This window comes from Kitasatospora sp. NPDC114501, assembly GCF_055633695.1.
This window is the reverse complement of sequence record NZ_JBVKDS010000011.1, coordinates 57,672-173,014: the sequence shown is the minus strand read 5'-3', so window position 1 is coordinate 173,014 and position 115,343 is coordinate 57,672. Positions and strand designations below refer to the sequence as shown.

The window sequence follows — 115,343 nt, the reverse complement described above, 5'->3', positions numbered from 1 at the left end:
GTGGTCAACGACACCCAGGGCCACGCGGTCGGCGACGAGCTGCTGGTCGCCGTCTCGCTGCGGATCTCCACCGCGCTGCGCGCCTCGGACACCGCCGCCCGGCTCGGCGGCGACGAGTTCGCCGTCCTGGTGGAGGACGCGAGGCGGCCGGCCGACGTGGACACCATCGCGGCCGGGGTGCTGGCGGTGTTCGCCGAACCGTTCAGGCTGAAGTCCGGCGCGGTCCGGGTGAGCGCCAGCATCGGCGTGGCGACCACCGAGGACAGCGTGGACGCGGCCGAGCTGCTCACCCACGCCGACCTCGCGCTCTACTCCGCCAAGGCGGCGGGCCGCCGCCAGTGGTGCCACTACCGGCCCGCCCTCCAGACCGGGATGGTGGAGCGGCACGAGCTGAACGAGCACCTCGACTCGGCGATCGCGGAGTCGGCCTTCCAGCTGTACTACCAGCCGATCGTCGACCTGCGCTCGGGCGATCTGGTCGCCTTCGAGGCGCTGGTCCGCTGGCCGCACGACCGGCGCGGCATGGTGCTGCCCGACGAGTTCATCGCCCTCGCCGAGGAGAGCGGCCAGATCGTCCCGCTCGGCGCCTGGGTGCTGGAGCGCGCCGCCCAGGAGGCCGCCGCCTGGCACGCCGCGAGCTCCGCGGTCCGTACGGCCGCCGGCCGGCCGCCGCTGCGGGTCAACGTCAACGTCTCGGCGCGCCAGTTCCGCGACGCCGGCTTCGTGGACGTGGTCCGCCAGGCGCTGGCCACCTCCGGCATCGACCCGCACACCCTGGTCCTGGAGCTCACCGAGTCCGTGCTGATGCGCCGCGACGACCGCATCCACGCCGACATGGCCACCCTGTCCGGCCTCGGCGTCGGCATCGCCATCGACGACTTCGGCACCGGCTACTCCTCGCTGTCCTACCTGCGGGAGTTCCCGATCTCGCTGCTCAAGATCGACAAGTCCTTCATCGACGGCCTCGGCCACTCGCCCCAGCAGTACGCCCTGGTCGAGGGAATCACCCGGATCGCCGACACCCTCGGCGTCCAGGTCATCGCCGAGGGCATCGAGCACCCCGAACAGCGCGACCTGCTCGCCGCCATGGGCTGCCCGCTCGGCCAGGGGTACCTCTTCGCCCACCCCATGGACTCCCCCAGGGCCCGCGCCCTGGTCGGCCGGACCTCCTACGAACCGGCCTGAGGCCCGGAACAGGCCGCGCTCCCGTCAGGAGTTCGCGCGGACCAGGTCGAGCAGCCCCGGGAAGCGCCGGTCCAGGTCCGCACGGCGCAGGGTGGCCGCGCGGCTGTTGCCGCGGTCCACCTGGCGGACCAGGCCCGCCTCGCGCAGCACCCGGAAGTGGTGGGTGAGCGTGGACTTGGAGACCGGGAGGTCGAAGGAGGCGCAGGTGCGCGCCGTCCCCTCCGCCTCCCGCAGCAGGGCGGCGACCACGCCGTAGCGCAGCGGATCGGCGAGCGCGTTGAGCACCGTGCGCAGGTCCATCTCCTCGATCGAGGGGTGGCCTTCCGGGTCGGGCATCGGGTCCTCCGTCGTCAGGAGTCGTCAGGCGTCGCCAGGCGTCCTCAGGTACGGGTTGCATCGTACCTCGACCGCATGGCACGGTGAGGTTCGACCAAATCCGTACCTGGCCGTCCGGACCGACGGCCGGTTCAAGCCTGGAGTCACGCCGTCTTGCGCACCCAGAGCCCGCCCTCCGCCGCACCCCCCGCCGCCGCGGAGGGCCCGCACCCCGGCCGCACCCTGACACTGGCCGCCGTCCTCCTCGCGGTCTTCGTCGTCCCGATGTCCATCTCCGGCACCGCGGTCGCCCTCCCCCGGATCGGCGCCGGCACCCACGCCGACCTGGCCCCGCTCCAGTGGGTGGTCAACGCCTTCAACGTGGCCTTCGCCTGCTTCACCCTGGTCTGGGGGTCGGTCGCCGACGTGATCGGCCGGGTCAGGGCCTTCGCGGCAGGCGTCGCCCTCTACGCCCTCGGCTCGCTGGCCAGCGCCGTCGCCACCGACGTCCGGTGGCTGGATGCCGCCCGCGCCCTCACCGGCATCGGCGGCGCCGCGATCTTCTCCTGCGGCGCGGCGATCCTCTCCACCGCCTTCGCCGGCCCGGCCCGCGCCAGGGCCTTCGCGCTGTTCGGCACCACCGCCGGCGTCGGCGTCGCGATCGGCCCGTCCCTGGCCGGCGTGCTGGTGCAGGGCGTCGGCTGGCGCTGGGTGTTCGCCCTGCACGCCGTCGCCCTGGCCGTGGTCCTGCTCGCGCTGCCCGCGATCTCCCGCGCCGTGCCCGCCGACACCGGCGGCGGGCGGATCGACGTTCCCGGCAGCGTCCTGTCCGTGCTCGCCATGGTGCTGCTCACCACCGCCATCGTGCAGGGCTCCCAGTGGGGTTGGGGCAGCACGGGCGTGCTCGGCCTGTTCCTCGGCGCGGCCCTCGTGCTGGCCGTGTTCGCCGTCGTCGAGCGGCGCAGCGCCCACCCGGTGCTGGACCTCGGCCTGCTGCGCGACCGCCGCTTCGTCGGCCTCTGCCTGGTGCCGGTGGCCGCCTCCTTCGGCTTCGTCACCCTGCTCACCTACCTGCCGAGCTACCTCACCGCCGTCACCGGCCGCGGCACCGGCGCCGCCGGACTGCTGATGCTGCTGCTCACCGCGCCGGTGCTGGTCCTGCCGCTGCTCGCCGCCAGGCTGGTCTCGCGCGGCGTGCCCGCGCTCACCCTGATCCTCCTCAGCCTGGTCTGCCTGGTGGCCGGCGACCTCGCCCTGACCCTGCTCTCCTCCTCCGTCACCGTCCTGCTGCTCGCCGTCCCGATGCTGGTCACCGGTGCCGGGATGGGACTGTCGGCCGGGCTGGTCGACGGCCAGGCACTGGAGCTGGTCGACCCGGCCAAGGCGGGCATGGCGGCCGGCTTCCTCAACACCCTGCGCCTGGGCAGCGAGGCCGTCGCCGTCGCGGTGTACGGCTCCGCGCTGACCACCGTGCTGGGCACCCGGATCGCCGACGGCATCGGCGCGCACACGGGAGCCGCCCGGGCCGGCGAGGTCACCGACCGGGCGGCCGGCGGGGACCTCGCGGGCGCCGCCGAGCTGTCCGGCGCCACCGACCGCCGGGCCTTCACGGACTTCCTCGCGCACTCCTACGACTCCGCGTTCCACTCCGTGCTGTGGGGCCTGGCGGCCGTCGGCGCGGTGCTGTGCGCCTTGATCGCGGTGCTGCTGCGCGGCGGCGGGCGGCGCCCGGACGCGCCCCGAGGCTGATCCGGTACGTCGCCGGAGGGGGGACGGACGGCCGTCGCCGGAGACGGGACGGCCGTCCCGCCGCCCGGCGCGGCCCGGTTGGGGATCAGCCGAGCGGCAGCTCCAGCCGGGACTCGTTCCCGCCGGGCGAGCCGATGGTGACGGTGCCCCGCTCCGCGGCGTAGGAGTACAGGTCGTCTCGGCTGTTGACGACCAGGGCCAGCCGGTGGCCGGTCCGCACGTCGTAGGAGGTGGGCTGGAGCTTCCAGCCGACGGTGGTGTCCTCGCCCGGGGTCAGCCCCGTCGCGGTGTACGGCTCGTGGGTGATGATCCGCGCGGTGCCGTCCGGGGCGAGATCGAACAGGTAGGCCACCAGGGTCGCCGCCTCCTCGGTGCTGCGCACCGTCAGCCGGACCTCCGCGGCGCCCCGGATCCGGCGGGCCGCGTCACCGCTCCGCGCCGTCAGCTCCTCCGTCGACCAGGACAGCAGCCGCGACGGCTCGAACTGCTCCGGGACGTAGCGCTTGGGGTTGCCGAACCACTCCTTCTCCCCGGTCTTGAGGAGCTCACCCGCGTTGGCCTCGGTCGGGTTGCCGGCGACGAAGTCCTGCGACCACCCGGCGGTCGGCTTGTCCGACAGCGCGCCCTCGCCGGTCAGGTGCCAGGTCTCGCCGCCGGTGGTGACCTCGCTCCACGACCCGTACGGCTCGCGCTGCGCCGGGGCGGTGATCCGGTTGCCGCCGATGCCGGTGCCGGTGGTCTCGTAGGTGAACATGGACTGGTTGACCACCTGCGGCCAGGTCGGCACCTCGTTGTCGGCCCCGAGCAGGTGGTGGTCCAGCCAGGCGTAGGCCTCCTGGATCGGCTCCGCCAGCCCGGGGAACGGCCAGCCGAGCGGCAGGCCGACCAGGCCGGGGCCCTCGGGGGCGCCGTGGTCGCCGATCCAGAGGTTGAGGTGCTTCGGCACGGTGAGCTGTTCGAAGGTCTCGATCACCGGGCCGACCGGGAAGAGCGTCTCGTGCCAGGTGTTGGAGACGAAGGTCGGGATGCCGCGTTCGTTCGTCCGACCCACATGGGTCTGCGGGGAGCGCCTGGTGCCCCACTCCACCACCTTGTCGAGGTTCCGTCCGGCCTTGAAGTCGTTGAGGATCTCCAACGTCGCCGGGTCGAACTTGTCGGACCCGTCCTCCGCCTCGCCGCCGGTGAAGCCGATCAGCGCGTTGACGGCCGCCAGGTGCCGGGTGCCGTTGTCGTAGAGGCTGGTGGCCAGGTTGCCCCAGGTGCTCAGGGCGACGACCGCGGAGACCCGGGCCTTCTCGTCGTGGGCGGCGACCAGCTGGCTGATCCCGGAGCCGTAGGACTCGCCGAGGAAGCCGATCCCGCTGGGGTCGAAGTGCCGCTCCGCGAAGTCGATCACCTTCGTGCCGTCGGCCCAGTCCTTCTCGCCGCCGACGTCGATGAAGCCCCCGGAGGTGGACAGCCAGCCCTTCCTGCCGATGCCGCGCGGGGTGTACGCGAGGACGTGGTACCCCCGCTGCGCCAGCTTGAGGTACAGGTGCAGGAAGGGCAGCCAGCCGAACGGGTTCCAGCCGGCGGGCACGATCACGACCGGATGCGGCTCGCCGTCGCGGAGCTTGACGGCGAGCCCCGACAGCCGGGCGTCCTCGACGCCGTCGATGCCGACGAGCTCGGTCGCGGCCTTCTCCCGCACCTCCCCCACCAGCTCCGCCAGCGGCTGCGGCAGTTGCACGCCGGCCTCGCCCCGGAGCGCCGCGAGCAGCGCCTCGGCCACGCCCACCGCGGACGAGCTGGGGGTGAGGCCGTCGCCCCAGATGCCGTTGGTGGCGATGTCGGTGAGCGTGGCCTCGGTGACCGCCGGGACCGGCGCTCCACTGATGCTGGTCATGCGAACCGTCCTTTTCATCAGGGATACTGACCGCATCCTGATCAGGGCGGCCAGAATCAAACTGACGTACCGTCGGGTTCACTGGAAGGAGTGGAGTTTCCGGTCAACTCCTGAAGCTGAAAATAGAGTTGTCGTATTCGCGTCCCTTCCTCCGGCCATCCACCCGGTCAGGGCTGGGGTTCGAGGAAGAGGTGCCGGAGCTCGGCGGTGCACATCATGTAGCCGTCGGGGGTGGGCACATGGGTCAGGTAGTGGGCGAGGTCCGAGCCCAGCGCGAACACCCGCACCGGGGTGCCCGTGGCGCGCGCGGACTCCACCACCCTGCGCAGCCCGTCCAGGACGGCCGGGTGCCGGGTCTGGTAGGACTCCGCCACCAGGTGGTTGCCGCGGTCCGCGGCGAGGTAGAACTGCACCAGGTCCTTCACCCCGACGAACAGTTCGCTGGCGCCGGCCGCGCAGATCTCCGCCGTGGCGTGCACCGCCGCGGGCGTCTCGATGAACGCGGACAGCGGCACCTCGGGCGGCAGTTCCAGGTGCTTCCTGAGCTGGGCGAACTCCTCCGCGTCGTTGAGGAACGGGACGGAGAGGTGCACCCGGCCGGCGGCGTCGCCGAGCCGCTCGCGCAGCGAGCCGAGCATGGCGTGCAGCGCGTCCCGGTAGGCGGCCGACCCCAGCAGCCAGCGGGCGCCGTGCAGGCCCAGCTCGGGGTTGGGCTCGACCGCGACCGGGGCCAGCTCGGTGACGCTGGCGGCGTGGTCGGAGCGGAGGTCCAGCAGCCGGAGGACCAGCCGCTGGCCGGGCAGCAGCGCCTCGACGAAGCCGCACAGCCGGTCCGCGAGGGCCCGCCCGTAGACCACCGCGTCGGCCGGTCCGCCGACCAGGGAGTCCAGCGGGCTCAGGGACGCCGCCAGGCAGAGGAACTCCTCCCGGATGAAGAAGGAGTCGACCCGCCCGGCGTTCGGCCCGCAGGAGTTGATCGCACGGATGTCCTGGAGGTCGGCGATGACCGCACACGCCGAGCCGAGATCGTCCAACGAGGGGCCGCCGGGCCCGGAGTCCGGGTCCGCCCCGTCGCCGGCGCCGGACCCGAGGACCACCGACTCGCTGTCGAGGTCCAGTGTCACCTCGCCGACCAGGTGGTCGAGGTCCTCCTGGTCGACGCGGAGCACGGGAATCCCCCGGCCGCGGCAGAGCGACTGCATGTGGCCGGTCAGCCCGCCCGAGCCGCACACGACCCCGCGCGCCACCACGATCGCCTCGTACAGGCCCGCGTCCAGGGAGGGGGCGACGAGGATGGATCCCTCGAGTGGACTTCTCGTGCGGTTGCAGGTACCTCGCACCTCGCTCTGCGTTCCACCGGTCAGCAGGGATCCCTGAATCCGTCGCCCGTTCAACTAGTCCTCCTGTTCGTCGGCGGCCGCGATCCCCAGTCGTCGCCGCAGTTGCCGTGGTGTCACGGAGACATCGGTGAGTCGTTCGACCGCGGCCCGGTTGACGGCCACCCTCATCAGGCCGTCGTGCCGGGCGGCGTCCGTCGGACGGGTCGGACGTCCACCCATGGCCCGAATACAGGCGTCCAGTCGGGAATCGAGCAGTTCCCGCTCGATTCGACCGCGCGAGGCCAATCTCCTCGCCTCCAGAATCACAGCGTCCTCGAATCCGTCGGGCGCCGCTTCCTCCAGATTGCCGTCACCTCCGTGGTGCCGGGCCCCGGTTCCGGCCAGGCGTCGGGGCAGGATTCCGGCCACGCTTCCGGCCACGCGTACGGCGGCATTCCGGGCCACGCTTCGAGGCGAAATGTCGTGGTCCAGTTCCGTTTCGAGTTCCGGCCCGAGTTCCGGTTCGAGTTCCGATTCAAGTTCCGGCCCGAGTTCCGGTTCGAGTTCCAGTCGCTCGATCACGTGGGCGGCGACCGCGATCGAATGGTTCTTGATGGCGGCGAGATTGAAGGTGAACGCACCTGTCCGGCCGTTGCGCACCATCTCGTCGCCTTCCCTCAGCACACCGACCGCGGAGATCGGGCCGGGCTCCCCGTCGGCACCCAGCAGCACCCCCCGCGCGTCGACCTCCAGGCCACGCCCGGTGCGCTCGTGGGGTGTCGCGAGCCCGCGCCGGAGGACGTTGCGCCAGAGCGGCTGGTCGACCCTGCTGTAGTCCGACTCCCGGCCGAAGTTGGACACCACCAGATCGGCCTCGATGGTGCGCCTGCGCTCCGGGGACGCGACCGACACGACCAGCCGGCCCGACTCCGCGGGACCGACCGCCTCCACCTTGCCGACGACCAGTTCCACCGGCCCGTCCGCCGGGTGCATCGCCCGCTCGATGACCGCCATCGTGTACTCCAGCACCCCGACCCGCAGCGCGGCCAGCGCGGTGCCGAACTCGTCCAGCAGGCTCCGCAGTTCCGCCGACGGTATGCGTTCGACGGCCTCGGGCAGGTGCGGCTCCCACGCCTTGACCACCCGCTCGGCGACCACCACCGGGGCGACGTCGGGGTGCTCCCGGACGACCGTCGCGCACGCCGTGTCCCACTCGGCCCGCACCCGGGCGAGGAACTCCTCGCGGTTCCGGTACGGCTCCAGCAGCGTCTTCGGACAGGGAAGGCGTACCACCCCGTGCTCGTGGCCGCCCGGGTACGTCCGGAACAGGGTGCCGGTCCTGGAGATCAGGTGGATCCGCCCGGTGTGGCCCTGGCGCAGCAGGAGGCCCGCCGAGTCGTAGGCGCTCAGCACCGAGCCGACGATCGCGACCGTCGCCTGGGCGGGAAGTTCCACGAGCCTGCGTATCCCGGCGGCGGAGTAGGGGTTGCGCACGAAGGACGGGTGGGTGCGGACCTCGGAGGCGAAGACCGGCTCCCTGAGCTCGAGGCCGGTCGCGAGGACGACGTGGTCGGCGGAGAGCACCGTCCGGGCCCGGTCCCGACCGGCTTCGGCCCCGTCGCCGCCGGGCTGCTTGACCGTCACATCGACTCCGGCGGAGCTGACTTCGACGTCCACCGCCTCGCCGTCCGCCTCGACGAGCACCACACCCGGGCAGGCTTCCCGCCTCGCCGCGGCCAACCGGTCGATCAGGTAGTCCTGGAAGATCCGTCGGGGAGCCGGCCCCTGCTCGACGAACCGGAGGTCGGTCCAGGGCGCCGGCCAACCGCTGCGGTCCGCCTCGTGGTTGGCCCAGCGGACGAAGTCGAGGACGTCCTCGCGGAACACCGACATCCGCCCCGCCTGGATGTTGAACACGTGGTCCCAGGGGTTGCCGTCCCGGTGGTAGGCGACGCCGGCCGACCGGTAGTCGGAGCGCCGTTCCAGCAGGACGATCTCGAGCGGCCTGCGCGCGAAGCAGAGCAGCCGGATGGCCGTGGCGGTGCCGGCCAGGCCCGCCCCGACTATCAGGACTCTTGGACGCGTACCCGTTCGACTCATGGTCAAGCCTCCCCGTCGTAAGGGTGGGAACCCGGCTCCGCTGTCCCGGACACCGGGCACGAGATCTGTCGGCGACGTGCTGCTCGGAAGTACGGACGTACTTCTCGGAAGGAGCGAATCGCCGTCCGAACTACGGCGATCGGTGCCCGCCCCCGCCGCGCTTCCAGAGCGCACGGGGGAAGGGATCGTCACCGGCCCCAGGATCCTAGAACAGGTGATCCGCCCGACATGACGACTTGTCACGAAAGCCCCGGCGGGCACACCCGCCCGCCGCGCGAAACCCGGTCGCCACCGGCCGGGGCGACAGGCCAGACTGCCGGGGTGGACACTCGTCGGCCCTGCCCCTGCTGCGGCCATCTCGTCTTCGACGTCCGGGACGGGTGGCCCGGTTCGTACGACATCTGCCCGGTCTGCTTCTGGGAGGACGACTGCGTCCAGCTCAGGTGGCCCCTCATGGCGGGCGGCGCCAACAGGGTCTCGCTGACCGAGGCCCAGCGGAACGTCCGGGAGTACGGCGCCTGTGACCGGCACGGCCGACGGTTCGTCCGGCCGGCGGCACCCGACGAGCCGCTCGACCCCGACTGGCGCCCGATCGACCTGGCCACGGACGCCTTCGAGGACTGGGAGGACGAGGACCGCCGCCCCTGGCCCGAGGACCGGTCGGTCCTCTGCTGGTGGCTCCCGTCCTTCTGGGACACCACCGAGAGGACCCGACGCCGGACCCGCCCCACCGGCTCGTGACCGACGTCGGGTCGGTACGCGGTGAGAGCGACCTGCACGGTGTCCTGAAGCGCGGACTCCGTTTCCCGGCGTTCTACGGAATGAACTGGTCCGCGTTCTGGGACTCGATCACCGGCCCGGTCGCGATGCCGGGGAGCTGCACTTCGTCCACTGGGCCGGCCTGGAGCGTGAAGTCCCGTGGGCGGCCGGTTCCCTCCGCGACCAGCTGGCCCGATACGCCGCGCTCGACCGGGACTTCACCGTCGTCTACGACCGGCGGCCGCACGGCGGCCACGACGCAAGCTTGTCGGTCCGAGATCTGTCGGCCGTCGGCCCCGACCGGCACAATCGCCGGTATGACGACCACCACCGGCGCGCCGCATCGACGCAACACCCCGGTCGCCCTCGCCCGCGGCTTCCTGACCGGGGGCGTGACCGGCGGATCGCTCGCCGCGCTGGTCGTCGGCACCGTCGTCGAGAAGGTGCCGCTGTTGATCGCGGGCCTGGGCCTTCCGGTCGGCTACGGCCTGCTGCTGTTGCTCGCCGGCTGGCCGCGGCGGGCCCGCGAGGCGGCCGTCGTTCCGCGGACGGCCCTCGCGGTGATCGAGAGCCGGCACGCCACCGCGGGCAAGGAGACCGACGTGCCGGTGCGGTTCGACCTCACCGTCGTGCCGGACGACGGGGCCGCGTTCCGGGTCGGGTTCACCCAGGACGTCAACCACGTCGACCTCCCCGACTACCGGCCGGGCGGCGTCCTGGTGGTCCGGTACCCGCCGGACCGGCCGTGGCGGGTGCGGGTCGTGAAGCGGCCGACCCCGGAGTGGGAGGAACGGGCGGCCGGGGCACGGCTCGACTCCGCGCCCGACTCGACCAGGGTGAGCGAACCCCCCGAGGTCCGGGGCGTCGGATTCCTCGGGCTCCTCGGCCTGCTGCTGGGCGCGGCGGCCGTGGTCCTGCTGTTCCGCGCGGACCTGTTCGAGCGGACGGCCGCCGCCGCACCGCCCCCGTCCGCGAGCGTGGACGCCTCCACGACGCCGACGGTCTCCTCGACGTGGTCGACCACGGTGGTGTCGGCGGGATCCGGCACCGTCGTCCTCGGCGCCGGACAGTCGTTCCTCGACGACGGTGAGCTGCGCCGGTCCGTCAACTCGCTCATCAAGGACCGGGATTCAGGTCAGGCGATCACCGTGGTCGTGCAGGAGAACCTGCTCTCGGTCGTGTTCTCCCCGACCGGCGCGAAGGCCCCGGACTTCGATCCGCTGTCACTGCCCTACGAACGCTTCCCCGCCCTGGTCGAGGAGGCCAGGACCACCCTCGGCGTCCACGCCCCGCAGACCTGGCGGCTCACCGCCGACAGCATCGCCGGTTCCGTCACCATCAGGATCGGCGTGACCGGCCCCGAGGGCACCGCCTCCCTGGAGGCGGACGGACAGGGCCGGGTGCTGCGGCGCACCACGGCCCACTGACGACGGACAGGAGCGGGCACGCGTGAACTGGCACGGAATTCTGGCACTGTGGTGCGGGGTGTTCGGCCTCCTGGCGCTGGTCGGGTACGGCCGGTCGCTGGCCGGGGTGACCCGGGCGCAGCGGACGGTCCGGGTGACGGGCCGGATCGAACGGGTGCGGGAACCCCGGCACGGGAGCTCCGACAGGGACGGCATAGCGGTGGTCGTGCGCTTCCAGGACCCGGCCACCGGCGAGGAGTTCACCGTCACCAACGACGGCGACTGCGGCGACCGGATCACCGTCGCCTGGGTCGGCCGGGAGGTGGGGATCCGCTACCCTCCCGGGCGGCCGCACGCCTTCCGGTTCACCGACGACCTCCAGTACGGTCGACGAGGGCTCGGCTGGCCCAACTTCGCGGTGTTCCTGATCTACTGCGGGCTGGTGGCCGTCGCCGCGATCGACTGGGGCTGGCCGTGGATCCTGGTCGGGGTCGGCGGGCCGTGCGCCGTCTTCACGGCGTTCCAGCTTCCCGCGGACAAGGAGCGCACGACAAGCCGGTTCGACACGCTGACCGCCGCGGCGCCCGTGCCGGGCCGCGTCGTCGCCGTCCTCAAGACCGTCTACACCGACGAGGAGGGCGACCTCCGCACCAGCCGGTCGCCCGTCGTCGCCTTCACCACCCACGAGGGAACGGCCGTCACCGCCTACTACCCCTCGGCCCTGCCCGACTCCGCGGTCTCGTACGGCCAGGACGTCACCGTCCACTACTCCCCCGCCGACCCGGCCGTCTTCACCCCGGACCTCGCCGCCGAGCACCGCTCCGAGGGGAAGAACCTCGGCTGCGCGGTCGCGGCCCTGGTCGTCACGGCGTCGGCGACGGTCGCCGGGGCGGTCCTGCTCTACCGGTCCGGGTGAACCGGGGGCGAGGAGCCCGTGAGGCGCGGGAGGCGTACGAGCGTCAAGAGTCGACGGCGGCCCGGTCGGAGTCGCTTCGCAGCACGCAGAACTCGTTGCCCTCGGGGTCGGCGAGGATCGCCCAGCCCGAACCGTCGGGATTCCGGTGGTCGGCGACGAAGGCGGCGCCGAGAGCCAGCAGCCGCTCCACCTCCTGGTCGCGCGAGGTCTCGGGCCGCAGGCACAGGTGGATCCGGTTCTTGACCGTCTTGGCCTCGGGCACCTGGTTGAAGTACAGGATCGGGCCCTCCGCCAGCAGCACCTGTGTCTCCCGGTCTCCCGGCCCGCACTCGGGAGCCAGCGGCCGCCCGGTCACACCACTCCAGAACCGGGCCAGCCCATAGGCATCCGCACAGTCGATCGCCACGTTCTGCACCACCGAAACCATGCGCGCGAGTCTTCCCGATCCCCGCGCCGCGCGCCACCGGGTCGGCCCGGCTCCCGACGGACCCGGCCCTCACCGGCCTGCTGCCACGCTGATCCGCGACGGTACCGCGTGACCGGCGGCTCGGTCGGCGTGCGGCCGGCGCCGTCCCTGTGACCGATCCCGGGGAGTGGGAAGTCGGCCGGGCCGACTTCCCACTCCTTCGCCCTCCGTCCCACTGCGCGTCCCGGTCCACCGCGCGGTTTCGGCCGGATCCGCCGTCCCAGGAGCGGTGTTCCGGCCTCCGTTCGCGTCCGCCCCGCACGAGTCGCCGCCATCGCCGATCCTGGGCACAGCTGACGACACCCAGAGGTGGACGGATGAGGACCAGGTTCAGGACCCCGACCGGAGTGCGCGCGGTGGCCGCCGCCCTGCTGGTCGCCGCGGCGACCGCCCAGGCCGCGACCCCGGCGCAGGCGCAGACCGCCCGCCCCGGCATGCTCACCGTCGCGGACCTGCCGCCGGACGACCTCACCTGGCAGGGCGGCGCGTCGGACCAGCCCGGCGGGAGCTTCGACACCCGCTGTCTCGCCGACTGGAACCGCCCGAGCGTCCCCGAGGAGAACATCTGGAGCGCGGACTTCCTCACCTCCGAGACCGCCTCCGCCTACGAGCGGGTCTACGTGCTGCCGACCGAGGCCGAGGCGATCGCCCTCGCCGACTCCGCCCGGCAGTACTACGCCGGCTGCGCGGGCCGGCAGCAGGCCCAGTACCCGGGCGACGTGGTGACCGGCCAGGACCACGGCACGGTCGACGTCGAGGAGGGCGCGACCGTCGGCGGCATCCACCTGAAGTACGTCACCACGTGGAGCGGCCACGTCGACGTCCTCTACGGCGTGGGCCGGGACGGCAACACCGTCGCCCTGGTCGAGTGGGAGAGCAACTGGACCCAGCCCGACGTGCCCGCGTTCAAGGAGACCGTCCGGGCCGCCGTGAACAAGCTGTCCTGATCCCGAGGGCCCGGTGGGGCGCGACCTGGCGGGCCGTCAGCTCCGTCTAGGGTGACGCCATGACCGACCCGCGCCCCACCTCGGCCTTCCACCGCGCCAACGTCGACCCGGCGGTCACCGACCGGCTGATCGCCGCGCTGGACGCCCAGGCCGCCAACCCCGGCGTACGGCGGCTGCGCACCTGGGCGCACGCCGAACTCGCCGTACGCCCCGGCGAGCGCGCGCTGGACGTCGGCGCGGGAACTGGGTCGGAGACCCAGGTGCTCGCGGCGGCGGTCACCCCGGAGGGCGGCGCGACGGACGGCGGAACGGGCAACGGAACGGGCAGCACGACGTACGGCGCGATCGGTAGTGCGATCGGTAGTGCGATCGGCGTCGAGCCCAACCCCGGGCTGCGGGCCGTCGCCGAGCGGCGTGCCGCCGAGGCCGGCAGCCCGGCCCGGTTCGTGGACGGCGACGCGCTCGCACTGCCGCTGCCGGCCGGCGAGTTGGACGCGGTCTGGTGCGAGCGCGTCCTCCAGCACCTCACCGATCCGGCGCGGGCCGTCGCCGAAATGGCCCGGGTGCTGCGCCCGGGCGGTCGGGTCGCGCTGCTGGACACCGACTGGTCCACCTTCCTGATCCATCCGGCCGAGCCGGACGTCCAGTCCGCGCTGGCCACCGTCGTCCGGGACACCGCCGCCCGACCCGACGCCGGGCGCAGCCTCGCGGGCTGGCTGGTCGAGGCGGGGCTGACCGTCGACCGGCTCGGCGCCGACGTCCTGCTGCACGACTCGCACGCCACCGGCGGGCCGCTCGTCCGTGGGCTCGGCGCGGCGGCCGTCGAGCGGGGTCTGATCACCGAGGAGCAGTGCGACGGGCTGTACGCCGATCTCGACGCGGCCGCCGGGGCCGGGGCGTTCCACCTGTCGGTGACGATGTTCGCCGCCGTCGCCCACCGGCCCCGCTGAGCCCCGCCCGCCCGCCTGCATCGCTGTCTGCTGTCTGCCTACCCGCCTGCTGGCGCCGCACCACCGGTCGTCACCTCCGGGGCGGCGGCCCGCACGATCACGGACGGCGACCGCCGGGCGGTACGGACACGGCGGCGGGACCGCGGGTCGCCGCGGGGCGCTCAGAGCCGGCGCAGCGCCGCCTCGCACAGCCGGCAGCGTTCCTGCTCCAGCTCGGGCGGGTACCACGGTTCGCCCGGCCGGGCGGGGCGGTAGTGGGCGTGCTCCATCGGAGCGGTGTCCAGCCCGCAGAGGGTGCGCGGCTGCGGGTCCTCCGGGACGTCCGGGTCCTGGCCGGCGGCGTGCACCCCGACCACGCCGGGGCCGACACCCTCGGGGCCGAGGGCCTGGTCCGGGGCCATTTCGAAGAGGACGACGATCGCAGCCACGGTCCCACCGTGGCGGGGCGTGGCCGTCCGCGCATTTCGATCTTCAGCCCGCCGACGGCCTCGACGGGGCCCGAACGGGGCCGCTACTCGTGGTAGCAGGGGCCGCCCGGTTCCGTGTCCGGGGAGCCCAGCGCGACGCCGAGCAGGAGGAACAGCACCACGGCCGCCACGACCAGCACCACCCACTTGACCTCCGGCTCGACGCCCTCCGGCAGCACCACCGCCAGCACGGCCTGGAGGAGGACCAGCAGCACGGTCATGCCGACCCAGGCGATCGGCATGCCCAGCACCAGCGACGCCCGGGTCGGCGCGTCCATCCCGAACGGGCAGGCGTCCCACCTCCGGGAGGCCAGGGCCGTCGCCAGCGCGGTGCCCGCCGCAGCGAGCACCGGCCCTGCCAGGTACCACAGGCAGCCGTACGATCTGCCGTTCTCCGCCGATGACGCCATCCGTGCTCGTCCCCCCCTCGTCCGACCTGCGATCCGTGCTGCGTGATCGCGTTTCCGAGGCGCACACGCTGCGGGAGCCCCGCCCGGTTCCCAGGAGCGGAGCGCGGCGCTCCGGCTGTCGCCGGGTCGTCGCCCGGCCGACGTCGGTCGTCGCCGGGTCGTCGTCGGTCGTCGTCGGGTCGTCGTCGCCCGGCTACAGCCGCTCGGCGAGCGCCCGGTGGACCCGCCGCCAGGCGTCGGCCGTGGCCGCGGCGTCGTGGTCCGCCGGACGGTCTGCCGCGAAGCCGTGCCGGGCGCCCGGATAGGTGACCAGTTCGTGCTCGACCCCGGCCGCGATCAGCCGCCGCTCGGCCTCCTGCCACTCCTCCAGCGGGAGGATGTGGTCCGACTCGCCGCAGAAGCCCAGCAGGTACACGCCGTTCGCGGCGATCCGCTCGGCCGTCTCCAGCGGGGGGACCGGGCCGACCAGCGGGAACCCGGAGTTCAGCAGCCAGCCCGGGTAGAACACCGCGGCCAGTTCGAAGCGCAGCTCGGTGGCCGCCCGTACGGCGATGTGCCCGCCCATGCTCGTCCCGACGAACGCCACCCCGCGCCCGTCGGCCAGGCCGCGGGCGGCGGCGAGCGCCTCGGCGGCGTCGGCGACCAGCTCGTCACGGTCCAGGGCGCGCATCAGCACCAGGCCCGCCTCACGCTCCTCGGCGGCGTAGCCGAGTTCCGTGCGCCGGGCGTTGCGCCAGTAGAAGTCCGGCGCCACCGCCACGTAGCCGAGGCCCGCCAACTCGGCGCAGACACCCCGGAGGTAGTCGTTGACCCCGTACAGCTCCGAGCAGACCACCACCGCGCCGCGCACCTCGCCCTCCGGCCGGTGCACGTACGCCTCGATCCCGCCCGGCGTACCGAGCTCCCGCCACTGACCCGTCATCAGATCCCCCGTGAATCATCCGGAAAGTTCCGCTGCGCATCGTAGTACCGGACGCGGGGTGGCTCAGGCCTCCGGCCGCCCGGGGCCGCTCCGCATCAGCCCGGGGATGTAAATCCGTGGGCCGATGCCCGGCGACGGAGGATCAACCGGCGGGCCGATGCCGCCCACCCGCCGCGCGTGACAGCGTTCCGCGCATGGACACCACGCCTGTCGCATCCCCCAACGGACCGACCCGCCGCCGCATGCTGGGCGCCGCCCTCGCGCTGGGGGCCGTCGTGCCGCTGGGCCTCGCCCGTACCGCCTCCGCCGCCTCGGCTGCCTCCCCGCCCTCCGCCGGCGCCGCGTCCCCCTCCCGACTCACCCTGCCCGCGCCCACCGGCCCCTACCCGGTGGGCATGGTGCCGCTGCACCTGCGCGACGAGTCCCGGCTGGACCCGAACGCCAGGCCCGGCCGGTTCCGCGAGCTGATGGCCACCGTCTGGTACCCGGCCCGCACCGCCGACGCCGGCGCGTACCCGCTCGCCCCCTGGATGACCGACGGCGCCCTGAAGGCCTTCCTCGACGACGTCGGCTTCCCGCTCCCCCTCGCGCTGGCCCCGCTCACCTCGGGCCACCAGGGCGCACCCGTCCACCGGGGCGGCCGACCGCTGCCCGTGGTGCTCTACTCCCACGGCGCGGGCAGCCACCGCGCCGACCACACCATCACCGTCCAGGAGTTGGCCAGCCACGGCTTCGCCGTCGTCACCGTCGACCACACCCACGACGGGGTCACCGAGTTCCCCGACGGCACCGTCGTCACCCGGGACGGCGTCGACCCCGGGCTGTACCCGCGGGACTACGCCGCCGACCTGCTCTTCCTGCTCGACCGCGTCGTCGACCTCGCCAACGGCCGCAACCCCGACGTCGACGGCCGCCCCCTGCCGACCGGACTGCTCGGCGGCCTGGACGCGCGGAACATCGGCGCCTTCGGCTGGTCCAAGGGCGGCACCGCCACCGCCCTCGCCATGATCGCCGACCGGCGCATCCGCGCCGGGCTCTCCCTCGACGGGCCGATGGCCTCCAACCCCGCCATCAGCACCGACATCGACCGGCCGTTCATGCTGATGACCGCCGAGTTCGCCCGCGCCACCAACCCGTACGCCGAGACCTTCTGGTCCCACCTGCGCGGCTGGCGCCTCGACGTCCAGGCCACCGGCGCCATGCACAGCTCCTACGGCGACAACATGACGCTGATCCCCCAGGCCGGCCGGCTGCTCGGCATGACCGAACAGCAGATCCGGTCCAAGGTCGGCACCCTCGACCCCGCCCGCGGCGTCCTCGTCCAACAGACCTACCCGCGCGCCTTCTTCGGCCTCCACCTGCGCGGCCGCCACTGCGGCAACCTGCTCGACGGCCCGTCGAAGGCCTTCCCCGAGGTCGTCTACCACCCCTGAGCCCCGCCGGGCGGCCGCCACGGGGGTGCGGCCGCCCGTCACCCCCCGGCGAGGGCCACGCCCGTCCGGTACAGCTCCACCAGCAGCGGCCGCAGCGCCTCCCCGGCCGACGTCAGCCGGTACGAGGTCCGCACCGGAAAGCCCCGTAGCCGCTCCCGCGCCACCAACTCCCGCTCCCCCAGGGCCTGCAGGCGCTCCGCCAGCACCTTCGAGCTGATCTCCGGCAGCCGCTCGCGCAACTCCCCGTACGAGGCGGGGCCGTGCATCAACTCCCGCAGCACCAGCGTCGTCCACCGGCCGGCCACCGCCGCGAGCGCCACCTCCACCGGGCAGTGCGCCTCCGGCCGCACCGTACGGCCGCGCCCGTCCGGCACCAGTTCCTCGTCCCAGAACCGGCCTCCCGGCCCGTCGCTTCCCGTTTGGTGACCCACGCCGGGCCGGTCTTCACTGCTCGCATGACTCACCCCGCCACCCTCCCCCTCACCACCGACCCGGCACAACACCCGGCCGTCTTCGCCGCCGCCTTCAACTCCGGCGACCCGGCCCTGCTCGCCCAGGCCTACGAACCCGGCGCCGCCTTCGTCCCCACCCCCGGCACCACCGCCACCGGCCCCGAACTCCACCGCGCCAACGCCGAGTTCCTCGCCCTCGGCCTGCCCATCACCGTCCATCCCCGGCACACCTACGTGGCCGGGGACATCGCCCTGCTCATCGTCGACTGGCAGATCACCGGCACCACCCCCGACGGCACCCCCGTCCACCTCACCGGCACCGCCACCGACGTCGCCCGCCGCGACCCGTCCGGCCACTGGCGCTACGTGATCGACAACCCCTTCGGCACGGCCGCCCGGCCCTGAGCCGGCCCACCGGGAGCGCCCCATCCGACGACCGGACGGGGCGCTCCCGAAACGGGCTCAACGGGATGTCACGGTAACCGGAACTACTGCCGGACGAAAGGCTCCTCCCCCTCGTCCACACCGGTCATCACGAGCCACTCTCCCTTCTCACCTTTGCCGTACTGGAAGTACCTCTCGCAGGTCAGACCTCCCTCCACAGAGGTCAGTTCGGCAACTGCGCCGGTCCCGGCGTCTTCCTGCTTCCCGTACTCCCACGTGCCGGTGAACTTCACAGCCGTAGGCGACTTCTTCCCCCGACACGCGGAAGGCGGCAGCAGGACCTCGCCGAGTCGACCGCCATCCAGGAACTGAATAGACGAGACGCTCGTCTTCCAGGACCCGATGACGGCAGGGGTCGGCTCCTTCCCTGCAGTACAGGGAGTCGCCAGCGACAGGACGCCCAACAGCACCACCGGTACGAGCAACCTCGAATACCCCGACGATCCGGTCAATTCGGCTGTCCCCGTTCCACGGCTCACCACTACCCGAGAGATTGATGAACCGCACCATACCCGCGCCGACCGGTCAGCACGGCGCGGGGTTGCCGACCTTCTCCATGTCGAGCGTGACACGATCCTCGGCCGATGCGCCCCCGCGCCGGACTGCCACCCGGTACTCACCCTGGAGGTCCCGCGGTACTGGCAATCGTGTGGACGACATGGAACATACCGCCAACCGCGACCGATTGGTCTCTTTGTGCTGTCAAGTTCCGAGAAGCACCACGATATGCGACGCGACGGCGAACTCGCCACCCGCAGGGGCGTGTTGCCGTTCTCCTCGCCAGCCGCAGGACCTGCTGCCTGAAGTCCCCGGAAAGAGTCGGCCCCGCGGAACCGGACGCGATGACCGCGCCCGACACCGCATCGAGTCCACCGGGCGCCGCAGTGCAGGCGCAGGCCGCGAACCGCAACCTGCGAGAAGGACGCGGAGTTTCCTCGGGAAGTCGGTCACGCCCTTCCATCCACCGTCGCCCGGCTGTCGAACCTCCGCACCGGGAATGGCCGGCGTCCTGGGGCGGGTGGGCGGCGCGGGGTCAGACGGGTTGGCCCGCGGGGGTGGCGGGGGTGGGGGCGGTGGTGCTGCCGGCGTGGGTGCCGAGGGTGCGTTCGACCTTGGCGACGGCCGTGCGGTACTGCATGGAGGCGGCCTGTTCGGAGGTGCCCTGGCGTTCGAAGAAGCCGAAGGCCATGGCGACCGTGCCGAAGCGCTCGATGCCGACGTAGGCGTTGAGTTGGACGCCGGCCAGGCTGCCGTCGAGGTGGACGGCGGGGGCGTCCTTGCGGTCGCCGAGGGTGACCGGGGTGACGGTGAAGGTCACGCTGTCCTCGGTGCCGGCGTTGAAGGTGATGTTGTGGCAGGTCCGCAGGGCGTCGGCGACGGTGTTGAAGTCGGCGGTGAGCCGGTCGGGTGCCTCGGCTGCGAGGGTCTGGGTGACCATCGGGTTGCCGTCCGGGCCGTCGAGTTCGACGGCGGCGTACGGGAGGTCCTTGCCGGTCTGGGTGGCGCGCATGTTGATCAGTGCGCTGAGCGCGTCGCAGCCGGTCACCGGGGTCGGGTTCTCGCCGGGGCCGGGAGTCTGCGTCACCGGGAGCTCGGTGTAGCCGGGGCCGAGGTCGGCGGCGGTCAGCAGGGCCGACTTCAGCTGGTCGGCGGTGGGCAGTGCCTGGGTGTCCTGGACGGGTGCGGCCGACACCGGCAGGGCCGCCGGGCCCAGGGCGACCGCCACGGCGGCGGCCGCGGCGGCGAGGGCGTGGATGGGCCTGGGACGGGACATGCGGGCCCCCGGTCGAGAGTTCGGGCAGGGACAGGCAACCAGTGTCCCACCGGGGCCCGGGTGGGGCGCGCGGGCGGGGATGTCCGCAGGTCAGGACCCGTTCGATGGGCCGCCGGGCGGCGGGGCGCCGAGGGGATCCAGGGTGGCGAGGGTCTCGGTGAGCCACTGCACCCAGAAGGTCTCCAGACCGATGCCGGCCCGCAGCACCGCGTGCTGGAGCCGGTTCCCGGTGTCTGCCCGCTCGGCCGGGAAGTCGCGCCGCTCGATCTCCCGGTAGTCGGCCAACTGCTCACGGTGCAGGGCCAGATGGCGTTCCAGCTCGGCCGCCAGCCCGTCCGTGCCGACCACCGCGGCCGCCCGCAGCCGCAGCAGCAGCGGCTCCCGGACGGCGCGCGGGTCGGCGCCCTCGGCGGTCCAGCGGGCCAGTTCGGCGCGACCCTCCGGCAGGACCTCGTACTCCTTCTTCTGCCCGCGCACCGGCCCGTCCGGCTGGAGGGCCCGGATCTGTCCGGAGGCCTCCAGTCGGCCGAGTTCGCGGTAGATCTGCTGGTGGGTGGCAGGCCAGAAGAAGCCGATCGACCTGTCGAACCGCCTGGTCAGCTCCAGCCCCGAGGACGGCTTCTCCAACAGGGCGGTGAGGATGGCGTGCGGCAGCGACATGCCGTCGATCGTACGGGGCCCACGGGCGGGTCAGGGCGAGACGGCCAGGTCAGAGGGACGCGGCCAGTTCGGTGCCCTGCTTGATGGCGCGCTTGGCGTCCAGTTCGGCGGCCACGTCGGCGCCGCCGATCAGGTGGACCGACAGGCCGCGCCCGCGCAGCGCCTCGTACAGGTCGCGGCGCGGTTCCTGGCCGGTGCAGAGCACGACGGTGTCCACGGGCAGCAGTTGGCGCTCGCCGTCCACGGTGAGGTGCAGGCCTGCGTCGTCGATCAGGTCGTAGGTGACGCCGGGGACCATCACCACGCCGCGGTGCTTGAGCTCGGTGCGGTGGATCCAGCCGGTGGTCTTGCCGAGGCCGGCACCGACCTTGCCGGTCTTGCGCTGGAGCAGGTGGACGCTGCGCGGGGGCTTCGGCCGCTCCGGGGCACGCAGGCCGCCGCGCTCGCGGTACTCCGGGTCGATGCCCCACTTGGCCTGGAACACGGGCGGGTTGAGGCTCGCCGCATCACCCTGGTCGGTGAGGAACTCGGCCACGTCGAAACCGATGCCGCCGGCGCCGAGGATGGCGACCCGCTCGCCGACCGGCGCGCCGTCGCGCAGCACGTCGAGGTAGCCGAGCACGCTGGGGTGGTCGATTCCCGGGATGTCGGCGGGGGTTCGCGGGGTGACGCCGGTGGCGAGGACGATCTCGTCGTGGCCCTGCTCGGCGAGCTGCTCGGCGGTGACGGTCGCGCCGAGCCGCTGGGTGACGGACAACTCGGCGAGCCGGGTGCGGAAGTAGCGCAGCGTCTCGTCGAACTCCTCCTTGCCGGGGATGCGCCGGGCGATGTTCAGCTGCCCGCCGATCGTCTCGGCGGCGTCGTAGAGGGTGACGTCGTGGCCGCGTTCGGCGGCGGAGACGGCGAAGGCGAGGCCGGCCGGGCCCGCCCCGACGACGCCGATCCGCTTGCGCGACCGGGTGGGGCCGAGGACGAGTTCGGTCTCGTGGCAGGCGCGCGGGTTGACCAGGCAGGAGGTGATCTGGAGGTTGAAGGTGTGGTCGAGGCAGGCCTGGTTGCAGCCGATGCAGGTGTTGATGGCCTCGGCGCGGCCGTCCCGGGCCTTGGCGACGAAGTCGGCGTCGGCGAGCAGCGGGCGGGCCATCGAGACCAGGTCGGCGCTGCCGTCGGCGAGCAGGCTCTCGGCGATCTCGGGGGTGTTGATGCGGTTGGTGGTGACCAACGGGATGCCGACCGTGCCCATCACCTTCTTCGTCACCCAGGCGAAGGCGCCGCGCGGCACCGAGGTGGCGATGGTGGGGATGCGGGCCTCGTGCCAGCCGATGCCGCTGTTGATGATGGTCGCCCCGGCGGCCTCGACGGCCTGGGCGAGCTGGACGACCTCGTCCAGGGTGGAGCCGCCGGGCACCAGGTCGAGCATGGAGAGGCGGTAGACGATGATGAAGTCCTCGCCGACCCGCTCGCGGACCCGGCGGACGATCTCCACCGGGAAGCGCATCCGCCGCTCGTACGTGCCGCCCCACTCGTCCTCGCGGTGGTTGGTCGCGGCGACGATGAACTCGTTGATCAGGTAGCCCTCGGAGCCCATGATCTCGACGCCGTCGTACCCGGCACGGCGGGCGAGTTCGGCGCAGCGGGCGAAGTCCTCGACGGTCTGCTCGACCTGCTCGGCGGTGAGCGCGTTGGGCGTGAAGGGGCTGATCGGAGCCTGGATCGCGCTTGGGGCGACCAGGTCACGGTGGTAGGCGTAGCGGCCGAAGTGCAGGATCTGCAGGGCGATCCGGCCGCCGGCGGCGTGCACCGCGTCGGTGACCACGCGGTGCTTGTCGGCCTCCTCCTCGGTGGTGAGCATCGCGCCGCCCTCCCAGGGGCGCCCGGCCTCGTTGGGGGCGATGCCGCCGGTGACGATCAGGCCGACGCCGCCGCGGGCCCGCTCGGCGTAGAAGGCGGCCATCCGCTCGTAGCCGCCGGGGGCCTCCTCCAGGCCGACGTGCATGGAGCCCATGATCACGCGGTTGGGCAGGGTGGTGAAGCCGAGGTCGAGCGGGCTGAGCAGGTGCGGGTAGCGGCTGCTGCCGGGGTGGGCGCTCATCGACGTCTCCTGGGGCGCGGGCTGGGGGCGGTTGTTACCGCAGGGTAGGGGACCGGCGGCGGAGTATGCAACTAGTTGCATAAGGCGGGGCCGGGATGCCGGGAGGGACCACCGGATGGCTCGAACCCGGCGCCGGGGAGGGGACGGCGGCGTATCGTCGTGTTCCGGACCGCGCGGGGGGACAGCGCGCAGGACGTGGGCTCGGGAGAGGAGCGACCGTGCGGGGTGGCTCGGTGGCCGTGGTCGGGGGCAGCATCGCCGGGAGCGCCTTCGCCGGCGCCGCCGCCCGGCTCGGCGCGGAACGGGTGGTGGTGCTGGAACGCAGCCCCGGCCACCTGGAGGACCGCGGCGTGGGGCTGTGCACCCATAACGACCGCTTCGACGAACTGGTCCGGGCCGGGCACCTCGACGCGGGCACCCGGCGCCACCGCCTCACCGTCCGCCGCTGGGTCACCCGGGGTGCGGCCGGTGAGGGCGACGGACCGGACGGCTGCGGGCGGCTGCTCTGGGCCCAGCCCTTCCCGTTCCACTCCCACCACTGGGGCGTGCTCTGGCAGGCGCTGCGCGAACGGATGCCCGAGCAGGTCGAGTTCCGGCTGGGCACCACGGTGACGGCCGTCGGCAACGGGCCGGGCGGCGGCAGCGGGCCGGGCGGCGGTAGCGGGCCGGGCGGAAGCGGCGCGCCCGACGGCGGCGACGGCCCCGACGGCGCCTGGGTCGAAGCGGGGAGCGGTCGCGAGGAGTACGACCTGGTGATCGGCGCCGACGGCTACCGCTCGGTGGTGCGCGCCGCCGTCTGCCCGCAGGCCGAGCCCGCGTACGCCGGGTACGTGTGCTGGCGCGGCAGCTACGACGCCGCCCTGCTGGCCGAACTGCCCGGCGGCGCGGCGCCCTGGCCGGAGGAGCACTGCATCACCGCCTGCTACCCCGGCGGCCAGACGGTGATCTACCGCATCCCCGGGGTCGAGCCCGGCCGCACCCAGGTGAACTGGGTCTTCTACGCCCCCACCCCCGACTGGCTGCGGCTGGACGGCCCGACCAGCATCCCGGCGGGCAGCCTCACCGACGCGCGGCTGGACGAGCTGCGGCAGCTCGCCGAGCGGCACCTGCCGCCGTACTGGGCCGGGCTGGTCACGCTCACCCCGCGTGAACGGACCTTCCTCCAGCCGATCTACGACCTGGCGGCCCCGCGCCGTACGGCCGGCCGGCTGCTGATCGGCGGGGACGCGGCCACCGTGGTGCGCCCGCACAACACCAGCGGCGCGGTGAAGGCGATGCAGGACGCCCACGCCTTCGAGCTGGCGGGACGGCACGCCGGCTCCTGGCCGGACCTACTGGCCGCCTACGACCGCGAACGGACTGCGGCCGGGCGGGAGTTGGTGGACCTGGGCCGCACCCTCGGGCGGGCCCAGGTCACCGCGGCGCCGGACTGGTCGGGGATGGACGAGCCGGCCATGACCGCCTGGTGGCGGCAACAGCTCACCGGCAGCGGGGGCTTCGGCGGCCACGCGCTCGGCCGGACCGGCTGAGCGGGCCGCGCGACCGCCGAAATCCCGTCAATTCACCTGGCGAGTACCGGCGTTGACCACCGCCTGCCGGACGGTCAGACGTTGACGCCGTAGTCGGTCGCGATGCCGCGCAGACCGGAGGCGTAACCCTGGCCGATGGCGCGGAACTTCCACTCGGTGCCGTTGCGGTACAGCTCGCCGAAGACCATTGCGGTCTCGGTCGAGGCGTCCTCGGTCAGGTCGTAGCGCGCGATCTCCACGCCGTTGGCCTGGTTGACGATCCGGATGAACGCGTTGCGCACCTGGCCGAAGCTCTGCAGCCGGGCGTCGGCGTCGTAGATCGACACCGGGAAGACCACCTTGGCCACGTCGGCCGGCACCCGGTCCAGGTCGACCTTGATCTGCTCGTCGTCCCCGTCCCCGCCGCCGGTCAGGTTGTCACCGCTGTGCTCGACCGAACCGTCGGGACTGCGGAGGTTGTTGAAGAAGACGAAGTGCTGGTCCGAGACCACCTTGCCCAGCGCGTCGCACAGCAGCGCACTGGCGTCCAGGTCGTAGTCGGCCCCGGTGGTGGTACGCACGTCCCAGCCGAGACCGACGATCACGGCGCTCAGACCGGGCGCCTCCTTGCTCAGCGAGACGTTGCCGCCCTTGGCCAGCGAAACTCCCACAATGCCCTCCTCGGATCTCTCCCTGCGGACGAATCTACAACACTGTAGAGATCACGAGAATCCGCCTGCGGTCGGGCCCGCCCCGGGAATTTCTCCGGATCGCGGAGGGGAACCCGTACGGGCACCGCGCAGCAGGCACGTTCGCCGACTCGACCGCTCACCGACTCACGGGCCCACCGACTCGACCGCTCACCGGCTCACCGACGCACCGGCTCGACCGCTCACCGGCTCACTGCACGGCGTCGATCTCGATCCGCAGCGCGCCGTTCTCGGCCAGCGCCCAACGGCCCCAGCCGAGCAGCAGGCGCAGCACCTCGCGTTCGCCGGCCGGGAGCCGGGCCAGGTCCACCCGCTCGATCTCCCGTACCAGCCCGGCCATCTACGGCTGCCTGATCCGGCTGCTGAAGTCGAGGTCCGGCTCGTGGCGGGCGAGGGTGGGCAGGGCCCGCGCCCCCAGACGGCGCAGCACGGCCCGCAGCGCACCTCCGTCGGCATGGGCCTCCAGCCGCCCGGACTCCGGCGCCGGCCCGGCCTTCCGGCCCGTCCGCGCCTTGACGGTCACCCGGTAGAGCCCGAGGACGCACTCGTCCTCGGCCACCTCGTCGCCCGGCCCGTACGGCCGCAGGCCGCTCACTGTGCTCCGCATGCCGAGCACCCTAACGATCGGGGACACTGGACTGGCAGTGGATTTCCCCTCGTCGCAGGCCGGTCGCCGGAGGTCCCGATGCGCCAGCGGTACAGCTTCCACCTCGATCAGGGCGGGCACTCGGTGACCGTCAACGTGCGGTCCGGCTGGATCACCGAGACCGAGCTGCTGGTCGACGGCAAGGAGTGCGCCTTCCACCGGGTCCACGGGCACGGCGTGTACCCGCTGACCCTCGCCGCCCAGGTCGCCGAGGAGCCGCCGAAGCCGCTCGCGGTGCGGCTGGACCGCACCGGCCGGGCCGAGCACCCGCTCTCCTGCGTGCTGGAGCTGTCCGGCGCCGAGCACCCGATGCCGGAGCACACGGAGCGCTGAAGCCAGCCGTTCGGGTGGTTTGCCCGTGACTGCCGGCGAACCCCTTCCCGCGGAGCGCTCAGCCCTCCCGGCCGCCCCCGAGGCACTCCGCCACGATCTCCTCGACCGCCTTCCGGGCCCGCTCGGCGTCCTCCGCGACCAACCCGATCCTGGTGCGGCGGTCGAGCACGTCGGCGGCGTCCAGCGCGCCCTCGTGGCGGACGGCGTGGGCGACCTCGGCGCGGGTCACGTCCAGGCCCTCCGCGATCGGCGTCAACTCCCCGGCCGCCAGCACCTCGTGGGCCGCACCGCCGTGGCGGGCGAGCAGCGAGGCGGGCACCGGGCCGGCGGGGCCCTGCCCGGTCGGCAGCGGGCGGCTGTCACGGTGGCCGGGGGCGCCGATCAGCGGCAGCCGGGCGGTCCAGCAGGCGCGGGCGGGCAGGCCGCGCAGCCGGACGGCGGTGTCCACCGCGTCCTGGGCCATCCGGCGGTAGGTGGTGAGCTTGCCGCCGACGACGGTGATCACCCCGTCCGGGTTCTCCAGCACCGCGTGCTCGCGCGAGATGTCGGCGGTGCTGCCGTCCCCGGTGTCGATCAGCGGACGCAGCCCGGCGTAGGCGCCACGGACGTCCGCCCTGGTCAGGGCGGTGGCGAGGGCGCCGTTGACGGTGTCGAGGAGGAAGGTGAGCTCGGCCTCCGTGGGCTGCGGCTCGTCCGGGACCGGGCCCGGGGCGTCCTCGTCGGTCAGGCCGATCGCCACCCGGCCGAGCTGCTGCGGCAGGGCGAAGACGAACCGGCTGGTGGAGCCGGGCACCGGCACGGTGAGGGCGGCGGTGGGGTCGCCGAGGGCCGCCGCGTCCACCAGCAGGTGGGTGCCCCGGCTGGGCCGGAGCCTGATCGAGGTGTCCACCTCGCCCGCCCAGACGCCGGTGGCGTTGACCACCGCGCCGGCCCGGACGGCGAGTTCCCGCCCGGTCAGGGTGTCCACCAGCCGGGCCGAGGTGCCGGTGACCTGCTCGGCGCGCACCCTGGTCAGCACGCTCGCGCCGTACTGCGCGGCGGTCCGGGCCAGTGCGACCACCAGCCGGGCGTCGTCCACGAGTTGGCCGTCGTGGGCGACCAGCGCGCCGCGCAGCCCGTCGGTCCGTACGCCCGGCACCAGCCGGCGGGTCCGGTCGGCGTCGATCCGGCGCACCCGGGGCAGCAGGGCGCCCGGGGTGCCGGCCGTCAGGCGCAGCGCGTCGCCGGCGTGGAAGCCCGTGCGGATCAGGGCGGCCTGGCCCGGGCGCAGCAGGTCCGGGATCAGCGGCACCAGTTGGGGCAGCGCCCGGATCAGGTGCGGGGCGGTGCGGGTCATCAGCACGTTGCGCTCGACGGCGCTCTCCCGGGCCACCTTGAGCTGCCCGGAGGCGAGGTAGCGCAGGCCGCCGTGCACCAGCTTGGAGCTCCAGCGACTGGTTCCGAAGGCGAGGTCGCGGGCCTCGACCAGCACCGTGCGCAGGCCGCGCGAGGCCGCGTCCAGGGCCACTCCGGCGCCGGTGACGCCGCCGCCGACGACCAGGAGGTCGATCCGGACGTCGTCGCCGAGCGCTCCCAGTTCCAGCTCCCGGCGGACGGCGTCGAGCCGGCCGGTGCCGGCGTACGGGCCTGCGTGCGGTCCGGCGTACGGACCCGTGTGCGGTCCGGCCTGCGGGCCCGGGTCCCGGTCGGCGTGCGGGCCTGTGGTGGGGGTCAAGGCGCGAGGTATCCGTTCAGTGCTCTGGCCAGTTCGCGCCGCCAGGCCGCCTCGGGCAGCAGGGAGGCGACCATGCGGTGCGACTGGACGGTGGACTGGGCGATCAGCAGGACCATGGCGGCCAGTTCGAGCGGCTCGCCGGCCCGGATCGAGCCGTGCGCCTGGCCCTGCTCGATGCCGGTGCGCAGCGCCTCCAGCAGGCCTCGCTGGCTGGCGCCGAGCCGCTCGACGACGTACTCGAGCAGCAGGTCGGAGTCGTCGGAGCGCAGCAGCGCGCCGATCACCGGGTGGTCGCGCAGCCGGACGGCGATCTCCACGGTCCGCTCGACGAAGGCCTCCCGGTCGCGCCCGGCCGGTGCGGTGGCCGCCAGGGTGGCCAGGATCTCCCGGGTGAGCAGCGCGCCGATCACCGCCCGGACGTCGGGCCAGCGGCGGTAGACGGTCGGGCGGCTGACCCCGGCGCGGCGGGCGATCTCGGCGAGCTGGGTGCGGCGCACGCCGAGGTGGACGATCAGGTCGGCGGCGGCGTCCAGGATCGCGTCGTCGGTGCTGCGCGGCGCGGTGCCGCTGGGCTGATCGGCCGTGCTCGACGGCCCGTCGTTACTACTTGACATGATGTGTGAAACTGTAACGCATGGCACCTGAGACGCAAGCGGAACCGGCCGGCGCCGCACTTCCGCTCCCCCCGATGAAGTGGGACGCCTGGGGCGACCCGGCCCTGGCCAAGGAGCTGTCCGCCGACATCAAGGGACTGCTCGCCGCCGCCCTCGGCGTCACCGGCGACGCCGCCCCAGGGCCGGGCGCCGACGAGGTCGTGCTGCACCCCTCCCGGATCTCCGCCGAGGACCTCAAGGCGCTCGCCGCCGCCGTCGGCGAGGCGCACGTCAGCGCCGCCGACGCCGACCGGCTGCCGCGCGCCGGCGGCAAGTCCACCCCCGACCTGCTGCGCCGCCGCAGCCGCGAACCCCAGGACGCGCCCGACGCCGTCGTGCTGCCCGGCGGCGAGCAGGAGGTCGCCGCCGTCCTCGCGGTGTGCGCCGAACGCCGCATCGCCGTCGTCCCGTTCGGCGGCGGCACCAGCGTGGTCGGCGGCCTCGACCCCGAGCGCGGCGCCTTCCACGCCGTCGTCTCCCTCGACCTGCGCCGCTTCGACCGGCTGCTCGACCTGGACGAGACCTCCGGCGAGGCCGTCCTCGGCGCCGGCCTCACCGGCCCGGCCGCCGAACAGCTGCTCGCCGAGCGCGGCTGGGAACTCGGCCACTACCCGCAGAGCTTCCGGTACGCCACCATCGGCGGCTTCGCGGCCACCCGCTCCTCCGGCCAGGACTCCGCCGGGTACGGGCGCTTCGACGAGATGGTGCGCGGACTGCGCGTCGTCACCCCCAGCGGGGTGCTCGACCTCGGCCGCGCCCCCGCCTCCGCCGCCGGCCCCGACCTGCGCCAGCTCTTCCTCGGCTCCGAGGGCACACTCGGCGTGATCACCGCCGTCCGGGTGCGGGTCCACCCGCTGCCCGCCGTCAAGGCGTACGAGGCGTGGAGCTTCCCCGACTTCGCCACCGGCACCGCCGCGCTGCGCGCCGTCGAGCAGCAGGGCACCGGCCCGACCGTGATCCGGCTCTCCGACGAGGCCGAGACCATGATCAACCTGGCCATGACCGAGCAGATCGGCGGCTCCCCGGCGGTCACCGGCTGCCTGGCCGTCACGGTCTTCGAGGGCAGCGCCGCCCAGGTCGCCGCCCGGCAGCAGCTCACCCGCGACGTCCTGCTCGCCGCCGGCGGCACCTCGCTCGGCGAGGCGCCCGCCCGGGCCTGGGAGCACGGCCGGTTCAACGCCCCCTATCTGCGCGATTCGCTGCTCAGCGCGGGCACGCTGTGCGAGACCCTGGAGACCGCGACCAGCTGGAGCCGGCTGCCCGCCCTGCGGGCCGCCGTCACCGAGGCGCTCACCACGGCCCTGCCCGGCTCCCTCGTGCTCTGCCACATCTCGCACGTCTACCCGACCGGCGCCTCGCTCTACTTCACCGTCGTCGCCGCCCTCGGCGAGGATCCGCTCACCCGCTGGGGCGCAGCCAAGCGCGCCGCCGGGGACGCCATCCTCGGTGCCGGCGGCACCATCAGCCACCACCACGCGGTCGGCGCCGACCACCGGCCCTGGATGACCGACGAGGTCGGCGAACTCGGCGTGCGCGTCCTGCGCGCCGTCAAGGCCGAACTCGACCCGGCGGGCATCCTCAACCCGGGCAAGCTGATCCCGTGACCGGCGTGAGAACCGTCCGCAGGGTCGCCGTTCTCACCAACCCGGCGGCGGGCATCGGCCATGCCGAACCCGCCGCCCACCGGGCCACCGCCCGGCTGCGGGCCCTCGGCGTCCAGGTCGAACCGCACGCCGGACGCTCGCCCGAGGACGCCGTCCGCCTCGCCCGCGAGGCGGTGGCCGACGGCGTCGACGCGGTGGCGGTGGTCGGCGGCGACGGCATGATCAACCTCGCCCTCCAGGCCCTCGCCGGCACCCCCGTCCCGCTCGGCGTGATACCGGCCGGCACCGGCAACGACCACGCCCGCGAGTACGGACTGCCGCTCGGCGCCCCCGAGGCCGCCGCCGACGTGATCGCCGCCGGGCGCACCCGCAGCGTCGACCTCGGCCGGGTCACCGGCCCCGACGGCGCCGTCCGCTGGTACGGCTCCGTCCTCGCCACCGGCTTCGACTCCCTGGTCAGCGACCGCGCCAACCGGCTGCGCTGGCCGCGCGGCCGGATGCGCTACAACCTCGCCATCCTCGCCGAGTTCGCCAACCTGCGCCCGCTGCCGTTCCGGATCACCCTCGCCGACGGCACCGTCATCGAACGCGACCTCACCCTGGCCGCCGTCGGCAACACCCGCAGCTACGGCGGCGGCATGCTGATGTGCCCCGCCGCCCTGCCCGACGACGGGCTGCTCGACCTCACCCTGGTCGACGCCATGCCCCGGCTGCGCATCGCCCGCTTCTTCCCGACCCTCTTCAAGGGCACCCACGTGGGACACCCCGAGGTCACCACGCTGCGCACCGAGTCCCTGCGGATCGAGTCCCCCGGCATCACCGCCTACGCCGACGGCGAGTTCATCACCTCCCTCCCGGTGGAGGTCACGGTGGCGAAGGGCGCCCTGCGGATGCTGGTGCCGTGAGGCGCTGACGCCGTCGCCGTGGTCCGGCCGACCGGACGGACCACGGCGACGGAGGGGCGCCGACAGGTCTCGGCCTCACGCGCCCAGGCGGCGGCGCCAGAGGAGCGGGCGTATCTCGATCGCGTGGGACGGGTCGCCGTTCCAGACCGTCGGCAGGCCGGCCTCCGTCAGGGCGGCGACCACCTCCCGCCCGACGGCGACGGTCGTCTCCGGGGTGGCGTCGGAGCCGCCGTACAGCAGGGACAGGCCGTGGCCGAGCGCGGCGGACTCGGTGCACTGGGCGTGGAAGTAGACGAAGCCGCGGGCGTCGGGGGCGCCGGCGTCGGCGATGTCGGCGTCGGCGCAGGACCGGCAGCAGGAGAAGTCCTCGCGGGCCGTGATGCCGGCGGCCTCCAGGGCGGCGAAGGCCCGGGTGAGGCGCTCCGGGTCGGTCTCGCCGATCCAGCCGGTCTGCTCGCCGACGCGCTCCAGCCAGAGCCGGTCGGCGAGTTGCTCGGCCTGGGCGCGGGAGAGCGGACGGCGGTCCCCCGAGACGAGGTACTCCTCGGCCTGTTCGGCGAGCCGGGCGCGGTCGGTGTAGCCGCAGGCCAGGGTCAGCCGCAGGCGCTCCTCCACGTCCCGCCGCTCGCCCGCGTCCAGTTCGAGCGGCGGCACCGGCTCCGGCGCCGGGCCCAGGTCGAGCGGCTTCCACTCCAGGCCGTCGTCCCAACCCGCGGCTCCGCGCGCCCAGCCCGTCATCGCCTCGACCACCGGCTCTGGCCCGTCCAGCCGCACCTCGAAGTGCCGCTCGGAGGAGCCGTCCCGGTGCTCCAGCGTGTAGTCCTCGCCGTCGGCGTGCCACACCTGGACGTACACGTCCGGCAGGTCCGGTATCCGCTCCACGACCAGGAAGCGGTCGTCCGGCGCACCGATGCGCCGGACCATCCCCGCCAGTTCCTCCGCGGTCACCCTCGGGTGCCGCGTCTCGTTCGTCTGCACCGCGATCGCCAGCATGGGACCACCCTGGCACGCACCACTGACAATCCCGGCGGCCGATCCCGCAGTTCAGGCCCGGTGCACCCGGTGACGACCGGCCGCAACGGGCGGAGGTCCGCGCACCACAGCTCCCTCCGGTCCCCTGCGAATGGTCAGACCGAAGCGGCCCTCGCGTTCCGGTGAGGGCGTGGGGTTCGGTGCGAACTTCGGGTAGCCTGCGGGCATGTCGAGCCCTGAGGCATCCAGGGTGGGGGCTTTCGGTCACGCGCCGTCAGCCCCCTGAAACCCGGTAACGCCGAACCACCGAGGTCCGAGCGAGCGCCACGTCTGCGCCGCCCGGGGGCTGAGCGTGCGGTGACGAGACGTCCCTTCCTCGTTCCCACCGCCTCCTCGGAGCCTCTCGATGCCCCTTCCGCTCTATCTGCTCGCCCTGGCCGTGTTCGCCATGGGCACCTCGGAGTTCATGCTCGCCGGGCTGCTGCCCGGCCTCGCCGCCGACCTCGGCGTCACCGTCGGTACGGCCGGCGCGCTGACCTCGGCCTTCGCGGTCGGAATGGCGGTCGGCGCGCCGCTGACGGCCGCGCTCGCCCGCCGCCTGCCGGAGCGCGGCAGCCTGCTCGGGTTCCTCCTGGTCTTCGCGGCGGCGCACGCCGTCGGGGCCGTCACCGCGAGCTTCCCGGTGCTGTTCGCGACCCGGATCGTGGCCGCGCTCGCCAACGCCGGGTTCCTGGCGGTGGCCCTGACCACCGCCGCCGCCCTCGTCCCGGCGGACCGGAAGGGCCGGGCGCTCGCGGTGCTGCTGTCGGGGACGACGGTGGCGACGGTGGCCGGCGTCCCGGGCGGGGCGGTGCTGGGCTCGCTGTTCGGGTGGCGCGCCGCGTTCTGGGCCGTCGCGCTGCTCTGCCTGCCGGCTGCCGCCGGCATCGCCAAGGGCCTGCCGGCCGTTGCCTCTTCAGCCGGCCGGGGCCGCGCCCCGGCCCCGGCTCCGGCCCTGCGGACGGAGGTCGCGGAGCTGCGCCGCCCCCGGCTGCTCCGCGCGATGCTGCTCGCCGCGCTGGTGAACGCGGCGACCTTCGGCGGCTTCACCTTCCTCGCCCCCGTGGTGACCGGTCCCGCCGGGCTGGGCGAACCGTGGGTACCGGTCGCGCTGGTGCTGTTCGGCGCCGGGTCGTTCGCCGGGGTCACCGCCGCCGGCCGGCTCGCGGACCGGCACCCGGGACCGGTGCTCGCCGTCGGCGGCCCGCTGCTGCTGGCGGGCTGGCCCGCGCTGGCCGTCCTGGCGGGCGCACCGGGCGCGCTGCTGCCGCTGGTGTTCCTGCTGGGCGTGCTGTCCTTCGCCGTCGGCGGCACGCTGATCACCCGGGTGCTGTACGAGGCGGCGGGCGCCCCCACCCTGGCGGGCGCCTACGCCACCGCCGCGCTCAACCTCGGCGCCACTGCGGGGCCGTTGCTCGCCGCCGCCACCCTCGGCACGGCGGCCGGCGGCCTCGGGCCGTTCTACGCCGGCGGCCTGCTGGTCGCGGCGGCGCTGCTGGTGGCGACGGTCCGGCCTCGCTTCGCCTGAACCACCCGCGTCGGAGCACTCGCGCCGGACCGTCCGGGTCGGAGCACGGGCGGCGGAGCACAGGCGGCGGAGTGCGGCGGCCCCGGTTCACACCCCCGGGGTCGCCGTCACCCGCCCGTCCGCGATCGCCGCCACCAGTTCGCCGTGGTCGGCCTTCGTCCGGTCCGCGTAGCGCACCGCGAAGTCGGCGACGGCCTCGGGGAAGGTGTCCGCGCCGCCGAGGTAGCCGGCGATGGCGAGGCGGTCGCCGGTGCGGGCGTGGGCGCGGGCGAGGGTGCGGCCGCAGAGGTCGGCGTAGGCGCGCAGGCCGGCGGGCCGCAGCTCGGCGATGTCCGTCGAGCCCTTCATGTCGCGCAGTTGGCGGCCGTAGAAGTGGCGCCCGGCGGGGCCGGTGGTCCAGCCGAGGAAGATGTCGCTGGCGGCCTGCATCAGGCGCTGCCCGGTGACGACGCGGCGGCCGCCGTGGTGGGCGACCACCTCGGCGTCCGCCCGCAGTGCCGGCAGGTGTTCCTCCAGCACCGACCGGCCGGCCTCCTTGAGCTGGAGGAACAGCGGGTCGCGGCCGTCGCGGCCCTCCAGCAGCACGATGAAGCAGCGGGTGCCGACGCTGCCCACGCCGACCACCTTGGTGGCCGCGTCGACGAAGCGGTAGCGGTCCAGCAGCACCCGGCGCTCCTCCGCGAGGGTCGACCGGTAGTCGCTGAACACCCTGCCGATGCCGCGCAGTTCGTTCCGTCCCAGCGGTTCGATCAGCGGCGGCTCGCTGATGATCCGGCGCCGCCCGTCCCGTTCCTCGGTGAGCTTGTCGAAGGCCTGGAGGCTGGTGCGGCGCCGGGCGTGGGCGAGGTCGGCCTCGACCCGTCTGCGCCGCTTCGGCTCGCGCAGCACGGCCGGCAGGTCGGCGGTGTCCACCCGGGCGTACCAGACGTCGAGTTCGCCCATTCCGGCCAGCCGCCGCATGGCGCCCGCGTACCCGTGGGCGGCGGTGAGCGCGGCCCGCCGTACCCGCCGTTCGTCCAGGCCGTTGTCCCGGGCGGCGACGGCGACGCTGGCGGCGAGCCGCTTGACGTCCCACTCGAAGGGACCGGGGAAGGTCTCGTCGAAGTCGTTGACGTCGAAGAGCAGCGCGCGCTCCGGGGAGGCGTACACGCCGAAGTTCAACAGGTGGGCGTCACCGCAGAGTTGGACGGTGAGCCCGGTGTCGGGGAGGGCGCCGAGGTCGGCCGCCAGGACGGCGGCGGCGGCGCGCAGGTAGGCGAACGGGCTCTCCGCCATCCGCCCGTAGCGGATCGGCAGCAGCCGGGCGATCCGGTCCTCGCCCTGCCGCTCCAGTACGCCGAGCGGGTCGGGCCGGTCGGCGGCGGGGATCCACCGGCCGTGGGCGGAGCGGGAGACGCGCTCCCGGGCGGCCCGACCGCGCCGGCGGCGTTCGGCGGGGGTGGTCATGCGGCGGCTCCGTCCGTCGGCGGGTCCCCTTCCCGCGACGCTAGGGCAGGAGGGCCGGAGGGCGCAGCGCACGCCCTCCGGCCCTCCGCCGTCCGGGTGAACCGGGCGGCTTGCCGACGGCGGACCCCACCGCACGGTGAGGTACGCCGTCATCGCCGTCCGCCCTCGTCCTCAAGGGCCTCCTCGTACGGCCTCCGGCCCGCTACTGGCGCGCCGCGCCCAGCACCACCGGCCGGGTCCGCAGCAGTGCCCGGACCGGCATCCCGGTCGCCGCGAGGCAGAGCAGCACGGCTCCGGCGGCCAGCGGCAGGGCGAGCATCGGCGGCACGTACGGGGCGGCGTTGGCCACGCCCCGGGCGACCGGCACCAGGGTGAGCCCGGCGATCACCGCGCCGACCGCCAGCCCGGTCGAGGCCACCAGCAGCGCCTCCCAGCGCATCATGCCGCGCACCTGGCCGCGGGTGGTGCCGGCCAGGCGCAGCAGCGCGACCTCGCGGCGCCGGTCCAGCACGGTCATCACCAGGGTGTTGGCGGCGCTGACGGCGGCGAACCCGCCGAGCACCGCGGCCATCACGGTGTTGGCCCAGCCGCTGATCTCCAGGTCCTTGTCGGACCGGGCGACGAACCCGGCCCGGTCGGTCACGGCGGCCCCGGCCTGGGCGCCGAGTGCGGCGGCCACCGCCGCGGGGTCGGCGCCCGGCGCGTCGGCGACCAGCACCTGGCTGTCGTACCCGGCGGTGACGTGCGCGGCCACCGCGGCCCGGGGCAGCAGCGCCTGTGCGACTCCCAGGCCCCGGTCGTACACCGCGACCACGGCGGGCCGCGCGGCGGTGCCGTCGCCGAGCCAGAGCGGGACCCGGTCGCCGACCCGGGCGCCGAGCGCGTCGGCCAGGGTGGTGCTCAGGGCGATGGTGTCGGGGGCGCGGCCGAGGTCGGCGAGCGCGCCGCCGCGCACGCCCAGGTCGAGCACCTTCGGCAGCCGGGCCGGGTCGCCGTCGACGCCGAGCACGGGGGCGGTGCCCAGCTGGCCGGCGGTCTCGTAGACGACGCCGGTGCGCAGCACGCCCATGGCGGTGTCCACGCCGGGCACCCGGGCGGCCCGTTCGGCCGTCCCGGCGGGCAGGCCGGGGCCGGTGGCGCCGATCACGTGGTCGGCGGTGACGCCGGCCCGGACGTTCTCGCCGCTGGTGTGGCGGATGGTGCTCTGGAGGACCAGCAGAGTGCCGCAGAACGCGGTGACCAGGACGATCGGGGTGATCGCGGAGGCCAGTCGGCGGGCGTTGGCGCGGGCGTTGTCGGCGGCCAGCGAGCCGGGCGCGCCGCCGGCCCGCAGCGGGACGCCGAGCACGGCGGCGGCGGCCCGGGCCAGCCAGGGGCCGAGCAGGGCGACGGCCAGCATGAAGCACATCACCACGCCCATCGCGATCTGGGCGGCCTTGGTGCCGTCCAGGGAGCTGGCGACGGCGGCGGCCGTGACTCCTCCGACGGCGAAGACCAGCCCGAGGACGGTGCGGACCCTGCCCGGGCGGGGCGGTTCGACGGCGGCCTCGCCGAGCGCCTGGGCCGCCCGCATCCGGGACGGCCGGCGGGCGGCCAGGAAGCCGGCGGTCAGCGCGGCCAGGGTGCAGGCGAGGACGGCGGCGAGCATCGGCAGCGGGCCGACGTCCAGGCGGATGTCCGCGGGGACGGCGCCGCGCTCGACCAGCTGGCCGAACCACCAGCGGGCGAGGGCGAGTCCGGGCAGGATGCCGAGCGCCGCGGCGATCGGCGCGACCAGCATCGCCTCGGCGGCGATGGTGCGGCGGATCTGGCGCGGGGTGGCCCCGATGGCGCGCAGCAGGGCGAACTCGCGGGCGCGCTGGCCGGTGGCGAGGGCGACGGTGCTCATCACCACGAAGATCGCGGTCATGGTGGCGTAGCCGCCGAAGGTTCCGCCGAGGCCCATCAGGACGGTGCGGGCCTCGCCCAGGGCGGGGTGTTCGACGGTGGCCCGGCCGTCCCCGGTGTACGTCCTGGCGTCGTTGCCGACGGCCTGGCGGACCTGGGCGGCGAGCGCGGCGGTGCTGACGCCCTCGCGGGGCTGCACGGCGACGGCGTCGATCCGGCCGGGGTGGCCGGAGAGGCGGTCGGCGGTGGCATCGGCGAACCAGGCGGTGGGGCCGGTCCGCTGGGCGGCGGCCAGACCGGAGATCCGGTAGTCCGCGGTGCCGCCGGGCGCGGTGAGCTTGATGCTCGCGCCGGGCGCGAGACGGGCGGCGTGCGCCGTGTCGGCGTCCAGCACCACCTCGTTCGCCCCGGGGGCGCGGCCCTCGACCAGCTTGTCGCCCGGCCCCGCGATGCCGAGCGCGGCGAAGCCCCGGCCGGTCAGGGCCGGCGCCCGGTCGCCGGCCGGCAGCGGGAAGGCGGTGTCCGGGCGGGCGGCCGCGACCCCGGGCAGCCCGGCCAGCCGGCCGACCAGCGCGGCGTCGGTCCGCGCCCGCTCCGGGGTGGCCTGCTCCTGGGTCTCGGTGTCGTCGGCGACCTTCTGCTCGATCTTCACCGCCTGCTCGGCCGCGACCACCACGGGGGCGTGGGCGTAGCGGGTGGGTTCGAGGCTCGCGGTCAGGCCGGTCTGCAGCAGCACGCCGCAGGCCACCACCACGGCGGCGCCCAGCAGCAGGGCGACCAGGGTGCCCACGAAGGACGCGGGCCGGAAGCGCACCGAGGAGCGCGCGAGTCCGTTCGTCATGCCGCCACTCCCACCGGGCGGGCGGTCAGCGCGACCATCCGGTCCGCGACGGTCTGCGGGGTCGGGTGCGGCAGGTCGTCCACGATCGCGCCGCCGGCCAGGAACAGCACCCGGTCGGCGAAGGAGGCCGCCACCGGGTCGTGGGTCACCATCACCACGGTCGCGCCGAGCGAGTCCACGGCGTGGCGCAGCAGGGCCAGCACCTCGTGCGCGGTCCGGGTGTCCAGCGCGCCGGTCGGCTCGTCGGCGAACACCACGTCCGGGCGGGTGATCAGCGCGCGGGCGATCGCCACCCGCTGCTGCTGGCCGCCGGAGAGCTGGCCGGGCCGCCGCTTGGCGTGCTCGCCGAGGCCCACCCGCTCCAGCAGCTCCCGGGCCCGGGCGCGGTCCTGGCGCTCCCCGGCGAGGCGCTGCGGGAGCAGCACGTTCTGCTCGACGGTCAGCGAGGGCAGCAGGTTGAAGGACTGGAAGACGAAGCCGATCCGGCTGCGGCGCAGCTTGGTCAGCCGGTTCTCGCTCAGCTGGGTGATGTCCTCGCCGCCGAGCCGGACCTGTCCGGAGTCCGGGCGGTCCAGGCCCGCCGCGCACTGGAGGAAGGTGGACTTGCCGGAGCCCGACGGGCCCATCACCGCGGTGAAGCTGCCGTGGGCGAGCGCCAGGTCGACCCCGCGCAGCGCCTGCACCTCCGCCTCGCCGCGCCCGTAGGTGCGGCGCACCCCGCGCAGCTCGATCGCGGGGGCCGGTTGCGGGGCGGCGGCGTACGGCGCGGCGGCGTACCCGCCGGTGCCGGGTGTGCCGGAGCCGTACGCGTCGGGGCCGTACGCCTCGGGGCCGTACGCGTCGGTCCTGCGGCGGTCTTGGCGGCGTGCCATGGGTGGGCCTTCCTTCGGTTCTGCGTCGCTCGTCGTCAACGTGCTCCAACCTAGGAAGGACGGGCTCCGCGGACCATGCAGGCCACCGGCGGACCGCGGGTGGGGTTATCCCCCCACCGCTTCGGCGGGGATCCCCCGGTAGACGGCGCGCAGCTCGGCGAGCACCGGGTGCCCCGGGTCGAAGGCGGTGCCGTCCACGGCCGCCAGCGGACGCACCCCGACGCCCGCGTTCACCGCGAAGGCGGCGGTGAAGCGGTCCAGGCCTTCGGCGGGCAGCCGCTCGCGGGACTGCGGCCCCCGGTACGCGCCGGACAGCAGGGCCTCGGTGACGCCGGGCAGGCTGGGCCCCTGCGGCCAGACCAGCGCGTCCTCGGCCAGGAAGCCGACGTTCCAGGTCGCGCCCTCGACCACCATACCGTCCTCGTCGACCAGCAACACGTCGTCGTAGCCCGCCAGTTGGGCCTGCCGACGGTGGTGCACCAGGCCGAACAGGCCGACGTGCTTCACCTCCGGCAGCTCCCGCCGGTACGCCGTGCTGCGGACCCGCAGCGGGGCGGGCGCGGCCGCCGCGGCCGGACGGGTGGTCACCAGCAGGGCGGGTACGGCCGGGGCCGAGGGGCGCTCCAGGCCGAGCGCCGGGTCGTACACGGTCACCCGGACGGTCACCGGCGCGCCGTCGCCGGGCAGCACCGCGCCGATCCGCTCCCGTACCGCCGCCCGGTCCAACTCGGCGCCGAACAGCACCCGGCAGTCCCGGACCAGCCGGTCCAGGTGCAGCGACAGTCCCCGCACCCGGCCCGCCTCGGCGCGCAGGGTGGTGAAGTGCCCGTAGTTGAGCAGCCCCAGCGCGGCCAGCCGCGCCGGGTCGGCGGGCGCGCCGTCGATCTCGATCTCAGCCATCCCCCGAGTCTGCCAGCTGCGGGGACGCCGGCGGCGCGGGCTCCGGCGGCGCGGGCTCCGGCGGCGCGGACGACGGCAGCGGCACCGGGCGGTACGGGCTCGCCATCAGCCGGCCCGCCGCCCGGGCCGCCCGCTCGAACTCCTCGATCCGGTACGCCAGGCCCTCCGGCTCCCCGGCCTCCGACCAGCGCCACGCCTCCGCCCACCACTGCGGCCCGCGCACCAGCGGCCGGCCGGCCAGCGCCAGGCACAGCGCCAGCGTGGAACGGGCGTACTCGTGCACCCAGCCGTCACAGCCCCGGTAGTGCGCCGTCTCGTCCAGCCGCAGCCAGCGGCCCTCCTGCCCGGCGGCCAGTATCGGCACCCAGCCGCGCAGCCGGTCGGCGACCAGCAGGAGCAGCCGCCCGTCCTCCTCCCGCACCCGGTGCACGGGGAGTTGGGGCATCCGGGCGAAGGACAGCGAGCGCTTCCAGCCCACCACCCACAGGCCCCGGCGCAGGTAGTAGCGGACCGCCGGCTGCCAGGTCCAGTGCGCCTCCAGCCGGAACCCCGGCAGGCCCTCGGCGGTGGCCGCCGCGTACACCGCGTCCAGCGCGGCGGCGGCCAGGCCCCGCCCGCGCGCGGCCGGAGTCACGTAGAGGGAGGAGACGGCGAGCTGGCTCGGGCCCTTGGTCCAGTTGTCCACGGCGACGGTGCCCACCACGGCGCCGGCGTCGTCCTGGATCCAGTAGCGCCGCCGGTACAGCTCCCCGCCCGGCCACTCCCGCCCGCTCTCCCCCAGCCGCTCCCGCCAGCCACGCTCCGCGTGCGGCGCCAGCCCGTCCGGGTCCACCCGCTCGCCCAGCTCGCCCTCCACCAGGGACGCCAAGTCCCAGAGCGCGAACCGCCGTTCCTCCCCCGGCCCGGCCGCCCGCAGCCGCGGCCCCGCCGCCAGCCGGTCCTGCGCCCGCTCCACCGCCGCATCCCACGACCTCACCACACGGCGAGGATAGCGGGGAGCCCGGGACGATCAGTAATCCGCCGGACACCGAACGTCAGCGCGGACCGTCAGACCGAGCGCCCCGGGCGGGGACCGTCGCGGGCCCGGGTGGAGGTAGGGAAAACCCGACCACAGGACTCGACTTGACCGTGATGCCCCCGCCGGCCTGCGCCGATGCAATGAAGGGGTGACGAAACGGGCGTGGTGGTGGTGCGGCGGATGGCTGGTCGCGGCGGGGTGGGCGGGGGCGTTCCCGGTGCTGTCCGGGCTGGGACCGCACCGCGGTTGGGGGCTCTGGGCGGCCGGCGGGTACCTGCTCGCGGCGCCGGTCGCCGTGCTGGCGCGGCGGCGCGGACGTGAGCTGTCGGTGGCTGTCGCGGCCGTCGGCGCGGTACTGGTGCCGCTGCTCGTCCTGGTGCTCGACGGGCGGGGGCAGAGCGAGGTCGGGGTGATCGAGCGCTCCGGGTCGCTGCTGCTGCACACCGGCAGCCCGTACCTGGCCGACCCGCGGTCCGTCGCGGAGTACACCCCGTACCTCCCCGGCATGGCCCTGCTGGGCCTGCCCCGGGCACTGCTGGGCGGGTCGCCACTGGGTGACGCCCGGCTCTGGTGCGCGGCGGTGTTCCTGGTCTGCGTGCTGCGGACGGTGCCCGCCGGGCGCCGGCTCGGTGCCGCCGCGCTCACCGCCTCGCCGGTGGTGGCGCTGCCGCTCTGCGTCAGCGGAGTCGACCTGCCGCTCACCGGACTCTGCTGGCTCTCCCTGGTCCGCGCCGCCCAACGGCGGCCGATGGCGGCCGGGTTGGCGCTGGCCGCCGCCTGCTCGCTGAAGTGGACGGCCTGGCCCGCGCTCGCCGTGGTGACGGCCCTGCTGGCGGCCGCCGCCGGACGGCGCGCGGCGCTGCGCGGGGCGGCCGTCGCGGTGGTGGCGGCGGCGGTGGCGGTGCTGCCGGTGGCGCTGCGCGCGCCGGGGCCGCTGGTGGAGCAGGTGCTCGCCTTCCCCACCGGGCGCGGCCGGCTCCCGACCCCGGCCGCCAGTCCGCTGCCCGGGCGGCTGCTCGCCGACCTCGGCCCGCCCGGCTGGTACGCCGCCGTCGGCCTGCTGCTGCTCGCCGGGCTCGCCGTCGGGGCCTCGCTGCTCACCCGCCCGCCCCGCACCGCGGCCGCCGCCGCGCACCGGCTGGCCCTGGGGCTGGCGGCGGCCTTCCTGCTTGCGCCCGCCGGGCGGTTCGGCTACCTCGCGCTGCCGCTCGTCCTCGTCCTGCTCTCCTTCCCGCTCCCCGCGAACCCGATCCCCGCGAACTCCGTTCCGAAAGGCCTGCCATGGGCACCACCCTCGTCGTCACCAACGACTTCCCGCCGCGCCAGGGCGGCATCGAAACCTTCGTCAAGGCCCTGGCCGACCGCGTCCCCGGCCACGACGTCGTGGTCTACACCTCGGCCGAACCGGGCGCGGAGCGCCACGACGCCGCTCTCCCCTACCCGGTGATCCGCGACCGTGCCCGCACCCTGCTGCCGACCCCGCGGGCCACCCGCCGGGCCGCCGAGATAGCCCGGGCGCACGGGTGCGACCGGGTCTGGTTCGGCGCGGCCGCGCCGCTCGCCGCGATGGCGCCCGGCCTGCGGCGGCTGGCGCCCGGCATCCGCCGCACCGTCGCCACCACGCACGGCCACGAGATCTGGTGGGCCCGCACCCCGGGCGCCCGCGCGCTGCTGCGCCGGATCGGCCGCGGCACGGACGTGGTGACCTACCTGGGCGCCTACACCCGCGCCCGGATCGCCCCGGCGCTCGGGCCCGACGCCCGGCTGGCACGGCTCGTCCCGGGGGTCGACCCGGCGGTCTTCCGGCCGGCCGCCGCCCCGACCCGGACCGGTACGGGGAACGCCGGTACGGGGAACGCCGGTACGGGGAACGCCGGTACGGGGAACGCCGGTACGGGGAACGCCGGTACGGGGAACGCCGGTACGGGGACGTCCGCCGCACCGGTGGTCCTCTGCGTGGCGCGGCTGGTCCCGCGCAAGGGCCAGGACGTGCTGATCCGCGCGCTGCCCGCGATCCGCCGGGCCGTGCCCGGGACCACCCTGGTGCTGGTCGGCCGGGGCCCGGACGAGGACCGGCTGCGGGGCCTCGCCCACCGGCTGACCGAGCCCGGCAGCGTGGTGTTCACCGGCGGCCTGGACCACGCCGGGACGGCCGTCCACTACGCCGGGGCGGACGTCTTCGCGATGCCGTGCCGCACCCGCCGGCTGGGGCTGGAGGCGGAGGGCCTCGGCATCGTCTTCCTGGAGGCGGCCGCGGCCGGCCTCCCGGTGGTGGCCGGCCGCTCGGGCGGCGCCCCGGACACCGTCCTCGACGGCGTCACCGGCACGGTCGTCGACGGCCGCGCCCCCGCCGAGGTGGCCGCCGCCCTGACCCGGATCCTGCTCGCCCCGCCCGCCGAGCGGGCCCGGATGGGGGCGGCGGGGCGGCGCTGGGCCGAGGAGCACTGGACCTGGGAGGCCTCGGCGCGGCGGCTCACGGAGCTGCTCGACCCCGCCGTGCCCCTGCCCGCCGGGTCCCTGCCCGGCTCGGCCGCGCCGGTCACTCCGGCTGCCCCCGCAGGTGCCTGACCAGCCGGGCGATCGCGGGCGCGCCGCCGTTGGCGCGGACCGCCGACACCCAGTTCCGCGCCTGGCCCGGCAGGTCGTCCCGACCCGGGCAGGAGAAGCTGAACAGCCAGACGTGGGCGGACAGATCGCGTTCCGGCAGCGCCCGCCACTCCTCGCCCCCGGCCTCGGTCAGCACGTCCAGGCAGGACGCCAACGCCCGGTCGCCGTCCCCGCCCCACTCCTGCCGCAGCCAGAGCAGGAAGTTCGCCTGGGCCGTCGTGCTGTCGTCCTCGGTGGCCTCGCCCTTGAGCAGTCGGTTGACGATTGCGCTCTGCGGTTCCCGTGTCCTCGCCATGACGCCATCGTTCCGGCAGCGCGACCGCCGTGACAAGGGGGTGACTCGCGACCCCGACCGGCCGGGGCGTCACTCCCCCCGCAGGTGCGCCAGCACCGCGAGCACCCGCCGGTTGCCCTCCGTCGGATCCAGGTCCAGCTTCATGAAGATGTTCCCGCAGTGCTTCACCACCGACGCCTCGGTGATGCTCAACCGGCCCGCTACGGCCTGGTTGTTGAGGCCCTCGGCCATCAGCGCGAGCACCTCGCGCTCACGCGGGGTGAGACGGGCCAGCGGGCGGTCGGCGGACCGGCCGCGCAGCAGCACCCGGACCACCTCGGGGTCGATCACCGTGTCCCCGTCGGCGACCCGCCGCAGCGCGTCCAGGAAGTCCGCGACGTCGCCGACCCGGTCCTTCAAGAGGTAGCCGAGACCGGCCGGTTGGGCGCCGGCGGCGGCGAGCAGCCGGGTGGCGTACGGGGTGGCCACGTACTGAGAGAGGACCAGCACGGGCAGGCCCGGGTGGCGCTCGCGCAGGGCGAGGGCGGCGCGCAGGCCCTCGTCACTGTGGTCGGGGGGCATCCGGACGTCGGTGACCACGATGTCCGGCCGTTCGGCGTCGACGGCCGCGGCCAGCGCCCCGGCGTCGCCGACGGCGGCGGTCACCCGGTGGCCGCCGAGGGCGAGGAGTTCGACCAGTCCGGCGCGCAGCAGCACCGCGTCCTCGGCGATCACGACCCGGAGCACGGAACCTCCAGCCGCAGCGTCGTCGGGCCGCCCGTCGGGCTCGTCACCATCAGCCGTCCTCTCAGCAGTGCCACCCGGTCGGCGAGTCCGGCCAGTCCGGCCCCGGCGGCCGGGTCCGCCCCGCCGCGGCCGTCGTCGGTCACCTCGACGACCAGCCGGCCGCCCGCGACCCGCCCGTGGACGGTGATCGCGGTGGCACCGCTGTGCTTGGCGGCGTTGGTGAGCGCCTCGGTGACGGTGAAGTAGGCGGTGGTCTCCACGGGGGCGGGCAGCCGCTCCGGGAGGTCGATGTCGGTGGCCACCGGGATCGGGTGGCGCTGCGCGACCTCGTCGACGGCCGCGGCGAGCCCGTGGTCGGTGAGCACCTGGGGGTGGATGCCGCGCACCAGCCCGCGCAGCTGCTCCAGTGCCTCCCGGGCCTCGCCGCGCGCCCGGGTGACGAGCTCGGCCGCCCGGCCCTCCTGGCCGCGCAGCTCGTACTCGGCGAGCCCCAGCGTCATGCTGAGCGCGACCAGCTGCTGCTGCGCGCCGTCGTGCAGGTCGCGTTCGATCCGGCGCCGCTCGGCCTCGAAGGCGTCGGCCAACCGGGCCCGGGAGCGGGTGAGTTCGAGCACCTGGTGGCCGAGGTCGTCCTCCCGGGGCCCGAGCAGGAAGCGGGCCAGCGCGACCTCGGCCGAGGCCAGCAGCGCCCCGGCGTAGGCGCAGAGCAGCAGGCCGGCCAGCCCGGCGGCGGTGAACGGCAGGGCGGCGAGCGGCCCGGGGACGGCGTGCCCGGGGACGAGCATCACCGTCTCGGGGGCGAGCGCCCACACCACCAGCGGGGAGAGCACGTACAGGCCGGAGAGCACCAGCAGCCCGGTGAAGCCGAGCGAGGCGGCGGCCAGCACCGTCGAGGCGAGCACGGTGTGGGCGAGTTCGCGCCAGGTGGCCCGCTCGCGCAGCCGGGTGCGGACGCGGGCGCGGCGGCCCGCCCCGGGCAGGCTCCGGTGCGGGTCCGGCAGGGGGAGCGGCTCGACCAGCCGCAGCCGCCACCGGGCCGCGCCGGCGGCGGGGATTCCCGCGAGCGCCAGGGCCAGCAGCACCGGCAGCCCGATCCCGATCACCGACAGGCCCACGCCGAGCACCAGCAGCACCGTGAGGACCACCAGCAGCACCGGCCCCACCAGCGCGCCGCCGATCAGGTACGCCCAGCAGCGCGGCACCCAGCGGGTGAACGGGAAGCGCAGCGGGTCCGCCCGCAGCGCCCGGCGCACGGACGTCGGCTGCTGCTCCCGCTCGCGGCTCCCCTCGCTCATCCGGTCCACCCTAACCGACCGGCTGACGACCCTTCGGGGCCCCGCCCGGCAGCGCGGCTACGGCCCCCGCGCGCCGTCGCGTCAGAGCCGCAGCCCGGGCCGGCGGCCTCGTCAGCACGAGATCCTTCAGCCCTGGCATCAACTACGATGCGGCTCCACGGCGTTCGGGGACGGCGTCTCGGCCCGGCCGGGATGCGGCGGTGGGCCCGGCGTCCACCGCTGCTCCGGCGCGGGCGTCGGCGGCCCGGACCTGCCGCAGCGCGCGGTCCGGGTTGTCGGGGTGGTCACGCCAGCGGTCCGCCTGCTGGTGCAGGATGTCGAGCTGGCGGGTGACCGTCTCGACGTCGCCGTGGGCGAGGCCGGTCTCGAGCCGGCCGAGCGCGTAAGCGGACGTCGTCAGCAGGGAGGCGACGGTCTCCGTCAGCTCCAGGTGGCCGGCCCGGGCCTCCTCGGTGGCCCGGGCCCGGACGAAGCCCGCCAGGGCGTTCGCCTGGTCCCGGACGGCCGGGTCCATCAGCGCCGGCGGTCCGGTGTCGGCCGAGCCGGCCGAGGGCCGGGCGGATCGGGGACGGCGCAGGGGGGTGAGCGTGACGGCGGCGAGGTTGTGGGCGGCCGTGGCGCGTTCGAGCGGGTCGTGCTCGGCGGCGCCGAGGAGGTAGCCGGCCGAGAAGGAGCCGAGCTCGAGGTGGTCGAGCACCTGCTCCCGCCACCGCGGATCGTCGGTGGCCTCGAACTCCGCGCGCAGCACGGCCCTGGCGTGCTCGTACTGCTCGCGGATCTGCGGCAGCGCGTCGACGTCGAGCGTCGGGCCGGCCGGCGGCCGGGCGGGCTCGGGCTGCACGGTGCTCTCCTAAACGGGCGTCAACTGCGCTGTCGGGCAGGTGTGTACCGGGTTCGGCCTGCCAGGCGGTCGACCTGTCGCCGGACGTACCGCAGGTGGCGCAGGACGGCGCCGGGTCCGCCCGCAGCGCACGGACGTCGGCTGCTGCTCCCGCTCGCTCATCCGGTCCACCCTAACCGACCGGCTGACGACCCTTCGGGGCCCCGCCCGAGGCCCCGCCCGAGGCCAGTCGCGGAGTCGTGTCCCGCGCCGCGGCCCGGGCCGGCGGCCTCGTGAGCAGGACGGCCGCGATCACCAGCGCGCCACCGGCCAGCGCGTTCCAGCCCACCGGCTCGTGCAGGAGGGCCGCGCCGAGCGCCGTCGACCAGAGCGGCATCACGTACGTGACGGCAGAGGCCACCGTCGCCCCCGCGCCGCGGACCAGCGCCAGGTTGAGCAGGTATGCCAGGCCGGTGCCGACCGCACCGAGCACCAGCAGGGCGAGCGCCGGACCGGCCCCTGGCCAGTGCGGAGCGCCCGCGGCGAGCGGCGCGACCAGGGCCAACTCGGCGGTGGCGCAGGCGATCTGGACCGCGGAGAGGGAGGCCACCGACTCCGGGCGGCCGGACAGGAAGCGGCGCAGGTAGGCGAAGCCGGCGCCGTAGCAGCAGGCGGCGGCCAGGCAGGCCGGCGCGCCGGCGGTCACCCCGGCGCCGAGGCCGCGCCAGGCCCCGAGCACGGTGAGCACACCGAGGAAGCCGAGCCCCAGGCCGGCCAGCCGGCGGGCGCCCGGGCGGCGCTCCCCGGGGACGGTGAGCACCGAGAACAGCAGGGTGAACAGCGGGGTGGTCGCGTTCATCACCCCGGCGAGCACCGAGCCGACCCTGGCCTCGCCGAACGGGAAGAGGGTGAACGGCACGGCGTTGAGCAGCACCGCCACCACGGCCGAGTGGCCCCACAGCGCCCGGTCGCGCGGGGGCCGCTCGCCGCGCACCGCGAGGACCGCCCACAGCGTGGCCGCGCCCAGCAGGCAGCGCCACAGGGCCACCCAGAGCGGCGGCACCCCCGCGTCGACCGCCACCTTGATCAGGGCGAAGCTCGCGCCCCAGATCGCCGACAGGGCCACGAAGCCCGGCAGCCAGCGCCGCACTCCCACCACCTCCTCGTTCCGTGCCATCAGCTGGACAGAGCGTGGCCCGGCACCGGAGCATGAGTCCAACAAGTGGCAGTGCACCCGCGATGAGGAAGTCTCATGACCTCGGACGTCAACCTGGCCCAGCTCAGGGCACTGGTCGCGGTCGCCGACACCGGCGGCTTCGGCGCGGCCGCCGACGAACTGGGCATCAGCCAGTCCGCGGTCTCGCACGCCGTCGCCGCGCTGGAGCGCAGCCTCGGCGCGCCCGTGCTGTGGCGCGGCAGCCCGTGCCGCCCCACCCCGCTGGGCGAGCAGGTCCTGCCGCACGCCCGGACGGCCGTCGCCTCGGCCGCCGCCGTCCGCGCGATCGCCACCCGGCACTCCGGTGGCCCGAGCGGCACGGTACGGCTGGCGGCGCCGACCACCGTCTGCCAGGCGCTGCTGCCCGGGCTGCTGAAGGACTGGCGGGCGGCCTACCCGCAGGTGACCGTCCGGGTCTTCGAGGGCGAGGACGAGGAGTTGGCGACCTGGCTGGAGGCGGGCACGGTGGACGCCGCCGTCCTGGTGGACGCCGGGCCGCTGCCGCCCGGGGCGGTCCCGCTCGGCGCCGACTCGATGCACGCGCTGCTGCGCCGCGACCACCCGCTCGCCGGTCAACCGTCCGTCCACGTGGCGGAGTTGGAGGACGACGACTTCCTGCTGTCGGAGGGCGGCTGCGAGCGCCACATCCGCGAGGCCTACCGGCGGGCCGGTGTCCGCTTCACGCCCCGGCACCGCATCCGTGACCTGAACACCCTGATCGGTATGGTGCACGCGGGCGTCGGGGTCTCGGTGATGCCCGCGCTGGCGCTGACCATGCTCCCGGCCGACTGCGTGCTGGTCCCGATCCGCCCGGCCGTCCACCGGACGCTGACGCTCACCGGCCCGACCCGCCGTCCGTGGTCACCGGCGGTCAGCGGCCTGCTGGCGGGAGTGGGCGCGGAGGTCCTCGCCGGGGCCTGACCTGCCGCAACGGCTCCGGAGCGGGTCGCGTAGATTCGCCTGCGGGACTGACGGGGCGTCCGGTGAGGAGGAGCGGTGGGACGGATTTCGCTGGTCCACGCCGTCCCCGCGCCCCGACGGTTACCATCACCCCTATGCCCCCGCAGGACCGCCCCCACCACACCGAGCCGATGCCGCCGCACCGGTTCCGGGGGGTGCTGAGGTGTGGTATGGAACCGTGGCCCCAGCCAGCCAGCCAGCCAGCCAGCCAGCCAGCCAGCCAGCCAGCCAGCCAGCCAGCCGCGCAGTATCCCCTCGTACCCCGGACTCCCGCGCCGAGGTGCTGTTCGCCGTACGCTCGGCCACCGCACTGCACCGGCTGCTCGACCTGCTGCCCGTCTTCGAGGGTGACGACCGGGTCCGCTGCCGCTTCACCCTGGTGCCCGGCTCCGACTTCGCCACCGACGCGCTCGCGGCCGTGGACGCCGCCGGGGCCCGCACCATCCCGTGGTCCGAGGCCCTCACCGCCGCGCACGACCTGATCCTCACCGCCAGCCCCAAGGGCGCGCTCGACGGCCTGCACGGCCGGCAGGTGCTGCTCCCGCACGGCGCGGGCTTCGGCAAGGCGCTGGCCCGGGAGGGCTCGCCGGAGCTCCCCTCCGGCCTCGACCCGGCGTTCCTGCTCAGCGACGGCCGCCCCACCGCCGCCCTGCACGCCCTCGCCCACCCCGACCAGGTCGAACGGCTGGCCTCCCGGCTACCCGACGCCCGGCGGCACGCCATCGTCGCCGGGGACCCGACGCTCGACCGGATCCTGGAGTCCCTGGGCCGTCGCGCGGCCGTCCGTTCCGCGCTCGGCACCGGCGGTCGGCGGCTGGTGGTGCTCTCCTCCACCTGGGGCCCGCAGTCGCTGCTCTCCCGCCGCCCCGACCTGCCCGCCGAGCTCGCCGCCCGGCTGCCGTACGACGGGTACCAGCTGGCGCTGATCGTCCATCCCAACGAGTACAGCCGGACCGGCGCCTTCGACCTGGCCCGGCGGCTGCGTCCCGCGCTGGACGCGGGCCTGCTGCTCGCGGCACCGTACGAGGAGTGGGCGGCGCTGCTGCTCGCGGCGGACGTGCTGGTCACCGACCACGGCTCGGTGGCGCTCTACGCCGCCGCCCTGGACCTGCCGGTGGTGGCGGCCTGCGACGGCGCGGACGAACTGGTCCCCGACAGCCCGATGGCCCGCCTGCTGGCCGCCGTACCGCACCTGGACCCGGCGGCGCCGGTCCTGCCGGAGCGCCCGGGTGACACCCGCCGGTTCGCCGAGCAGGCCTTCGCACTCACCGGGCGCTGCCTGGAGACACTGCGGCCGGAGCTGTACAAGCTGCTCGACCTCGTCCCCCCGCCGTACCCCGTACGGCCGCGCCCGCTTCCGCTGCCCGAACGCGCCCCGTACGCTCCGGCCGCGTTCGCCGTCCGGGCGTCGGTGGCCGGCGGGGAGGTCGCCGTCGAGCGGCTCCCGCCCTGGACGGAGCTGCCGTTCCACCACCTCGCCGCCGAGTCCGGCCGGGCCGGCACCCGCGCGCTCCGGAGCTCCGCCCTGCTCTACCACCGCGCCGGTGCCCCGGCGGCGGCGACCGGTTGGCACCACGAGTGCCGGACCGCCGCCGACTGGACGGCCGAGGTCTTCGAGGAGTACCCGAACTGCCGCACGGCCGCGGTGGTCCTGTCCCCCACCGCCGCCCTGCTGCGCCGCGACGGCGGCGCCCCAGTCGCCGTCCGCGTCGCCCCCGACCGCTCCGGCGGGCGCGTCCGCCGCACCGACCCGGCCGCCGCCCTGTCCGCCGTACACGCCTGGCTCGCCGCCCACCCGGACGCCCTGGACACGCTCCCCACCAGCCTGACCGCCCGCTTCGGCAGCACGGCCCACCGCGTTCAGCTGGCACCCGCCACCGAGGCCGAGGCCGAGTTCCCGGTCTGACCGGCTCGGCCCCGGTCGCCGCCCCTCGGCCGACGCGCCCACCGGTGCCGCCGACCGCCCACCGGGCCGCCGTCACCCCCGCAGGCGGTCCGCCTCCGCCCGGTAGCCGGCCGCCGCGGCGTCCTCGCCGAGCTCCTGGTGGAAGTCCGCCAGGGCGTCCAGGACCCGCAGTTCGTCGGCGGCCGACTTCCGCGCCCGGGCGCCGGCGAGGGCTGTCCGGTACAGCGGTGCGGCCTCGTCCGTCCGGTCGGCGGCGCGCAGGGCGGCGGCGAGTTCGAAGGCGGTGCGGGAGACCATGCGCTCGCGGCCGAGGTCGGCGGCGACCCGGTGCGCCTCGGTGAGCAGCGCGGCGGCACGGCCCGGGTCGCCGAGGGCGAGGGCGGCGCGGCCGAGCAGGTAGGTCTGGAGCATCGCCCCGTAGGTGTTGCCGATGGCGAGGTGCTCGGTCCTGGCCGCCTCGAAGTCGGGCACGGCGGCGGCCCAGTCGCCCTGGACGGAGGCCAGCTTGCCGCGGAACTCGACGGCGGAGGCACGGAGTTTGCGCTCCAGCTCGGTGCCGCCGAGCAACTCCGCCCGGTTCACGGCGACCCGCAACGCCTCGGCGGCCTCCGCGTAGCGGCGCTGCTCCCAGAGCGGGCGGGCGAGCTGGCAGCGCATCCGGACGACGGCGAGCGGGTCCTCGGAGCGGTCGGCACCGGCGACGCCGAGGCCGAAGGCGTCGATCACGTCGGTGTAGTGCTGGTGATCGAGGAAGTGCGTCCAGAGCGGTTCGCACAGGGCGACGGCGTCGGCGTCCAGGTGGTCCTCGTACGCGATCCGCACGCAGCCGTACAGGGCGAGGTGCTCGCGCTCCAACCAGTGCAGGGCCTCGTGCGCGGAGGCGAACGGCACGTCGGGCGCCTCCGCGAGCCCCGGCTCCTCAGCGGCCGGCCGGGCCACCACCAGTCGGGGCCCGGCCGCGACCAGGTCCGCGCGGGCGGCCTGCCGGCGGTACCAGCGGACCAGCCGTCGCCGGGCGGCCGGGACGTCCTCGGCGCCGCCCGCCGCCCGCCGCGACGCGTGCCCGCGGACCAGGTCGTGCAGCCCCCGCCCGTCCGGCCGCGGGAGCAGCAGCCCCGCCGAGTCCAGTTCCTCCAGCGCGTCCTCGGCGTCGCCCGCGCCGCCGCCCAGCAGCGCGGCGGCGGCACCGACCGTGACCACCGGCCCGGGGTGCTGCGGCAGCAGCCGGTACAGCCGGGCCGCACCAGGGCTCAGGCTCGCGTACGCGGCGTCCCAGACGGCCTCCACCACGGGCACTCCCTCCCGGTCCAGCTCGACGGTCAACTCGTCGATGAGCCGCCGCAGTTCGCGGTGGCGGTAGCGGCGCAGCCAGCGCCCGGCGACGTGCAGCGCGGCGGGCAACCCGGCGCAGCGGCGGGCGAGTTCGGCGGCGGCCTCGGGGTCGGCGGCGAGCCGGGGGTCCGAGACGGTGGCACGCAGCAGACCGGTGGCGTCCTCGCCGTCGAGCGGGCCGAGCGGCAGTTCGACCGCGCGGGCGGTGTCGAGGTCGTGGAGGGAGCCGCGGCTGGTGACGATGACGATGCCGCCGGCCGAGGAGGGCAGCAGTGGCAGCACCTCCGCGCCGGTGCGGGCGTTGTCCAGGACGAGGACCAGGCGCTTGTCCTGACTGGCGGTCCAGTAGCGGCGGCGCCGGTCGGCGTAGCCGGGCGGCAGCACGGCGTCGGGGTCGAGGCCGAGGGTCAGCTCGCCGAGGGCGTCGGCGGGGTCGACGGCACCCTCGCGCCGCAGGTCGTCCAGGTCGAGGTGGAGGATGCCGTCCGGGCAGCGGCCGAGCCTGCGCAGGGAGCGGGCGAGCTGGAAGCCGAGGGCGGTCTTGCCGATGCCACCCATGCCGATGAGGGTGAACACCAGCGGGCCGCCGGCCGCCGGAGCCTCGGAGGTGGCGACGATGACCCGCTCCTGCTCACCGGCCCGGTCGGCGAAGTAGGGCAGCTCGGGCGGCAACTGCCAGGGGACCGCGGGCGGCGCCTGCTGGGTCAGGTTCAGCTGCTCGATGGTGTGCGCCTGAACGACGGCTCCGGCGCGCACCCGCCCGTCCACACGGTTCGTGTTCTCCTTGGCCACCCGTCAACTCTAGGCCCTGCCCGTCCCGCCGCGAGGGAACTCGTCCCACCGGGTCCGCGGCACACCCGAGGCGCGCGGGGGCGCCCGAGGCACCCCCGCGCGCGGACACGGCGCGGCTCACGCCGCGGTGAACCGCTCCCGCAGCTCCGCCAGCACCTCCGCCGCCTCCGGCAGGCCCGCCGCCTCGCAGCGCGCGATGCCGGCGGTCAACCGGGCCACCGCCGCCTCGGTGCGGCCGAGGTCGCTGCCCTCGATCAGCGCGGCCAGCCGGACGGACTCCGCCCGCGGCGACTCGGCCCGCTCGCCGCCCGCCTCGTACTCCGGGATGGCCCGCTCGACCTCGGCCAGCGCCTCCTCGTGCCGCCCGGCGACGGCCAGCGAGCGCGCCCGCTCGTAGTGCGAACCGCCGCGCAGGTACCAGGAGTTGTACTCCTCGCCGGCCCGCTCGGCGGCCTCGCCGACCGCGTCCGCCTCGGCCAGCCGGGCGAGCGCGGCGGCCAGCCCCTCCTCGCCCTGCGCCCGCATCGTCAGCCGGGCCAGCTCCCGCAGGGTGGCGGCCAGTTGGTCCACCTGCGGGGCCTTGCCGTGCGCCTCGCGGGCGCGGGCCAGCGCCGCCTCGGCGGTGTCCCAGCGGTCGGCCCGGGCGAGCGCCAGGGTGGCCTCGCAGGCGACCATGGTGTGGGTCGTCTGGTCCTCCCAGCCGGCCACCGCGTCGGCCAGCCGCAGGTACTCCTCGGCGGCGTCCCGGTACTCCTCCAGCTCGACCAGTCCCCGGGCGAGGTCCAGCCGGGTCTGGGCGAGCATCCGGACGTCCAGCCGGGCCGCCGACGCGTCCAGCAGCACCGACTCCAGCACGGCCACCGCGTCCGCCGCCCGGCCGGTGTCCCGCAGCACGTCGGCCAGTTGCAGCCGCACCTGGGCGGCCTCCTCGACCGCCTCCGCGCCCTTGCGGTCATAGCGCGCGGCCGCCTCCGACAGCGCGCGCACCGCACCGCCGGGATCGCCCGCCTGGAGGCAGGAGTGGCCGAGCATCATGTACGTCGGCGCGTACGGGTAGGAGACGTCGCCCCAGCGCACGGCCTCGGCCAGCGCCCGGTGGAACACCTCGACCGCCTGGCCCGGCTCACCGCTCTGCAGCAGCACCTGGCCCAGCAGGCCGAGCACCCGCGGGGTGTGCCAGGTCAGCTCGGCGGCGTCCAACCGGGCCAGCACCTCGCGCAGTTCGGCCTCCGCCTCGGCCATCCGGCCCTGCCGGGCGGCGGCGTCGGCGGTGTACTGCCGGGAGGTGGCGGCCCGCCGCTCGGAGCCGAGCTCCACGGCCGTCCGCCGGTAGGCGCCGACCGCCTCCTCGAAGCGCGCGGCCACCTCGGCGGCGGGCTCGGGCAGCGCCTCGACCAGGTCGTGGTGGGCGGCGTAGGCGCGGGTCTGGAGCACGATCAGGTAGTCGTCGTCGGTCAGTTCACCGCCGGCGCGCAGCTCCTCGGCCCGGGCGAGCGCGGCGTCGAGCGCCGGCCAGTCGGCCTGCCGGCCGACGGGGTCGACGCGGTCAACGCGGTCGCCGTCCTCACGGTCCTTCCCGTCCGAGCCGTCCGAGGAGTCCCCGTCGCCGTCGTCCAGGTCCGCGATCAGAGTCCGGGTACGGCACATCAGCGCCGGCCCGGCCAGCCCCGCCTGCTCGAACAGCTCGGCGGCGGCCAGCAGCCCGGCCCTGCCCTCGGCGTACGCGTCCCGCTGGAGCGCCTCGTGGGCGCGCTGCTCGGCGAGTTCGGCGCGCAGCCGTTCGGGGCCGCCCAGCTCGGCGTTCTCCGGGTGGACGAAGTCCGCGGCCCCGGCCCGCTCGGCGACCCGCTGCCACAGCCGGTCGGCGTCCGGGTGCCCGAGGACCTCCAGCTCGCGGGCCCGCAGCACCAGGGCCGTGAAGTCCTCCGGCTCCGGCTCGACCGTCCGGCGCGGCGCGGGCGCGACGGCCGGGGCGGCGGACAGCTCGGGCGCGGCGACGGCCCGCACGCCCAGCGCCAGCGGCTCGGCGAGCGGCGGCTCCACGGCCAGCCGGGCCCGCCGTGCGGCGCCGACCGCGTCGGTGCCGTTGCGGGCGTCGAAGCGGGCCGCCAGCGCGTCGCCCTCGGTACGCACGTGGGCGAGCAGGGAGTCCACCGTCCAGGCGGTGCCGGCCGGGCCGCTGACCGCGAGGTCGCCGTGGCCGGCCCGGGCGAGCCGGCCGACCAGCACCTCGACGCCGGTCAGGAAGGCCAGCCGGGCGGCGGGTTCGCCGGTGACCGCGAACAGGTCGCGGTTCTCGGCGAGCAGCTCCAGGCCGCGCGGCTCGTTGCCCGAGAGCGCGCAGAACTCGATGTGCAGGCCGACGGCGTCCAGCATCGCCGCCTTGCCGCGGGCGTAGCGGTAGCCGGCGAGGTGGCCGGAGCGGGCCTCGTCCAGCCGGCCCTGGCGCAGCTGCGCGAGCAGCGCGGTGGCCTGGCTGAGGTACGGCTCCTGCTCGCAGCCGCTGCGCCCGTCCAGCACCGGCGCGAGCACCTCCAGCGCCCGGGCGTCGTCCCCGGCGGCGAGGAAGTGCTGGGCGCGGGCGCGGGTCTCGCAGGCGTGGCAGTCGCTCAGTTCGGAGCGCGGGCGGGCCGCCCAGAGCTCGTAGGCGTCCTGTACGTCGATGCCGGTCTGCGCGGCCAGGTGGTAGCGCTGGGCGTAGTACGGCTGGAGGTCGTGGCCGGCCGCGCGGTAGCGGTCGCGCAGTTCGGTGTGCCAGCGCCGGATCGCCGCGAGCGGGACGTCCGGGGTGTCCTTGAGCGCGTCGGCGACCCACTTGAAGCGCCAGAGCACCTGGTGCCGGGCCCAGTCGCCGAAGCCGTCCGGGTCGGTGTCCCAGAGTCTGAGGACCCGGGCGAAGACCACCGGGCTCTTGCTGCGCTCGCCGTCGTACTCGTAGGCCTCCATCAGCTCCAGCAGGGCCATCGCGCGGACCGCGGTGTCCTCGAACTGCTCGGCGGCGTCGACGAGTTCCTCGGCGGTGACGGTCCTGGTGCGGCCGTACGGGCGGGCGTCGTTCTCGCGCAGCGCGGCCATCACCGCGTCGGGGGTGTCCAGCATCACGCCTCCTTCGAAGCGTCGTGGCCCGGGCCGGCCGCCTCGTGCCCGAGCATCGCGTGGTCGAGCAGGCTGATGAACGAGCGGTTGAGCAGGGCGGACTCGCTGGCCTTGAGCGGTCGACGGGTCATCAGCACGGCCTGCCCGTACAGCGCCTCGACGGCGGTCACGGCCAGCTCGCGGCTGGTGATCCCGGCGGCGCGCCGCACCAGCGGGTTGAGGTGGTTGAGCACCAGCTGGGCGCGGGGCACCTCGGCGCGCAGTGAGCCCAGGATGTCCGCCCACAACCCGTCGGCCTCGTCGGCGAGTCGGGCCCGGGTGCGCTCGTGCCGGGCCTCCCGGTTGTCGAGCAGCAGGGCGGGCGCGCTGGTCGGGTGGAAGCTGCGCAGCGCGACGTCGCAGTCGAACCGGCCGACCACCTCGCGGGCGATCGCCAGGAAGGCGTTGGCGGCCAGCTCGGCGGCCGGGTCGACGGTGTCCAGGTGAGCGGTGACGGTGCCCGGGTCGAGGTCGGAGACCGAGACGCCGGGGCGGATCTCGGGCAGCCGGTGCACCAGGTCGCGGTCGTAGGTGTAGCCGCCGTTGACCACGCCGAGCCCGGCGGCGCCGGCGATCGGGGCGACCTGGCGGAACTCCTCGACCGTCCGGGTGACCAGCACCACCGGGTGGCTGCGGGCGAACTCGTCCAGGGTGACGTTGCCGTCGGTGGTCTCGAATGGCAGCCAGGGCAGCATCATCCGCAGCAACTCGTCGTCGTAGCGGGCGAGTTCCTTGACGGCCAGGTGGTGGACGGACAGGAAGCGGTGCAGCAGCGCCGGGTCGCTCGCGGACAGGCCGGTCAGCCAGTCGCGGATCCGGGCGCCGAGCGCGTCCCGGACGGCGGCCAGCGTCTCGTCGGCGTACAGGCCCTCGCGGGAGGCGGTGGGGCGCAGCCCGTCGGTGTCGACCACGCAGCGGACGAAGAAGGCCCAGTCCGGCAGCAGTTCGTCGGCCTGGTCGGAGAGCAGCATGCCCTTGAGGTGCACCCGGTGGCCGTTGCGGCGCGAGGGCGGGGCGGCGTCCGGCAGGACGTACGCGACGCCGCGCAGGCCGACCAGCGGCAGGTCCAGCTCGATGGTGTCGAGCGGGGTGAAGTCGAAGGCGGCGCGGCAGTACTCGGCGAGCGCGTCGCGCCTGGCCGGCGGGGAGGCGTGGCGCTCGGCCCACGGCGGGGTGCGGTTGACCCGGTGCTCGGTGCCGCCCGCGTCGACCACGGTGACGTCGTGGCGCAGCAGGCTGCCGAAGTCCCGGGCGAGGGTGAGCACCCGGCCGGGGCCGGTCCACTCGGCGGCGTCGGCGCGCGGGGCCAGCGTGACGGTGGTGCCCGGCTCCGGCTTGGCCGAGGCGGGCAGGGTGCGGATGGTGTAGCTGCCGTCGGAGCTGCCGCGCCACTCGATGGCCGGGGCGTCCGGGGTGGCGGCGGAGCGGGTGACCACGGTGATCTCGTCGGCGACCACGAAGCAGGCGAGCAGGCCGATGCCGAACTGGCCGATGAAGTCGCCGCGGGCCCGGGCCAGCCCGGCGCCGTCCAGCCGGCCGTCGGCGTCGCGCTTGGAGCTGCGGCCGATGGTGGCGAGGAAGGTGTGGACGTCCTTCTCGGTCAGGCCGATGCCGGTGTCGGTGACGGACAGCCCGTCGCCGGCCCGGACGGTGATCGCGGCCGGCGCCCCGGGGTCGAGGGCGCGGCGGGCGGAGATCGCGTCCACGGCGTTCTGCAGCAGCTCGCGCAGGTAGACCCGCGGGCTGGAGTAGAGGTGGTGGGAGAGCAGGTCCACCAGGCCGCGCAGGTCCACCTGGAAGGTGTGCGCACTCGTCGGGTTGTCGGTAGGGGACACCGGAGGCTCTTTCGGTCGCGGGTGGATGGCGGTGGCGGGGGTTGTGTGCCGCCGGGCCGGTACGGCTCAGCGCCAGGGGTGGGCGCAGCGGTCGCGGTGGGAGCGGAAGGCCTTGACCGGGCCGCCCGCCAGGTAGTTCCAGGGCGCCTCGGTCACGAAGCCGTCCAACGCGTCGAAGAGCAGGCGGGCCGTCTTCGGCTGGTCGGCGAGGGAGAAGGCCATCGCGAAGGCGTTGAAGGAGTCCTGCCAGCCGCGCACCGGCGTGAAGTCCGGGTGTAGGACGGACCGGAAGGCCGCCTCCTGGAGCCCGCCCACCACGGCCGGGCTGGTCAGGTACGCGCGGTCCTCGCCGTCCGGGAGGGCCAGCCAGTGTTCCAGGTGCGCGACCGCGACCAGCTCGCCGAGGCGGCTGCCCTCCGGGGCGGCGAGCATCACCGAGCGGGCGAACGCGTGCATCTCCTCGTGCGAACCGCCCCACTTCGCGCTCAGCTGCTGCAGCCGGTCCCAGTGCGAGCCGGCGTTCCCGGGGGCCCGGCGCACCGCGGCCTCGAAGCGGCAGGTGGCGACGTCCGGGCCGAGCGAGGCCCCGCGGGCGCTGGTCTGCAGGAACCGCCAAGGGGCGTGCCAGGACGGCTCGCGCTCGGCCACCTCCAGCAGTTGTTCCTCGGCGACCTCCAGCCGCTCGTGGAACACCTTCCACCGCTCCTCGGTGACGTCCTTGGCCCGGGCGCCCGTCCTGGCCTCCCAGGCCCAGGCGACGTGCCGGGCGCCTGACAGCAACAGCAGCAGCGTGTCCTCCGGGGTGTCGGCCAGCGCCCGGGACGTCCACTGCTCGACCCGGGGCACGTGGGAGATCGTCCCGGCGAGGAAGGTCAGGTCCTCGCCCTCGGCTGCGGCCAGCGCGGGCCGCAGCGCGGCCCAGTCCCCGTCGGCGGCCTGCCGGAGCGCCAGGCGCACCGACTCGTCCCCGTACGCCGGGTCGAGCCGCGGCTCGGCGGCACCGGCCGCCGCGGGCGATCCGGAGCCCCGCCGGCCGAAGCCGAGCCCGAACCCGCGCCGCCCGGCCCGGTCCTGCTCGCCCTCCCCGCCGGAGCGGCGTCGGAACAGCGGCATGTCTGGCCCCCTCGAACGTCATCGGCATCTTCCGCATGGCCGAACGGCGGCCATGGGATAGGTACATATCACGGTCGACTGACATCCGTTTGCGCAGCCCAGCGCCCCGACCGCCCGGGGAGGAGGCGGTGGCGGGGCGGCGAGGGCACGCCGACCCGGCTCGGCCGGGGTCGGCCCGATTCGAACACCGGGGAGGAGGCCCGCCCCGCCGACGCGCCGACGCGCCGCCCCGCCGGCAGCCCCTCAGGCCACGCCGAGCCCGGCGTCCGGCGTCCGCCCCGCCTGCGCCTGCTCGATCCGCTTGACCAGCATCACCGCGAACCTCCGCGTCGCCGACAGGTCCACCGGGCCGCCCTCACTGGTCACGCTCGCCACCACGGTGCCCGAGCGCACCACGATGCCGACGCCCTCACCCTCGGCCAGCGGCCCCTGGAAGGCCTGGCTCTCGCTGCCCAGCGCCGGGGTGTCGACCTTCCTGAACGGCCCGGCGGAGTACGAGGCGTAGCTCTCCTTCAGCCGCTGCGCCGCCGCGTCCCGGCTGGGCAGGGTGTCCACCAGGAAGCGGACGACCACGTCCCCCGAGGAGAACCGGACCGAGCCGCTGAGCGGCTTGCCGGCGCAGGAGGCCGCGGCGGCACCGGCACAGGTGACCTTGTGGTCGGCGGTGTCGACCCGGCGCTTCTCCTCCTCCCACCCGGCCATCGCCCTGGCGTCCGGCAGCACCTGCCCGACCACCTTGTCGTCCAGCAGCGCCGCCTCCAGGTCCCCGCGCGGCGCCTCCGCGGCGGCCGGGGCCGACGCCGGGGCGGGAGCGGAGCCGGTCGCCGAACCCGCCCCGGAGGCGTCGGCCGGCGCGGGGGCGGTCGCGGGGGCCGCGGCCGTCCCCGCGGCCGTCGGCGCCGCGGCCGCCGGACTCGCCGCGGACGAGGCGGGAGCAGCCGCCCCGCCGGCGTTCTTCGACCCCCCGGAGGAGCACCCGGCCAGCACGCCCGTCAGTACCCCGGCCACCGCCACCGCGGCGAGCACCCGCCGACCACCCATCCCCGTCACCTTCCCCAGTCCTGTCAGTGACCCCTCAAGATAGCCGCAGCTCCGCCCCCACCCACCGCCGGGCCCCGGGCCCCCGTCCAGTACCGTCCCCTGGGGGGCGAGGACCGCCGACGGGGGGCGACAGCGACATGACGGGCGCGGACGAACGAGGACCGGATCTGGGCGCGTTGGTCCGCGCCGCGCAGCGGGGCGACGCGCTGGCTCTGGACGAGGTGCTCGGCTTGCTGATGCCGTACGTCGGCCGGGTCTGCGCCCCGATCGCCCTGCAGGACGCGCCGGACGCCGCCCAGGAGGCGATGATCGCGATCGTCCGCAGCCTGCGCCAACTCAGGGCCCCCGAGGCCCTGTTCGGCTGGGCCCGGGCGATCGCCGCCCGCGAGGCCGTCCGGTTCGCCACCCGCCGGCACCCCCGGCCCGGCGCGGTCGCCGACCAACCGGACGGCCACGACCCCGAGTTGGCCGCCGACATCCGGGACGTCCTGGAGCGCCTCCCACCCGGCCACCGGGCCGTCCTGACCCTGCGCCACGTCGAGGGCCTGGACGAGAGGTCCGTGGCCGAGATCCTCGAACTGCCGTTGGGAACCGTCCGTTCACGACTCTTCCGCGCCCGGCACGGCTTCCGCGCCGCCTGGGGCACCGAGCACCGCTGAGCCGGGAAAACATCCGCCGCCCCGGGATTGCGGCGGCCTTCCCCGCCCTCTCCTCTTCTGAGACCACACCCAGGAGAGGACCTCCCGATGACCCGACCCGGCCCCCACCCCCGCTCCCGCCCGCTTCCCGAGCTGCCCGGCGTGCGCCACCAGCACCTCGACGCCGACGGCGTCCGCCTCCACCTCGCCGAGGCCGGCGCCGAGGACGGCGTCCCGCTGCTGCTCCTGCACGGCTTCCCCCAGCACTGGTACGCCTGGCGGCAGGTCATCCCGCTGCTCGACGGCGAGTTCCGGCTGCTCTGCCTGGACCTGCCCGGCTTCGGCTGGTCCGAGGCACCGCGCCACGGCCACACCACCGACGACCGCGCCCGCCTAGTGCTCGCCGCCCTCGACCGGCTCGGCCTGCCGCGGGTGGGCCTGGTCGGCCACGACTGGGGCGCCTGGACGGGCTTCGAGCTGGCGCTGCGCGCGCCCGACCGGTTCACCGGCCTCCTCGCGCTCAACATGGCCCACCCCTGGCCGCGGCAGCGCGCCCTGCTCGGTACGGCCTGGCGGTTCTGGTACACCGCCCTGCTGGAGTACCCGGGCATCGGCCGCCGCGTCGTCCGCCACCGCCCCGGGCTGCTCGGCCACCTGCTGCGGCGCGCCACCAGCACCGAACACCCTTGGTCCGACGAGGAGTTGGCCGAGTACATGGACGCGGGCAGCACCCCCGAGGCGGCGCGCGCCGCCGAGCGGCTGCACTGGGGGTTCGTCGTCCGGGACATTCCGCGCCTGGCGCTCGGCGGGTACCGCGGGCGCCGCCTCACCGTCCCGACCCTGCTGCTCGGCGGCGACCGGGACCCGGTGATCCGCCCGTCCCTGCTCTCCCCGGTCGGCGTCCCCGCCGACGACCTGCGCGCCGAGGTCCTGCCCGGCTGCGGCCACTACCTGCCGCACGAGCGGCCCGAGGCGGTGGCCGACGCCGTACGGCGGCTACTGCCGCGCCCGTGACCGCTCGGCGACCCGCCGCTCCAGCCGGTCCAGCAGCACCTCGCCGCGCCGCTCGGTGAGCCCGCCGAAGAGGTGCTGCACCGGCCCGGCGCCCGCCACCCGCAGACTGCCGAGCAGCGCGAAGCGCGTCCCGTCCCCATCCGGCACGGCCGCCATCCCGCCCAGCAGCACCCGGCTCTGCATCAGGCACCAGCCGCTGCGCAGCACGATCTCGAACCGCTCCCGGTGACCGACGACGCTCACCGCGACGCCCTCCAGTCGGCCGTCCCCGCCGGGCTCGCCACCCCTGGCTGGCCCCACCTCGAAGGAGCGCAACCCGCTGACCAACCCGGGCAGTTCGCCGGACAGGTCCCCGGCGACCGACCACACCGCGTCGAACCCGGCCGCGAGCCGCCGCTCGGCGAACAGCGGACGCCCGGCCCCGGCCGCCGCCAGCACCCGCAGCCGCCGCACCGGGTCCAGCTCGACCGTCGGCCACCCGTCCACCGCCCACCCCTTCCACCGCGCGCAGCCCGCTCCGCCCGCCCCACCGCACGGTACCGCCCCCGGGAGCCGTCGGAACGCCGGCGGGGCGGTGACCGACCGGTCACCGCCCCGCCGTACTGCTCGGCCGTCCCGCCCTACCGGTGGATCAGACCGCCGGGACCGGGAAGGTCGGGTACTCGACGCCCGAGATGTACTGGACGACCCGGATCACCTGGCACGAGTAGCCGAACTCGTTGTCGTACCACAGGTAGAGGATCGCGTTGTCGCCGTCGACCTTCGTCGCGCCGGCGTCCACGATCGAGGCGTGGCGCGAGCCGATGAAGTCGCTGGAGACGGCGTCGGGCGAGTCGATGAAGTCGATCTGGCGCTTCAGCGGCGAGGTCAGCGAGACGTTCCGCAGATACTCCAGGACGTCCTCGCGGTTGGTCTCCCGCTTCAGCTGGAGGTTGAGGATCGCGATGGAGACGTCCGGCACCGGGACGCGGATCGAGCTGCCGGTGATCTTCGCCTCGAGGTCCGGCAGGGCCTTGGCGACGGCCGAGGCGGCACCGGTCTCGGTGATCACCATGTTCAGCGGCGCCGAACGGCCGCGACGGTCGGCCTTGTGGTAGTTGTCCAGCAGGTTCTGGTCGTTGGTGAACGAGTGGACGGTCTCCACGTGGCCGCGGATCACGCCGTACTCGTCCTCCATCGCCTTCAGCGGCGGGACGATGGCGTTGGTGGTGCAGGAGGCGCAGGACAGGATCTGCTCGTCCGGCTTGATCGTGTCGTGGTTCACGCCGTGCACGATGTTCGGGACGTCGCCCTTGCCCGGCGCGGTCAGCACGACCTTGGCGATACCGGGGCGCAGGTGCTTCGACAGGCCCTCGCGGTCGCGCCAGCGACCGGTGTTGTCGATCAGGATCGCGTCCTTGATCCCGTACTCCGTGTAGTCGACCTTGGTCGGGTCGTCGGAGTAGATCACCTTGATCTCGTTGCCGTTGGCGATGATCTTGTTGTTCGCCTCGTCGACGGTGATCGTGCCCTGGAACTGGCCGTGGATGGAGTCACGGCGCAGCAGCGAGGCGCGCTTGACCAGGTCGTCGCCGCCGCTGTTGCGCACGACGATGGCCTTCAGCCGCAGGCCGTTGGCCGAGGCCTTCTCGACCAGCAGCCGGGCGACCAGCCGGCCGATGCGGCCGAACCCGTACAGCACGACGTCCTGCCCGGACCGGCGCTCCAGCTTGTTCTCGCCGGTGGCGCCGACGACGGCCTGGGCGGTGAACTCCGCCACCGACAGGCCGCGGTCGTCCGCCTTGTACGTCGCGGCGAGCATGCCGAGGTCGATCTGCGAGGGGCCGAGGTCGAGGGCGGTCAGGGCCTCCAGGAACGGCATCGTCTCGGTGACCGAGAGCTCCTCGCCGGCTATCTGCCGGGCGAAGCGGTGCGTCTTGAGGATGCTGACCACCGACTTGTTCACCAGGGAACGGCTGTGGCACAGGACGGTGACGTCCCGCTCCCGGTGCAGCCGCCCGATGATCGGGATCATCGACTCCGCGATCTCCTCGCGGTTCTTCCAGTCCGTGAACACGTCGTCGTTGACAGTCACAAGTCCATCTTTCGAGCTGAGGGTGTTGCCCACATGGTAGCTTCGCCCGCTCGCGCCCCGACCGCCGGTCCCTCCCCGACCGTCCCCACCCGAGCCCCCGACCTGCCCTTTCACCCCCAGCCCCGGCCCGGAAGGTGATCACCGCCACCCCGGAATCCGCCCGCAGCACCCGCAATAGGTCAGTCGTCCACTCCCGACAACACGGCCAGGACCGCCCTCTTCTCGTGCTCAGATGCTTTCTTGTCCCGGAGGTTGTTCGTGATGATCGTGGGGATCATCGACGTATCGAGCTCGAGCGACCTCAGGGTGTAGACATCGCTACCGCCCTCGCGGCCCGTGACGATGTCGAGGCCCAGCTCCCGCAGTTCGCGCGTCCGACGCTCGGTGTGGACGGAGTCCCTGGTCACCACGCGCAGGAACGCCGCGCTCACAGGCTTCGTGAACCGTCCAAGGAGAATTGCGAACAGCTCCTCATGCGTGCGGCTGCCGTAGGGCACCGTCAGGTAGCGTGCAGGAATACGTTCCCCGTACTCCGAGGCCATCCGGTCGGCGAGCTGTGCGCGAAGATCCCCGAATGCGTCGCACGCCGCGGGCAAGTTGGTACGCACGAGGGCTTGCATGGATTCCGCCAGCAGGCGCTTCGCGTACAGGTAGGCATCCAGGAGGTCCTGCGGATCAGCCTGGTCGCCCCTCAGTTGATTGAGGACCTCCTCCACGGCGTATTCGGTGTCCGGCTTGAGCCGGTGCCAGTCGCTGACGGGGCTGGTGTCGTGGTCAGGCACAGTCACAAGTCCTATCGTTTGGCCGCAGCCGTGATCGAGCTGTCGGGTGGGTATCGGAGGATGTGCACATCCTCACCGGCGTCCTCGACCGCCTCGAGGTCGTCGAGCCATTCACGGAGGAACTGCTCGCCCTCCTGATCCGCACGGTTGGCCCGCATGAACCTGACCTGGCTGCCGATCCTCACCCGCGGGTCGCGGGCGCCCCGGGTAGCAAGCGAGTCCTGAAGGCTCAGTCCTGCGGCGAAACGACGGATGTCGGAGACGAAGTCCAGTACGACCACCTTCTCCTTGCCGGCGGCCAGGCGGAGTCCGCGGCCGAGCTGCTGGACGAAGATTCGGCGACTGTGGGTGACGCGTTGGAAGACGACAATGTTGACGTCCGGCACGTCCACACCCTCGTTCAGGACATCCACGGCGCACAGGATTCCTGTGCGACCGTCCGCGAAGTCCCAGAGGATGCGGTTCCGGGTGGCCGCGTCCACGGCCTTGCCCTGCGCCGTCCGGGAGGCGATCACCTCGGCGCTGGTGAACCCGAGCGCGTTGATCCGTCCCACCATCCGCTCGGCGTGGTCGATGGTTCCACAGAAGACGATGCCCCGCGGGTTCTTCTGATCGCCCCAGGCCTCGGCGAGTCGGTCGACGACTGCGTCGTCCCACTCGTCGATGAAGACGGTGCGGTTGATCCCCCGGGGAGTGAGCGCGGGGGCGGTCTCGGCGAGCCCGGCTGCCAGTGCATCCCAGTCGATGTTGTCGGTGAACATCCGGTAGTCGACGTTTGCCAGATACCCCTCACGGAGTCCGCGCACCATGTCGATGTCCACGACGGGGAAGTCGAACCAGGTGCCCAGGGACTTCCCGTCGGGCCGCCAGGGCGTCGCAGTCATCCCTAGGAGGAACGCTCCACCGTCGGCGGCCGACAGCTCGCCGAGCACCGCGTCGTAGGCGGTGGTCCCGAGGTGGTGGCACTCGTCGACCACGACCAAGCCGAACTCGGGGAGTTCGCGTCCCGCCTTGACAGCGGTTGCGACACTGTCCACGCAGGCGAACACCACATCCAGGTCGTTGAGCGCATCCTTGTCCGGACGCTCGTAGCCGTTCCACACGCCGGTGGCCGCCGATGCGGGGAGCAACGGCCAGAACGCGCGCTCAAGCTGGTAGACGAGCTCGTTTCGGTGCGCAAGGACCAGCGTCCTCGCTCTGGGCCGCAGGGCCCGGGCGCGCCGGTGGAACTCGGCGGCCACGAAAGTCTTGCCGAGCCCCGTGGCGAGAACAATGAGTGCGCTTCGCGCACCGTTCACCAGCTCGTCCATGAGTCCGTCGACGGCCCGCTCCTGGTACGGGCGGAGCCGGAACCGGTCCGGGTCCTGCAGCGCCGGCGGGGCCTCCGGAACGCGCTCCGCCTGCTTCTGCAGGGTACGCCGGTCCCACAGCTGCAGGGGGATGCCTCTAGCCGCGAGCTGTTCCTGCTGGGCCCTGACCGAAGCCTCGAATCCGTTCAAGCTGACGACGACGGGGATATCCGCGTCGTAGCGCCGACAGGCGTCGACGGTCTGCGCGATGACCTCGGGGCCGACGGGCGAGCGCCAGCGCTTCATCTGGAACAGCCAGCGCCGCCCGTTGAGGCTGCCGATCACGTCGGCTCCGCCGTCGCCAGAGGCCCCGGCGAGCTGGACCCCCGAGTAGCCGCGGGCCATGATGAGGCGTTGCACAGTCCGTTCGAAGGACTGCCAGCCGGTCCCGGCCAGGTTGAGGTCGGTGACGATGCGCTGGGTCATACGAGCTTCCCGACCAAGAAGTCGACGGCCGCCCGCGCGCGGACGACGATGAGCCGTTCCGGCTGGTCATAGCGGAGGTACGAAGCGCAGTCCTCAAGGCAACGCAGGTACTTGACGCGGAGGTCCTCCTGCAGCTTCCGGGCGATCACCGGGCCGGCCACGCTCTCACTGGGCCACGGGTCCTCCCAGACCAGGCCGTCGAACCAGCCCTCAGCATGCCGAGCGAAGAAGGCGGTGACCGTCTCGCGGTCGCAGTAGCGGAGGTAACCGCCAGTCGCCTTGAGCCGCCCGAGCTCCGTGAGTTCAGCCCCAGACTTGATCATGGAATCAGCAAGCGCTAGCTGCTGGGAATCGTCGAGCTCGTCGTAGAAGCGGTCTGCGTGCGGTGCCCGGAGGATTCGCTCGGTGATCTGGTCGAACAGCGACTTGATGTCACTCCGGACACTGTCTGCGCTGTCCGTGACCGCGTCACCCCACCCCTTTTTGAGGACCTCCGCCGTGAGCACGGCGGCGGTGTGCCCGGGCCGACTCTGGAGATTGCGGTGGAGAGAGTGGAGGAACTGGGCCACTTCGGTCGCAATCAGGTACTCCGGCCGCAGCCCCATCTCCGTGAACACCGCGTGGGTCGGGTCGATGTAGAGGGTGATCTGCCGGGTATCCGCGCTGGTGACGAGCGGGACGGCAGCCTGTCCGAAGGCGGGCAGGATCGGACGGTGGGTAGTCCGCACCCGGACGTCCAGCGGGCTGCTCGACTTCCCGTCCGCCAGCACGACGGCCAGCTGGTCCGCGCTGAGCTCCTCGGCATTCGCGGACGCTCCGGCCAGCGCCTCAGGGCTGGCCGGGTGAGGTGCGTCCTTGACGTGACCGCACACCTCGCAGCGCTCCGCCCCCGCCTTGTTCTCCTGCGCGCAGAAGGTGCACTTCCACGGCAGCTGTACCTTGAGCACCTGGGACGTGCCGCAGTGCGGGCACGCTGTCGCGGAGCGCAAGATCTTCTTGCCACACCCGGCATCCAGGCACGGCTTCCCGTCGAGCACCTCGCCGCAGCCCCCGCACTCCTCAGCTGTCGGCGTGTTCTGGAAGCCGCACTCCGGGCATTCGGGAAGCACCTGGATCGGCGGCTCCCCGGCCGTTTCGACGAGCTCCCACCACTTCGCGTCGTCGAAGTAGCCGGGCTCACGGTTGAGGAAACGCCGGTAGTACTCCTCCTCGACACTCCGGGGGATCCGATCGGCCTTGCCCTTGGCGGGGTTGTACTTGCCCATGTACATATCGCCGCGGCCGAAGTTGCGCACCTTACGGTAGCCCTGGAAGAGCAGCGATACCGGCGAGTTGTTCACCTCGCCGTCGGTCCAGTTGTTCGGCAGCAGCGAACCTCCGCGGAGGAACCGGATAGCCTCCTGCCACTCATCGGAGGCCTGCTGGAAGTGCTGCTTCTGGAAGTCCACCGGAACCTGGTCGAGGTGGACCTCGCCGACAATCCGGCCGTACTGCTGGTCCACCGGGTACTCGCGCTCGGCACGCCCGGTGGACTCGTCGGAGAACTCGAAGAACGTCGCCTTCTCCGCCTGACGGATAGCCCGCCCATTGCGGATCAGGTCGATCCCGAAGTCGTTCTGGTCGTCGTATCGCTGGATGCCCACCCAGCCGTGCACCCGGTGGTTTATTTCCCGGCTCTCCGTCCCGCCGCACCGCGGGCAAGCGCCGTCCTCGCCAAAGTCGGTGCCGTCGTGAAGACAGCGCCGCGCACGGCTGATCACCTGGTCGAAGCCGATCCTGGCGGGGATCTTGCCATGGGCCTTCCGCTCGACGAAGCGCTCGTGCGACCACACGCAGTGCTCGAAGGCATGGCAGCGCTCGTTGTTCACAGTGATCACCACCGGGTTGGCCGCATCCGGCCTCAGCAGAGTGGCATACCGTCGCCCGAGCCGACTACGCAGCGTCTTCTTCGGCATCTTCGCGAGTTCCCGGATGAAGCCGCTGTTGGCGTCCCCGTCGGGCCACCAGCCCCGGATCTCGACGACGGTCCCGTGGCGCAGGCCCTCCGGCTTCTCGATCTGCTCGGCTGCCGCAGAGAACTTCTGGGACTGCATGAGCTCGGGCAAGTCGAGAGTGACCTGGACCGCGTGGTCGTCCTCCTCGCGCGCGGAGATTACCCGGGTGATACGGCCGAGCTTCCCAGTGGCGATGTTGAAGCCCATCCCGAACAGGCCGAGGGTGTCGAAATGGTTCTTCGAGGTATAGCCGGCCCGCATGGAATCGGCGATCTGCTCCTCAGTAAGGCCCGGTCCGGTATCACGGACACGGATCATCCCTTCGCCCCGAGCGACCTCGGCCGGCCCCGGGACCTCGATGATCACCTGGCGGACCGATGAAGGGACGCCTGCAGTGGCTGCTGCACGGAACGAGTCGATGGCGTTGTCGATGAGCTCGCTGAGCGCATCGATCGGGAGGATCGGGGTGCGCGTGAGCGCCACGAGCACCTTGGGGTTGGGGGTGATGTCGAGCAGTTTGTGCGCCATCTTCTGGTCGGCTCCGTGTCCAAGTTTCAAATGGTGGGCTCGCACCGTCAGCGTAGTGATCTGCGGCGGACGGTCCGGGCGGGTACCCGCGGTCAGGCCTTTGGCTGGACCTGGCGCGCAGCCAGCCGCTGCAGCGGGAGACGGTCGGTCTCGCCGACGTCACGCACCAGCTGGATGAACCAGGGGGCGACCCAGGTGTCGCTCCGGTACGGCCACTCGCCTTGTGCTAGCGCCGACCCCGGGTACCACTCCGGAGCGGGCCTGACCTCGGACCGGACCGCCGCGTAGAGGTCCACAGGGGGCTCGTCATCGGCAGGATCGCGGTACCCGAGCTCAGCGGTCACACCGATCAGCCACCACTGGAAGTGACGGCGCCGGTCCGACTCCGCGAGCTGTCGCGCCGTGCGCGTCGTGAGCCCGGCGGCCCGGTACGCCTCCAGGGCCAGACCGTCCGGCGGCGTGACGATGTGGGCATTGTCATCCGTCACTGCGGGGCGCTCTTCCGCACTCCGCTGCGCCACCGCCTCCGCCGCGCGGTCGATCTCGTCGTACGTGGCATTGCTGAGCTCCAGTTTCGGCGCAAGGAACTCCTCGATGCCCTGGAAGAACTGCCGCGGCTGCTCAACGAGCAGTTCCGCGCCCGTACGTTGGCGCAGCTCGTCGAAGAGCTGCGGCCACGGCCGCTTCCCGCCGTCGTCGAGCTTCTGATACCAGTCGTCTTTCGTGTCAGCCGACACGAACAGGACCCGTTCCACCTCGGGCGCAGCCGCCTTTTCCAGAATTTCCGCCCAGATGAAGTAGTCGCCGACCTGGTCTAGCGGCGTCCCCTTTCCTTGGTCAGCGAATCCCGGCGGAATCCGGTTCGGGAAACGGAAGGAAAGCGCCTCGTCAAGCCACTGCCGCACCATCCGGTATTCGGTGGGTGGGGCGATGCGGTCACCGAAGAGTGCGGCTACCTTCGGCAGGACGGGATCGTCCGATTTGATAGCAGCAGGCTTTAGATCATGGCCGGACTTCAGTTGCTTGACATGCTCCTTCAGCAGGTTCTGCCAGTCGCTCAGCAGGTTCTTTACCGCCGCCTCGTTGATCGCCTCATCCAGGCCCGTCTGGGAGGCATCGTCGTTGGCGTACTTCATCAGCAGGCTCTTCACGTGCTCGCTGGCGTTGAGAACCGCCTGATAAGCCTGCTGGAGGTGGCGGTCGATGGCCGCAGCCGCTCCGCTGAGCTCCTTTGCGCGCTCGACGATCACGCGGCGACGGCCTCGGACGAACTCCTGCCCGACTCGGTAGGGGAGCCAGAGGCGGTCGGAAATCTGTTCCAGCGCCGCAATGACCTGGTTCCGCACACCAGGGTTGTACTCGTACAGGCTGAGCAGCACATTGGTGTCGAGTACGACAAGGGAATCCGAGAAGAAGGCCCTCCGGTCTGCTGTCCCCGAGCCGCTATCGGGGAGGATCCAGCACCTGAACTGCTCCACCATCGGTAGGTCGGCCTGGCCCACGCTTCCTCATTCCCTCCCTGCTGCGGGCCCCCATCCTGTCGACGTCGGCGGAAGCCGTCAAGGCTCGATTACGGTGCGCAGTCGCCGCGATAGTTCCGACCCGCACCGCCCGAGCTCGGGGCACGCCGGTGGGCCCCGCAGGCGCCGACACCCAGCCGGTACGGTGCCCCGGCTGCCCCGCCATGCTCCAGCGCCACCGAGTACGGCGTTTTGGGCTGTGTCAGTGGTGTCGCCTACGCTTCTGGTTCTGCTGGTGACATTCGTTGCAGAGCGGCCATCAAGCACAATGGACAGCTTCTGGCACCTGTCGTCGGCAGTGGCAGCGGGTAGTCGGCTGCGAACGGCAGAGGAACACGTCGGCGTCCGCCCAGGTGCGGCGCCACCGAGAGGAGGTCTCATGGCACCTGAGCGCCTTGAGGTGGTGGAGATCTGCGCCGGCGCGGGCGGTCAGTCCCTTGGCCTGCACAACGCCGGGTTCACGCACAAGCTCGCCCTCGAGCTCGACCAGAACGCCGCGACGACCCTCCGGCACAACCTCGCCCGGCTCCTCGTGGCCGAGGGCACCAGCCCTGAGGATGCCGAGCAGGAGGCGGCATCCATCGTCAAGGTCGGCGATGTCGCCGACAAGACGCTGTGGGACCCGTACGCGTACAAGGGTGTCGACCTCCTCGCAGGAGGCGTCCCCTGTCCGCCCTTCAGCATCGCCGGCAACCAGCTCGGGGCGACCGACGAGCGGGACCTGTTCGCGTGGGCTGTGCACCTGTGCAAGGACATCCAGCCGAAGGCGCTGCTCCTGGAGAACGTCAAGGGGCTGAGCGGCAACCGGTTCTCCGCCTACCGCCAGCACATCCTCGAGCTCCTCCACAGCGCCGGGTACGTCGGCGAGTGGCGCTTGCTCGAGGCCCACCAGTTCGGCGTTTCCCAGCTGCGGCCGCGGTTCGTTCTGGTTGCTCTGCAGAAGGAGTACGCCGCGTACTTCCACTGGCCTGAGCCCTCCGAGGATTCCGCCCCCACCGTGGGCGAGCTACTCAAAGACCTCATGGGAGCCAACGGCTGGGCACCTGAACACGTGGCTGCGTGGGTCGAGAAGGCCTCCGCGATCGCGCCCACCATCGTCGGTGGCTCCAAGAAGCACGGCGGCGCCGACCTCGGCCCGACCCGGGCCAAGGCCGCCTGGCGGCAGCTGGGAGTCGACGCGATGGGCGTCGCCAACGCCGCCCCGGACGCCAGCATGGATGGCGACCACCTTCCGAAGCTGACCACCGCCATGGTCGCCCGTATCCAGGGCTGGTTCGGCAAGGATTATCACTGGGAGTTCCAGGGCCGTAAGACCACCGTCTACCGCCAGATCGGCAACGCCTTTCCGCCGCCCGTCGCCAAGGCCCTCGGCGAGGCAATCGCGAGCGCCCTGCGCAAGGAGGTGAAGCGCGCTGACTCAGTCGAGTCGACGCGCCCAGATCTCGACCCGGTGTACCTGCTGCTCCGCCACCACCCGGGCAAGACACCCCTCACCGCTCAGAAGATGGCCGACCTCATTGCGAAGTCCGGCGGCAAGAAGCTCCCCGTGCCGGAGATCGAGCGACGCATCGCCCACATCGAGCGCGATTTCCATGTGGAGAAGACCATCCGCAACAACGGCGAGCTGGCGTACGAACTCGGCGAGTTCAAGGCCTTCATCGGCCAGCAGGACCATGCCCGCCACGACTACTTCGCCCAGCACCGGGGGAAGGTCAGCTGACGGTACCGCCTGTGCGCCGCTGCCGGACGCTCTCGACCACCGTCGGTGCACAGGCCTCAGCCGCTTCATGCTCCCAGAACCGCAGGACGAGCCAGCCCTCGGCCGCAAGCCTGGCATCGGTGTCCCGGTCCCGCTGGACGTTACGGCCGATCTTCTCCCGCCAGTAGTCCGGGTTCGTCTTGGGAGGGACGAAGTGCTCCGGACACCCGTGCCAGAAGCAGCCATCGACAAAAACAGCGACCCTCGCAGGACGGAACAGCAGGTCCGCGCTGCGCCTCATGCCCTGGAGCGGCTTCGCCGCCACCCGGTAGCGCAACCCCTCAGCGTGGACCAGCCGACGCAGCGCGAGTTCCGGCTGGGTGTCCCGGCTGCGGTTGCCCACCATGCTCCGGCGATTGGCGGCCGACGACGCCCAGGACCCGGGCGGCGGAGCCCACTGCTGCGGCGACTCATCCGGTGTGCCACTGGCCAAGGTATCGGCTCCTGCTGCTCGGGAGGACCAGGCGTCGGGCACCGCCACAGTCCTCAGCTGCTCCACTTTCAGGCGCTACCAGCCTAGTGCTCCCCCCTCCAGGCCTCCGCTACCTCCTCGCGCACCCTCGCTGTTCAGGCGCAGTCGGTCTGCCGGGGATCCTCGGTGGATAGGCTGCCGCATGTGATGCTGCCGATGTTCGAGCTCGATAACCCCACTGCGGACGCGGAGATCCAGGCGGTCAAGGCCTCCCTCTACGTCCTGGACCCTACAGGCCGGGCCATGGGCCGCGTGATCCGCGAAACGATCGACCAGCTGCTCGACGGCCAGCGGATGGGCCGCTGGGACTACGAACAGCTACACAAGACCGAGAAGACTCATCTGGGAACGCTCGTCGAGATCAACATCTACAAGGAGTTCAAACTCACAGAAGGCGAGAGGGCGGACTACCTCATCGCTGGGATCGAGGTCGACTGCAAATATGCGAAGGGCATCGGCAGATGGGAGATCGGACCGGAGCTGGTCGGCTGCATCTGCTTGGTGATAACAGCTGATGATAAGGCTGGCACATGGCGGGCCGGGCTGGTACGGGCCTCTGAGGAGCATCTCAGGGCTACGGAGAACCGAGATAGAAAGCGACGGCTCAATACCGTCGGAGTTGCGGCTGTGTCCTGGCTCTGGGGGGGCGAGAACAGGCTCGCGCCCAACCAGCTGCTACGCATGGACGCGGAGAAACGCGCCCGGATCATGTCCGCGAAGGGCAAGGTCAAGGATCAACACGGACAGGCCCGGATCAATCAGCTCTTCATTGAATGCCAGCGCGAGGTCATCCGCCGGGTGACCATCGAGACCGTCGGCCACGGCCTCAAAGATCCTCTGAAGCGCGCACGCGGCAACGGAGGAGCACGTGACCACCTCCGGCACCTGGGGATCCTAGTCCTCGGCCACCAGGAGGGCGACCCAGTGGTCGCGCGGATGCTCGGTCTCGGAATACCGGACAAAGGCGAGTTCATATCCGTACAGGTCATGCCGGCGCCCGAACCGCGTGACGAGCGGCCCGCAGCACTGATCCAGGGTTCGTTCTGGGTCACCGCCGACGGTGACTACGAACCCGGCACGTGGGCACCCGAGGTACGCCCGCGGAAGGCGTCGACCGGTGAGGCATAGAAGTCGCCTTCAAAGCTGATCAAGTGTTGAGAGGTAATGTCGGTCATGGTGCGTCGTCATGAGTTTTCGGATGCCGAGTGGGCGGTGCTGTCACGGTTCCTGCCGCTTCGCCTGCCTGGAACCGGTCCTGGAAGAGATCCGACGGCATCCCCACACCACCCCCGAACACACAGATCCAGCCGACAACCGCGTCACCCCGCGGTCGGCCACCTGGAGTCAACCGACTGCGCAACGTCGTCGAGCGCTACTTCACCCAGCTCAAGCAGTGGCGCGGCCTGGCCGCCAGGTACCACAAGACCCGCGAGTCCTACCAGGTCGCTATCGCCATCGCCGCGATCCTTCTCTGGAACTGACCTTCGACGACAGGACTAGCAGCTAGCCAGGCGGAGTTGCCCGGTGCTCCGGGCGGTGGGGTAATGGGAGGCGGCCGGTGTTCGAGCGTGTGACGAGCAGCCCCGGGAGCTTGGGATGAGCGGTGGGCCGGAACCGATCAGTGCCGAGGGCCTGCGTGCGGTGCGGGAGGAGTTGGCGCAGCTGCGGGCGCAGCGGGGGAAGGTGGCCGCGACGCTGCGCGGGGTGGAGCCGGTGGGGGACCGGGCGGATGCGGCGGACGAGTTGCAGCGGGCGTCGGACGTGACCCGGCTGGACCGGCGGATCACCGAGCTGGAGGCCCGGCTGCGGGAGGCCGAGGTGGCCGGGGAGCCGTCCGCGCGGGTGGTGGGGGTGGGATCGACGGTGACCGTGCGGTTCGGCGACGGCACGGAGGAGACCGTGGAGATCTCGGAGTTGGCGGAGGAGCGGGACCTCACCCTGGTGACCTTCGACAGCCCGCTCGGGAAGGCGCTGCTCGGGCGGCACGCCGGGGAGACGGTGCACTACGACACCCCGGCCGGCGCGGACAGCGCGGTCGTGCTGTCCGTGGGGCCGAACACGGACCAGCCAGGGCGTGTCTGACGGTTCCAGTCGGGCTCGCGAATCATCGGACACGCGCTACGGCACGGCCAGCACCTCGGTCGGGGCTCCCTCCGGGAGGCCGCCCGGAGGGACGGCGGCGAGGCCGTCGGCGACGGCCAGCCCGCGCAGCATGGCCGGGCCGTCGAAGGCGAGCGGTACGGCTCCGGCGGTGGTGAGCCGGACGGGCAGCAGCCGGGTGGAGTGCGGGTGGCCGGGCAGGGCGGACGCGGCCGGGACTGGCCGGCCCAGCGCGCCGTCGAGGTGGCCGCCGAGGCGGCGCAGCAGCGGGGCGGCCAGGGTGACGGTGCCGGCCACGGCGGCCAGCGGGTTGCCGGGCAGGCCGACCAGGTGGCGGGTACCGGCGGCGTGGCGGGCGTGGTCGGCGGCGGTCGGCGGGAGTTCAGCGAGCAGCATCGGGTGGCCGGGGCGGACGGCGACGGAGTCGACCAGCAGCCGGGCGCCCACGGCGGCGATGGCGCGGTGCAGGTGGTCCGCCGGGCCGGCGGCGGTGCTGCCGGTGGTGATCAGGACGTCGGCGGTGCGGGCGGCGAGTGCCGCCGCCAGTGCGTCGGGGTCGTCGGGTACCCGGTGGACGGCCGTCACCTCGGCGCCGTAGCGGTGCAGCCAGGGCGGCAGCAGCGGGCCCAGGGCGTCCCGCACCCGACCGTCCCCGGGCATGCCCGTGGTCATCAACTCATCGCCCAGCAGCAGGAGTTCGACGGTCGGTCGACGGTAGACGGCCAGCCGGTCGTACCCGGCGGCGGCGGCCAGGCCGAGGACGGCGGGCGTCACGGTGGCCCCGGCCGGCAGCAGCGGCTCGCCGGTGCGGCACTCCTGCCCGCGCGGGCGGATGTCCCGGCCGGGCGGGACGGCGGCCTGCGGACCGGTGCGCAGCACGCCGTCCGCCGCCTCGCCGTGCTCGCGGCGCAGGACGGCGCTCGCGCCGGGCGGCACCTGGGCGCCGGTGGCGATCGGCACGGCGGTGCCGGGGGCCAGCGGGACGGGCCGCGCACCGGCCAGGACGCGGTCGGCGAGCAGCCGCCACGGCCCGGGGCCGGCCACCGCCCAGCCGTCCATCGCCGAGGTGTCGAAGGCCGGCAGGTCGGTGAGCGCGGTCAGCGGCTCGGCCAGGGCGTGGCCGAGGGCCTCGGCCAGGGGGCGGCGTACGGCCGGAAGCGGTGAGCGGGCGGCCTTCCGGGCCACCGACCTGGCCCGTTCCCAGGACAGCGCGGGCACGGTCGCCGCGCTCATCGCACACCGTCCCGCCGCTCGACCAGCGCCGCCACCCGCGCGCTCGCCGCGCTGACCGCGGCCGGTCCGCCACCCTCCCCCGCGGCGGCGTAGCCGACCAGGAAGGCGGTCAACGGCGCTGCGGGGCGGGCGACTTCGTGGGCGACCACCCTGGTCAGGTCGAGCAGCTCGGTGACGTCGACCTCCAGGTCGATGCCGAGTTCCGCCTTCACCTCGGCGATCCAGTTCTTCATCGGACTCTCCTTCCCAGGCCGGGGAGTTCAGCCGCCGATGGCGGACATCGGGCGGTCGGGCCGGACGAAGCCGGCGCTGCCGATGGCGTGCCCGGGCCCCTTGCCCGCCACCGCGACCCGCCACGCCGCCTCGATCGCCGCATCGTCCGCGCCGCCGCGCAGCAGAGCCCGCAGGTCCGACTCCGCGGTCGCGAACAGGCAGGTGCGCAGCTGCCCGTCGGCGGTCAGCCGGACCCGGTCGCAGCCGCCGCAGAAGGGACGGGTGACGGAGGCGATCACACCCACGACCGCGTCCGTGCCGGCGATCCGCCACTCCTCCGCCGGGGCGTTGCCGTGGCGGGGGACGGGGACGAGGTCGAACCGCTCCCCCAGCACCGCCAGGATCTCGGCGGCGCTCACCATCGCGGACCGGTCCCACGCCCCCTGGGCGTCCAGCGGCATGGACTCGATGAACCGCATCCGGTAGCCGTGCCCGGCCGCGAAGGAGACCAGCTCCACCAGCTCGTCGTCGTTGACCCCGCGCACCGGCACCGCGTTGACCTTCACCGGGCCCAGCCCCGCCGCCTTCGCCGCCGCGAGCCCCGCCAGCACGTCCGCCAGCCGGTCCCGCCGGGTGATCGCCCCGAAGCGTTCCGGGCGCAGCGTGTCCAGGCTGACGTTCACCCGCTCCAGCCCCGCCTCCCGCAGCGCCCCCGCCGTACGCGCCAGCCCGATCCCGTTGGTCGTCAGCGACAGCTCCACGCCCAGCGCGGCGATCCGTCCGACCAGCCCCACCAGCCCCCGCCGCAACAGTGGCTCCCCGCCCGTCAGCCGCACCGACCGCACCCCCAGCCGCTGCACGGCGATCCGCACCAGCCGCACCACTTCCTCGTCCCCCAGCACCTCGGCGCGCCCCAGCCACCCCGGCCCCTCCGCCGGCATGCAGTACGTGCAGCGCAGGTTGCAGCGATCGGTCAACGAGACCCGCAGATCGGTGTGGACCCGGCCGAAGCGGTCCACCAGCGGGCGCGGCGCGGAAACCGGGGCTGCGGCATTCGGGAGTGCGCTGTCCGAGGGCGTGGTATTCATCACCGTCCATCCTCGGAAATCCACCCCGGCCCGTCAAAGCGGAATTCCCGATCGCCCGATCGGAGATACCTATCGAGGCTGTCGACCGACCCGGAATACCCGCGATAAGTCCCGCCTATCACGTCACAGGAATCACCTCTTTGACGCCGCCCGGCAATCGATCCGACACTGGAATCCACGATCCCGGAAACCCGGAAAAGGGGCAGAGCCGAGCATGAGCACCATGGACGACCCGGTCGACGACCTCTCCGTCACTCCCCCGAAGACCTGGGCGACCGGCGTCCCCGCCGTCACCCACGCCCTGGAGTACGCGCTCTCCCAGACCTCCCCTCGCCGCACCGCGCTGACCCTGCTGAACATCAACCAGGCGAAGGGCTTCGACTGTCCCGGCTGCGCCTGGCCGGAGCCGGCGCCGGGAAAGCGACACCTCAACGAATACTGCGAGAACGGCGCCAAGCACATCGCCGACGAGGCCACCTCCCGCCGGGTCACCGCCGAATTCTTCCGCGAGCACTCGGTCGCCGAACTCGCCGGGAAGTCCGACCACTGGCTCAACCAGCAGGGCCGGCTCACCGAGCCGATGGTCAAGCGCCCGGGCGCGACCCACTACGAGCCGGTCGGCTGGGACGAGGCGCTCGGCCTGGTCGCCGACGAGCTCCGGCGGATCGACCCCGACGAGGCGCTGTTCTACACCTCGGGGCGGCTGAACAACGAGGCGGCCTTCCTGCTCCAGCTGTTCGCCCGCGCGTACGGCACCAACAACCTGCCCGACTGCTCCAACCTGTGCCACGAGTCCAGCGGCCACGCGCTCCAGGAGACGCTGGGCACCGGCAAGGGCAGCGTCTCGCTGGACGACATCCACCACGCCGACCTGGTCTTCGTGGTGGGCCAGAACCCGGGCACCAACCACCCCCGGATGCTCTCCGCCCTGGAGGAGACCAAGCGCAACGGCGGCCGGGTCGTCGCCGTCAACACCCTTCCCGAGGCCGGGCTGATCCGCTTCAAGCACCCGCAGAAGCCGCGCGGGGTGATCGGCCGGGGCACGGTGATCGCCGACCGGTTCCTGCACATCCGGGCCGGCGGCGACCTCGCGCTGTTCCAGGCCCTCAACCGGCTGCTGCTGGAGGCCGAGGACGCGGCGCCGGGCACCGTGCTCGACCACGGCTTCATCGCCCGCCACACCACCGGCTTCCCCGGGTTCGCCGAGCACGCCCGGGCGACCGACTGGGAGGACGTCCTCGCCGCCACCGGTCTGGCCCGCGCCGAGATCGAGCAGGTGCACCGGCTCGTGCTCGAGAGCCGCAGCGTGATCGTCTGCTGGGCGATGGGCCTGACCCAGCACAAGCACGGCGTGCCGACGATCCGCGAGATCGTCAACTTCCTTCTGCTGCGCGGCAATCTCGGCAAGCCGGGCGCGGGCGTCTGCCCGGTGCGCGGGCACAGCAACGTACAGGGCGACCGGACGATGGGTGTCTGGGAGCGGATGCCGCGGTCCTTCCTGGACGCCCTGGAGCGGGAGTTCGGCTTCGCCCCGCCCACGGAACACGGCCTGGACGCGGTGGACTCCATCCGCGCGATGCGCGACGGCCGGGCCAAGGTCTTCGTCGGCGTCGCGGGCAACTTCGTGCGGGCCACCCCCGACAGCGAGGTCACCGAACAGGCCATGCGGCGCTGCCGGTTGACCGCGCACGTCTCCACCAAGCTGAACCGCTCGCACACCGTGTGCGGAGACACCGCGCTGATCCTGCCGACGCTCGGCCGCAGCGACCGGGACGTGCAGGCCGGCGGCCCGCAGTTCTACACGGTCGAGGACTCGATGAGCGAGGTGCACGCCTCGCGCGGCAAGCTGCCGCCGGCCTCGCCGCACCTGCTCTCCGAGGTCGCGATCGTCTCCCGGCTGGCCCGGCTGACCCTCGGGGACCGTCCGGACATCCCCTGGGAGCGGTTCGAGGCCGACTACGGCACCGTCCGGGACCGGATCGCCCGGGTCGTGCCCGGCTTCGAGGACTTCAACGCACGGGTGGCCGTGCCCGGCGGCTTCCGGCTGCCCAACCCGGTCAACCGGGGCGTCTTCCCCCCCCCCCCCGAGCGGCAAGGCGGTGTTCACGTGCAACGAGTTCACCGCGCCGGAGATCCCGGCGGGCCACCTGCTGCTCCAGACCCTGCGCTCGCACGACCAGTGGAACACAGTCCCGTACGCGCTGGACGACCGGTACCGGGGGATCCACCACGCCCGCCGGGTGGTGCTGGTCAACCCCGGGGACCTCGCCGACCTCGGCCTGGCCGACCGCGACCGGGTGGACCTGGTCGGGGTCTGGCAGGACGGCGTGGAGCGCCGCGCCGAGGGGTTCACGGTCGTCGCGTACCCGACGACGCGCGGCTCGGCGGCCGCGTACTACCCGGAGACCAACGTGCTGGTCCCGCTCGACAGCGTGGCCGACCACAGCAACACGCCCACCTCGAAGGCGGTGCTGGTCCGCCTGGAACCGACGGACCGGAACCCGGCGGCCCCCGCGGCCCCCACGGCCCCGGCGGTCTGAGGGGAACCACGGAATGCCCCCGTCCCGCACCGCCCGCTGGCTCCCGGCGGCGGCCGCCGTCGCCGTCGCCGCCTGGGGCGCCAACCAGTTCACCGCGCTGGCCACCGTGTACCGGGCCCGCACCGACTGGTCGGCGCTCTCGCTGGCGGCGATGTTCTCGGTCTACCTGGTCGGCCTGGTCCCCGGTCTGCTGCTGGGCGGCCCCGCCGCCGACCGGTACGGCCGGCGGCGGACGGTGCGCGGCGCGCTGGGCCTGTCCGCCGCCGCCAGCGTCCTGCTGACCCTGCCGGAGAAGCCGTCCGTGTACGCCGCCCGGCTGGCCACCGGCTTCGCGGCCGGGCTGGTCTTCCTGGCCGGGACGACCTGGCTGCGCGAGCTCTCCGGGCCCGCCGTCCCGCCCGAGCAGGCGGCCCGCCGCGCGATGTACGCCACCGGTACGGGCTTCGCGGCGGGGGCGCTGGCCTCCGGGGTGATCGCCGAGTGGCTGCCCGGTCCGACGGTGCTGCCCGCGCTCGCCCACGCGCTGGGCTGCCTGCTGGTCCTGCGGGCCACCCGAGGGCTGCCGGAGACCACCCGGAGCCACCGCCACGGCCCGCCGCCGCACCGCACGGCGGCCGTCCGCCACCCCCGGTTCCGCTACGTCGTCCTGCCCGCCAGCCCGGCCGTGCTCGGCGCCGCCACCGTGGCGTACGTGGTGCTGCCGCCGCTGGTCGCCGACCGGGTGCCCGGCCACGCGCCGCTGTTCAGCGGCGTGGTCGCGGCGCTGACCCTGGCCACCGGCGTGGTCGCCCAGCCCTTCGCCGCCCGGCTGGACGACGCGGACAGCGCCCGGGCCACCCTCACCGCGATGGCCACCGTGATCGCCGGGCTGCTGCTCGGCGCGCTCGCCGCGGCCCGCGACTCGGTGGGCCTGGTGGTGCTGGCCGCCCTCGTCCTCGGCACCGGGTACGGGCTGACGCTCGGCGCGGGGCTGCACGAGGTGGAGCGGCTGACCTCGCGCTCCTCCGGGCCGACCTCCGCCTCGCTCTACCAGAGCACCACCTCCAGCGGCTTCCTCACCCCGCTGCTGCTCGCCGGCACCGCCGGCCACGCCTCCTACCCGGCGCTGCTGGCCGGCATGGCGGCCGTCGGCCTGCTCTGCCTGGCGGTCACCGCCGCGCACAGCCGCCGCCACCTGCCCGCCGGCGAGCACGGAACGCACGGGGAGCCCCGGAGCCGCGAAGATGCATCCGTAGAGTCCACACCGACGGAGTCCGCACCGGCGGAGTCCGCACCGACCGGACCGACCCCACCGAGGAGCCGACGACCATGGGCCGAGTGACCGTACCGCGCAGAGTGCTGCGCCTGCGCCAGGGCGCACCCTCGTACCGTCCCGACACCCTGGCCGCCGAGGAGCCGATGGAGATCCGGGTCGGCGGGCGCCCGCTGACGGTGACCATGCGCACCCCCGGCAGCGACTTCGACCTGGCGGCCGGCTTCCTGGTCAGCGAGGGCGCGGTGCACGCCGCCGGGCAGGTGGCCGGCATCCGCTACTGCGCCGGCGCCACCGCCGACGGCGGCAACACCTACAACGTGGTGGACGTCCTGCTCGCCCCCGGCGTGCCCGCCCCCGACGCCTCGCTGGAGCGCAACTTCTACACCACCTCCTCCTGCGGCCTGTGCGGCAAGGCCAGCCTGGACGCGGTGCGCACCACCGCGCCGTGGAGCGTCGCCGAGGACGGGCTGCGCGTCACCCCGGCGCTGCTCTCCGCGCTGCCCGAGCGGCTGCGCGCCGCCCAGAAGGTCTTCGACAGCACCGGCGGCCTGCACGCCGCCGGGCTGTTCGACGCCGACGGGCGGCTGCTCTGCCTGCGCGAGGACGTGGGCCGGCACAACGCCGTGGACAAGGTGGTCGGCCATGCGCTGCGCGAGGGCCTGCTGCCGGCCCGCGGCACGGTGCTGATGGTCAGCGGCCGGGCCTCCTTCGAGCTGGTGCAGAAGGCCGTGATGGCTGGCATCCCGGTGCTCGCCGCGGTCTCCGCGCCGTCCTCGCTGGCCGTGGACCTCGCCGAGGAGAGCGGGCTGACCCTGGTCGGCTTCCTGCGCGGCGACTCGATGAACGTCTACACCCGCACCGACCGCGTCGACACCACCGGCACCGCCACCGACCGCGTCGACACCGCTCAGGAAAACGGCTAGATGCTCTTCCGCCAGCTCGAGTACCTCGTCGCGCTCGCCCGCGAACGCCACTTCGCCCGCGCCGCCCAGGCCTGCCACGTCTCCCAGCCCGCCCTCTCCGAAGCCCTGCGCAAGCTGGAGGACGAGCTGAAGGTGCTGCTGGTGCGGCGCGGCCGCAGCTACGAGGGGCTGACCCCCGAGGGTGAGCGGATCGTGCTCTGGGCGCAGCGCATCCTGGCCGACCGGGACGCCCTGCGGGGCGAGGTGGACGCGCTGCGCACCGGCCTCAGCGGACGGCTGCGGATCGGCTCGGTGCCGACCGCCTCGGGCGCCGTCTCGCTGCTCACCGGGCCGTTCTGCGCCGCCCACCCGCTGGCCGCCGTGGAGCTCTCCACCGACCTGCGCTCCGAGGACCTGCTGCGCCAGGTACGGAACTTCGAGATCGACGCGGGCATCACCTACCTGTCCGGTCCGGGCACCGACGACGTGCGCACGCTCCCGCTCTACCAGGAGCGGTACGTCCTGCTGACCGGCCCGGCCGACGAGTTGGCCCGGCACCCCCGGGCGACCTGGGAGGAGGCCTCCCGGCTGCCGCTGTGCCTGCTGCACCCGGGCATGCAGGGCCGCCGGGTGCTGGACGAGGTGTTCGCGGGTCTCGGGCTGGAGCCGACGCCCCGGGTCGAGACGGACTCGGTGGCCTCGCTCTTCGCCCACGTCCGCACCGGCCACTGGGCGAGCATCGTGCCGTACGCCTGGCTGCACGTGTTCGGCGTGCCGCACGGGATGCGGGCCGTCCCGCTGGCGGAGCCGGCGCACAGCGCGCCGATCGGACTGGTGATCGCCGCCCGGGAGCCGGGCTCGGTGATGGCCCGCGCGCTGCTGGAGGTCGCCCGGCGCACCGAGGTGGCCGCCGTCCTCGGCAGCCTGCCGGGGGCGTGATCACTCGGCGGCCGGGAGCCCGGGCCCACGCTGTCCGGGAGCCCCGGCCACGGCGTCCGAGAGCCCCGACCGCCCGACGCGCGGGGCCCGGCCACCCGGCGTAGCCTCGACCCCAACGCCGGGTGTCCGACCCCGTGCGACGGAAGGCGACCACCGTGACCACCTCCGACGACGCCGTGACCACTCCCCGACAGGAGCCGCAGGGCCCGGAGGAGGACGTCGGCCCCTCCCCCGCCGGCGCGCCCCACGCCGAGCCGTACCACCACCCCGCCGCCGGCTGGGGCGCCGCCAAGAGCGTCACCCGCTTCCTCGTCCGCGAGGGCGCATACGTGGACGGGCCGCGGGCGGTGATGCGGATGAACCACGAGAAGACCGGCTTCGACTGCCCCGGCTGCGCCTGGCCCGACGACACCAAGGGCCTGCACCTGGACATCTGCGAGAACGGCATCAAGCACGTCACCTGGGAGATGACCCGCAAGCGGGTCGGCCGGGAGTTCTTCGCCGCCCACACGGTGACCGAGCTGTCCGGGTGGAGCGACTTCGCGCTGGAGGACCAGGGCCGGCTCACCGAGCCGATGGTCTACGACCCGGCCACCGACCACTACGTCCCGATCAGCTGGAAGGACGCCTTCGAGCTGGTCGGCCACACCCTGCGCGGGCTGGACGACCCCAACCGGGCCGCGTTCTACACCTCCGGCCGGCTCGGCAACGAGGCGACCTTCCTCTACCAGCTGATGGCCCGCGAGCTGGGCACCAACAACCTGCCCGACTGCTCCAACATGTGCCACGAGGCCAGCGGCCGGGCCATGCAGGCCGCGCTCGGCACCGGGAAGGGGACGGTCGACCTCAAGGACTGGGAGGTCACCGACGCGCTGTTCATCCTGGGCGTCAACGCGGCCTCCAACGCGCCCCGGATGCTCACCTCGCTCGCCGAGGCGTACAAGCGCGGCGCGCAGATCGTGCACGTCAACCCGCTGGTCGAGGCGGCGGCGACCCGGACGATCATCCCGCACGACTTCACCGACATGGCGCTGAACCGGTCCACCCGCACCAGCACCCTGAACCTCCAGCCGCGGATCGGCGGCGACATGGCGCTGCTGCGCGGCATGGCGAAGGCCGTCTTGGAACAGTCCGCGACCGACGAGCGGGCGCTGGACCGGCTGTTCATCGACCGCCACACCTCCGGCTTCGAGGCCTACCGCGACGTCTGCGCGGCCACGCCCTGGGAGGAGATCGAGCGCCAGAGCGGGCTGGACCGGGCCGACATCCTCAAGGCGGCCCGGGTCTACCGGGAGGCCGACCGCTCGATCTTCAGCTGGTGCCTGGGCGTCACCCAGCACGAGCACGGCGTGGACACCGTCCGCGAGATCGTCAACCTCCTGCTACTGCGCGGCAACCTGGGCCGCGAGGGGGCCGGCCCCTCCCCGGTGCGCGGGCACAGCAACGTCCAGGGCAACCGCACCTGCGGCATCGACCACCGGCCCTCCACCGGTTTCCTGGACCGGCTCGCCGAGGTGTGCGGGATCGAGCCGCCGCGTGAGCACGGGCTGGACACCGTCGGCACGATCGAGGCGATGCGGCGCGGCGACGTCACGGTGTTCGTCGGCATGGGCGGCAACTTCGCGCTCGCCGCGCCCGACACCCCGTACACCCACCGGGCGCTGGAGTGCTGCGAGCTCACCGTCCAGGTGAGCACCAAGCTGAACCGCAGCCACCTGGTGCACGGGCGGCGGGCGCTGATCCTGCCGTGCCTGGGCCGGACCGAGAAGGACCACCAGCGGGCCGGGGTGCAGTCCACCTCGGTCGAGGACTCGATGAGCATGGTGCACCTGTCGGTCGGCATGAAGCGCCCGGCCTCGCCGCACCTGCTCTCCGAGCCCGCGATCGTCGCCGGGATGGCCCGCGCGGCGCTGCCGGACAGCCCCACCCCGTGGGAGTGGTACATCGAGGACTACGACCGCATCCGCGACACCATGGCCCGGGTCCTGGACGGCTTCGAGGACTTCAACCGCCGGGTGCGGCTGCCGCTGGGGTTCCGGATCAAGCAGCCGGCCCGCGAGCTGGTCTTCGGGACCCGCTCCGGCAAGGCCGAGTTCTCCACCGCCCCGCTGCCCGACGTCGTCCCCGAGCCGGGCACCCTGGCCCTGGGCACGATGCGCTCCCACGACCAGTGGAACACCACCATCTACTCGGACGACGACCGCTACCGGGGCATCCGGAACCTGCGCACCCTGGTCTTCATGAACCGGGACGACATGCGCGAGCGCGGCCTGGCCGAGTTCGACCGGGTGGACGTCACCAGCACCGCCCGGGACGGCAGCACCCGCTCGGTGCACGGCTTCCTGGCCGTCCCGTACGACATCCCGCGCGGCTGCGCGGCCGGTTACATGCCGGAGCTGAACGTGCTGTGCGCGATCGGCGACTACAGCACCCAGAGCGACCAGCCGATCATGAAGCACCTGAAGGTGACCGTGACCAAGGCCGGATGACCAAGGCCGGATGACCGAGGCCGGACGACGAAGGCCTGGGTTCGCGTCAGTCGGACGGCTGGGGCGTCCAGCGGTGCAGGCCCTTGCGGTCGTAGTAGCGGGTCATCCCGAAGCCGAACAGCAGGGCCAGCACCACGCCGACGCCGATCATGATCCAGCCCCGGGTCAGCCCGGCGTCGGCTCGGGCGTCGAAGAAGAGGATCGCCCGGATGCCGTCGCTGAGCTGGCGCATCGGTTCGAAGACGCTCAGGAAGCGGTAGAAGCCGGGCACCGCCTGGAGCGGGATGGTGGCGCCGGAGGAGGGCAGCGCCAGGGCGATGAAGACGAACATCGACACCAGCTGCCCGATCCCGCCGAACGCGGCGTTGATCGCCTGCACCCCGAGGCCCACGGCGAGGCTCGCGCAGTAGGAGAAGATCCAGAGCAGCGCCTGGTGCGGGGCGTCCATGTCCAGGACGCCGGCCGAGCAGAGCAGCACCAGCGAGGTGGTGAGCAGCATGATCCCGGCGGTCATGATCATCTTGAGCAGCAGGGTCTGGGTGCGGTTGATCGGCACGGTCGGGCGGCGGGTGTGCCAGGGGCCGATCTCGCTGTCGCTGTAGCCGAGCGCTCCGTCGACGCCGTTGTGGATGATGTTGCCGCCGATGAAGCCGGTCAGCACGGCCAGCAGGGTGTAGTAGAAGGCGCTCAGGCCGAGCCCGCTGTGGCCGCCGATCGGGTGCCCGACCTGGGTGGTGACGGCGATCGGGTCGGCGAGCAGCAGCCGCGCGGTGGCACCGGCGTCGGGCCCCGGGGCGCCGGAGGGGGGCACGGCGGCGAGCAGCTGCTTGCCGGCCGCCAGTGAGGCCTGGTGGGTGGCGTTCTGGGCGATCTGCGCGGCCATCGAGGAGCCCAGGCTGCCCATGCCGGGGTTGGTCAGCACGGTCACGGTCGGCCGTTCGGTGGCGCCGCCGGCGGCCAGCGCGGTGATGTCGGCACTGAACCCCTTCGGTACGACCAGCGCGCCGTAGACCCTGCCGGAGGCGAGCTGCTCGCGCAGTCCGGCCGCGTCCACCCGGCGCCAGTCGACGGTGCTGCCGGGGGTGCCGGCCACCACCGCGGCGGCCAGCCGGGCGCCGAACGGCTCCGGCTGGCCGGGTGGCGGCGGGCCCTGGTCCTCGTTCACCAGGGCGATCGGCAGCCGGTGCAGATGGCCGCTCGGGTTGACGATGCCGCCCATATAGAGCAGCGAGAGGACGACGGCCAGCAGGCCGCACAGGATGCTCGGGAAGAGCCACAGCTTCGGGTGCCGGGCGAGCGTCAGCGCCCGCGCCTGCCGGGGAGACCCCTGGGGGTCTGCGCTCGCCATGCCACTCCTCGGGTTCGGGCACGACCTGGTGCCGCTGCGAGTACGGCGGGAAGTCGTTCCGTGGCGGACGGACGGCCAAACCCGTGTCACCCGGGTGGCGGCCGGACGGCTTGGTGGACGGCGAGGCCGGACGGCTTGCTGGACGGCGAGGCCGGGCGGCTCGGCCGGCCGACAGGCCCGCGGCAGGGGCGGCGAAAGCGCCGGGGAGGCGCCGGAACGTTCCGGAAGACCGTTCCAGGGAGGCACGAAACCGCAGGTCAGAGGCAGTGGAACCGTTCCAGCGTCCCGGCTTGGCCGGGAAGCCTGGCGGACCGGGGGACGGCCGAGCAGAGTTCTGCCCAGCGGTCGGCGCCGATGGCCCGCCGCCCGGTCCGCTCCTTCATCCGCATCCGTTACGGGGGAACCTCCATGTCCGCTCGCCGTGCCGTGTCCGCTCGCCGCGCCCTGTTCGTCCCGGCCGCCCTCGCCCTGGGCGCCGCCCTCACCCTGACCGCCTGCCAGTCCGGCGACGGTGGCGGCGAGGCGAAGCCCGCCCAGTCCGCCGCGGCCACCACCACGGCCACCCCCGCGCCCGGCGGCACGGCCGGCGGCGCCACCGGTGCCGGCGCCGCACCCGCCGCCCAGCCGGCGGCCGGCGCTCCCGCCCCGGCCGCCGGGGCCCCCTCCGCCGCGGCGCCCGCCGCCGGCACCTCCGCCCGCCCCAAGAGCCCCGCCGCCTCCGCCCCGGGCAGCGGGGGCGGGGCCGGTGGCGGTGAGGCCTACGCCTACTCCCACCCCTGCGAGGCCAAGACCCTGACCGTCAAGGTCACCGTCCGGGCCGAGGCGCCAACCCAGCGGGTGATCGAGGTGCGCAACCAGGGCACCACCGCCTGCGGCCTGAGCTACTACCCGCTCGTCAGCCTCGGCGACTCGAAGGCCGCCGACCACGGCAAGGACGTCACGCCGCTGGTGCCGAGCGGGCTGGGCGGCGCCCCGGCCTACCCGGTGGCACCCGGTCAGACGGCGTACGCGGTGCTGGACCTCAACCCCGGCGGTGGCGGGGCGGCCGGTGTGGACCAGCTGAACGTCCTGCCCGACGGCGACCACATGCCCACCGCCGAGACCCGGAACTTCGCGCTGGGCGCCGGCGCGAAGGCCGGCAGGCCGAAGCTCGGCCTGTACGGCGCCACCGTCGCCGAGGCGGCCGCCTCCGCCGCCACCGCCGACCGGCAGGCCTGACCTGCCCCGCTGTGCTCCCCCTGCGCCGGGCCTCCGCCCCGGGTGCCGGTACCGTGATCCGCGGATCAACGGCATCCCGGGCCGGGCCGGGATGGGGGAAGGGCGGCACATGAGTGTGGAGACCGAGGAGTTCGCGGCGATGCTGCGCGAGCTCAAGGAGCGTTCGGGCCGCAGCTACGGCGCCCTGGCCACCCGGCTGCACGTCAGCACCTCCACCCTGCACCGCTACTGCAACGGCGCCGCGGTGCCGACCGAGTACGCGCCGGTGGAGCGGCTGGCCCGGGTCTGCGGGGCGGGCGACGAGGAACTCGTCGAGCTGCACCGCCGGTGGATCCTGGCCGACGCGGCCCGCCGCCGGGAGTCCTCCTCGGCAAGCGCTCCGACCGCCGCCGCACCGGAGCCTGCGCCGCGGGCGCAGCCCGCTCCCGTACCTGTTGTGTCCGGGCCGCAGTCCGCGGCCGCCGCACCGGCGGTGGAGGACGAGGAGGTGAAGACCGTGCACCCCGTGCCGCCGACCGCCGAGCCGCGCCGCCGAGCCCGGACCCGGATGCTGCTGAGCGCGACCGCCGTGGCCGCGCTGGCCGCCGTGGTCTCGGTCCTCGTCCTGCGCAACGCCGGCGGGACGCCGAGCCCCTCGGCGGCGGGCCCGTCCGGGCCGGCCGCCGCCGCCGCGGCCGCACCCCCCGGCACCCCGGCCGCGACCACTCCCACCCCGACCACTCCGGCCGCGTCCGGCCCCGCCACGGCCGTCACGCCCGCGGCCGCCTCGACGCCCCCTGAGGGGCACGCGCCCGCACCCTTCCGCGTCACCGTCCTCACCGACAACTGGGGCAGCCCCTGCGGCCAGTGGTTCCTCTCCTCCCGCACCCCCGCCCAGGTGGGCCCGCCCCCGGACAGCACCGCCGGGATCGAGCGCTGGGCCGCCGCCCAGCACGCCGTCCCGGCCGGCCACCTGCGCCTCCAGCTGACCGCCCAGGGCACGAACACCACGCCGGTCGTGCTGCTCGGGGCGAACGTGCGGGTGGTCGGCACCCAACCCGCCCCCAAGTGGAACGCCTACACCCCGGGGGCCGGCTGCGGCGGCGAGCTCACCCCGGCCTCCTTCCTGGTGGACCTCGACGCGGCGCAGCCCCGCGCCGTCCCCACCGCGGGCCGGGAGGGCACCCGGAAGACCGCGCCGACCGACTTCCCGTACCGGGTCTCGAACAGCGACCCGCAGGTCATCGAGGTGGACGCCACCACCCGGGCCTCGGACGTCAGCTGGTACCTCGAACTGGTGTGGAGCAGCGGCGGGCAGCAGGACACCCTGACGGTGGACGACCACGGCCGCCCGTTCCGCACCGCGGGCCTCCAGGGCGCGACCGGCTACGCCCACGACGGCAGGGCCTGGGCCCCGACCCCGATCGACGACTGAACCCGTCGCCGCTGCCCCCTGGCCTGTGTCAACGGTGCTGGCATAACCTCGCCGCATGACCGACCGCGTAGTCCCCGAACCGCAACGGCGTCGGCGCCGCCCCACCCGCCAGGGCGTGGTGCTGTCCGCCGGGCTGATCGTCGACACCGCGATCCGGCTGATCGGCGGGCACGGCGCCGAGGCCCTCACGGTGCGGCGGCTCGGCGCCGCGCTCGGCGCCGACCCGAGCGCGGTCTACCGCTACTTCCACAGCACCGACGACCTGCTGCTGGCCGTCGCCGACGAGCTGATCGGCCGCGCCCAGCAGGGCTGGCAGCCCACCGGCGACTGGCGCGCCGACCTGCGCGCCATCGGCCTGCGCATCCACGCCAGCTACCAGGCCCACCCGCAGGCGGCCATCCTCGCCGCCCACCGCACCACCGGCCGCACCCACGAGATCGCCGCCGTCGAGGCGATCCTCGGCGTCCTGCGCACGGCGGGCTTCCCGGACCCGGAGGCCGTCCGGATCTACCACGCCTTCGTCGACCAGAGCCTCGGCTTCGCCGCCCTGGACGCCGCCACGCTCGCCCTCCCGAGCGCCGCCCGGAACGCCGACCTCGAGGTCTGGCAGGCCTCCTACGCCCGGCTCGACGCCGCCGACCATCCCCACATCGCGGCCACCGCCCACCTGCTCACCGCCGACATGCGCCGCAGCGGGTACCCGTACGCCCTGGACCTGCTGCTGGAGGCCGCCGAGGCCCGGCTGCGGGCCGCCGGCGGCGGCTGAGGCGGCTGAGGCGGCGCGGCGGGGTGGGCCGCAGGGGCGCCGGGATCCTCCCCCGCCGGCCGGTACGGCGCGGCGGGCCCGGGAACGCGGAAGCCGCCGGTGGTGGGCCCCCGTGCGCCCACCACCGGCGGCCCGTCGCCGCTCCGCCCCGACCGGCTCAGTCCGCCGCGTGCACCAGCTCGCCGCCGACGTAGGTGCGCAGCACCCGGGCGCTCGCGATCTCCTCCGGCGGCCCGGTGAGGATGTCCCGGTCGAGCACCACCAGGTCGGCGAGCCGCCCGGCCGCCAGCACCCCCGCGTCGTCGTGCCCGTTCAGGTGGGCGCTGCCGGCCGTGTACGCGGCGATGGCCGAGCCCAGGTCGAGCCGCTGCTCGGGCAGGAAGACCCGGCCGTCGGTGGCCCCCGGCTCCATCCGGTTGACCGCCACGTGCAGCCCCTCCAGCGGGTCCGGGCTGCTCACCGGCCAGTCGCTGCCCGCCGCCAGGGTGGCGCCGGCCCGCTGGAGGGCGCCGAACGGGTACTGCCGGGCGGCCCGTTCCGGCCCGAGGAAGGGGATGGTCAGCTCGTCCATCTGCGGCTCGTGCGCGGCCCAGAGCGGCTGGATGTTGGCGACGGCGCCGAGCCGGGCGAAGCGCGGGAGGTCGTCCGGGTGGACCACCTGGAGGTGGGCGAGGTGGTGCCGGGTGCCCCGCCGGCCGTTGGCGGTGCGGGCGGCCTCGACGGCGTCCAGCGCCTCGCGCACGGCCCGGTCGCCGAGCGCGTGGAAGTGCACCTGGAAGTCGAGCGCGTCGAGTTCGGTGACGTACCCGCGCAGCGCCGCCGGGTCGACGAAGCTGAGGCCGGAGTTGGCGGTGGCGCAGCCGCAGCCGTCCAGGTACGGGGAGGTCATCGCGGCGGTGAAGTTCTCCGCGATGCCGTCCTGCATGATCTTCACCGAGCCGGCCCGGAACCGTCCGTGGCCCAGCTCCTCGCGCCGCCGGACGAGTTCGGGGATCTGCTCGGCGCCCCGGTCGCGGTCCCACCAGAGCGCGCCGGTCACCCGGGCGGTCAGCGCGCCGGAGCGGGCGGCGGCCAGGTAGGCGTCGGACGGGTCCGGCTGGCCGTTGAACTCGCCGAGCAGCGCGTCCTGCCAGCCGGTGATGCCGAGCGAGTGCAGCAGCCGCTGGGCGCGCAGCAGCCCGGCCAGCCGGTCGGCGGCGGTCGAGGGCGGCAGCAGCCGGGCGACCAGGGCGGTGGCCCCCTCCTGGAGCATGCCGCTCGGGGTGCCGTCGGCGTCCCGCTCGATCCGCCCGTCGGCCGGGTCCGGGGTGTCGGCGGTGAGGCCGGCGAGTTCCAGCGCCCGGGTGTTGGCCCAGGCGCCGTGGTGGTCCCGGTTGGTCAGGTAGACCGGCCGGTCGGGGACGACGGAGTCGAGCAGCCGCCGGGTCGGCAGGCCGCCCTCGAAGCTCTCCATCGACCAGCCGCTGCCGGTGATCCACTCCTGCTCCGGGTTGGCCTCGGCGTACGCCCGGACGCGCGCCAGGTAGTCGGCGACGCCGACCGTCCCGGTGAGGTCGCAGGACGCCAGTTCCGCGCCGCCGAACACCGCGTGGACGTGCGCGTCCTGGAAGCCGGGCAGCAGCAGCTTGCCGGTGAGGTCGACGACCTCCGTCCCCGGTCCGATCAGCTCCCGGACCTCGTCGTGCCCGACGGCGGCGATCCGCTCGCCGACGACCGCCAGGCCGCTCGCCCGGGTTCGGGCCGCGTCGCCGGTGTGGACGGGGCCGTGGGTGAAGACCAGATCGGCCTGGGTCATGGGTGGTGCTCCGTTCTCGCGTGGTGGTGCCTGAGGTGCGTCGTACGGGGGTTACTCGGCCACCGCGCCCTCCCGCAGGAAGTACGGCGAGCGGCGCCGCCAGCGGGCCCAGACCGCCGCCGGCAGTCCGCTGACGATCATCATGATCACCACGGACAGCTCGAACCACCCGTTGTCGGCGGCGAGTTCGAAGTGGTCCGTGGAGTCGTAGAAGGTCCAGGCGAGGTAGCCGCCGACGGCCAGCAGCGCCGCCGCGCCCAGCAGCGGCCCGACCACCGCGCGCAGCCCCTCCAGCGGGTTGCCGCGCAGCAGCCCGCGGAACCGGACGGCGGCGGCGACGGCGGTCAGCGCGTAGTAGAGCGCGACGACGATGCCGATCGCGTTGACCGCTGCCGAGATCAGGTCGTTGACGGTCGGGATGGCGATCGAGGCCAGCGCCAGGACGACCGCGGCGCCGGTGATCAGCAGGGTGCCGACGGCGGGCGTGGCGTGCCGGGGGTGCAGCCGGGTCCAGACCGGGCCGAGCACCCGGTCGCGCCCCATCGCGTACATCCCGCGCGCGGTCGGGATCACCGAGGACTGCAACGAGGCCACGGCGGAGAACATCAGCGCGATCAACGGCAGTGCGGCCAGCGGCTGTTCGGCGAGCTTCGCACCGAAGTAGGTCAGCCCGTGGGCGCCGTTGTCGGCCAACTCGTCGATCGGCAGAACCCGTTGGAAGGCCGTGCCGGCGAGCAGGAACAGCGCCAGCATCACCACCAGGGCCAGCAGGCCGCCCCGGGAGGCGTCCCGCGGGTCGCGCACCTCCTCGCCGACGCTGAACACCGACTCGAAGCCCCAGTAGCAGAACACCGCCAGCACCATGCCCTGCGCGACCGCGTCGAAGGAGGGGATGTCGAAGGGGTTGAACCACTGGAGCGAGAACGGCTGGTCGCCGGCGAACAGCCCGTAGCCGCAGAAGCCGAGCAGCACGACGTACTCGAAGACCAGCAGGGCCTTCTGCAGCCGTGCCGCCAGGTCCAGCCCGCGCACCGCGACCAGCGCGGCGCCCACCAGCACCACCAGGCCGAGCAGGGTGCACTGGACGGTCGAGTCGGCGTCCAGCCGCAGCCCGGCGACGCTGCGCAGGTGGGCCTGGTCGAGCAGTTGGATGACCGAGGAGCCGGTGACGGTGGTGGTGTACGCCATGAAGACCACGGTCCCCACGGTGTTCACCCACCCGGTCAGGAAGCCCAGCCAGGGGCTGAGGGTGCGCCCGACCCACCGGTAGCTGCTGCCCGCGTCCGGCTCGACGGCGTTCAGCCGCCCGTACCCGCCGGCGATGGCGAGCACCGGCAGGAAGGCCAGCAGCATGATCGCCGGGAGGTGCAGGCCGACCACCCCGGCCATCAGGCCCAGGCCGATCCCGATACTGCTGGTGGCGGCCGTGCTGGAGGCGGCGATCGCCGCTCCGTCCAGCAGGCCGAGCGACTTCCGCATCGCGACGTGGGAGCCTCGCACATCGCTTCTCGGGCCGCCGCCCGTGTCCTTCACCGTCGATGCCAACGGATCACCGCCTTGGTCGTGGGGTGCACGTGTGGGGGAACGCCCGCGCCGGTCGGAGGGGGTGACGCGGGCGGGAAGTGCAGCCATGAAACCGGCGGTGCCGCCACACGTCAATGCCGTTGTCATAAGGAGCGGGACGCCCGGACCTGCGTGGAACCGTTCTGGAACCCCGAGGGGCCCGCCGGTCCGGCGGGCCCCTCGGCTGCGTCCTGGCCGACGGCCTAGGGCAGGGCCTGGCCCCGCGGGCCCTCCAGCCACCGGCCGGTCGGCCTCGGTCGCCGCCTGGAGGACCGGCGCGAGTTCTCCGACATGGCCGGCATGCTGCCCGGCGTCGTCCTCATCCGCTTCGTCGTGCCGTCGGCCCCCGGGATCCGGCGGTCCGTCGCGTGAACCCTCAGAGCTCGTCGAGGGGTTCGTCGAGGACGCCCTGGCGGGCGATGATGTAGCCGAGGTGGCCGCGGCTGCGGCTGCCGAGGAGTTCGCTGGCCTTCTGGATGTGGCTGGAGACGGTGCGGGTGCTCATGCCGAGGCGGGAGGCGATGGCCTCGTCGGTGTAGCCGTTGACCATCAGCCGCAGCACGTTCTGGCGGGTGCGGGCGGTCAGCAGCCGGGGCCGGTGGTGGCCCTGCTGGTAGGTGACGGGCTCGGCGCGGTCCCACATCAGCTCGAAGATCTTGAGCAGGTACTCGACCAGCGGCGGGAGCTGGATGAGGATCGCCGCGGCCTCCCGGTCGGCGCCGGCCGGGATGAAGGCGGTGGAGCGGTCGCAGATGATCACCCGGTCGAAGACCTCGTGCAGGGTGCGCACCTGGGCGCCCTGGGCGGTGACCTGCTCGATGTAGGCCAGCGTCGGGCCGTGCGAGCGCACGGTGTGCTGGTAGAGGGTGCGCTGGCGCACGCCGCGGCCGGCCAGGGCGAGGTCGCGCGGGAGCGCGTCGGCCAGTCGCTCGGGGGCGCGGCCGCCACCGGGCTGGGCGGTGAGCAGTTCCTCGGTGCAGCCGGCGACGGCCTTCTCCAGCGCGGGGTTGATCTCCTCGCCGGCCAGCAGCCGGATCGGCAACTGGGCCCGGCGCATGACGTCCCGGTAGGCGTGCTCGGCGGCGGTGAAGGAGGTGTGCAGCTCGGTGAGCCGCTCCTGCTGGGCCAGGACGGCGAGTTCGATCGGTCGCGCTAACCCGGTGGCGGCGATGTCGGGCGGGACGGGGACCAGCCGCTCACCCGAGCCGGGCAGCGGGCGCAGCAGACCCATCGCGAGCAGGCATTCGGGCGCCTCGCCGGTCGCCTCCCCCTCCTCCAGGGCGATGCGGTAGAACTCGATGCCCCGGTCGCAGAGCTGGGGCGTTCCCATTTCCGCGCAGTTGTCCTGGGTTGGGCACATCTGGGCATCCTTCCGGCTTCGGCATTGCGATTTCACGAATGCCCGTACCGGCTACCGCCAGGCATCCGAACCGGCAAGATGGAACCGACTGCCGTTCGGAGGCCGCCCCCCGGGCTCCGACAGCCGTGAGTGTACGCCCAATGGGCGCGGAAATCATCGGCTGACGGTAGTCGGGCGTGCACGCAAGTGGGGGAGCCGACGGTGACGGTCGCGGACACGGCCTCACCCGGCGGCGGTGACCGGGGGACTGCCGGCGCATCGCACCTGGTGTCCCGTCCGGGACGCCGGGAGCGGGCGGTCGGTGCATGGAACGGCCTACAGACGGAAGGCACCCCCAGTTGCGAGCTGACTCCGACCCGGCGGCACTGCCCGCCGCCCTCGCCGGTCTGGTGGACCAGCGCCTGGTACGACAGTTGGCGGAGGCCGCCGCCGCACAGGTCGGCTCAGGCGGGGTCCGGCTGCTGGGCGACGGCGGGATTCTCCAGGCCTTCGCCAAGCAGCTGATCGAGGGCGCCCTGGAGCTCGAACTCCAGGAGCACCTGCGCGGCTCCGGCTCCGGTACGGGTTCCGGCAGCGGCACCGGCAGCGGCACCAACGGCCGTAACGGCGCCCGGGCCAGACGGCTGCTCACCGAGATCGGTCCGGTCGAGGTGCGGGTGCCCCGGGACCGCGAGGGCAGTTTCACCCCCAAGTCCGTGCTGCCCCGGGCCCGTCGGCTGCCCGGGCTCGACCGGCTGGTGATCTCGCTGACCGCGCGCGGCCTCAGCTCCGGCGAGCTGGTGGCGCACCTGGCCGAGGTGTACGGCGTGGAACTCAGCCGGGAGACCGTCTCGGCCATCACCGACCAGGTGCTCGACGAGCTGGCCGAGCGGCGCGGGCGGCGGCTCGACCCGGTCTACCCGGTGGTCTTCGTCGACTCGGTGCGCAGCGGCCGCTCGGGCGGGCCGCTGGTGCACCTGGCGCTCGGGATCTCGGCGGAGGGCCGGCGCGAGGTGCTGGGCCTGTGGCCGGCCGCGGACGGGGAGGAGTGGCCGCAGGTGCTGGCCGGACTCGCCGAGCGCGGGGTGCGGGAGGTCTGGGTGCTGGTGGGCGGCACCGGCGCGGTGCTGGCCGAGGCGGCGGCCGAGCAGTGGCCGCGCACGGTGGTGCACGGTTCGGTGGCCCACCTGCTGCACGCGGCGCTGCGGCACGCGCCCGGCGAGGACTGGGGCGCGCTGGCGCGGGCGCTGCGCGAGACCTGTACGGCGCCGACCGAGGCGGCCGCGCTGGAGCGGCTCGCCCAGGCCGAGCGGCAGTGGGGGCCGAGCCACCGCGAGGTGTTCCGGGTGTGGCGGTCGGCCTGGCCGCTGCTGGCGCCCGGTTTCCGCTTCGGCCCCGAGGCGCGGCGGCTGCTGACGGGCGGGGGCGCGCTGGAGCGGCTGCACGCCCGGTTGCGCCGGATCGAGCAGGCCGCGGGCCGGGTGCAGGACGAGCGGGCCGCGCTCAAGCGCGCCTACCTGGCGACGCTCGCGCTGGAGTCGCCGTCCGGGACGGGCCGGCCGTGGGTCGAGGACTGGCCCGCGGTCCGGGAGGAACTGCGCCGGGGTTCACTGCGGCGGGCCGGAGTGCCCGCCGCCGCGCCCCGATGTCCCCGCCACCCGAGTTCCCACCACTGATCTGACAGAGCCAGGTGCGACTTGGATCATGTCTGTCTGCATTTGACACGATCTGCCCGGGCTTCCGGTTCCCGCATTGCGTGTTCACGATCACAGTCAGAGCTTCCAAGCACGTTTGGGCCTTCGGCAGGATGCGTTTCAGAGCGAAGAGGGCAGACCGCCCTCCTCAGGAAGAGGAACTCGCGATGCCAAGCCTTGCCGTACGCGTCCACAAGATGCTCGGGATACTCGCTGTTCTGCTGGCCGCCGTGGTGGGCCTCCAACTCCACGCCGGACAGTCCCTGTCCACGGTCTCCATCACCGCCCACCACGGCCCCGGTGAAGACTCCGGCTGGGGTGCGTGAGCCGCGGCTCCGTCCGACCAGCCCGCTCCTCCCGTTCCCGCAATGCCCCGATCCAGACTCGCAACGCTCCGACCCAGAGAGGAACCGACGATGGCTAACCCGTTCGAGGACGCCGAGGCCAGCTACCTCGTCCTGGTGAACGACGAGGGCCAGCACTCGCTGTGGCCGGCCTTCAGCCCGGTCCCCGCCGGCTGGCAGCAGGTGTTCGGCGCCGCCGGACGGCAGGACTGCCTGGACTACGTCGAGCAGAACTGGCAGGACCTGCGCCCGAAGAGCCTGATCGCGCACCTGTCCGAGCACTGATCCCGGTCACCGCACACCGACCGACGGACCGCTGAACTCCACGCGGTCCCCGTACGGGATCCACGCCGAGCGGCCGCTCACCCGGCCACACCATCTCGGCGCCGGGCCCGGCCCAGCCCGCCGCTCCCCCGGCACGGCACCCCGCCGGAGCCGCCGCTCCCCCGGCCGCTCCCCCCGGTCGTCGGCCCACCGCACCGCCGGAACCCGCCGACACCGCGTCACCCCGCCTCCGCGACACCCCGCCGCCGCGCGGCCGCGCCGTCACGCCGTCGGCACGCACCCGTGTCCGACGTCTACGCGCGTGCATCGAACAGCCTCGGCGCGTACCCACCCTCCGCACCACCGCACCGCACCGGTGCGCCGCGCGGCCGTCACCCGAAGCACACCGCAGCACCGCACAACGACCGCAACATCGCTCCGCCGACCGCCGGGCTGACCGCCCCGAGGTCAACCCAGCTCGCCGCTCCCGTCACCGCGGGGGCCAGCCGCACGAGGGAGAGAGTCACATGTCCGGGGTCCAGCAGACGCACAGATCCGAGCAGCGGCCGGAAGCGGCCGAGGTCCTGTGCCGACTGTTCGCGGAGGTGCTCGGCCGGGAGTCGGTCGACCCCGCGGCGGGCTTCTTCGACCTGGGCGGCGACCAGCCCGCCGCCGAGCGGCTGCTGGCCAGGGTGCACGCCGAGTTCGGCGTCCGCCTGACGCCGCCCGTCCTGTCGGACGCCCCCACCCCCGCCGCGCTGGCCGCCCGGCTGGCCGGCGGGGCGCCGGCCGGCGCCGACGCCCGTCCGACCCTCACCGAGCTGGTCGACGCCCAGGTCGCCCGTACCCCGGACGCCCCCGCGCTGTACGCCGAGGGCACCACCCTCACGTACGCCGAACTGGACGCCCGCGCCAACCGGCTGGCCCGGGTGCTGGCCGCCCGCGGCCTGGGCACCGAGGACGTCGTCGCGCTGGCCCTGCCGAAGTCCCCCGAGGCGATCGCCGCGATCCTCGCCGTCGCCAAGACCGGCGCCGCCTGGCTGCCCGCCGACCCGGCCTACCCGGCCGAGCGACTGCGCCACATGCTGACCGACTCCCGCGCAGCCCTGGTGCTCACCACCGCCGCGGCCGCCGGGCAGCTGCCCGCCACCGACGCCCCCCGGCTGCTGATCGACTCCGCCGAGTACCTGGCCGAACTCGACACCCGGGACGCCGCCCCCTTCACCGCCGCCGAGCGGGTCCGGCCGGTCAGCGCGCTGAACACCGCGTACGTCATCTACACCTCCGGGTCCACCGGCGTGCCCAAGGGCGTGGCCGTCACCCACACCGGGCTGCCCAGCATGGTCGGCACCCAGGTCGCCGCCACCGGGGTCGGCCCCGGCAGCCGGGTCCTCCAGGCCTCCTCGCTCAGCTTCGACGTCTCCGTCTCCGACCTGTCCGTGGCGCTCACCACCGGCGCCGCCCTGGTGCTGCCGAGCGACCAGAGCCAGCTGGTCGGCGAGCCGCTGGCCGCCCTGATCGACCGGTTCGGCGTCACCCACGCCGACGTCGCCACCGCGATGATCTCCACCCTGCCCGACCTGCCGATGCCCTCGCTGCGCACCCTGATCGGCGGCGGCGAGGCGGTCTCCCGCGAGCTGGCCGCCCGCTGCGGCCGCGGCCGGCTGATGCTCAACAGCTACGGGCCGACCGAGGCCACCGTCATCGTCAGCATGAGCGAGCCGCTCACCGGCGAGGAGCTGCCCCCGATCGGCCGGCCCTGCCAGGACGTGCGCATCCACGTTCTGGACGAGCAACTGCGACCGGTCGAGCCGGGCACCGTGGGCGAGCTGTACCTCGCCGGCCCGCACCTGGCCCGCGGCTACCTGAACCGCCCCGGCCTGACCGCCGAGCGCTTCGTGGCCGACCCGTACGGCGGGCCCGGCGAGCGGATGTACCGCACCGGCGACCTCGGCAGCTACCGCCCGGACGGCCAGCTGGACTTCCTCGGCCGGGCCGACGACCAGGTGAAGATCCGCGGCTTCCGGGTGGAGCTCGGCGAGATCGAGCAGACCCTCTCCGCCCACCCCGAGGTGCGCCAGGCCGTCGTCCTGGTCCGCGAGGACCGCCCCGGCGAGCGCCGGCTGGTCGGCTACACCGTCGGCGCCGCCGACCCGGCCGAGCTGCGGGCGTACTGCGCCGAGCGGCTGCCCGACCACATGGTGCCCACCGTCGTGGTGCTCGACCGGCTGCCGCTCACCCCCAACGGCAAGGTGGACAAGCGCGCCCTGCCCGCGCCGGTGTTCGGCGCCGGCGAGGAGGACGGCCGGGCCCCCGCCGGGGAGCTGGAGCACACCCTGGTCCGGCTGTTCGGCGAGGTGCTGGGCCTGCCCCGGGTGGGCGTCACGGACTCCTTCTTCGAGCTGGGCGGCGACTCCATCGTGGCCATCCAGCTGGTCTCCCGGGCCCGGCACGCGGGCCTCCAGCTCACCCCGCGCGAGGTGTTCCTCGCCCCGACCGTCGAGGCGCTGGCGCGGATCGCCCGTCCGCTGGAGGGGCCGGTCGTCGTCGAGCCCGCCGGGGCCGGCCTGGGCGAGGTGCCGCCGACGCCCATCGTGCACTGGCTGGCCGCGCAGCACGGCGCGGTCGAGAGCTTCTACCAGTCGACCCTGCTCACCCTGCCCGCCGGCACCACCCAGGAGCACCTGACCGCCGCCGTCCAGGCGCTGCTCGACCACCACGACCTGTTCCGCGCCCGCACCTCCCCGCTCGCCGAGCGCCCCTGGACGCTGCACGTGCCCGAGCCCGGCACCGTCCCCGCCGACGGCGTACTGCGCCGGGTCGAGGGCCCGGCCACCGCGGAGGCGGTGCGCGCCGAGACCGCGGCCGCCCGCGGCCGGCTGTCCCCCGAGGACGGCCGGATGGTCCAGGCCGTGCGCTTCGACGCCGGCCCGCAGCAGCCCTCGCAGCTGCTGCTGGTGATCCACCACCTGGTGGTGGACGGCGTCACCTGGCGCATCGTCGAGGAGGACCTGCTCGGCGCGCTCGCCGCGCTCCGCGAGGACCGCGCCGTCGAGCTCGCGCCGGTGCCCACCTCCTTCCGCCGCTGGGCCCAGCGGCTCACCGCCGAGGCCCGGACCGACCGCCGGGCCGCCGAACTCCCGTTCTGGCAGGAGGCGTTGGCCACCCCGGACCCGCTGCTCGGCGACCGTCCGCTGGACCCGGCGCAGGACACCTACGCCACCGAGGGCCTGCTGCGGCTGGTGCTGCCCGCCGAGACCACCCAGGCGCTGCTCACCAAGGTCACCACCGCCTACCACGCCCAGGTCAACGACGTGCTGCTGACCGCTCTCGCGCTGGCCCTCGGCCACTGGCGCGGCCGGGAGACCACCGGGCCGGACGGTGCCGTGCTGGTCACCGTGGAGGGCCACGGCCGCGAGGAGGTCGTCGACGGCGTCGACCTGCACCGCACCGCCGGCTGGTTCACCTCCGTCTACCCCGTCCGGCTCGCGCCCGGGGAGCTGGACTGGTCCGAGGTCACCGCGGCCGGCCCCGAGCTCGGCCGAGCCCTCGGCCGGGTGAAGGAGCAGCTTCGCGCCGTCCCGGACAACGGCATCGGCTTCGGCCTGCTGCGCCACCTCAACCCGGCCACCGCCGCCGTCCTCGAAGGCTGCGCCGACCCGCAGATCGAGTTCAACTACCTGGGCCGCTTCGCGCCCGAGGGCGTCACCGCCGAGGACGTGCTGGCCGGCACCGAGGCGATGAGCGAGGGCGCCGCGACCGGCCTCGCGCTCGGCCGGGTGCTCGGTCTGGACGCCACCACCGTGGACACCCCGCAGGGTCCGCTGCTGGTCGCCCAGTGGTCCTACGCCACCGGACTGCTCTCCGAGGAGCGGGTGCGCGCCTTCGCCGAGGCCTGGTTCGCCGCGCTGGGCGCGCTCGCCGAGCACGCCGAGCGGCCGGACGCCGGCGGCCACACGCCGTCCGACTTCCCGCTGGTCGCCCTCACCCAGGACGAGCTGGACGGGCTCACCGCCCACCACGCCCCCGCCCGCCTGGCGGACGTCTGGCCCACCTCGCCGCTCCAGCAGGGCATGGCCTTCCACTCGGCGTACGACGCCGACGGCGCGGACGTCTACACCTCGGTCGTGACCTTCGACCTCACCGGCCCGGTGGACGCCGAGCGGCTGCGCACCGCCGCCGAGGCGCTGCTGACCCGCCAGCCGAACCTCCGGGCCGCGTTCCACCAGCGGCACGACGGCCCGCCCGTGCAGGTCGTCCCGGACGGCGTCGAACTGCCCTTCACCGTCGTCGACCTGAGCGCCCACGCCGACCCGCGGGCCGAGGCCGCCCGGATCGCCGCCGCCGAGTACGGCCGCCGCTTCGACCTCGACCGCCCGCCGCTGCTGCGCTACACCCTGCTCAGACTCGCCCCCGAGCGCCACCAGCTGATCGCCTCCGCGCACCACATCCTGCTGGACGGCTGGTCCACCCCGCTGTTCGCCGAGGAGCTGTGGGGCCTGTACTTCGAGCGGTCGCTGGCCCCGGCGGCCCCGTACCGCGAGTACCTGCGCTGGATCACCCGGCGCGACGGCGCGGCCGCCCGCGCCGCCTGGGCCCAGGCCCTGGCCGGCGCCGACGAGCCCACCCTGCTCGCCCCCGGCCGCTCCGCCGCCACCCCGCAGCTGCCGCTGCGCCTGCACACCGGGCTCAGCCCGGAGACCACCGAGGCGCTGTCCCGCACCGCCCGCCGCTACGGCGTCACGCTCAACACCCTGGTCCAGGCGGCCTGGGGCGTGCTGCTGGCCCGGCTCACCGGGCGCGAGGACGTGCTGTTCGGCACCACCGTCTCCGGCCGGCCGCATGACCTGCCCGGCGTGGAGCGGATGATGGGCCTGCTCATCAACACCGTGCCGGTACGGGTGCGCCTGGACCAGGCGGAGAGCTGGGGCCAGCTGCTGCTGCGCCTCCAGCACGAGCAGTCCGCGCTGCTGGACCACCAGCACCTCAGCCTCACCGAGATCCAGCAACTCGCCGGAATGGGCAGCCTGTTCGACACCGTCACGGTGTACGGCAACTACCCGGACCCGTCCGCCCTGGACGACGCCGACCCGAGCGGCGCGACCCGGGTCACCCTGGTCGAGGACGTCGACAGCGCCCACTACCCGCTGGTGCTCGCCCTCACCCCCGGCGACGGCCTCCAGCTGCGCCTGGACCACCAGCCGGACGCCTTCAGCTCCGAGGAGGCCCGCGCCTTCCTGGACCGCTTCCTCGCCCTGCTCGACCGGATCGTCGCCGACCCGGCCGAACTCGTCGGCACCGTCGAGGTGCTGACCGAGGCCGAGCGCACCGATCTGGTCACCGGGTGGAGCGGCACCAGCACCCCGCTGCCGGAGGGCTCGCTGCCCGAGCTGTTCGAGGCCCGGGCCGCCGCCGCCCCGGACGCGATCGCCCTCACCGCCGAGGACGCCGAACTCACCTACGCCCAGCTCAACGCCCGGGCCAACGGCCTGGCGCTGCGGTTGGTGGAGGCCGGGGTCGTCCGGGAGACGCCGGTCGCCCTGATGATCGACCGCTCGGCCGCCCAGATCGTGGCGATCCTGGCCGTGCTCAAGGCCGGCGGCCTGTACGTGCCGCTGGACGACGCCCAGCCGACGGACCGGCTGCGGACCGTCCTCGCCGACGCCGGCGCCGATCTGGTGCTGGCCGACGCCGCGCACCGCGACCACCCCGCGCTGACCGGGCTGACGGTGCTCGACCCGCACGCCGAGGAGCACCCGGAGAACCTCGGACTGCCACAGCGGGCCGACCAGTTGGTGTACGTGATGCACACCTCCGGCTCGACCGGTGTGCCCAAGGGCATCGCCATCACCCACCGCGCGGTGGTGGACCTCGCGCTCGGCGGGCAGTTCACCGGCGGCGGCCACGAACGGCTCCCGGTGCACGCCCCCTCCGCCTTCGACGCCTCCACCTACGAGATCTGGACCCCGCTGCTCTCCGGCGGCCAGCTGGTGATCGCCCCGCCCGGCCGGCTGGGCATCGCCGAACTGGCGGCGGTGATCGGCCACGAGCGGACCACCTCGGCCTGGATCAGCGTCGGCCTCTTCAACGTGCTGGCCGCCGAGGCCCCGGAGACCTTCACCGGGCTGCACGAGGTGTGGACGGGCGGCGACATCGCCTCGCCGGTCGCCATGCGGCGGGTGCTGGACACCTGCCCCGGGCTGCGGCTGGTCAACGTCTACGGGCCGACCGAGACGACCACCTTCGCCACGCACTTCCCGATGACCTCGGCCGCCGAGGTGCCGAACATCGTGCCGATCGGCCGGCCGCTGCCCAACAACCGGCTGTACGTGCTGGACGCCGGGCTGCGCCCGGTGCCGGTCGGCGTGGCCGGCGAGCTGTACATCGGCGGCTCCGGCCTGGCCCGCGGCTACGTCCGCCGCCCCGGCCTGACCTCCGAGCGCTTCGTGGCCTGCCCGTTCGGCGAGCCCGGCGGGCGGATGTACCGCACCGGCGACGTGGTGCGCTGGACGCCCACGGGTGAACTGGAGTTCGTCGGTCGAGCGGACGACCAGGTGAAGCTGCGCGGCTTCCGGATCGAACTCGGCGAGGTGGAGGCGGCGTTCACCGCCCACCCGGCGGTCGGCCAGGTCTGCGTGGCGGTCCGCCAGGACCAGCCGGGCGACAAGCGCCTGGTCGCGTACGTCACCGGCGAGGTGCGCTCCGACGAGCTGCGCGACTTCGTCACCGAGCGGCTGCCCGGCTACATGCTGCCGGCCGCGATCGTCGTCCTCGACGAGCTGCCGGTGAACCCCAACGGCAAGGTGGACCGCAAGGCCCTGCCCGCGCCCGACTACAACGGCGCCGACGGCGGCCGCGAACCGCGCAACGCCACCGAGCAGGCCCTGTGCGGGCTGTTCGCCGAGGTCCTGGGGCTCACCCGGATCAGCATCGACGACAACTTCTTCGACCGCGGCGGCCACTCGCTGCTCGCCACCAAGCTGGTCAGCCGCATCCGGGCCGGCCTCGGCGCCGAGCTGCCGATCCGCACCCTCTTCGACAACCCGACGGTGGCCCTGCTGTCGGCCGCGCTGCCCGACTCCGCGGCGGCCCGTCCGGCCCTGCGGCCGGCCGAGCGGCCGGAGCGCGTGCCACTCTCCTCGGCCCAGCAACGTCTGTGGTTCATCGAGCAGTTCGAGGGCCCCAGCGCGCTCTACAACACGCCCGTCGCGGTCCGGCTCACCGGCACCGTCGACGTCCCCGCCCTGGAGGAGGCGGTCCGGGACGTGGTGCGGCGGCACGAGGTGCTGCGCACCGTCTTCCCGACCGTCGACGGCCGCCCCCACCAACTCATTAGCGACGCCGATGAGTTGTCCCTGCGCCAGGTGCGGGTGGCGGACGAGGCGGAGCTGCGGACCGCGCTGGTCACGGCCGGCGAGGAGGTCTTCGACCTCGCCCACGACCTGCCGGTGCGCGCCACCCTGCTGTCGCTGCCGCACGACGAGCACGTCCTGCTGATGCTGATGCACCACATCGCCAGCGACGGCTGGTCGGTCGCCCCGCTCTTCCGCGACCTCGCCGAGGCCTACGGGGCCCGCCGCACCGGCACCGCGCCGGACCGCGCGCCGCTGCCGGTGCAGTACGCCGACTACACCCTCTGGCAGCGCGAGCTGCTCGGCACCGAGGAGCAGCCCAGCGCCCTGCTGAACGACCAACTCGCCTACTGGCAGCAGGCCCTGGCCGACGCCCCGGAGGAGCTGGCGCTCCCCTACGACCGTCCCCGCCCGGCCGTGCCGGGACACCGGGGCGGCCTGGTGGAGGTCGCCGTCGACGCCGAACTGCACAGCGCGATCGTCGAGTTGGCGGCAGCGCAGAACGCCAGCCTGTTCATGGCGCTCCAGGCCGCGGTCGCCGCCCTCTACACCCGCCTCGGCGCCGGCACCGACCTGCCGCTCGGCACGCCCGTGGCCGGCCGCACCGACGAGGCCCTGGACGACCTGGTCGGCTTCTTCGTCAACACCCTGCTGCTGCGCACCGACACCAGCGGCGACCCGACCTTCCGGGAGCTGCTGGACCGGGTCCGCCGCACCGCCCTCGACGCCTACGACCACCAGGACATCCCCTTCGAGCGCCTGGTCGAGCAGCTCAACCCGACCCGCACCCCGGCCCGCCACCCGCTCTTCCAGACCCTGGTGGCGCTGGAGAGCCGGGTCGCGGTGCCGGACTCCTTCGGCGGCCTGGGCTGCGCGGAGCACCCCTTCGAGCTGGACGTGGCCAAGTTCGACCTGTCCTTCCGCTTCACCGAGCAGGGCCCGCAGGCGGGCCTGAGGGTGGCGGTCGAGTACGCGGTCGACCTCTTCGACCACGCCACCGTGACCGCCGTCGGCGAGCGGCTGCTGCGGGTGCTGCGCGCCGCCGTCGCCGCCCCGGACGCGCCGATCGGCGGCATCGAGATCCTCGACCCGGCCGAGCGCGAGCAGCTGCTCACCGGCTGGAACGACACCGCCGCGCCCTTCCCGGACGCGACGCTGCCGGAGCTGTTCGAGGCGCGGGCCGCCGCCACCCCCGACGCGCCGGCCGTGGTCGCCGAGGACGGCACCCTCAGCTACGCCGAACTGGAGTCCCGGGCCGAGCACCTGGCGGCGCACCTGGCCGGCGCCGGGGTCGGCGCCGAGACTCCGGTGGTCCTGCTGATGGACCGCTCCGCCGACCTGCTGACGGCGATCCTCGCGGTGGCCAAGGCGGGCGGCAGCTACGTCCCGCTGGACGACCGCCACCCGGCCGAGCGGCTGCGCCGGATCACCGCCGAGACGGCCGCGGCGCTCGTCCTGGTGGACCCGGCGCACCGCGACCACCCGCTGGCCGCCGACGCCCCCTGCCCCGTCCTGCCGCTCACCCCGGGCTGGTTCGACGGTCCGCGCGAGCGGCGCGCCCACCCGGCCGCACCCCACCCGGAGCAGCTCGCGTACGTGATGTTCACCTCCGGCTCCACCGGGGAGCCCAAGGGCATCGCGATCAGCCACCGGGACGTGGTGCAGCTCGCCACCGACCCGTGCTGGCGGCACGACGAGGGCCTGCGGGTGCTGTTCCACGCGCCGCACGCCTTCGACGCCTCGACGTACGAGATCTGGGTGCCGCTGCTCTCCGGCGGCCAGGTGGTCGTCGCGCCGCAGGGCGACCTGGACGCGGCCGCCATCCGGCAGCTGGTCCGGGTCCACGCGCTCACCCACGTGCACGTCACCGCCGGCCTGTTCCGGGTCATCGCGGAGGAGGATCCGGGCATCTTCGCCGGTGTGTGCGAGGTGCTGACCGGCGGCGACGTGGTCTCCGCCCCGGCCGTGCGCCGGGTGCTGGAGGCCGTCCCGGGCATCGCGGTGCGGGCGCTCTACGGGCCCACCGAGACCACCCTGTGCGCCACCCAGTACCCGATGCCCGACGCCGCGGCGGTGCCGAGCACGGTGCCGATCGGGCGCCCGCTGGCCAACACCCGGCTGTACGTGCTGGACGCCGGCCTCCAGCCGGTGCCGGCCGGGGTGGCGGGCGAGCTGTACATCGCCGGGGCCGGCCTGGCCCGCGGTTACGTCGGCCGTCCGGCGCTCAGCGCCGAGCGCTTCGTCGCCTGTCCCTTCGACAGGCCGGGCAGCCGGATGTACCGCACCGGCGACCTCGCCCGCTGGACGGCGGACGGCGTGCTGGAGTTCCTCGGCCGGGCCGACGACCAGGTGAAGATCCGCGGCTTCCGGATCGAACTCGGCGAGGTGGAGGCCGCGTTCACCGCCCACGAGGGCGTCGGCCAGGCGCTCGCGGTGGTCCGCGAGGACCAGCCGGGCGACAAGCGCCTGGTGGTGTACGCCACCGGCAAGGCCACCGACGGCGAACTGCGCGCCTTCGTCGCGGACCGCCTGGCCGGCTACATGCTCCCGGCCGCCGTGGTCGTCCTGGACAGCCTGCCGGTCACCGCCAACGGCAAGGTCGACCGCCGGGCCCTGCCCGCGCCCGAGTACGCCGGGGCGGCCGAGGGCCGCGCCCCGCGCACCGAGCGCGAGCGGGAGCTGTGCGCCCTGTTCGCCGAGGTGCTGGGCGTGCCGACGGTCAGCATCGACGACCGGTTCTTCGACCTCGGCGGCCACTCCCTGCTCGCCACCCGGCTGGTCAGCCGCATCCGCGCCACCCTCGGCGCGGAGCTGCCGATCCGCACCCTGTTCGACGCGCCCACGGTCGCCGCCCTCGCCGCCGTCCTGCCCGGGGGCGAGGAGGCGCCCGCGCCGAAGAAGGCCCGCCCGGCCCTGCGCCGGATGCGCCGCCCCGGCCAGGACTGACCGCAGGCGGGACGCGGGCCGCCCACCGGTGGCGGCCCGCCCCCGCCGCACGACCAGCCCACCGCACGGCCACCCTGCCCCATCGGACAGCACCGCCCCACCAGCCCCAGCAGCCGTACACCGCCAGTCGGAGGCAGACCTTGATCCCGTTGTCGTTCGCCCAGCAGCGGCTCTGGTTCATCGAACAGTTCGAGGGCCCGAGCGCCCTCTACAACACTCCGTTCGCCCTCCGGCTGACCGGCGGGCTCGACGCCGCCGCCCTCGAGGACGCGCTCGGGGACGTGGTGGACCGGCACGAGGTGCTGCGCACCGTGTTCCCCACCACCGACGGCCAGCCCCACCAGCACATCCTCGCCGAGGGCCGCCCACCGCTGCACCGGGTGCCGGTGGCCGACGAGGCCGAGCTGCCCGAGCTGATGCGCGAGGCCGCCGGCCAGGTCTTCGACCTCGCCGCCGACCTGCCCGTCCGGGCCTGGCTGTACGCCCTGCCCACGCCGGACGAGCACGTCCTGCTGCTGCTCACCCACCACATCGCCAGCGACGGCTGGTCGGTCGCCCCGCTCTTCCGCGACCTCGCCGAGGCCTACCGGGCGCGGATCGCCGGCACCGGGCCGCAGTGGGAGCCGCTGCCGGTGCAGTACGCCGACTACACCCTCTGGCAGCGCGAGCTGCTCGGCGAGGAGGACGACCCGGAGAGCGTCGTCTCGATTCAACTCGCTTACTGGCAGAAGGAGTTGTCCGGCCTGCCGGAGGAGCTGGCGCTCCCCTACGACCGGCCGCGCCCGGCCCTGCCGAGCCGCCGCGGCGGCGCCGCCGAGTTCGATCTCGACGCCGAACTGCACGCCGCGCTGACCGAGTTGGCCTCCAGTAGACACGCCAGCCTGTTCATGGCGCTCCAGGCCGCGGTCGCCGTCCTCTACACCCGCCTCGGCGCCGGCACCGACCTGCCGCTCGGCACCCCGGTGGCCGGCCGCACCGACGAGGCCCTGGACGACCTGGTCGGCTTCTTCGTCAACACCCTGCTGCTGCGCACCGACACCTCCGGCGACCCGACCTTCCACGAGCTGCTCGACCGGGTCCGCCGCACCGACCTGGACGCCTACGACCACCAGGACATCCCCTTCGAGCGCCTGGTCGAACACCTCAACCCGACCCGCACCCCGGCCCGGCACCCGCTCTTCCAGACCGTCGTCACCCTGAACGCGGAGCGGGCCGGCGACCTCGCCTTCGGCACGGCGGTGGGCACCCCGGTCGAGGTCGGCGAGGCGCAGGCCCAGTTCGACCTCAACTTCAACTTCGTCGAGCGGCTCGCGGCCGACGGCACCTGCCTGGGCGTGCGCGCCGCCGTGGACTACGCGGCCGACCTCTTCGACCACACCACCGCCGTCTCCGTCGCCGAGCGGCTGGTGCGGGTGCTGCGCGCCGCCGTGGCCGCCCCGGACGCGCCGATCGGCGGCATCGAGATCCTCGACCCGGCCGAGCGCGAGCAGCTGCTCACCGGCTGGAACGGGCCGACCGCGCCGGTCGCCGAGCAGAGCCTGCCCCGGCTGTTCGAGGCCCAGGCCGCCGCCACCCCCGACGCCCTCGCCCTGGTCTCCGACACCGAACGGCTCGACTACGCCGAGCTGAACGACCGCGCCAACCGGCTCGCCGCCCTGCTGCTGGAGCGCGGCGTGACCGCCGAACAGCCGGTCGCGGTGCTGATGGAGCGCTCCGCCGGGCTGCTCACCGCCGTCCTCGCGATCGCCAAGGCGGGCGGCACCTACGTCCCGCTGGACGACCGCTACCCGCTGGACCGGCTCCAGCACATCCTCGCCGACACCCGTACCGGCCTGCTGCTGGTCGACCCGGCCCACCAGCGCCACCCGGTACTCGCCACCGAGGGCTTCGCCACCCTGGAGATCACCGACGCGCTGCTCGCCGGGGCCCCCGCGGCGGGCAACCCGGCCGTGCCGGTCCTGCCCGGCCAGCTGGTCTACGTGATGTACACCTCGGGCTCGACCGGGGTGCCCAAGGGCGTCGCCGTCACCCACCGCAACGTGGTGGACCTGCTGGCCAACCCGCAGTTCCGGGCCGGCCACCACGAGCGGGTGCTGCTGCACTCGCCCACCGCCTTCGACGCCTCCACCACCGAGATCTGGGCGCCGCTGGTCACCGGCGGGGCGATCGTGCTCGCCGAGCCCGGCGAGCTGGACATCCGCCGCCTCGCCGAGACCGTCACCACCCACCGGGTGACCCTGGTCCAGGCCCCGTCCGGACTGCTGCGGCTGATGGCCGACGAGAACCCGGCCGCCTTCCGGCACGTGCGGCAGGTGTGGACCGGCGGCGACGTCGTCCCGCCGGAGTCCGTCCGCCGGATCCACCGGGCCTGCCCGGACACCTCCGTGGTCGCGGTGTACGCGCCCACCGAGACCACCGCCATCAAGACCACCTTCACCATGGAGCCGGGCGAGCCCGTCCCCGCCGTGGTGCCGATCGGCCGGCCGCTGGCCAACACCCGGCCGTACGTGCTGGACACCGCGCTGCGCCCGGTGCCGGTCGGCGTGGCCGGCGAGCTGTACATCGCCGGGGCCGGCCTGGCCCGCGGCTACGTCGGCCGCCCCGGCCTGACCTCCGAGCGCTTCACGGCCTGCCCGTTCGGCGAGCCCGGCAGCCGGATGTACCGCACCGGCGACCTGGTCCGGTGGACCGCCGACGGCGTGCTGGAGTTCCTCGGCCGGGCCGACGACCAGGTGAAGATCCGCGGCTTCCGGATCGAACTCGGCGAGGTGGAGGCCGCGTTCACCGCCCTGCCGACCGTCGGCCAGGCCTTCGCCGTGGTCCGCGAGGACCAGCCCGGCGACAAGCGCCTGGTGGTCTACGCCACCGGCGAGGGAGCTCCCGCCGAGCTGCGCGCCGCCGTCGCCGACAGCCTGCCCAGCTACATGCTGCCCGCCGCGGTGGTCGTCCTCGACGCCCTCCCGGTGACCGCCAACGGCAAGGTCGACCGCCGCGCCCTGCCCGCCCCCGACTACACCGGCGCCGCCGAAGGCCGCGCCCCGCGCACCGACACCGAGCGCGCGCTCTGCGAACTCTTCACCGACGTCCTCGGGTTGGAGCGGATCGGGATCGACGACAGCTTCTTCGACCTGGGCGGCCACTCGCTGCTCGCCACCAAGCTGGTCAGCCGCATCCGCACCGCGCTCGGCACCGAACTGCCCGTCCGGACACTGTTCGACGCCCCCAGCGTGGCCGCCCTGGCCGCCGCCCTGCCCACCCCGGGCGCCGCCCGTCCGGCGCTGCGGCCGGTCGAGCGGCCCGAGCGCGTCCCGCTCTCCCCCGCGCAGCAACGCCTCTGGTTCATCGACCAGTTCGAGGGCCCGACCGCGCTCTACAACACCCCGTGCGCGGTCCGGCTGACCGGCCGCATCGACACCACCGCCCTCCAGGCGGCCCTGACCGACGTGCTCGACCGCCACGAGGTGCTGCGCACCGTCTACCCGACCACCGACGGACAGCCCCACCAGCTGCTCCTGGAGAACCCCGGACTGCCGCTGCGCACCGTGCCGGTGGCCACCGAGGAGGAGCTCGCGGCGGCGCTCGCCGAGGCCGGCTCGCAGGTCTTCGACCTCGCCCGCGACCTGCCGGTGCGCGCCACCCTGCTCTCGCTGCCGGGCGACGAGCACGTCCTGCTGGTGCTGATGCACCACATCGCCACCGACGGCTGGTCCGTGGTCCCGCTGCTGCGCGACCTCGCCGAGGCGTACCGGGCCCGGATCGCCGGCACCGCCCCCGACTGGCGGCCGCTGCCGGTGCAGTACGCCGACTACACCCTCTGGCAGCACGAGCTGCTCGGCACCGACGAGCGGCCCAGCGCCCTGCTGACCGACCAGCTCGCCTACTGGCAGCAGGCCCTGGCCGACCTCCCGGAGGAGCTGACGCTCCCCTTCGACCGCCGCCGCCCGGCTGCCCCGAGCCGCCGCGGCGCCGCCGTCGAGCTCCGGATGGACGCCGGACTGCACGCCTCCCTGGTCGAGTTGGCGCAGCGGAGCCGGGCCAGCGTGTTCATGGTGATGCAGGCCGCGCTGGCCACCACGCTGGGCCGGATCGGCGCGGGCACCGACCTGCCGATCGGCACCGTGGTGGCCGGCCGCACCGACGAGGCGCTGGAGGACCTGGTCGGCTTCTTCGTCAACACCCTGGTGCTGCGCACCGACACCTCCGGCGACCCGACCTTCCGGGAGCTGGTGGAGCGGGTCCGGGTCAACACCCTGGACGCCTTCGAGCACCAGGACGTGCCCTTCGAGCGGCTGGTCGAGCTGCTCAACCCGGTGCGCTCCACCGCCCGCCACCCGCTCTGCCAGGTGATGCTGACCTCCGGCGGCGACGCCGAGGGGATCAGCCTCGGCGGCCTGCCCGGCCGGGTCGAGCAACTGGACTCGGACCTCGCCAAGTTCGACCTGACCTTCGCCTTCAGCGAGAGCTTCGACGCGGCCGGCGCGCCCGCCGGGCTGGGCCTGACCGTGGAGTACGCCGTCGACCTGTTCGACCGGGCCACCGCCGAGGCCACCGCCGCCCGCTTCGAGCGCGCCCTGCGCGCGGTGCTGGCCGACCCGGACCAGCGGGTGGGCCGGGTCGAGGTGCTGGCTCCGCAGGAGCGCGAGCAGCTGCTCACCGGCTGGAACGACACCCTGGAGGACCTCCCGCTCGGCACCTTCCCGGCACTGTTCGAGGCGCAGGCCGCCGCCCGCCCGGACGCCGTGGCGCTCTCCTTCGGCACCGAGCAGGTCACCTACGGCGAGCTGAACGAGCGCGCCAACCGCTTCGCCCGGCTGCTGATCGAGCACGGCGCTGCCCCCGAGCGGTTCGTCGCGATCGCCCTGGAGCGCTCGATCGAGCTGATCGTCGCCCAGCTCGCCGTGCTCAAGGCCGGCGCGGTCTTCCAGCCGCTGGACCCGCGCTACCCGGCCGACCGGATCGCCTACATGCTGGACGACGCCCGGCCCGCGCTGGTCCTCACCAGCAAGGCGCTGGTCGACGACCTGCTCGCGGACAGCACCGTCCCGCGGCTGCTGATCGAGGACCTGGACGCCTCCGGCCACCCTGCGCACGACCTCACCGGCGTCGCGATCACCCCGCACTCGGCCGCGTACGTCATCTACACCTCGGGCTCCACCGGCCGCCCCAAGGGCGTGGTGGTCACCCACACCGGCCTCGCCGCCATGGTGGAGAGCCAGCGCCGGGGCCTGGCGGTCACCCCGGACAGCCGGGTGCTGCTGTTCGCCTCACCGTCCTTCGACGCGGCCGTCTGGGAGCTGGGCATGGCGCTGCTCACCGGCGCCCGGGCCGTCCTCGGCGACGCCGACGACCTGCTGCCCGGCCCCTCGCTGACCGCGCTGATCGCCGAGCAGGGCGTCACCCACCTGACCCTGCCGCCGACCGCGCTGGCCGTCCTGGCCCCGGACGCGCTGCCGGAGGGCGGCACCCTGGTGGTCGCCGGCGAGGCCTGCCCGCCCGACCTGGTCGAGCACTGGTCGGCCCGGCTGCGGATGGTCAACGCCTACGGCCCGACCGAGTCCACCGTCTGCGCCAGCATGAGCAGCCCGCTCAGCGGCCGGATCGCCCCGCCGATGGGCCGGCCCGTGCTGGACACCCGGCTCTACGTCCTGGACGCCGCGCTCCAGCCGGTCCCGGCCGGGGTCGAGGGCGAGCTGTACATCGCGGGCGCCGGCCTGGCCCGCGGCTACCTCAACCGGCCCGGCCAGAGCGCCGAGCGCTTCGTCGCCGACCCGTACGGCGTGCCCGGCAGCCGGATGTACCGCTCCGGCGACCTGGTCCGCCGCCAGGCCGACGGCACCCTGGAGTACCTGGGCCGCTCCGACCACCAGGTCAAGATCCGCGGCTTCCGGATCGAGCCCGGCGAGATCGAGGCCGTGCTCGCCCGGCACCCCTCCCTGGCCCAGGCGTTCGTGCTGGTCCGGGAGGACCGCCCGGGCGACCGCCGGCTGGTCGGCTACGCCGTCGCCCACCCCGGGCAGGCGGTCGACCAGGCCGCGCTGCGGGCCCACGTCGGCGCGTCCCTGCCGGACTACATGGTGCCCTCGGCGATCGTCGCCCTGAACGCCCTGCCGCTGACCGCCAACGGCAAGGTCGACCGCAAGGCGCTGCCGGCCCCCGACACCACCTGGCTCGGCTCCGGGCGGGCGCCCTCGACGCCCCAGGAGGAGCTGCTCTGCGGCCTGTTCGCCGACCTGCTCGGGCTGGAGAAGGTCGGCGTGGACGACAACTTCTTCGAGCTCGGCGGGCACTCCCTGCTGGCCAGCCGACTGGTCGCGGGCCTGCGCGAACTGGTCGGCGAGGACGACGCGGTCGGCGTCCGCACGCTGTTCGAGGCGCCGACCGTCGCCCGGCTGGCCGAGCGGCTCGCCCAGGGCCCGGCCGCGGAGACCTTCCCCGTCCTGCTGCCGATCCGCACCCGCGGCTCACGCCCGCCGCTGTTCTGCGTCCACCCGGCCGCCGGCATCAGCTGGGTCTACACCGGCCTGCTCCGGCACACCGACGCCGAGCAGCCGATCTACGGCCTCCAGGCCCCCGGCCTGGCCGACCCGGCCGCGCACCCGGCCTCGGTCGAGGAGCTGGCCCGGACCTACCTCGCGCAGATCCGCGCCGTCCGCCCCGAGGGGCCGTACGCCCTGCTCGGCTGGTCCTTCGGCGGGGCCGTCGCCCACGCGATCGCCGCGCTGCTGCGCGGGCAGGGCGAGGAGGTCCGGCTGCTGGCCCTGCTGGACGCCTACCCGGGCACCGGCGAGCCGGGGCCCGAGCAGTGGCGGGACGACCCGGCGCAGCTCGCGGTGATCCTCGACTCGCTCGGCCACCCGGCCGGGGAGGTCACCGCCTGGCCCGCCGACGAGGACGGCTACGCCGCGCTCGTCCAGGGCGACGAGGGGCCGCTCGCCGGCCTCAGCGGCGCCGGGGTGGCCCGGGTGGTCTCGGTCTTCCAGGCCAACGCCGAGCTGTCCCACACGCTCCCGCTGCCCGGCTACGACGGCGACGCGGTGTTCTTCACCGCCGCCAAGGACCGGCCGGCCGACGCCCCCGACCCGGAGAGCTGGCTCCCGTACCTGGGCGGCCGGCTCGACGTCCACGAGGTGCCGAGCACCCACGGCGCGATGACGAGCTCCGAGGCGCTCGCCGTCATCGGCCCGGTGCTCGCCGCCCACCTGACTCCCTGACCCGCCCGCACCACCGACCCACCGACTCAGCACCCCTACCGACCGCAGGCGACCGACCTGCGCACACCACGCGGACCGCACCCGGTCCGCTTACGGAGAAACGGACACACCATGACGACTGCGGCCATCCCCGACACCTGGCGTGGCATCACCCCGTCGCCGCTCACCTCGACCGACGCCTACAACGGCTTCATCGCCGCCAACGTGATCTTCGCCCTGGACCGGATCGGCCTGCTGGAGCGGATCGGGCGCGGCGAGCCGCTCTCGGCCGCCGAGGCCACCGCCCAGGCCGGCGACACCGCCCGGACCGAGGCCGTGCTGCGCGCCGCCTCCGACTACGGCTACCTCAAGGCCGACGGCGACGCCTACCTGCCCACCGAGGCGGGCCTGGAGATCGCCGCCGCGCGCGGCTACTTCACCTGGGCCGTCGGCGGCTACCACGACGTGTTCGGCCGCGCCGGCCACCTGAGCGCCGGCACCCACCAGTACGACAAGGACGTCTTCCGCGACGAGGCGATGGTCGCCCTCGGCTCCGCCCAGTGCGACCAGTCGCTGTTCGCCGCCCAGCTGACCGACGTGCTCAACGGCATCGACTTCCGCACCATCGCCGACCTGGGCTCCGGCACCTCCGCCCGGGTGCGCCGGGTGGTCTCGCAGCGCGAGGGCACCCGCGGCCTGGGCATCGACATCAGCCGCCCGGCCACCGACATCGCCCGCCGCGACATCGTCGAGGCCGGCATGCAGGACCGGGTCACCGCCGTCCGCGCGGACGTGCTGGGCCTGCTCGGCACCCAGATCGACAACGACGCCGAGGCCGCCGAGGTGGCCGAGGTCGACACCGTGATGAGCTTCTTCCTGCTGCACGACCTGCTGGCCGACCCGGCCACCCGCTCCTCGATCTTCACCCGGATGCGGGAGGCCTTCCCGAAGGCCCGCACCTTCGTCCTCGGCGACACCATGCTGCGCGACCCGGGCACCTCCGACGGCGCCCAGCCGGTCTTCTCGGTGGGCTTCGAGCTGGCGCACGCGATGATGGGCGTCCCGCTGCACACCAAGGCCACCTACGAGGAGCTCTTCACCGACGCCGGCCTGCGGATCGACCGCGTCGAGGCGCTGGCCACCCCGCACTCCTGGCTCTACGTCCTCCAGGCCGACTGATGGCCGCCCCGTCGAGCGCCAGATACCTGCTGGCGCAGAACGAGCACCCGTACCCGCCGCTGCCGTCGGTGCTGGCCGCGCTGGCCGAGGCCGGTGCCGACCTGCACCGCTACCCGGACTTCCGTCCGGAGCGGATTGCCGGGATCGTCGCCGACTGGCAGGGCGTCCCGGCGGGCCAGGTCGTGGTCGGCCACGGCTCGGCGGGCGTGGCGCTGGACCTCTTCCACACGGTGGTCGAGCCCGGCGACAACGTGGTGCACTCGGCGCCCTGCTTCGACGCGTACCCGCTGTTCTGCGAGATCGCCCGGGCCGAGGC

General features: G+C 74.2%; 86 protein-coding genes and 4 pseudogenes (2 of these 90 cut by a window edge). 41 read left to right on the top strand and 49 right to left on the bottom strand.

The features are described 5' to 3' along the window. A protein-coding gene (locus ACZ7RU_RS21750; protein WP_470342575.1) for an EAL domain-containing protein crosses the window boundary here: on the top strand, positions 1-1,185 show its final stretch. Its footprint begins 2,001 nt before the window's first position; only the last 1,185 of its 3,186 coding nucleotides appear in the window; its start codon lies beyond the left edge, outside the window; it ends in the stop codon at positions 1,183-1,185. 24 nt (positions 1,186-1,209) lie between these two features. Here ACZ7RU_RS21750 and ACZ7RU_RS21745 read toward each other — a convergent pair whose 3' ends face one another. Further along, positions 1,210-1,521: an ArsR/SmtB family transcription factor gene (locus ACZ7RU_RS21745; protein WP_470342574.1), complete on the bottom strand. Its 312-nt coding sequence runs from the start codon at positions 1,519-1,521 to the stop codon at positions 1,210-1,212. Positions 1,522-1,785: 264 nt separating this feature from the next. On the opposite strand from ACZ7RU_RS21745, the gene ACZ7RU_RS21740 reads away from it, so the two are divergent. After that, positions 1,786-3,249, top strand: a complete 1,464-nt coding sequence (locus ACZ7RU_RS21740; RefSeq protein WP_470342713.1) for an MFS transporter — start codon at positions 1,786-1,788, stop codon at positions 3,247-3,249. Between the two features lie 85 nt (positions 3,250-3,334). Here ACZ7RU_RS21740 and ACZ7RU_RS21735 read toward each other — a convergent pair whose 3' ends face one another. The 3 genes from ACZ7RU_RS21735 to ACZ7RU_RS21725 all read right to left on the bottom strand — a co-directional run bounded on the left by ACZ7RU_RS21735 (position 3,335) and on the right by ACZ7RU_RS21725 (position 8,553). After that, the gene (locus ACZ7RU_RS21735) at positions 3,335-5,134 is read right to left on the bottom strand and encodes a CocE/NonD family hydrolase (RefSeq protein WP_470342573.1); all 1,800 of its coding nucleotides are present in this window, start codon (positions 5,132-5,134) and stop codon (positions 3,335-3,337) included. Positions 5,135-5,301: 167 nt separating this feature from the next. After that, positions 5,302-6,474 (bottom strand): putative PEP-binding protein, encoded by a 1,173-nt coding sequence (locus ACZ7RU_RS21730; RefSeq protein WP_470342572.1) that lies wholly within the window; start codon positions 6,472-6,474, stop codon positions 5,302-5,304. A gap of 54 nt (positions 6,475-6,528) precedes the next feature. Then, positions 6,529-8,553: an FAD/NAD(P)-binding protein gene (locus tag ACZ7RU_RS21725; protein WP_470342571.1), complete on the bottom strand. Its 2,025-nt coding sequence runs from the start codon at positions 8,551-8,553 to the stop codon at positions 6,529-6,531. A 321-nt stretch (positions 8,554-8,874) separates the two neighbouring features. On the opposite strand from ACZ7RU_RS21725, the gene ACZ7RU_RS21720 reads away from it, so the two are divergent. Together ACZ7RU_RS21720 and ACZ7RU_RS21715 are read left to right on the top strand one after the other, a co-directional pair. Further along, positions 8,875-9,294 carry a CPCC family cysteine-rich protein gene (locus ACZ7RU_RS21720; protein WP_470342570.1) on the top strand — a complete coding sequence of 140 codons (420 nt, stop codon included), beginning with the start codon at positions 8,875-8,877 and terminating at the stop codon, positions 9,292-9,294. Continuing rightward, positions 9,291-9,356, top strand: a pseudogene (locus ACZ7RU_RS21715) (hypothetical protein); the annotation flags it as partial. The gene ACZ7RU_RS21720 and the pseudogene ACZ7RU_RS21715, both read left to right, overlap by 4 nt. 11 nt (positions 9,357-9,367) lie before the next feature. On the opposite strand, the gene ACZ7RU_RS21710 reads toward ACZ7RU_RS21715, so the two are convergent. Beyond that, a complete protein-coding gene (locus tag ACZ7RU_RS21710) occupies positions 9,368-9,568 on the bottom strand; it encodes a hypothetical protein (RefSeq protein WP_470342717.1) in 201 nt (66 codons plus the stop codon). A 61-nt stretch (positions 9,569-9,629) separates the two neighbouring features. Between ACZ7RU_RS21710 and ACZ7RU_RS21705 the strand changes: the two genes are divergently transcribed. Next, complete coding sequence (locus ACZ7RU_RS21705; RefSeq protein WP_470342712.1) at positions 9,630-10,739, top strand: hypothetical protein; 1,110 nt, start codon at positions 9,630-9,632, stop codon at positions 10,737-10,739. Positions 10,740-10,761: 22 nt separating this feature from the next. Beyond that, on the top strand, positions 10,762-11,634 hold the full coding sequence (locus tag ACZ7RU_RS21700) for a DUF3592 domain-containing protein (RefSeq protein WP_470342569.1): 873 nt from the start codon (positions 10,762-10,764) through the stop codon (positions 11,632-11,634). A 43-nt stretch (positions 11,635-11,677) separates the two neighbouring features. On the opposite strand, the gene ACZ7RU_RS21695 is transcribed toward ACZ7RU_RS21700, so the two are convergent. Continuing rightward, the gene (locus ACZ7RU_RS21695; RefSeq protein WP_470342568.1) at positions 11,678-12,061 is read right to left on the bottom strand and encodes a VOC family protein; all 384 of its coding nucleotides are present in this window, start codon (positions 12,059-12,061) and stop codon (positions 11,678-11,680) included. 356 nt (positions 12,062-12,417) lie between these two features. Here ACZ7RU_RS21695 and ACZ7RU_RS21690 point away from each other — a divergent pair, with 356 nt between their 5' ends. Together ACZ7RU_RS21690 and ACZ7RU_RS21685 are read left to right on the top strand one after the other, a co-directional pair. After that, a complete protein-coding gene (locus ACZ7RU_RS21690; RefSeq protein ID WP_470342567.1) occupies positions 12,418-13,047 on the top strand; it encodes a hypothetical protein in 630 nt (209 codons plus the stop codon). A 59-nt stretch (positions 13,048-13,106) separates the two neighbouring features. Continuing rightward, complete coding sequence (locus tag ACZ7RU_RS21685) at positions 13,107-13,997, top strand: methyltransferase domain-containing protein (RefSeq protein ID WP_470342566.1); 891 nt, start codon at positions 13,107-13,109, stop codon at positions 13,995-13,997. Positions 13,998-14,158: 161 nt separating this feature from the next. On the opposite strand, the gene ACZ7RU_RS21680 is transcribed toward ACZ7RU_RS21685, so the two are convergent. From ACZ7RU_RS21680 to ACZ7RU_RS21670, 3 genes are all read right to left on the bottom strand, one after another. Next, a complete protein-coding gene (locus tag ACZ7RU_RS21680) occupies positions 14,159-14,425 on the bottom strand; it encodes a hypothetical protein (protein ID WP_470342565.1) in 267 nt (88 codons plus the stop codon). A gap of 83 nt (positions 14,426-14,508) precedes the next feature. Further along, positions 14,509-14,874, bottom strand: coding sequence for a hypothetical protein (locus ACZ7RU_RS21675; RefSeq protein ID WP_470342564.1), 366 nt, complete (start codon positions 14,872-14,874; stop codon positions 14,509-14,511). A gap of 193 nt (positions 14,875-15,067) precedes the next feature. After that, positions 15,068-15,796, bottom strand: coding sequence for a dienelactone hydrolase family protein (locus ACZ7RU_RS21670; protein WP_470342563.1), 729 nt, complete (start codon positions 15,794-15,796; stop codon positions 15,068-15,070). A gap of 194 nt (positions 15,797-15,990) precedes the next feature. On the opposite strand from ACZ7RU_RS21670, the gene ACZ7RU_RS21665 reads away from it, so the two are divergent. After that, a complete protein-coding gene (locus tag ACZ7RU_RS21665) occupies positions 15,991-17,229 on the top strand; it encodes an alpha/beta hydrolase family protein (RefSeq protein WP_470342562.1) in 1,239 nt (412 codons plus the stop codon). A 38-nt stretch (positions 17,230-17,267) separates the two neighbouring features. On the opposite strand, the gene ACZ7RU_RS21660 is transcribed toward ACZ7RU_RS21665, so the two are convergent. Next, the gene (locus ACZ7RU_RS21660; RefSeq protein WP_470342561.1) at positions 17,268-17,660 is read right to left on the bottom strand and encodes a winged helix-turn-helix transcriptional regulator; all 393 of its coding nucleotides are present in this window, start codon (positions 17,658-17,660) and stop codon (positions 17,268-17,270) included. Between the two features lie 24 nt (positions 17,661-17,684). On the opposite strand from ACZ7RU_RS21660, the gene ACZ7RU_RS21655 reads away from it, so the two are divergent. Continuing rightward, complete coding sequence (locus tag ACZ7RU_RS21655; protein WP_470342560.1) at positions 17,685-18,086, top strand: YybH family protein; 402 nt, start codon at positions 17,685-17,687, stop codon at positions 18,084-18,086. A gap of 83 nt (positions 18,087-18,169) precedes the next feature. On the opposite strand, the gene ACZ7RU_RS21650 is transcribed toward ACZ7RU_RS21655, so the two are convergent. The 4 genes from ACZ7RU_RS21650 to ACZ7RU_RS21635 form a co-directional block, all read right to left on the bottom strand. Beyond that, positions 18,170-18,577: a hypothetical protein gene (locus ACZ7RU_RS21650; RefSeq protein WP_470342559.1), complete on the bottom strand. Its 408-nt coding sequence runs from the start codon at positions 18,575-18,577 to the stop codon at positions 18,170-18,172. Between the two features lie 581 nt (positions 18,578-19,158). Next, positions 19,159-19,899 (bottom strand): hypothetical protein, encoded by a 741-nt coding sequence (locus ACZ7RU_RS21645; RefSeq protein WP_470342558.1) that lies wholly within the window; start codon positions 19,897-19,899, stop codon positions 19,159-19,161. Between the two features lie 90 nt (positions 19,900-19,989). Further along, positions 19,990-20,559, bottom strand: a complete 570-nt coding sequence (locus ACZ7RU_RS21640) for a PadR family transcriptional regulator (RefSeq protein WP_470342557.1) — start codon at positions 20,557-20,559, stop codon at positions 19,990-19,992. Positions 20,560-20,608: 49 nt separating this feature from the next. After that, positions 20,609-22,651 (bottom strand): oxidoreductase, encoded by a 2,043-nt coding sequence (locus ACZ7RU_RS21635; protein WP_470342556.1) that lies wholly within the window; start codon positions 22,649-22,651, stop codon positions 20,609-20,611. A gap of 218 nt (positions 22,652-22,869) precedes the next feature. On the opposite strand from ACZ7RU_RS21635, the gene ACZ7RU_RS21630 reads away from it, so the two are divergent. After that, entirely contained in the window at positions 22,870-24,180 is a 1,311-nt protein-coding gene (locus ACZ7RU_RS21630) for an FAD binding domain-containing protein (protein WP_470342555.1), read from the top strand. 74 nt (positions 24,181-24,254) lie between these two features. Here the strand turns inward: ACZ7RU_RS21630 and ACZ7RU_RS21625 are convergent, their stop codons facing one another. The 3 genes from ACZ7RU_RS21625 to ACZ7RU_RS21615 all read right to left on the bottom strand — a co-directional run bounded on the left by ACZ7RU_RS21625 (position 24,255) and on the right by ACZ7RU_RS21615 (position 25,476). Next, entirely contained in the window at positions 24,255-24,830 is a 576-nt protein-coding gene (locus ACZ7RU_RS21625; RefSeq protein ID WP_470342554.1) for a TerD family protein, read from the bottom strand. A 229-nt stretch (positions 24,831-25,059) separates the two neighbouring features. Next, positions 25,060-25,209, bottom strand: a complete 150-nt coding sequence (locus ACZ7RU_RS21620; RefSeq protein ID WP_470342553.1) for a hypothetical protein — start codon at positions 25,207-25,209, stop codon at positions 25,060-25,062. After that, positions 25,210-25,476 carry a hypothetical protein gene (locus ACZ7RU_RS21615; RefSeq protein WP_470342552.1) on the bottom strand — a complete coding sequence of 89 codons (267 nt, stop codon included), beginning with the start codon at positions 25,474-25,476 and terminating at the stop codon, positions 25,210-25,212. A 78-nt stretch (positions 25,477-25,554) separates the two neighbouring features. Between ACZ7RU_RS21615 and ACZ7RU_RS21610 the strand changes: the two genes are divergently transcribed. After that, positions 25,555-25,848 carry a hypothetical protein gene (locus tag ACZ7RU_RS21610; protein WP_470342551.1) on the top strand — a complete coding sequence of 98 codons (294 nt, stop codon included), beginning with the start codon at positions 25,555-25,557 and terminating at the stop codon, positions 25,846-25,848. 58 nt (positions 25,849-25,906) lie between these two features. Here ACZ7RU_RS21610 and ACZ7RU_RS21605 read toward each other — a convergent pair whose 3' ends face one another. Together ACZ7RU_RS21605 and ACZ7RU_RS21600 are read right to left on the bottom strand one after the other, a co-directional pair. Next, positions 25,907-27,430 carry a glycerol-3-phosphate dehydrogenase/oxidase gene (locus tag ACZ7RU_RS21605; protein ID WP_470342711.1) on the bottom strand — a complete coding sequence of 508 codons (1,524 nt, stop codon included), beginning with the start codon at positions 27,428-27,430 and terminating at the stop codon, positions 25,907-25,909. Between the two features lie 128 nt (positions 27,431-27,558). After that, complete coding sequence (locus tag ACZ7RU_RS21600; protein ID WP_470342550.1) at positions 27,559-28,176, bottom strand: TetR/AcrR family transcriptional regulator; 618 nt, start codon at positions 28,174-28,176, stop codon at positions 27,559-27,561. Between the two features lie 74 nt (positions 28,177-28,250). Here ACZ7RU_RS21600 and ACZ7RU_RS21595 point away from each other — a divergent pair, with 74 nt between their 5' ends. Continuing rightward, a complete protein-coding gene (locus tag ACZ7RU_RS21595) occupies positions 28,251-29,819 on the top strand; it encodes an FAD-binding oxidoreductase (protein WP_470342549.1) in 1,569 nt (522 codons plus the stop codon). Beyond that, positions 29,816-30,724, top strand: a complete 909-nt coding sequence (locus ACZ7RU_RS21590) for a diacylglycerol kinase (protein ID WP_470342548.1) — start codon at positions 29,816-29,818, stop codon at positions 30,722-30,724. Before ACZ7RU_RS21595 ends, ACZ7RU_RS21590 begins: the two co-directional genes overlap by 4 nt. Positions 30,725-30,799: 75 nt before the next feature. On the opposite strand, the gene ACZ7RU_RS21585 is transcribed toward ACZ7RU_RS21590, so the two are convergent. Continuing rightward, complete coding sequence (locus ACZ7RU_RS21585) at positions 30,800-31,717, bottom strand: DUF6891 domain-containing protein (RefSeq protein WP_470342547.1); 918 nt, start codon at positions 31,715-31,717, stop codon at positions 30,800-30,802. A gap of 385 nt (positions 31,718-32,102) precedes the next feature. Here ACZ7RU_RS21585 and ACZ7RU_RS21580 point away from each other — a divergent pair, with 385 nt between their 5' ends. Beyond that, positions 32,103-33,263 carry a Cmx/CmrA family chloramphenicol efflux MFS transporter gene (locus tag ACZ7RU_RS21580; protein WP_470342546.1) on the top strand — a complete coding sequence of 387 codons (1,161 nt, stop codon included), beginning with the start codon at positions 32,103-32,105 and terminating at the stop codon, positions 33,261-33,263. Positions 33,264-33,350: 87 nt separating this feature from the next. Here ACZ7RU_RS21580 and ACZ7RU_RS21575 read toward each other — a convergent pair whose 3' ends face one another. The 5 genes from ACZ7RU_RS21575 to ACZ7RU_RS21555 form a co-directional block, all read right to left on the bottom strand. Continuing rightward, positions 33,351-34,709, bottom strand: a complete 1,359-nt coding sequence (locus ACZ7RU_RS21575) for a DUF2252 domain-containing protein (RefSeq protein ID WP_470342545.1) — start codon at positions 34,707-34,709, stop codon at positions 33,351-33,353. 202 nt (positions 34,710-34,911) lie between these two features. Continuing rightward, the gene (locus tag ACZ7RU_RS21570) at positions 34,912-37,437 is read right to left on the bottom strand and encodes an FtsX-like permease family protein (RefSeq protein ID WP_470342544.1); all 2,526 of its coding nucleotides are present in this window, start codon (positions 37,435-37,437) and stop codon (positions 34,912-34,914) included. Then, a complete protein-coding gene (locus ACZ7RU_RS21565) occupies positions 37,434-38,309 on the bottom strand; it encodes an ABC transporter ATP-binding protein (protein ID WP_470342543.1) in 876 nt (291 codons plus the stop codon). The genes ACZ7RU_RS21570 and ACZ7RU_RS21565 overlap by 4 nt, the downstream gene beginning before the upstream one ends. A gap of 105 nt (positions 38,310-38,414) precedes the next feature. Next, positions 38,415-39,209, bottom strand: a complete 795-nt coding sequence (locus ACZ7RU_RS21560; RefSeq protein ID WP_470342542.1) for an aminotransferase class IV — start codon at positions 39,207-39,209, stop codon at positions 38,415-38,417. Further along, positions 39,202-40,188: a GNAT family N-acetyltransferase gene (locus ACZ7RU_RS21555; RefSeq protein ID WP_470342541.1), complete on the bottom strand. Its 987-nt coding sequence runs from the start codon at positions 40,186-40,188 to the stop codon at positions 39,202-39,204. Before ACZ7RU_RS21555 ends, ACZ7RU_RS21560 begins: the two co-directional genes overlap by 8 nt. A 256-nt stretch (positions 40,189-40,444) precedes the next feature. On the opposite strand from ACZ7RU_RS21555, the gene ACZ7RU_RS21550 reads away from it, so the two are divergent. Together ACZ7RU_RS21550 and ACZ7RU_RS21545 are read left to right on the top strand one after the other, a co-directional pair. After that, positions 40,445-41,674, top strand: coding sequence for a glycosyltransferase 87 family protein (locus ACZ7RU_RS21550; RefSeq protein WP_470342540.1), 1,230 nt, complete (start codon positions 40,445-40,447; stop codon positions 41,672-41,674). Further along, positions 41,560-42,795, top strand: coding sequence for a glycosyltransferase family 4 protein (locus tag ACZ7RU_RS21545; RefSeq protein ID WP_470342710.1), 1,236 nt, complete (start codon positions 41,560-41,562; stop codon positions 42,793-42,795). The genes ACZ7RU_RS21550 and ACZ7RU_RS21545 overlap by 115 nt, the downstream gene beginning before the upstream one ends. On the opposite strand, the gene ACZ7RU_RS21540 is transcribed toward ACZ7RU_RS21545, so the two are convergent. From ACZ7RU_RS21540 to ACZ7RU_RS21520, 5 genes are all read right to left on the bottom strand, one after another. Next, complete coding sequence (locus ACZ7RU_RS21540; RefSeq protein WP_470342539.1) at positions 42,767-43,129, bottom strand: hypothetical protein; 363 nt, start codon at positions 43,127-43,129, stop codon at positions 42,767-42,769. The genes ACZ7RU_RS21545 and ACZ7RU_RS21540 overlap by 29 nt on opposite strands. Positions 43,130-43,198: 69 nt before the next feature. Further along, positions 43,199-43,855 carry a response regulator gene (locus tag ACZ7RU_RS21535; RefSeq protein ID WP_470342538.1) on the bottom strand — a complete coding sequence of 219 codons (657 nt, stop codon included), beginning with the start codon at positions 43,853-43,855 and terminating at the stop codon, positions 43,199-43,201. Beyond that, entirely contained in the window at positions 43,840-45,150 is a 1,311-nt protein-coding gene (locus ACZ7RU_RS21530; RefSeq protein ID WP_470342537.1) for a sensor histidine kinase, read from the bottom strand. The genes ACZ7RU_RS21535 and ACZ7RU_RS21530 overlap by 16 nt, the downstream gene beginning before the upstream one ends. Positions 45,151-45,292: 142 nt before the next feature. Further along, a complete protein-coding gene (locus ACZ7RU_RS21525) occupies positions 45,293-45,991 on the bottom strand; it encodes a hypothetical protein (RefSeq protein WP_470342536.1) in 699 nt (232 codons plus the stop codon). Between the two features lie 172 nt (positions 45,992-46,163). After that, entirely contained in the window at positions 46,164-47,147 is a 984-nt protein-coding gene (locus ACZ7RU_RS21520) for a DMT family transporter (protein WP_470342535.1), read from the bottom strand. Between the two features lie 75 nt (positions 47,148-47,222). Between ACZ7RU_RS21520 and ACZ7RU_RS21515 the strand changes: the two genes are divergently transcribed. Both ACZ7RU_RS21515 and ACZ7RU_RS21510 read left to right on the top strand, forming a co-directional pair. After that, positions 47,223-48,107 (top strand): LysR family transcriptional regulator, encoded by an 885-nt coding sequence (locus tag ACZ7RU_RS21515; RefSeq protein WP_470342534.1) that lies wholly within the window; start codon positions 47,223-47,225, stop codon positions 48,105-48,107. A gap of 319 nt (positions 48,108-48,426) precedes the next feature. Next, positions 48,427-50,052, top strand: coding sequence for a translation initiation factor 2 (locus ACZ7RU_RS21510; RefSeq protein WP_470342533.1), 1,626 nt, complete (start codon positions 48,427-48,429; stop codon positions 50,050-50,052). A 72-nt stretch (positions 50,053-50,124) separates the two neighbouring features. On the opposite strand, the gene ACZ7RU_RS21505 is transcribed toward ACZ7RU_RS21510, so the two are convergent. From ACZ7RU_RS21505 to ACZ7RU_RS21485, 5 genes are all read right to left on the bottom strand, one after another. Next, a complete protein-coding gene (locus ACZ7RU_RS21505; RefSeq protein ID WP_470342532.1) occupies positions 50,125-52,176 on the bottom strand; it encodes a hypothetical protein in 2,052 nt (683 codons plus the stop codon). A gap of 117 nt (positions 52,177-52,293) precedes the next feature. Then, positions 52,294-55,275, bottom strand: coding sequence for a hypothetical protein (locus ACZ7RU_RS21500; RefSeq protein WP_470342531.1), 2,982 nt, complete (start codon positions 55,273-55,275; stop codon positions 52,294-52,296). Continuing rightward, a complete protein-coding gene (locus ACZ7RU_RS21495; RefSeq protein ID WP_470342530.1) occupies positions 55,275-57,146 on the bottom strand; it encodes an HSP90 family protein in 1,872 nt (623 codons plus the stop codon). Before ACZ7RU_RS21495 ends, ACZ7RU_RS21500 begins: the two co-directional genes overlap by 1 nt. 66 nt (positions 57,147-57,212) lie before the next feature. After that, positions 57,213-58,259, bottom strand: a complete 1,047-nt coding sequence (locus ACZ7RU_RS21490) for a hypothetical protein (protein ID WP_470342529.1) — start codon at positions 58,257-58,259, stop codon at positions 57,213-57,215. A gap of 243 nt (positions 58,260-58,502) precedes the next feature. After that, positions 58,503-59,300 carry a hypothetical protein gene (locus ACZ7RU_RS21485; RefSeq protein ID WP_470342528.1) on the bottom strand — a complete coding sequence of 266 codons (798 nt, stop codon included), beginning with the start codon at positions 59,298-59,300 and terminating at the stop codon, positions 58,503-58,505. Between the two features lie 137 nt (positions 59,301-59,437). Here ACZ7RU_RS21485 and ACZ7RU_RS21480 point away from each other — a divergent pair, with 137 nt between their 5' ends. Beyond that, a complete protein-coding gene (locus tag ACZ7RU_RS21480) occupies positions 59,438-59,959 on the top strand; it encodes an RNA polymerase sigma factor (protein ID WP_470342527.1) in 522 nt (173 codons plus the stop codon). Between the two features lie 87 nt (positions 59,960-60,046). Beyond that, positions 60,047-60,952: an alpha/beta fold hydrolase gene (locus tag ACZ7RU_RS21475; RefSeq protein WP_470342526.1), complete on the top strand. Its 906-nt coding sequence runs from the start codon at positions 60,047-60,049 to the stop codon at positions 60,950-60,952. On the opposite strand, the gene ACZ7RU_RS21470 is transcribed toward ACZ7RU_RS21475, so the two are convergent. The 6 genes from ACZ7RU_RS21470 to ACZ7RU_RS21445 all read right to left on the bottom strand — a co-directional run bounded on the left by ACZ7RU_RS21470 (position 60,935) and on the right by ACZ7RU_RS21445 (position 69,607). Further along, positions 60,935-61,438 carry a hypothetical protein gene (locus tag ACZ7RU_RS21470; RefSeq protein WP_470342525.1) on the bottom strand — a complete coding sequence of 168 codons (504 nt, stop codon included), beginning with the start codon at positions 61,436-61,438 and terminating at the stop codon, positions 60,935-60,937. The two genes, ACZ7RU_RS21475 and ACZ7RU_RS21470, sit on opposite strands and share 18 nt — an antisense overlap. Positions 61,439-61,583: 145 nt before the next feature. Continuing rightward, entirely contained in the window at positions 61,584-63,026 is a 1,443-nt protein-coding gene (locus ACZ7RU_RS21465; protein WP_387758669.1) for a glyceraldehyde-3-phosphate dehydrogenase, read from the bottom strand. Positions 63,027-63,205: 179 nt separating this feature from the next. Further along, entirely contained in the window at positions 63,206-63,814 is a 609-nt protein-coding gene (locus ACZ7RU_RS21460) for a hypothetical protein (RefSeq protein WP_470342524.1), read from the bottom strand. A 5-nt stretch (positions 63,815-63,819) separates the two neighbouring features. Continuing rightward, positions 63,820-65,583, bottom strand: coding sequence for a DEAD/DEAH box helicase family protein (locus tag ACZ7RU_RS21455; RefSeq protein ID WP_470342523.1), 1,764 nt, complete (start codon positions 65,581-65,583; stop codon positions 63,820-63,822). Further along, a complete protein-coding gene (locus ACZ7RU_RS21450; protein WP_470342522.1) occupies positions 65,580-68,105 on the bottom strand; it encodes an ATP-binding protein in 2,526 nt (841 codons plus the stop codon). The genes ACZ7RU_RS21455 and ACZ7RU_RS21450 overlap by 4 nt, the downstream gene beginning before the upstream one ends. A gap of 92 nt (positions 68,106-68,197) precedes the next feature. Further along, positions 68,198-69,607 (bottom strand): PIN-like domain-containing protein, encoded by a 1,410-nt coding sequence (locus ACZ7RU_RS21445; RefSeq protein ID WP_470342521.1) that lies wholly within the window; start codon positions 69,605-69,607, stop codon positions 68,198-68,200. A 397-nt stretch (positions 69,608-70,004) separates the two neighbouring features. Between ACZ7RU_RS21445 and ACZ7RU_RS21440 the strand changes: the two genes are divergently transcribed. Continuing rightward, positions 70,005-71,345 carry a DNA cytosine methyltransferase gene (locus tag ACZ7RU_RS21440; RefSeq protein ID WP_470342520.1) on the top strand — a complete coding sequence of 447 codons (1,341 nt, stop codon included), beginning with the start codon at positions 70,005-70,007 and terminating at the stop codon, positions 71,343-71,345. Here ACZ7RU_RS21440 and ACZ7RU_RS21435 read toward each other — a convergent pair. Continuing rightward, positions 71,338-71,817, bottom strand: coding sequence for a very short patch repair endonuclease (locus ACZ7RU_RS21435; RefSeq protein WP_470342519.1), 480 nt, complete (start codon positions 71,815-71,817; stop codon positions 71,338-71,340). The two genes, ACZ7RU_RS21440 and ACZ7RU_RS21435, sit on opposite strands and share 8 nt — an antisense overlap. 195 nt (positions 71,818-72,012) lie before the next feature. Between ACZ7RU_RS21435 and ACZ7RU_RS21430 the strand changes: the two genes are divergently transcribed. The 3 genes from ACZ7RU_RS21430 to ACZ7RU_RS21420 all read left to right on the top strand — a co-directional run bounded on the left by ACZ7RU_RS21430 (position 72,013) and on the right by ACZ7RU_RS21420 (position 73,938). Beyond that, positions 72,013-72,984 (top strand): NaeI family type II restriction endonuclease, encoded by a 972-nt coding sequence (locus ACZ7RU_RS21430; protein ID WP_470342518.1) that lies wholly within the window; start codon positions 72,013-72,015, stop codon positions 72,982-72,984. 77 nt (positions 72,985-73,061) lie between these two features. Then, positions 73,062-73,337, top strand: coding sequence for a transposase (locus ACZ7RU_RS21425; protein ID WP_470342517.1), 276 nt, complete (start codon positions 73,062-73,064; stop codon positions 73,335-73,337). A 115-nt stretch (positions 73,338-73,452) separates the two neighbouring features. Further along, a complete protein-coding gene (locus ACZ7RU_RS21420) occupies positions 73,453-73,938 on the top strand; it encodes a GreA/GreB family elongation factor (protein WP_470342516.1) in 486 nt (161 codons plus the stop codon). Positions 73,939-73,974: 36 nt separating this feature from the next. Here the strand turns inward: ACZ7RU_RS21420 and ACZ7RU_RS21415 are convergent, their stop codons facing one another. Genes ACZ7RU_RS21415 through moaA form a run of 3 tightly spaced genes read right to left on the bottom strand, consistent with a single transcriptional unit; the run spans position 73,975 to position 76,490 of the window. Then, positions 73,975-75,189, bottom strand: coding sequence for a molybdopterin molybdotransferase MoeA (locus tag ACZ7RU_RS21415; protein WP_470342515.1), 1,215 nt, complete (start codon positions 75,187-75,189; stop codon positions 73,975-73,977). Next, complete coding sequence (locus tag ACZ7RU_RS21410; protein ID WP_470342514.1) at positions 75,186-75,422, bottom strand: DUF6457 domain-containing protein; 237 nt, start codon at positions 75,420-75,422, stop codon at positions 75,186-75,188. Before ACZ7RU_RS21410 ends, ACZ7RU_RS21415 begins: the two co-directional genes overlap by 4 nt. 27 nt (positions 75,423-75,449) lie before the next feature. Continuing rightward, positions 75,450-76,490, bottom strand: a complete 1,041-nt coding sequence (moaA, locus tag ACZ7RU_RS21405; RefSeq protein WP_470342513.1) for a GTP 3',8-cyclase MoaA — start codon at positions 76,488-76,490, stop codon at positions 75,450-75,452. A 214-nt stretch (positions 76,491-76,704) separates the two neighbouring features. On the opposite strand from moaA, the pseudogene ACZ7RU_RS21400 reads away from it, so the two are divergent. The 5 genes and pseudogenes from ACZ7RU_RS21400 (at position 76,705) to ACZ7RU_RS21380 (ending at position 84,615) form a co-directional block, all read left to right on the top strand. Further along, positions 76,705-79,030, top strand: a pseudogene (locus tag ACZ7RU_RS21400) (FdhF/YdeP family oxidoreductase). 13 nt (positions 79,031-79,043) lie between these two features. Further along, on the top strand, positions 79,044-80,351 hold the full coding sequence (locus ACZ7RU_RS21395; protein WP_470342512.1) for an MFS transporter: 1,308 nt from the start codon (positions 79,044-79,046) through the stop codon (positions 80,349-80,351). Continuing rightward, the gene (gene fdhD, locus ACZ7RU_RS21390) at positions 80,339-81,208 is read left to right on the top strand and encodes a formate dehydrogenase accessory sulfurtransferase FdhD (RefSeq protein WP_470342511.1); all 870 of its coding nucleotides are present in this window, start codon (positions 80,339-80,341) and stop codon (positions 81,206-81,208) included. The genes ACZ7RU_RS21395 and fdhD overlap by 13 nt, the downstream gene beginning before the upstream one ends. Continuing rightward, complete coding sequence (locus ACZ7RU_RS21385) at positions 81,209-82,126, top strand: LysR family transcriptional regulator (RefSeq protein ID WP_470342510.1); 918 nt, start codon at positions 81,209-81,211, stop codon at positions 82,124-82,126. 155 nt (positions 82,127-82,281) lie between these two features. Next, positions 82,282-84,615 (top strand): FdhF/YdeP family oxidoreductase, encoded by a 2,334-nt coding sequence (locus ACZ7RU_RS21380; protein ID WP_470342509.1) that lies wholly within the window; start codon positions 82,282-82,284, stop codon positions 84,613-84,615. Positions 84,616-84,661: 46 nt separating this feature from the next. On the opposite strand, the gene ACZ7RU_RS21375 is transcribed toward ACZ7RU_RS21380, so the two are convergent. After that, positions 84,662-85,963 carry a YhgE/Pip domain-containing protein gene (locus tag ACZ7RU_RS21375; protein ID WP_470342508.1) on the bottom strand — a complete coding sequence of 434 codons (1,302 nt, stop codon included), beginning with the start codon at positions 85,961-85,963 and terminating at the stop codon, positions 84,662-84,664. Positions 85,964-86,371: 408 nt separating this feature from the next. Between ACZ7RU_RS21375 and ACZ7RU_RS21370 the strand changes: the two genes are divergently transcribed. From ACZ7RU_RS21370 to ACZ7RU_RS21360, 3 genes are all read left to right on the top strand, one after another. After that, the gene (locus tag ACZ7RU_RS21370; RefSeq protein WP_470342507.1) at positions 86,372-87,181 is read left to right on the top strand and encodes a DUF4232 domain-containing protein; all 810 of its coding nucleotides are present in this window, start codon (positions 86,372-86,374) and stop codon (positions 87,179-87,181) included. A 109-nt stretch (positions 87,182-87,290) separates the two neighbouring features. Beyond that, positions 87,291-88,595: a helix-turn-helix domain-containing protein gene (locus tag ACZ7RU_RS21365; RefSeq protein ID WP_470342506.1), complete on the top strand. Its 1,305-nt coding sequence runs from the start codon at positions 87,291-87,293 to the stop codon at positions 88,593-88,595. A gap of 55 nt (positions 88,596-88,650) precedes the next feature. After that, the gene (locus ACZ7RU_RS21360; RefSeq protein ID WP_470342505.1) at positions 88,651-89,361 is read left to right on the top strand and encodes a TetR/AcrR family transcriptional regulator; all 711 of its coding nucleotides are present in this window, start codon (positions 88,651-88,653) and stop codon (positions 89,359-89,361) included. Positions 89,362-89,518: 157 nt separating this feature from the next. On the opposite strand, the gene ACZ7RU_RS21355 is transcribed toward ACZ7RU_RS21360, so the two are convergent. The 3 genes from ACZ7RU_RS21355 to ACZ7RU_RS21345 form a co-directional block, all read right to left on the bottom strand. Continuing rightward, positions 89,519-91,156 (bottom strand): amidohydrolase, encoded by a 1,638-nt coding sequence (locus ACZ7RU_RS21355; RefSeq protein ID WP_470342504.1) that lies wholly within the window; start codon positions 91,154-91,156, stop codon positions 89,519-89,521. A gap of 51 nt (positions 91,157-91,207) precedes the next feature. Further along, positions 91,208-92,635 (bottom strand): APC family permease, encoded by a 1,428-nt coding sequence (locus ACZ7RU_RS21350; RefSeq protein ID WP_470342709.1) that lies wholly within the window; start codon positions 92,633-92,635, stop codon positions 91,208-91,210. Positions 92,636-93,095: 460 nt separating this feature from the next. Beyond that, positions 93,096-94,079, bottom strand: coding sequence for a helix-turn-helix transcriptional regulator (locus ACZ7RU_RS21345; protein WP_470342503.1), 984 nt, complete (start codon positions 94,077-94,079; stop codon positions 93,096-93,098). Between the two features lie 338 nt (positions 94,080-94,417). Here ACZ7RU_RS21345 and ACZ7RU_RS21340 point away from each other — a divergent pair. The 8 genes and pseudogenes from ACZ7RU_RS21340 to ACZ7RU_RS21305 form a co-directional block, all read left to right on the top strand. Next, positions 94,418-95,668: pseudogene (locus ACZ7RU_RS21340) on the top strand (IS256 family transposase); the annotation flags it as partial. Positions 95,669-95,919: 251 nt separating this feature from the next. Beyond that, a complete protein-coding gene (locus ACZ7RU_RS21335; RefSeq protein WP_470342502.1) occupies positions 95,920-96,078 on the top strand; it encodes a hypothetical protein in 159 nt (52 codons plus the stop codon). Between the two features lie 90 nt (positions 96,079-96,168). Continuing rightward, entirely contained in the window at positions 96,169-96,381 is a 213-nt protein-coding gene (locus ACZ7RU_RS21330) for an MbtH family protein (protein WP_387758642.1), read from the top strand. 506 nt (positions 96,382-96,887) lie between these two features. Next, entirely contained in the window at positions 96,888-106,658 is a 9,771-nt protein-coding gene (locus ACZ7RU_RS21325) for an amino acid adenylation domain-containing protein (RefSeq protein ID WP_470342501.1), read from the top strand. Between the two features lie 140 nt (positions 106,659-106,798). Next, positions 106,799-108,094 (top strand): annotated as a pseudogene (locus ACZ7RU_RS21320) (condensation domain-containing protein); the annotation flags it as partial. Then, entirely contained in the window at positions 108,071-113,869 is a 5,799-nt protein-coding gene (locus ACZ7RU_RS21315; RefSeq protein ID WP_470342708.1) for an amino acid adenylation domain-containing protein, read from the top strand. The pseudogene ACZ7RU_RS21320 and the gene ACZ7RU_RS21315, both read left to right, overlap by 24 nt. Before the next feature lie 111 nt (positions 113,870-113,980). Next, positions 113,981-115,027 (top strand): SAM-dependent methyltransferase, encoded by a 1,047-nt coding sequence (locus ACZ7RU_RS21310; protein WP_470342500.1) that lies wholly within the window; start codon positions 113,981-113,983, stop codon positions 115,025-115,027. Then, positions 115,027-115,343, top strand: the 5' portion of a protein-coding gene (locus ACZ7RU_RS21305; protein ID WP_470342499.1) for a pyridoxal phosphate-dependent aminotransferase. Its footprint extends 715 nt past the window's final position; the window shows 317 of its 1,032 coding nt (coding positions 1-317); the start codon lies at positions 115,027-115,029; its stop codon lies off the right edge, out of view. Before ACZ7RU_RS21310 ends, ACZ7RU_RS21305 begins: the two co-directional genes overlap by 1 nt.

Bases quoted from the DNA above. Each gene is read 5' to 3' on its own strand.
- ACZ7RU_RS21745 (WP_470342574.1), bottom strand. From the start codon at position 1,521: ATGCCCGACCCGGAAGGCCACCCCTCGATCGAGGAGATGGACCTGCGC.
- ACZ7RU_RS21530 (WP_470342537.1), bottom strand. From the start codon at position 45,150: ATGAGCGAGGGGAGCCGCGAGCGGGAGCAGCAGCCGACGTCCGTGCGC.
- ACZ7RU_RS21325 (WP_470342501.1), top strand. From the start codon at position 96,888: ATGTCCGGGGTCCAGCAGACGCACAGATCCGAGCAGCGGCCGGAAGCG.
- ACZ7RU_RS21595 (WP_470342549.1), top strand. From the start codon at position 28,251: ATGAAGTGGGACGCCTGGGGCGACCCGGCCCTGGCCAAGGAGCTGTCC.
- ACZ7RU_RS21635 (WP_470342556.1), bottom strand. From the start codon at position 22,651: ATGAGCGCCCACCCCGGCAGCAGCCGCTACCCGCACCTGCTCAGCCCG.
- ACZ7RU_RS21620 (WP_470342553.1), bottom strand. From the start codon at position 25,209: ATGGCCGGGCTGGTACGGGAGATCGAGCGGGTGGACCTGGCCCGGCTC.
- ACZ7RU_RS21475 (WP_470342526.1), top strand. From the start codon at position 60,047: ATGACCCGACCCGGCCCCCACCCCCGCTCCCGCCCGCTTCCCGAGCTG.
- ACZ7RU_RS21600 (WP_470342550.1), bottom strand. From the start codon at position 28,176: ATGTCAAGTAGTAACGACGGGCCGTCGAGCACGGCCGATCAGCCCAGC.
- ACZ7RU_RS21705 (WP_470342712.1), top strand. From the start codon at position 9,630: ATGACGACCACCACCGGCGCGCCGCATCGACGCAACACCCCGGTCGCC.
- ACZ7RU_RS21565 (WP_470342543.1), bottom strand. From the start codon at position 38,309: ATGGCACGCCGCCAAGACCGCCGCAGGACCGACGCGTACGGCCCCGAG.
- ACZ7RU_RS21330 (WP_387758642.1), top strand. From the start codon at position 96,169: ATGGCTAACCCGTTCGAGGACGCCGAGGCCAGCTACCTCGTCCTGGTG.
- ACZ7RU_RS21655 (WP_470342560.1), top strand. From the start codon at position 17,685: ATGACTCACCCCGCCACCCTCCCCCTCACCACCGACCCGGCACAACAC.
- ACZ7RU_RS21725 (WP_470342571.1), bottom strand. From the start codon at position 8,553: ATGAGTCGAACGGGTACGCGTCCAAGAGTCCTGATAGTCGGGGCGGGC.
- ACZ7RU_RS21520 (WP_470342535.1), bottom strand. From the start codon at position 47,147: ATGGCACGGAACGAGGAGGTGGTGGGAGTGCGGCGCTGGCTGCCGGGC.
- ACZ7RU_RS21500 (WP_470342531.1), bottom strand. From the start codon at position 55,275: ATGCTGGACACCCCCGACGCGGTGATGGCCGCGCTGCGCGAGAACGAC.
- ACZ7RU_RS21570 (WP_470342544.1), bottom strand. From the start codon at position 37,437: ATGACGAACGGACTCGCGCGCTCCTCGGTGCGCTTCCGGCCCGCGTCC.
- ACZ7RU_RS21440 (WP_470342520.1), top strand. From the start codon at position 70,005: ATGGCACCTGAGCGCCTTGAGGTGGTGGAGATCTGCGCCGGCGCGGGC.
- ACZ7RU_RS21685 (WP_470342566.1), top strand. From the start codon at position 13,107: ATGACCGACCCGCGCCCCACCTCGGCCTTCCACCGCGCCAACGTCGAC.
- ACZ7RU_RS21640 (WP_470342557.1), bottom strand. From the start codon at position 20,559: ATGTCGCTGCCGCACGCCATCCTCACCGCCCTGTTGGAGAAGCCGTCC.
- ACZ7RU_RS21615 (WP_470342552.1), bottom strand. From the start codon at position 25,476: ATGCGGAGCACAGTGAGCGGCCTGCGGCCGTACGGGCCGGGCGACGAG.
- ACZ7RU_RS21735 (WP_470342573.1), bottom strand. From the start codon at position 5,134: ATGACCAGCATCAGTGGAGCGCCGGTCCCGGCGGTCACCGAGGCCACG.
- fdhD (WP_470342511.1), top strand. From the start codon at position 80,339: ATGGGCCGAGTGACCGTACCGCGCAGAGTGCTGCGCCTGCGCCAGGGC.
- ACZ7RU_RS21695 (WP_470342568.1), bottom strand. From the start codon at position 12,061: ATGGTTTCGGTGGTGCAGAACGTGGCGATCGACTGTGCGGATGCCTAT.
- ACZ7RU_RS21450 (WP_470342522.1), bottom strand. From the start codon at position 68,105: ATGGCGCACAAACTGCTCGACATCACCCCCAACCCCAAGGTGCTCGTG.
- ACZ7RU_RS21485 (WP_470342528.1), bottom strand. From the start codon at position 59,300: ATGGGTGGTCGGCGGGTGCTCGCCGCGGTGGCGGTGGCCGGGGTACTG.
- ACZ7RU_RS21690 (WP_470342567.1), top strand. From the start codon at position 12,418: ATGAGGACCAGGTTCAGGACCCCGACCGGAGTGCGCGCGGTGGCCGCC.
- ACZ7RU_RS21410 (WP_470342514.1), bottom strand. From the start codon at position 75,422: ATGAAGAACTGGATCGCCGAGGTGAAGGCGGAACTCGGCATCGACCTG.
- ACZ7RU_RS21610 (WP_470342551.1), top strand. From the start codon at position 25,555: ATGCGCCAGCGGTACAGCTTCCACCTCGATCAGGGCGGGCACTCGGTG.
- ACZ7RU_RS21665 (WP_470342562.1), top strand. From the start codon at position 15,991: ATGGACACCACGCCTGTCGCATCCCCCAACGGACCGACCCGCCGCCGC.
- ACZ7RU_RS21575 (WP_470342545.1), bottom strand. From the start codon at position 34,709: ATGACCACCCCCGCCGAACGCCGCCGGCGCGGTCGGGCCGCCCGGGAG.
- ACZ7RU_RS21360 (WP_470342505.1), top strand. From the start codon at position 88,651: ATGACCGACCGCGTAGTCCCCGAACCGCAACGGCGTCGGCGCCGCCCC.
- ACZ7RU_RS21355 (WP_470342504.1), bottom strand. From the start codon at position 91,156: ATGACCCAGGCCGATCTGGTCTTCACCCACGGCCCCGTCCACACCGGC.
- ACZ7RU_RS21455 (WP_470342523.1), bottom strand. From the start codon at position 65,583: ATGACCCAGCGCATCGTCACCGACCTCAACCTGGCCGGGACCGGCTGG.
- ACZ7RU_RS21740 (WP_470342713.1), top strand. From the start codon at position 1,786: ATGTCCATCTCCGGCACCGCGGTCGCCCTCCCCCGGATCGGCGCCGGC.
- ACZ7RU_RS21580 (WP_470342546.1), top strand. From the start codon at position 32,103: ATGCCCCTTCCGCTCTATCTGCTCGCCCTGGCCGTGTTCGCCATGGGC.
- ACZ7RU_RS21480 (WP_470342527.1), top strand. From the start codon at position 59,438: ATGACGGGCGCGGACGAACGAGGACCGGATCTGGGCGCGTTGGTCCGC.
- ACZ7RU_RS21385 (WP_470342510.1), top strand. From the start codon at position 81,209: ATGCTCTTCCGCCAGCTCGAGTACCTCGTCGCGCTCGCCCGCGAACGC.
- ACZ7RU_RS21670 (WP_470342563.1), bottom strand. From the start codon at position 15,796: ATGACGGGTCAGTGGCGGGAGCTCGGTACGCCGGGCGGGATCGAGGCG.
- ACZ7RU_RS21350 (WP_470342709.1), bottom strand. From the start codon at position 92,635: ATGCGGAAGTCGCTCGGCCTGCTGGACGGAGCGGCGATCGCCGCCTCC.
- ACZ7RU_RS21420 (WP_470342516.1), top strand. From the start codon at position 73,453: ATGAGCGGTGGGCCGGAACCGATCAGTGCCGAGGGCCTGCGTGCGGTG.
- ACZ7RU_RS21365 (WP_470342506.1), top strand. From the start codon at position 87,291: ATGAGTGTGGAGACCGAGGAGTTCGCGGCGATGCTGCGCGAGCTCAAG.
- ACZ7RU_RS21560 (WP_470342542.1), bottom strand. From the start codon at position 39,209: ATGGCTGAGATCGAGATCGACGGCGCGCCCGCCGACCCGGCGCGGCTG.
- ACZ7RU_RS21335 (WP_470342502.1), top strand. From the start codon at position 95,920: ATGCCAAGCCTTGCCGTACGCGTCCACAAGATGCTCGGGATACTCGCT.
- ACZ7RU_RS21675 (WP_470342564.1), bottom strand. From the start codon at position 14,874: ATGGCGTCATCGGCGGAGAACGGCAGATCGTACGGCTGCCTGTGGTAC.
- ACZ7RU_RS21310 (WP_470342500.1), top strand. From the start codon at position 113,981: ATGACGACTGCGGCCATCCCCGACACCTGGCGTGGCATCACCCCGTCG.
- ACZ7RU_RS21395 (WP_470342512.1), top strand. From the start codon at position 79,044: ATGCCCCCGTCCCGCACCGCCCGCTGGCTCCCGGCGGCGGCCGCCGTC.
- ACZ7RU_RS21345 (WP_470342503.1), bottom strand. From the start codon at position 94,079: ATGTGCCCAACCCAGGACAACTGCGCGGAAATGGGAACGCCCCAGCTC.
- ACZ7RU_RS21540 (WP_470342539.1), bottom strand. From the start codon at position 43,129: ATGGCGAGGACACGGGAACCGCAGAGCGCAATCGTCAACCGACTGCTC.
- ACZ7RU_RS21415 (WP_470342515.1), bottom strand. From the start codon at position 75,189: ATGAGCGCGGCGACCGTGCCCGCGCTGTCCTGGGAACGGGCCAGGTCG.
- moaA (WP_470342513.1), bottom strand. From the start codon at position 76,490: ATGAATACCACGCCCTCGGACAGCGCACTCCCGAATGCCGCAGCCCCG.
- ACZ7RU_RS21370 (WP_470342507.1), top strand. From the start codon at position 86,372: ATGTCCGCTCGCCGTGCCGTGTCCGCTCGCCGCGCCCTGTTCGTCCCG.
- ACZ7RU_RS21430 (WP_470342518.1), top strand. From the start codon at position 72,013: ATGTTCGAGCTCGATAACCCCACTGCGGACGCGGAGATCCAGGCGGTC.
- ACZ7RU_RS21585 (WP_470342547.1), bottom strand. From the start codon at position 31,717: ATGCTGGCGATCGCGGTGCAGACGAACGAGACGCGGCACCCGAGGGTG.
- ACZ7RU_RS21375 (WP_470342508.1), bottom strand. From the start codon at position 85,963: ATGGCGAGCGCAGACCCCCAGGGGTCTCCCCGGCAGGCGCGGGCGCTG.
- ACZ7RU_RS21515 (WP_470342534.1), top strand. From the start codon at position 47,223: ATGACCTCGGACGTCAACCTGGCCCAGCTCAGGGCACTGGTCGCGGTC.
- ACZ7RU_RS21490 (WP_470342529.1), bottom strand. From the start codon at position 58,259: ATGCCGCTGTTCCGACGCCGCTCCGGCGGGGAGGGCGAGCAGGACCGG.
- ACZ7RU_RS21645 (WP_470342558.1), bottom strand. From the start codon at position 19,899: ATGTCCCGTCCCAGGCCCATCCACGCCCTCGCCGCCGCGGCCGCCGCC.